This window comes from Streptomyces sp. NPDC093546 (assembly GCF_044765045.1).
Taxonomy (GTDB): Bacteria; Actinomycetota; Actinomycetes; order Streptomycetales; family Streptomycetaceae; genus Streptomyces.
On record NZ_JBIWJG010000008.1, the window covers coordinates 56,770 to 172,112 of the forward strand.

The 115,343-nt window shown below is 71.5% G+C and carries 83 protein-coding genes and 1 pseudogene (2 of these 84 only partly in view); 38 read left to right on the forward strand and 46 right to left on the reverse strand.

Going from position 1 to position 115,343, the window contains the following annotated elements; genetic code table 11:
- On the forward strand, positions 1–2,028 hold the 3' portion of the coding sequence (locus ACIRNI_RS19360) for a SpoIIE family protein phosphatase (RefSeq protein WP_403552601.1). The gene continues 720 nt to the left of window position 1, outside the view; the window shows 2,028 of its 2,748 coding nt (coding positions 721–2,748); its start codon lies off the left edge, out of view; the stop codon is at positions 2,026–2,028.
- On the opposite strand, the gene ACIRNI_RS19365 is transcribed toward ACIRNI_RS19360, so the two are convergent.
- From ACIRNI_RS19365 to ACIRNI_RS19460, 20 genes are all read right to left on the reverse strand, one after another.
- Entirely contained in the window at positions 2,029–2,244 is a 216-nt protein-coding gene (locus tag ACIRNI_RS19365; protein ID WP_403552602.1) for an acyl-CoA carboxylase epsilon subunit, read from the reverse strand.
- Positions 2,241–3,785, reverse strand: coding sequence for an acyl-CoA carboxylase subunit beta (locus ACIRNI_RS19370; protein ID WP_403552846.1), 1,545 nt, complete (start codon positions 3,783–3,785; stop codon positions 2,241–2,243). The genes ACIRNI_RS19365 and ACIRNI_RS19370 overlap by 4 nt, the downstream gene beginning before the upstream one ends.
- A 178-nt stretch (positions 3,786–3,963) precedes the next feature.
- Positions 3,964–4,431, reverse strand: coding sequence for a MarR family winged helix-turn-helix transcriptional regulator (locus ACIRNI_RS19375; RefSeq protein WP_356646747.1), 468 nt, complete (start codon positions 4,429–4,431; stop codon positions 3,964–3,966).
- Positions 4,432–4,522: 91 nt separating this feature from the next.
- A complete protein-coding gene (locus tag ACIRNI_RS19380; RefSeq protein ID WP_403552603.1) occupies positions 4,523–4,903 on the reverse strand; it encodes a YciI family protein in 381 nt (126 codons plus the stop codon).
- Positions 4,900–6,054: a Gfo/Idh/MocA family protein gene (locus tag ACIRNI_RS19385; protein ID WP_403552604.1), complete on the reverse strand. Its 1,155-nt coding sequence runs from the start codon at positions 6,052–6,054 to the stop codon at positions 4,900–4,902. Before ACIRNI_RS19385 ends, ACIRNI_RS19380 begins: the two co-directional genes overlap by 4 nt.
- The gene (locus ACIRNI_RS19390; protein ID WP_403552605.1) at positions 6,051–7,109 is read right to left on the reverse strand and encodes a methyltransferase; all 1,059 of its coding nucleotides are present in this window, start codon (positions 7,107–7,109) and stop codon (positions 6,051–6,053) included. The genes ACIRNI_RS19385 and ACIRNI_RS19390 overlap by 4 nt, the downstream gene beginning before the upstream one ends.
- 87 nt (positions 7,110–7,196) lie before the next feature.
- Positions 7,197–7,856 carry a hypothetical protein gene (locus tag ACIRNI_RS19395; RefSeq protein WP_403552606.1) on the reverse strand — a complete coding sequence of 220 codons (660 nt, stop codon included), beginning with the start codon at positions 7,854–7,856 and terminating at the stop codon, positions 7,197–7,199.
- 63 nt (positions 7,857–7,919) lie between these two features.
- Positions 7,920–8,972 (reverse strand): methyltransferase, encoded by a 1,053-nt coding sequence (locus ACIRNI_RS19400; protein WP_403552607.1) that lies wholly within the window; start codon positions 8,970–8,972, stop codon positions 7,920–7,922.
- A 93-nt stretch (positions 8,973–9,065) separates the two neighbouring features.
- Positions 9,066–9,593: a hypothetical protein gene (locus ACIRNI_RS19405; protein ID WP_403552608.1), complete on the reverse strand. Its 528-nt coding sequence runs from the start codon at positions 9,591–9,593 to the stop codon at positions 9,066–9,068.
- Positions 9,594–9,781: 188 nt separating this feature from the next.
- Complete coding sequence (locus ACIRNI_RS19410; protein ID WP_403552609.1) at positions 9,782–10,537, reverse strand: SDR family NAD(P)-dependent oxidoreductase; 756 nt, start codon at positions 10,535–10,537, stop codon at positions 9,782–9,784.
- A gap of 146 nt (positions 10,538–10,683) precedes the next feature.
- Positions 10,684–11,022, reverse strand: coding sequence for a TcmI family type II polyketide cyclase (locus ACIRNI_RS19415; protein WP_403552847.1), 339 nt, complete (start codon positions 11,020–11,022; stop codon positions 10,684–10,686).
- 17 nt (positions 11,023–11,039) lie between these two features.
- Positions 11,040–11,447, reverse strand: coding sequence for an SRPBCC family protein (locus ACIRNI_RS19420; RefSeq protein WP_403552849.1), 408 nt, complete (start codon positions 11,445–11,447; stop codon positions 11,040–11,042).
- Between the two features lie 433 nt (positions 11,448–11,880).
- Complete coding sequence (locus ACIRNI_RS19425; RefSeq protein ID WP_403552610.1) at positions 11,881–13,146, reverse strand: beta-ketoacyl synthase N-terminal-like domain-containing protein; 1,266 nt, start codon at positions 13,144–13,146, stop codon at positions 11,881–11,883.
- Positions 13,143–14,408 (reverse strand): beta-ketoacyl-[acyl-carrier-protein] synthase family protein, encoded by a 1,266-nt coding sequence (locus ACIRNI_RS19430; protein WP_403552611.1) that lies wholly within the window; start codon positions 14,406–14,408, stop codon positions 13,143–13,145. Before ACIRNI_RS19430 ends, ACIRNI_RS19425 begins: the two co-directional genes overlap by 4 nt.
- A complete protein-coding gene (locus ACIRNI_RS19435; protein WP_403552612.1) occupies positions 14,405–14,869 on the reverse strand; it encodes a cupin domain-containing protein in 465 nt (154 codons plus the stop codon). Before ACIRNI_RS19435 ends, ACIRNI_RS19430 begins: the two co-directional genes overlap by 4 nt.
- Positions 14,866–15,915, reverse strand: coding sequence for an amidohydrolase family protein (locus tag ACIRNI_RS19440; protein WP_403552613.1), 1,050 nt, complete (start codon positions 15,913–15,915; stop codon positions 14,866–14,868). Before ACIRNI_RS19440 ends, ACIRNI_RS19435 begins: the two co-directional genes overlap by 4 nt.
- Complete coding sequence (locus tag ACIRNI_RS19445) at positions 15,905–16,804, reverse strand: NAD(P)-dependent oxidoreductase (protein ID WP_403552614.1); 900 nt, start codon at positions 16,802–16,804, stop codon at positions 15,905–15,907. The genes ACIRNI_RS19440 and ACIRNI_RS19445 overlap by 11 nt, the downstream gene beginning before the upstream one ends.
- Positions 16,801–17,574, reverse strand: coding sequence for a SchA/CurD-like domain-containing protein (locus ACIRNI_RS19450; RefSeq protein ID WP_403552615.1), 774 nt, complete (start codon positions 17,572–17,574; stop codon positions 16,801–16,803). Before ACIRNI_RS19450 ends, ACIRNI_RS19445 begins: the two co-directional genes overlap by 4 nt.
- Before the next feature lie 99 nt (positions 17,575–17,673).
- Complete coding sequence (locus ACIRNI_RS19455; RefSeq protein WP_403552616.1) at positions 17,674–18,033, reverse strand: antibiotic biosynthesis monooxygenase family protein; 360 nt, start codon at positions 18,031–18,033, stop codon at positions 17,674–17,676.
- A gap of 253 nt (positions 18,034–18,286) precedes the next feature.
- On the reverse strand, positions 18,287–18,877 hold the full coding sequence (locus ACIRNI_RS19460; RefSeq protein ID WP_403552617.1) for a flavodoxin family protein: 591 nt from the start codon (positions 18,875–18,877) through the stop codon (positions 18,287–18,289).
- Positions 18,878–19,103: 226 nt separating this feature from the next.
- Here ACIRNI_RS19460 and ACIRNI_RS19465 point away from each other — a divergent pair, with 226 nt between their 5' ends.
- The 8 genes from ACIRNI_RS19465 to ACIRNI_RS19500 all read left to right on the forward strand — a co-directional run bounded on the left by ACIRNI_RS19465 (position 19,104) and on the right by ACIRNI_RS19500 (position 28,485).
- Positions 19,104–20,549, forward strand: coding sequence for a helix-turn-helix domain-containing protein (locus tag ACIRNI_RS19465; protein WP_403552618.1), 1,446 nt, complete (start codon positions 19,104–19,106; stop codon positions 20,547–20,549).
- Positions 20,550–20,711: 162 nt separating this feature from the next.
- Positions 20,712–21,956, forward strand: a complete 1,245-nt coding sequence (locus ACIRNI_RS19470) for an FAD-dependent oxidoreductase (RefSeq protein WP_403552619.1) — start codon at positions 20,712–20,714, stop codon at positions 21,954–21,956.
- Positions 21,957–22,012: 56 nt separating this feature from the next.
- Positions 22,013–22,789: a SchA/CurD-like domain-containing protein gene (locus ACIRNI_RS19475; RefSeq protein ID WP_403552620.1), complete on the forward strand. Its 777-nt coding sequence runs from the start codon at positions 22,013–22,015 to the stop codon at positions 22,787–22,789.
- Between the two features lie 63 nt (positions 22,790–22,852).
- The gene (locus ACIRNI_RS19480; RefSeq protein WP_403552621.1) at positions 22,853–24,013 is read left to right on the forward strand and encodes an acyl-CoA dehydrogenase family protein; all 1,161 of its coding nucleotides are present in this window, start codon (positions 22,853–22,855) and stop codon (positions 24,011–24,013) included.
- A gap of 58 nt (positions 24,014–24,071) precedes the next feature.
- Complete coding sequence (locus ACIRNI_RS19485) at positions 24,072–25,316, forward strand: acyl-CoA dehydrogenase family protein (protein ID WP_403552622.1); 1,245 nt, start codon at positions 24,072–24,074, stop codon at positions 25,314–25,316.
- A 298-nt stretch (positions 25,317–25,614) separates the two neighbouring features.
- Entirely contained in the window at positions 25,615–27,063 is a 1,449-nt protein-coding gene (locus tag ACIRNI_RS19490; RefSeq protein WP_403552623.1) for an MFS transporter, read from the forward strand.
- Between the two features lie 117 nt (positions 27,064–27,180).
- Positions 27,181–27,804 carry an NAD(P)H:quinone oxidoreductase gene (wrbA, locus tag ACIRNI_RS19495; RefSeq protein WP_355364723.1) on the forward strand — a complete coding sequence of 208 codons (624 nt, stop codon included), beginning with the start codon at positions 27,181–27,183 and terminating at the stop codon, positions 27,802–27,804.
- A 237-nt stretch (positions 27,805–28,041) separates the two neighbouring features.
- Positions 28,042–28,485 (forward strand): DUF6069 family protein, encoded by a 444-nt coding sequence (locus ACIRNI_RS19500; protein WP_403552624.1) that lies wholly within the window; start codon positions 28,042–28,044, stop codon positions 28,483–28,485.
- 87 nt (positions 28,486–28,572) lie between these two features.
- On the opposite strand, the gene ACIRNI_RS19505 is transcribed toward ACIRNI_RS19500, so the two are convergent.
- Positions 28,573–29,760, reverse strand: coding sequence for a glutamate--cysteine ligase (locus ACIRNI_RS19505; RefSeq protein WP_403552625.1), 1,188 nt, complete (start codon positions 29,758–29,760; stop codon positions 28,573–28,575).
- 254 nt (positions 29,761–30,014) lie between these two features.
- Between ACIRNI_RS19505 and ACIRNI_RS19510 the strand changes: the two genes are divergently transcribed.
- From ACIRNI_RS19510 to ACIRNI_RS19520, 3 genes are all read left to right on the forward strand, one after another.
- Entirely contained in the window at positions 30,015–30,980 is a 966-nt protein-coding gene (locus tag ACIRNI_RS19510) for a YihY/virulence factor BrkB family protein (RefSeq protein ID WP_403552626.1), read from the forward strand.
- A gap of 98 nt (positions 30,981–31,078) precedes the next feature.
- Positions 31,079–31,573: a hemerythrin domain-containing protein gene (locus ACIRNI_RS19515; RefSeq protein WP_403552627.1), complete on the forward strand. Its 495-nt coding sequence runs from the start codon at positions 31,079–31,081 to the stop codon at positions 31,571–31,573.
- A 51-nt stretch (positions 31,574–31,624) separates the two neighbouring features.
- Positions 31,625–31,867: a DUF6411 family protein gene (locus ACIRNI_RS19520; protein ID WP_355364762.1), complete on the forward strand. Its 243-nt coding sequence runs from the start codon at positions 31,625–31,627 to the stop codon at positions 31,865–31,867.
- A 17-nt stretch (positions 31,868–31,884) separates the two neighbouring features.
- Here the strand turns inward: ACIRNI_RS19520 and ACIRNI_RS19525 are convergent, their stop codons facing one another.
- A complete protein-coding gene (locus ACIRNI_RS19525) occupies positions 31,885–33,075 on the reverse strand; it encodes a phosphatidylserine/phosphatidylglycerophosphate/cardiolipin synthase family protein (protein WP_403552628.1) in 1,191 nt (396 codons plus the stop codon).
- Positions 33,076–33,157: 82 nt separating this feature from the next.
- Positions 33,158–34,012, reverse strand: coding sequence for an RNA polymerase sigma factor SigF (locus ACIRNI_RS19530; RefSeq protein WP_403552629.1), 855 nt, complete (start codon positions 34,010–34,012; stop codon positions 33,158–33,160).
- Between the two features lie 964 nt (positions 34,013–34,976).
- Here ACIRNI_RS19530 and ACIRNI_RS19535 point away from each other — a divergent pair.
- Positions 34,977–40,265, forward strand: coding sequence for a sacsin N-terminal ATP-binding-like domain-containing protein (locus ACIRNI_RS19535; RefSeq protein WP_403552630.1), 5,289 nt, complete (start codon positions 34,977–34,979; stop codon positions 40,263–40,265).
- Positions 40,266–40,435: 170 nt separating this feature from the next.
- On the opposite strand, the gene ACIRNI_RS19540 is transcribed toward ACIRNI_RS19535, so the two are convergent.
- From ACIRNI_RS19540 to ACIRNI_RS19575, 8 genes are all read right to left on the reverse strand, one after another.
- A complete protein-coding gene (locus ACIRNI_RS19540) occupies positions 40,436–42,598 on the reverse strand; it encodes a DEAD/DEAH box helicase (protein WP_403552631.1) in 2,163 nt (720 codons plus the stop codon).
- Positions 42,598–43,941 carry a BREX system ATP-binding protein BrxD gene (brxD, locus tag ACIRNI_RS19545; RefSeq protein WP_403552632.1) on the reverse strand — a complete coding sequence of 448 codons (1,344 nt, stop codon included), beginning with the start codon at positions 43,939–43,941 and terminating at the stop codon, positions 42,598–42,600. The genes ACIRNI_RS19540 and brxD overlap by 1 nt, the downstream gene beginning before the upstream one ends.
- 43 nt (positions 43,942–43,984) lie before the next feature.
- The gene (locus ACIRNI_RS19550) at positions 43,985–45,733 is read right to left on the reverse strand and encodes an AIPR family protein (RefSeq protein ID WP_403552633.1); all 1,749 of its coding nucleotides are present in this window, start codon (positions 45,731–45,733) and stop codon (positions 43,985–43,987) included.
- Positions 45,734–45,774: 41 nt separating this feature from the next.
- Positions 45,775–48,678, reverse strand: coding sequence for a BREX-2 system phosphatase PglZ (pglZ, locus tag ACIRNI_RS19555; RefSeq protein WP_403552634.1), 2,904 nt, complete (start codon positions 48,676–48,678; stop codon positions 45,775–45,777).
- On the reverse strand, positions 48,675–52,559 hold the full coding sequence (locus ACIRNI_RS19560; protein ID WP_403552635.1) for a phage resistance protein: 3,885 nt from the start codon (positions 52,557–52,559) through the stop codon (positions 48,675–48,677). The genes pglZ and ACIRNI_RS19560 overlap by 4 nt, the downstream gene beginning before the upstream one ends.
- 92 nt (positions 52,560–52,651) lie before the next feature.
- On the reverse strand, positions 52,652–54,592 hold the full coding sequence (locus ACIRNI_RS19565; RefSeq protein ID WP_403552636.1) for a DNA/RNA helicase domain-containing protein: 1,941 nt from the start codon (positions 54,590–54,592) through the stop codon (positions 52,652–52,654).
- Between the two features lie 162 nt (positions 54,593–54,754).
- Complete coding sequence (locus tag ACIRNI_RS19570) at positions 54,755–55,006, reverse strand: hypothetical protein (protein WP_403552637.1); 252 nt, start codon at positions 55,004–55,006, stop codon at positions 54,755–54,757.
- Complete coding sequence (locus ACIRNI_RS19575) at positions 55,003–55,293, reverse strand: hypothetical protein (RefSeq protein WP_403552638.1); 291 nt, start codon at positions 55,291–55,293, stop codon at positions 55,003–55,005. Before ACIRNI_RS19575 ends, ACIRNI_RS19570 begins: the two co-directional genes overlap by 4 nt.
- A gap of 201 nt (positions 55,294–55,494) precedes the next feature.
- Between ACIRNI_RS19575 and ACIRNI_RS19580 the strand changes: the two genes are divergently transcribed.
- On the forward strand, positions 55,495–56,337 hold the full coding sequence (locus ACIRNI_RS19580; protein WP_403552639.1) for a helix-turn-helix domain-containing protein: 843 nt from the start codon (positions 55,495–55,497) through the stop codon (positions 56,335–56,337).
- The gene (locus ACIRNI_RS19585) at positions 56,319–56,528 is read left to right on the forward strand and encodes a DUF397 domain-containing protein (RefSeq protein WP_403552640.1); all 210 of its coding nucleotides are present in this window, start codon (positions 56,319–56,321) and stop codon (positions 56,526–56,528) included. Before ACIRNI_RS19580 ends, ACIRNI_RS19585 begins: the two co-directional genes overlap by 19 nt.
- Before the next feature lie 64 nt (positions 56,529–56,592).
- On the opposite strand, the gene pglX is transcribed toward ACIRNI_RS19585, so the two are convergent.
- Together pglX and pglW are read right to left on the reverse strand one after the other, a co-directional pair.
- Positions 56,593–60,183 (reverse strand): BREX-2 system adenine-specific DNA-methyltransferase PglX, encoded by a 3,591-nt coding sequence (gene pglX / locus ACIRNI_RS19590; protein WP_403552641.1) that lies wholly within the window; start codon positions 60,181–60,183, stop codon positions 56,593–56,595.
- Positions 60,180–64,877, reverse strand: coding sequence for a BREX system serine/threonine kinase PglW (pglW, locus tag ACIRNI_RS19595; protein WP_403552642.1), 4,698 nt, complete (start codon positions 64,875–64,877; stop codon positions 60,180–60,182). Before pglW ends, pglX begins: the two co-directional genes overlap by 4 nt.
- Positions 64,878–65,311: 434 nt before the next feature.
- Between pglW and ACIRNI_RS19600 the strand changes: the two genes are divergently transcribed.
- The 7 genes from ACIRNI_RS19600 to ACIRNI_RS19630 all read left to right on the forward strand — a co-directional run bounded on the left by ACIRNI_RS19600 (position 65,312) and on the right by ACIRNI_RS19630 (position 77,857).
- The gene (locus tag ACIRNI_RS19600; RefSeq protein WP_403552643.1) at positions 65,312–66,184 is read left to right on the forward strand and encodes a vWA domain-containing protein; all 873 of its coding nucleotides are present in this window, start codon (positions 65,312–65,314) and stop codon (positions 66,182–66,184) included.
- Positions 66,181–67,029, forward strand: a complete 849-nt coding sequence (locus ACIRNI_RS19605; RefSeq protein ID WP_403552644.1) for a hypothetical protein — start codon at positions 66,181–66,183, stop codon at positions 67,027–67,029. Before ACIRNI_RS19600 ends, ACIRNI_RS19605 begins: the two co-directional genes overlap by 4 nt.
- A gap of 2 nt (positions 67,030–67,031) precedes the next feature.
- Positions 67,032–69,218, forward strand: a complete 2,187-nt coding sequence (locus tag ACIRNI_RS19610; RefSeq protein WP_403552645.1) for a hypothetical protein — start codon at positions 67,032–67,034, stop codon at positions 69,216–69,218.
- A 137-nt stretch (positions 69,219–69,355) separates the two neighbouring features.
- Positions 69,356–70,993, forward strand: a complete 1,638-nt coding sequence (locus tag ACIRNI_RS19615; protein ID WP_403552646.1) for a TIGR02677 family protein — start codon at positions 69,356–69,358, stop codon at positions 70,991–70,993.
- Complete coding sequence (locus ACIRNI_RS19620) at positions 70,990–72,261, forward strand: TIGR02678 family protein (protein WP_403552647.1); 1,272 nt, start codon at positions 70,990–70,992, stop codon at positions 72,259–72,261. Before ACIRNI_RS19615 ends, ACIRNI_RS19620 begins: the two co-directional genes overlap by 4 nt.
- 8 nt (positions 72,262–72,269) lie before the next feature.
- Entirely contained in the window at positions 72,270–76,508 is a 4,239-nt protein-coding gene (locus ACIRNI_RS19625) for a TIGR02680 family protein (RefSeq protein ID WP_403552648.1), read from the forward strand.
- Positions 76,499–77,857: a TIGR02679 family protein gene (locus tag ACIRNI_RS19630; RefSeq protein WP_403552649.1), complete on the forward strand. Its 1,359-nt coding sequence runs from the start codon at positions 76,499–76,501 to the stop codon at positions 77,855–77,857. Before ACIRNI_RS19625 ends, ACIRNI_RS19630 begins: the two co-directional genes overlap by 10 nt.
- Before the next feature lie 222 nt (positions 77,858–78,079).
- Here ACIRNI_RS19630 and ACIRNI_RS19635 read toward each other — a convergent pair whose 3' ends face one another.
- From ACIRNI_RS19635 to ACIRNI_RS19645, 3 genes are all read right to left on the reverse strand, one after another.
- Entirely contained in the window at positions 78,080–79,609 is a 1,530-nt protein-coding gene (locus ACIRNI_RS19635; protein WP_403552650.1) for a helix-turn-helix domain-containing protein, read from the reverse strand.
- A 50-nt stretch (positions 79,610–79,659) separates the two neighbouring features.
- Positions 79,660–80,016: a VOC family protein gene (locus tag ACIRNI_RS19640; RefSeq protein ID WP_403552651.1), complete on the reverse strand. Its 357-nt coding sequence runs from the start codon at positions 80,014–80,016 to the stop codon at positions 79,660–79,662.
- 106 nt (positions 80,017–80,122) lie between these two features.
- Positions 80,123–80,575 (reverse strand): MerR family transcriptional regulator, encoded by a 453-nt coding sequence (locus tag ACIRNI_RS19645; protein ID WP_403552652.1) that lies wholly within the window; start codon positions 80,573–80,575, stop codon positions 80,123–80,125.
- A gap of 66 nt (positions 80,576–80,641) precedes the next feature.
- Here ACIRNI_RS19645 and ACIRNI_RS19650 point away from each other — a divergent pair, with 66 nt between their 5' ends.
- Both ACIRNI_RS19650 and ACIRNI_RS19655 read left to right on the forward strand, forming a co-directional pair.
- Positions 80,642–81,742 (forward strand): alkene reductase, encoded by a 1,101-nt coding sequence (locus ACIRNI_RS19650; protein ID WP_403552653.1) that lies wholly within the window; start codon positions 80,642–80,644, stop codon positions 81,740–81,742.
- Between the two features lie 163 nt (positions 81,743–81,905).
- A complete protein-coding gene (locus ACIRNI_RS19655) occupies positions 81,906–82,781 on the forward strand; it encodes a GyrI-like domain-containing protein (RefSeq protein ID WP_403552654.1) in 876 nt (291 codons plus the stop codon).
- 73 nt (positions 82,782–82,854) lie between these two features.
- Here the strand turns inward: ACIRNI_RS19655 and ACIRNI_RS19660 are convergent, their stop codons facing one another.
- Positions 82,855–83,556 (reverse strand): 2-phosphosulfolactate phosphatase, encoded by a 702-nt coding sequence (locus ACIRNI_RS19660; protein WP_403552655.1) that lies wholly within the window; start codon positions 83,554–83,556, stop codon positions 82,855–82,857.
- A gap of 98 nt (positions 83,557–83,654) precedes the next feature.
- Here ACIRNI_RS19660 and ACIRNI_RS19665 point away from each other — a divergent pair, with 98 nt between their 5' ends.
- From ACIRNI_RS19665 to ACIRNI_RS19680, 4 genes and pseudogenes are all read left to right on the forward strand, one after another.
- The gene (locus ACIRNI_RS19665) at positions 83,655–84,239 is read left to right on the forward strand and encodes a hypothetical protein (RefSeq protein ID WP_403552656.1); all 585 of its coding nucleotides are present in this window, start codon (positions 83,655–83,657) and stop codon (positions 84,237–84,239) included.
- 54 nt (positions 84,240–84,293) lie between these two features.
- Positions 84,294–85,064, forward strand: a complete 771-nt coding sequence (locus ACIRNI_RS19670) for an SAM-dependent methyltransferase (protein ID WP_403552657.1) — start codon at positions 84,294–84,296, stop codon at positions 85,062–85,064.
- A gap of 29 nt (positions 85,065–85,093) precedes the next feature.
- Positions 85,094–85,195 (forward strand): annotated as a pseudogene (locus ACIRNI_RS19675) (GNAT family N-acetyltransferase); the annotation flags it as partial.
- 226 nt (positions 85,196–85,421) lie between these two features.
- Positions 85,422–88,214, forward strand: coding sequence for an aconitate hydratase (locus ACIRNI_RS19680; protein WP_403552658.1), 2,793 nt, complete (start codon positions 85,422–85,424; stop codon positions 88,212–88,214).
- Positions 88,215–88,313: 99 nt separating this feature from the next.
- Here the strand turns inward: ACIRNI_RS19680 and ACIRNI_RS19685 are convergent, their stop codons facing one another.
- Both ACIRNI_RS19685 and ACIRNI_RS19690 read right to left on the reverse strand, forming a co-directional pair.
- On the reverse strand, positions 88,314–89,240 hold the full coding sequence (locus tag ACIRNI_RS19685; RefSeq protein ID WP_403552659.1) for an FG-GAP repeat domain-containing protein: 927 nt from the start codon (positions 89,238–89,240) through the stop codon (positions 88,314–88,316).
- Between the two features lie 283 nt (positions 89,241–89,523).
- Positions 89,524–93,351: a GH92 family glycosyl hydrolase gene (locus ACIRNI_RS19690; RefSeq protein WP_403552660.1), complete on the reverse strand. Its 3,828-nt coding sequence runs from the start codon at positions 93,349–93,351 to the stop codon at positions 89,524–89,526.
- A gap of 385 nt (positions 93,352–93,736) precedes the next feature.
- Here ACIRNI_RS19690 and ngcE point away from each other — a divergent pair, with 385 nt between their 5' ends.
- The 9 genes from ngcE to ACIRNI_RS19735 all read left to right on the forward strand — a co-directional run bounded on the left by ngcE (position 93,737) and on the right by ACIRNI_RS19735 (position 105,871).
- Entirely contained in the window at positions 93,737–95,191 is a 1,455-nt protein-coding gene (gene ngcE, locus ACIRNI_RS19695) for an N-acetylglucosamine/diacetylchitobiose ABC transporter substrate-binding protein (protein ID WP_403552661.1), read from the forward strand.
- 60 nt (positions 95,192–95,251) lie between these two features.
- On the forward strand, positions 95,252–96,175 hold the full coding sequence (locus ACIRNI_RS19700; RefSeq protein WP_403552662.1) for a carbohydrate ABC transporter permease: 924 nt from the start codon (positions 95,252–95,254) through the stop codon (positions 96,173–96,175).
- 17 nt (positions 96,176–96,192) lie between these two features.
- Positions 96,193–97,155, forward strand: coding sequence for a carbohydrate ABC transporter permease (locus tag ACIRNI_RS19705; protein WP_403552663.1), 963 nt, complete (start codon positions 96,193–96,195; stop codon positions 97,153–97,155).
- Between the two features lie 229 nt (positions 97,156–97,384).
- A complete protein-coding gene (locus ACIRNI_RS19710) occupies positions 97,385–98,584 on the forward strand; it encodes an ROK family transcriptional regulator (protein ID WP_355364660.1) in 1,200 nt (399 codons plus the stop codon).
- 122 nt (positions 98,585–98,706) lie between these two features.
- Positions 98,707–99,807 (forward strand): substrate-binding domain-containing protein, encoded by a 1,101-nt coding sequence (locus ACIRNI_RS19715; RefSeq protein WP_403552664.1) that lies wholly within the window; start codon positions 98,707–98,709, stop codon positions 99,805–99,807.
- Positions 99,808–100,010: 203 nt separating this feature from the next.
- Positions 100,011–100,805, forward strand: coding sequence for an ATP-binding cassette domain-containing protein (locus ACIRNI_RS19720; protein ID WP_403552665.1), 795 nt, complete (start codon positions 100,011–100,013; stop codon positions 100,803–100,805).
- Entirely contained in the window at positions 100,802–102,085 is a 1,284-nt protein-coding gene (locus ACIRNI_RS19725; protein ID WP_403552666.1) for a sugar ABC transporter permease, read from the forward strand. The genes ACIRNI_RS19720 and ACIRNI_RS19725 overlap by 4 nt, the downstream gene beginning before the upstream one ends.
- Before the next feature lie 174 nt (positions 102,086–102,259).
- On the forward strand, positions 102,260–104,173 hold the full coding sequence (gene dxs / locus ACIRNI_RS19730) for a 1-deoxy-D-xylulose-5-phosphate synthase (protein WP_403552667.1): 1,914 nt from the start codon (positions 102,260–102,262) through the stop codon (positions 104,171–104,173).
- Between the two features lie 213 nt (positions 104,174–104,386).
- Positions 104,387–105,871: an amino acid permease gene (locus tag ACIRNI_RS19735; RefSeq protein WP_403552668.1), complete on the forward strand. Its 1,485-nt coding sequence runs from the start codon at positions 104,387–104,389 to the stop codon at positions 105,869–105,871.
- Positions 105,872–105,877: 6 nt separating this feature from the next.
- Here ACIRNI_RS19735 and ACIRNI_RS19740 read toward each other — a convergent pair whose 3' ends face one another.
- The 6 genes from ACIRNI_RS19740 to ACIRNI_RS19765 all read right to left on the reverse strand — a co-directional run bounded on the left by ACIRNI_RS19740 (position 105,878) and on the right by ACIRNI_RS19765 (position 112,927).
- Positions 105,878–106,264 carry an NTP pyrophosphohydrolase gene (locus ACIRNI_RS19740; RefSeq protein WP_403552669.1) on the reverse strand — a complete coding sequence of 129 codons (387 nt, stop codon included), beginning with the start codon at positions 106,262–106,264 and terminating at the stop codon, positions 105,878–105,880.
- An 87-nt stretch (positions 106,265–106,351) separates the two neighbouring features.
- Positions 106,352–108,481 carry a 3-hydroxyacyl-CoA dehydrogenase NAD-binding domain-containing protein gene (locus ACIRNI_RS19745; RefSeq protein ID WP_403552670.1) on the reverse strand — a complete coding sequence of 710 codons (2,130 nt, stop codon included), beginning with the start codon at positions 108,479–108,481 and terminating at the stop codon, positions 106,352–106,354.
- Positions 108,478–109,704, reverse strand: coding sequence for a thiolase family protein (locus ACIRNI_RS19750; RefSeq protein WP_403552671.1), 1,227 nt, complete (start codon positions 109,702–109,704; stop codon positions 108,478–108,480). The genes ACIRNI_RS19745 and ACIRNI_RS19750 overlap by 4 nt, the downstream gene beginning before the upstream one ends.
- Before the next feature lie 223 nt (positions 109,705–109,927).
- Positions 109,928–111,223, reverse strand: coding sequence for an HRDC domain-containing protein (locus ACIRNI_RS19755; RefSeq protein WP_403552672.1), 1,296 nt, complete (start codon positions 111,221–111,223; stop codon positions 109,928–109,930).
- A gap of 78 nt (positions 111,224–111,301) precedes the next feature.
- Positions 111,302–111,961 (reverse strand): response regulator transcription factor, encoded by a 660-nt coding sequence (locus ACIRNI_RS19760; RefSeq protein ID WP_355364634.1) that lies wholly within the window; start codon positions 111,959–111,961, stop codon positions 111,302–111,304.
- A 294-nt stretch (positions 111,962–112,255) separates the two neighbouring features.
- The gene (locus ACIRNI_RS19765) at positions 112,256–112,927 is read right to left on the reverse strand and encodes a DUF3000 domain-containing protein (protein WP_403552673.1); all 672 of its coding nucleotides are present in this window, start codon (positions 112,925–112,927) and stop codon (positions 112,256–112,258) included.
- A 91-nt stretch (positions 112,928–113,018) separates the two neighbouring features.
- Between ACIRNI_RS19765 and hemE the strand changes: the two genes are divergently transcribed.
- Positions 113,019–114,083: a uroporphyrinogen decarboxylase gene (gene hemE / locus ACIRNI_RS19770; RefSeq protein WP_355364628.1), complete on the forward strand. Its 1,065-nt coding sequence runs from the start codon at positions 113,019–113,021 to the stop codon at positions 114,081–114,083.
- Positions 114,084–114,090: 7 nt separating this feature from the next.
- On the opposite strand, the gene ACIRNI_RS19775 is transcribed toward hemE, so the two are convergent.
- A protein-coding gene (locus ACIRNI_RS19775) for an FAD-dependent oxidoreductase (protein WP_403552674.1) crosses the window boundary here: on the reverse strand, positions 114,091–115,343 show its 3' portion. The gene runs 136 nt beyond the window's last position; the window shows 1,253 of its 1,389 coding nt (coding positions 137–1,389); the start codon falls outside the window, past its right edge; it ends in the stop codon at positions 114,091–114,093.

The following is a 115,343-nucleotide window of genomic DNA, read 5'->3' on the forward strand; positions in this document are numbered from 1 at the left end:
GTGCGCGAGGGCGTGCTGATCGTCGACGCGGAGGGGCGCGTACTCCTGGCCAACGACGAGGCGCGCCGGCTCCTCGCCCTTCCGGCGGACACGGAGCGGCGGCGCGTGACGGACCTCGGACTGGACGGGGAGACCGCGCGGCTGCTGGCGTCGGGGGAGCCGGTCACGGACGCGGTGCGGCTGGTCGGGGATCGGCTGCTGGCGGTGAACAAGCGGCCCACCGCCCCCTACGGGGGCCAGGCGGGCAGCGTGGTGACGCTGCGGGACACCACGGAGCTGGCCACGGTCACCGGGCGGGCCCAGCTGGCGCGGGAGCGGCTGAAGCTGCTGTACGACGCGGGGGCGCGGATGGGCACCACGCTGGACGTGACGCGTACCGCCGAGGAGCTGGCGGAGGTGTCCGTGCCGCAGTTCGCCGACGTCGTCACCGTCGACCTGCTGGAGCCGGTCCTGCGGGGCCAGGAACCACCGGAGATGAGCCCGGAGGCGGGCATCGAGATGCGCCGCACCGCCTGCGCGGGACCGGACGGGGCCCCCTCCCTCCACCGGGTCGGCGAGCCGGTCCGGTTCGGTCCCCACAGCCCCGTCGCGGCCGCCGTGGCCGGCGGCCGGGCGGTCCTGGACACGGGTACGGGACCGGGCACCGCCGACGACCCGGACCGGGGATTCCACTCCCTCCTGGCGGTGCCGATCCGGGCGCGCGGGGCCCTGCTGGGAGTGGCCGCCTTCCGACGGGCGGGCGCCTCCTCACCGTTCGAGGAGCAGGACAAGGCGTTCGCCGAGGAGCTGGCCACCCGGGCCGCGGTCGCGATCGACAACGCCCGTCGCTACACCCGCGAACACGCCACGACCGTCACCCTCCAGCGCAGCCTCCTGCCCCGGGGCGTGCCCGAGCAGAGCGCGCTGGACGTGGCGTACCGCTACCTGCCGGCCCAGGCCGGAGTGGGGGGCGACTGGTTCGACGTCATCCCCCTGTCCGGCGCCCGCGTGGCGCTGGTGGTCGGCGACGTCGTCGGCCACGGCGTGCACGCCGCGGCCACCATGGGCCGGCTGCGTACCGCCGTGCACAACTTCTCCACCCTCGACCTGCCGCCGGACGAACTGCTCACCCACCTCGACGAACTCGTCGCCCACATCGACGCCAACGAGACCGCCGACGAGACCGCCGACGACGCGCGCGACGGGGACGGGATCACCGGGGCCACCTGTCTGTACGCCGTCTACGACCCCGTCTCCGGGCGGGTGGCCGCCGCCACCGCCGGCCACCTCGGCCCGGCGGTCGTCCACCCCGACGGAACCGTGCACTTCCCCGACCTGCCGGTCTCGCCTCCTCTCGGCCTGAGCGCGAGCCTGCCGTTCGAGAGCAGGGAGCTCGTCCTCCCCGAGGGCTCCCGCCTGGTGCTCTACACCGACGGGCTCGTCGAGGACCGCGGCAGGGACCTGGACACCGGCCTGGACATCCTGCGCGAGGCGCTGGCCGGGACCGGCCGCACACCCGAGGACACCTGCGCCGCGGTGATCGAGGCCCTCGTGCCCGCCAGGCCCAGGGACGACATCGCGCTCCTCGTGGCCCGTACGCGCCGGCTCGACCCCGCGAACGTCGCCCACTGGGACGTGCCCCGCGACCCCTCGGCGGTGGCCCCGGTCCGCGCCGCCTGCGCCCGCCGCCTCGCCGAGTGGGGCCTGGAGGAGATCGGCTTCGCCACCGAACTCGTCCTCAGCGAACTGATCACCAACGCCATCCGCTACGGCGCCGAGCCCATCACCGTCCGGCTGCTCCGCGACCGGACCCTGATCTGCGAGGTCTCCGACGCCAGCAGCACCTCCCCCCACCCCCGCCGCGCCAAGACCACCGACGAGGGCGGCCGCGGCCTGTTCCTCGTCGCCCGGTACACCGAACGCTGGGGCACCCGTTACACCCCCGCCGGCAAGGTCATCTGGGCCGAGCTGTCCCTCCAGGGTGCGCCGGAAGCCGCCGGGCTCGCCGACGACGTCCTCCTCGACCAGTGGAGCGACGACGCCTTCTGATCAGCGGCCCGGCAGGGGCTGCCAGTCCGGGTAGGGGTGCGTGGCCCAGGGAGCGGGGACCGAGGCGGGAGCGGACGCGGGTGCGTCCGCGCGGCCCGGGGCCGACGACCCCTCCCGGCGCCCTCGCAGGACGGTGAGGAGCACGGTCGTCACCACGGCCAGCTCGTCCGGGGTCGGCCGCCCGTGGAGCACGCGGATCTCGGGGCCGCCGCTCACTGCGGCTGGTTCCCGTGCTTGCGGGTGGGCAGCGGAGCGTGCTTGGCGCGCAGCATCGCCAGGGAGGCGATGAGCACGGACCGCGTCTCGGCAGGGTCGATGACGTCGTCCACCAGGCCGCGCTCGGCGGCGTGGTACGGGTGCATGAGCTCGCGCCGGTACTCCTCGATCCGGGCCCGGCGCGCCTTCTCCGGATCGTCGGCGGCGGCGATCTCCCGGCGGAAGACGACGTTGGCGGCGCCCTCGGCCCCCATGACGGCGATCTCGTTGGTGGGCCAGGCGTAGCAGAGGTCGGCGCCGATGGAGCGGGAGTCCATGACGATGTACGCGCCGCCGTACGCCTTGCGCAGCACGACGGAGACGCGCGGCACGGTGGCGTTGCAGTAGGCGTACAGCAGTTTGGCGCCGTGCCGGATGATGCCGCTGTGCTCCTGGTCCACGCCCGGCAGGAAGCCGGGCACGTCCACGAGCGTGACGAGCGGGATGTTGAAGGCGTCGCACAGCTGCACGAAGCGGGCGGCCTTCTCGGACGCCGTGATGTCGAGGACGCCGGCCAGGACCGCGGGCTGGTTGGCGACGACGCCCACGACATGGCCGTCCAGCCGGGCCAGGGCGCAGATCACGTTGCCCGCCCACAGCTCGTGCACCTCGAGGAACTCGCCGTCGTCGACGACCTCCTCGATCACCCGCCGCACGTCGTAGGAGCGGCCGGGGTCGGCGGGCACCAGCTCGGCCAGCGCCTCGGTGATCCGGTCGGCCGGGTCGTCCGGGGCGACGGCCGGGGGCAGTTCGCGGTTGTGGGAGGGCAGCAGCGACAGCAGGTAGCGGACCTCCTCCAGGCAGGTCTCCTCGTCGTCGTGGACGAAGTGCGCGACGCCGGACGCCGCCGCGTGCACATCGGCGCCGCCCAGCCCCTCGTGCGTGATCTCCTCACCGGTGACGGCCTTCACCACGTCCGGGCCGGTGATGCACATCTGCGCCGTGCCGCGGACCATGAAGACGAAGTCCGTGAGGGCGGGGGAGTACGCGGCCCCGCCCGCACAGGGGCCGAGGATGACGCTGATCTGCGGGATGACACCGGAGTTGCGGACGTTGCGGCGGAAGATGCCCCCGTAGCCGGCGAGCGCGCTCACCCCTTCCTGGATGCGGGCGCCGGCGCCGTCGCACAGGCCGACGAGCGGCGCGCGGGCGCTCTCGGCCAGGTCCATGATCTTGTGGATCTTCTCGGCGTGCGCCTCCCCGAGCGAGCCGCCGAACACCCGGAAGTCGTGGGCGTAGGCGAACACCGTCCGGCCGTGCACCAGGCCCCAGCCGGTGACGACGCCGTCGGTGCAGGGGCGGTTGGCCTCCAGGCCGAACCCGGTCGCCCGGTGCCTGCGCAACCCCTCCACCTCGGTGAAGGTGCCGGGGTCGAAGAGCAGGTCCAGGCGTTCCCGGACGGTCAGCTTGCCGCGGGCCTTCTGCGCCCGGGTGGCCTTGTCGCCGGGGCCGCGGCGCACCCGTTCCCGGATGCGGTGCAGGTCGGCCACGGCCTCGGACATGTCCGCAGTGGTGGCGGGGTGGTGCGCGGGCCCGTTCGCCGGAGCTTCCGCCGGAGTGGTCACGGCCCGTTCGTCGATCAAGGTCATGAGTGATCCTCGGTCTGTCGCGTGCAGGGTCGGGAACCCGGCTGCGGCGCGGTCGCGTGGGCGACGGGCACGTCGTTCGGTCAGCCGGGCGTCAGTGCTGCGGCCACCGCTCCTCGGACAGGTTGCGGTGCAGGACGTCGAGCGCCTCCCGCAGCGCCCGCACCTGCCGTTCCTCCAGCCCCCGCAGCATCAGGTCCTCGGTACGGGTCCACACGGTCTCGACGGCGAACCGCAGGCCGCCGCCCTGTTCGGTGAGGTGCACCCGGGTGACCCGCCGGTCGCGCGGGTCCTTGCGCCGCGTCACCAGCCCGCTGGCCTCCAGCCGTTGGACCGCCTTCACCACGGTCGGCAGCTCGACCCCGAGGCGTGCGGTCAGCTCGGTCTGGGTGACCCCGTCCTCCTTCCACAGCTCGGCGAGCAGCAGCTCCTGGCCGGGGTGCAGACCCAGTTCGGTCAGCCCCCGGGAGACGAGGACGCGATGCTCCCTGGCGGCGCGGACCAGCGCGGTCCCCAGCGAGTCTCTGATCGCGGAGGTTTCCGCAGGCTCCGTGGGCTGCATGCGTCCTGTCTCCCGGGTGCTGGGGGGCCGAAAGAACGAATCCTACGGCGGTCGGTGTACGGAACGGACGGTCAGGTCAGGGGGCACCGGATCATGCCCCCGCCTCCTCACCGCCCTCCGCGGGGCCGGCCGCTCCCCGCGGGAACGCCGCGAAGAAAGGGGCGACGTCGGCCAGGAACACGCCGTTCTTGACGGCCGGATCCTTCGCGACGATCTTCTCCGCCTCATCGGTGTCGGAGACGGCGAGCACGGACATCCCCCCGTTCCGGTCGAGGAACGGCCCGCTCAGGAACAGCAGCCCCTCGGCCTCCAGTTCGGCGTTGTGCTCGGCGTGCCCCTGGAGCGGCTGCTCGAAGAGCGGTTTGCCCTCGATCCAGCCCGGCCCCGGCCGGTAGGTGACCACGTGGTGGGTCGGCCGGATCTCGGGCGCTGCCGTCTCGGGCACTGCCCCTGCCTCGGCGGTCTCGCTCATACGTGCTCCTCGTGTCGCGATCGGTGACTGGCATGGACGGCCTCCACGATCCGCATGACCTGGAGTCCGTCGTCGAGCGTGGGCAGCGGGCCGGCGGCCGTGCCCTCGGGTTCCGGCCCGGACGCGGCCGGGTGCCCGCCCCGCGTCCGCACGGCCGTCACGAAGGAGTCGGCGAACCGGTGCCAGAGCATCAGTCCGTGCTCCCGGGCGGCCCCGGCACCGCTGGAGGACCCCCCGCCCGGTACGTCCACGGCCTCGGGGTCACGCCCCGGCCGCAGCAGGACCGGGCCGTCCGCCCCGGACCACTCCAGGCTTCCCTCGGTGCCGTGCACGGCGAAGGACTCCTCGACCCGGGAGGAGGCGTGCCACGCCTCGTAGACCGAGACGCGGACCCCGGAAGCGGTGGTGCCGGAGAGTTCGTACCCCGTGTCGGCGGTCACCGGCAGGCCCTTCGCGGAGCCCACCGGCGCGGGGTTGCGCCGGGCCCAGTCGAACACCTCCAGCACGTGGTGGAACCGCGGCCCGTCCTCGGCCTCGCGCAGGTCGTGGTGGAGCTCCCCCCGTACGAGGGTGAGTTCCTCACCGAGCAGCACGCGGATGCGGTCCAGCACGTGGGAGCCGTGCTGCATCAGGGCGCCGCCGCCGTCCTCTCGCCGGTACATCCAGTTGTACGGCAACGGCGGCAGGCCCATGACGCTGGCCACCCGGACGTGCAGCGGCCGGCCGATGGCACCCGCCGCGACCGCCCGGGCCATGGCGGCGAACGCCGGGTCGTACCGCCACACGAAGCCGGTGGCGTGCACCACGCCCGCCTTCTCCGCGGCTTCCAGCATCTCCCGCGCCTGGTCGGCGCGGACGGCGACCGGCTTGTCGCACAGCACGTGCCGCCCCGCGGCGGCGGCGCGCAGCACGGCGTCGTGGTGGGCGTCCGGCGGGGTGGCGACGGACACCACGTCGACCTTCTCGATCAACTCGTCGAGACTGTCCACCACCTCCTCCACGCCGAAGCGGGCGGCCAGTTGCCCGGCGCGCTCCTGGGTGCGGCTGGTCAGCACGGCGAGCCGCACCCGGCCCGTCCGCCGGAAGCCCTCCAGGTGCAGGCCCGCGCCCCAGCCGGCGCCGACCACCCCCACCCGCAGGGGCCCGCTCACGCCGGCACCGCCTCGACGGCGCTCTCGCCGCGCGGGCCGGGGCCCTCGGGCAGGTGCTCGGCCACCGTCCGGAAGCCGGCGCGCTCCAGCAGCTCCTTGCACTCGGCGAGGGTGCGCTCCTTGCCGCCGAGGATCACCAGCATCTGGAGGTCGGCGAGCTTGCCGGGGTGGAAGCCGGGGGTGGCCGGGATCATGTTGTCCACGACGACCAGGCGGCTGTCCGGCCGCATGGCCTCGCGGACCCGGGACAGGATGCGCAGCGCGTCCTCGTCGTTCCAGTCGTGCAGCACCCGGCACAGGATGTAGACGTCGGCGCCGGTGGCCACCTGGTCGAAGAAGCTGGCGCCGACCACCTCGCAGCGCTCCTCGACACCCTCCTTGCGCAGCACCGCGGGAGCGTCGGCCACCGCCTGCGGCAGGTCCTGGAGGATGCCGCGCGCCTCGGGCAGGCGGGCCAGGACGGAGGCGAGCACCACGCCGGTGGCACCGCCGATGTCCGCGACCACCGAGGCGTCCGCGACGTCGCAGCGCTCCAGCACGGCGGGGGCGGTACCCGAGCCCGCCATGGCGTTGAAGGACTCGGCGGCCTCCGGGTGCTCCGCCATGTAGGCGAAGTGGCCGGTGCCGTAGACCTTCTCGAAGGCCGGCCGGCCGGTGCGCAGCGAGTGCAGCACCTCGGCCCAGGCGCGGAAGCTCTCCTCGCCGTTGACGATCACGAAGTGCCGCAGCGCCCCGGGGGCGTCACTGCGCAGCAGGTGCCCGCCGGGCGCGAGCCCGATCTCCTTGCCGGCCGTGATCTCCAGCAGGCCCAGGGACTCCAGGGCCCGGCAGAACCGGAAGAGGGCGTCGGCGTCGGCGCCGACCCGGTCGGCCAGCTCGGCGACCGGCAGCGGCCCGCCGGCCAGCGCGTCCGGGACGCCGACCTTGGCGACCGCGTACACCGCCTGGCCGACCCAGGGCATGCCCATGAGCAGGGTGCGCATGACGCGCTGGGTCTCCTCCGGCGGGATGTCGGGGAGGACGGACGGTGGCTGCACTGCGGACGAAGCGGACATGGCAAGAGCTCCTTAGTGGTGAGGCGAGGCGTGAGGTACGCGTCGTGGTGCGGTGCCGTGCCGTGTCGGACGGCGGCGTACGCGCGGTCAGCCCGTCCCTTCCAGGCCGGCGACCGCGGGCAGATGGGGGACGTCGTCCTGGCAGAGGGCGAAGTGCAGGGCTTCGGCGTAGCGGTTGACGGGGATCAGGCACGAGGTGACGGCCTCCCCGGCATCGGTACAGGAGTCCGCCAACAGCCCGTGCAGTGTCGGGGCGTTGGCGTGACGAGCGGCCTCCAGCGCGGTCAGGACGCTCCCGCGCGCGACCTCGTAGGACTGCTGCAGGCAGCGGACGACCGGCCCGCGGCCGGTGTACGGGCCGGCGAACTCGGAGACGAGCTCCTCGGCGACGGGGATGCTGGCCCCTTCCTCCATCGCCCGCTGGACGAGGTCCGGCCTGATGGCCTTCCCGGTGCGCAGCGCGCACAGCAGCCGCCGGACGGCGATCCCGTACCCGAAGACGGTGTCGAGATAGATGACGGCGGTGTGTTCCCGGAAGCGCGCCGACTCCCTGATCCGGCGGTACCAGTAGTCCCACGTGCCGACCGAGTAGTGGTCGGTCAGCTGGAACCGCTGGCAGCTGAGCCGGGCTTCGCTGAACAGGGCGTCCGCCATGCGGAACGCCTGGGCGATGTCCGCCGTCAGGTATCCGGCGGTGGTGAGGTCCATGACGACGGTCCGCGGGACCGCGTCTCTGATGGAGCTCACATTGGGCACTTCAAACACTCGCTGATCCCCCCGTGTTCTGAAATGGCCGCTGACCCGAGGCGCCTAGGAACGAGCGGGCCCGCCGGGACGGGCGACCAGGGCGCTCTCGGCGCGTGGGTCGGCCCCCGGCGGCGGCGCCACCACCGACTCCAGCGCGAAGCCGGCCTCCGCCAGCAGGGCGGCGTACTCGGTGCGGGTTCTGTCGCGTCCGCCCAGCACGACGAGCATCACCAGGTCCGCCGTCTTGCCGGGGTGCGGACCGGCGACCTCCGGCACCAACCGGTCGAGGACGACGAGCCGGCCGTGGGGCGGGATCGCCTCGCGGACGCGCCGCAGGATGCGCAGGGCGTCCTCGTCGCCCCAGTTGTGGAGCACGCGGGCGAGCAGGTAGGTGTCGCCCTCGGGTACGGCGTCGAAGAAGCTTCCGGCCACGCAGCGCACCCGGTCGGCGAGGCCCGCGTCCGCCATCCGCCGCCTGCCCTCCTCCACCGCGTCGGCGAGGTCGAGCAGGACGCCGTGGGTGCCGGGGTGGCCGGTGAGCACCTCGGCGAGCAGGTCGCCGGAGCCGCCGCCGAGGTCGACGACGGTCTTGGCGCCGTCGAGGTCCAGGCTGCCGGCCACCGCCGGAGGCCTGCCGGAGACGCCCATGGCCCGGTGGAACAGCTGCTCCGCCTCGGGGGTGTCGCGCAGGTAGTCGTAGAAGGAGGTCCCGAAGACCCGCTCGAAGGCCGGGCGGCCGGTGCGCGCGGTGTGCAGGATGTCGGCGAAGGACCGGAAGGTCTCCTCGCCGTGCATGACCACGACGTCGCGCAGGCTGCCCGGGCGGCCCGAGACCAGCTGCTGTCCGGGCTCGTCCAGGCCGTACGTGCGCGGGCCGGCCTCGGTGAGCACTCCCGCCGAGGCGAGCGCCCGGCACAGGCGGTGCAGCGTGTCGGGGTCGGCGCCGACGAGCGGGGCGACCTCCTCGACGGGGCGTGGCCCGTCGGCGAGATGATCCGGCACGCCCAGCTTGGCTATGGCGTACATCGCCTGGGAAATCCACGGCGCTATCGACAGTTCACGGACACGCGCCTTCGCCGCGAGCGCGGCCGGGGGCGGGGTAGCGGGTGCGGACATGGATCTCCACCTCTGGTTCGGTCGTTCGATCGGTCGTTCGATCTGTCGTCGGACTCGGCGTCGGACTCGGGAAGGCGGTGCGGTGTGGTGCGGTCAGGTGGCCTGAGCGGCCATCGCGCGCGACGGCGCGAGGGCGGCGAGGCCGCCCATGCGGACCCCCAGGGCGCGCAGGGCGGCAGGGTCCGCGGCCCCGGGCCGGGGGCCGGGAAGCAGCACGCTGCCCCAGTGGCAGGCCGCCCTCAGCAGACCCGACAGGACCTCCTCGCCCGCGGGTCCCTCCGCCGTGGTGAAGCCGGTCACGACCCGGTCCTCCAGCTGCCGCGCGGCCCAGAGCCGGGCGGTGCCGGCCAGCATGGCCGCCGCGGAGGAGGCGAGGTGGGGGGTGGCCCCGGCGGTGGCGAAGACGACGCCGTCGGCGGCGGCGAGTTCGTCCGGGTCGAGAGCGGCGGGCACCTCCCGCGCCGGCGCGGGGGACCGCGGTGTTCCGGTGGGGCCGGCCCACGGCAGCGTCCGTACGACGGGGGACGCTCCCGCCTCGCCCAGGCCGGCCAGGAGCGGCCGGCAGGTGTGCAGCAGGGTGATCAGGGGTTCACAGCAGACGACAAGTACACGGGCAACCATGGATGACCTCGTCGGGGTCGGTTGTGCGGAGGGAGAGCCCCGGGAGGGGCTCCGGTCAGACGCTCCTGCACAGTCTCCGGCGGTGCCGGGGAGACCGAGGGGGGTGGCCGAGCGCGTACGGGCGACGTCGCGAAGGAGAGGAGACGAGTGGAGACGGGAGGAGAGGAGAGGCGGGGGTGCCGGCGCGCTCAGCGCCCGCCGGTCACCGGGACGACTTCCCCGGTGATCCCGCGATTGGCCTCCGAGCACAGATAGGTGACGGTGTCGGCGATGTCCTCGGGGACGATCAGGCGCCCGGCCGGTGTCTGCCGCGTCTCCTGGGTCCGCAGGGGCACGGGGAAGTTGGCCAGGTTCCGCTCGGTCATCGTCAGCCCCGGCATCACCACGTTCGCCAGCGTTCCGTCCCGGCCCAGGGACCAGGCCAGCGACCGGCACAGGCCGTGCAGGCCACCCTTGGCGGCGGCGTAGTACTCCGCGCCGGGGATGCCTTCCTGGACCAGGTTCGAGGAGACGAGGGCGATCCGCCCCCAGCCGCCTTCCCGCAGGGCGGGGGCGGCGGCCCGCACGAGGCGGATGGCGCCCAGCAGGTTGTCCGAGACGATCCGCTCGGCCTCCTCCTCCGGGAGGGTTTCGAAGCCCCCCGGACCGCGGCCCCACCAGCGGACCGCGTTGGCCACCACCACGTCCAGCCGTCCCCAGGTGTCCAGGGCCGTCTCCACGATCCGGTGGGCGGTGGCGGAGTCGTCGAGCGCGTAGAAGCAGCTCACCGCCTCGCCGCCGCTGTCCTGGATCCGGCGCACCACCTCGTCGGCCCGGGCGGGTGCCCGGTGGTACCCGACGACGACATGTGCCCCTTCGGCTCCCAGCGCCTGTGCGATGGCCGCACCGATGCCGTTCGAGCCGCCGGTGACGATGGCCGTACGGCCTTTCAGACCGAGGTCCATGGATGGTTCCCCCCGCGCTCCACGCTCGTAGTCCTGTTTACGGCTTGCCAGTCGCGCCCCCGGGTGTCCCGGATGGAGCACAGGCTAATCGAGCAGGGCCCGCCGACACGCTTCATGGGCAAAGAAATTCGATGGTGTTCGGTTCTCTAGGGTTTCCCTCCCGCCCCCCGCTCCCAGCGGTAGAACTCCTGTGCCATGGCATCGGCCGGTCCGCGCCAACTCCCGGGATCGTAGGGGGAGATCATCGGATCCAGCTCCCTGCTGATCGACCGGAACGCCGGATGGTCCCGGACCGCCGCCACCGCCGGGCCCAGCGGCCGGTCGGCCTCGATCAGGTGCAGGTAGACGTCACGGAACCGGAACAGGCTCCGCGAGGTGGCACCGACCAGATCCGGCAACTCCCCCCGGTCGGACGCCGCGAACACCGCGGCCACGTCGTCCTCCGCCCCGGGCATCATCCGCGCGACGATCAGCGCCCGGTGCACCGGGCGCTCCGCGGCGCTCACGGGCGGACGCTTCCGACGCGGGCGGCGGCTTCCACCGTGGACTTGATCAGGCCCATCTGGACGGGCGAGTTGCGGTTGATCCGCTCGGCCATCTGCGCCGTGCTCACCGGGGCGGTCGGCTTCATCGCGAAGTCCTGCACCCAGCGCATGACGACACCGCCCTCGGTGGGCCGGTAGGTCCACACGATGTTCATGTACGCGAAGGGGCCGGTCTCGACACGGCGGGCGCGCACGGTCAGCGCCTCCCGGTCCATGGTCCGCTCCGACACCCAGCTCCACACGGCGCCGTTCTCGTCCGGGTGCATGGTCAGGCGGAACCGCACCGTGTCGCCCTCGCGTTCCAGGACCTCCACCGACGCGTACTCGCTGAACAGCCGGGGCCAGGCCTCCAGGTCGTTGGTCATCCGCCAGACGTGCTCCAGCGGAGCCTCGATGACGATCTCGTTCTCGGTGTGGCCGGGTGCCTCGTCCTCGCTCGGGGTCCGCGGCGCGGCGGTGCCGGTCACGGCGGCGTTGTACACCGCCACCAGCTCGTAGGGCGACGCGCACTCCTCGGCTTCGCCGCCGAGCCGCACGCCCCCGCGGCGCTCGAGCTCCGCGACCAGCCCGAGCTTGCCCAGGGAGTCGACGTCCAGCTCCTCGAACGTGGTGTGCGGTGCGGCGACCAGCTCCTCGCCGGTCACGTCGACGCCGCAGCAGCCGGCCAGCAGCGGAGCCAGCTGATCCAGCGTCATGGTGGACGCGTGGGACGCGTGGGACGCGTGGGACGCGTCGGATGCGTGGGGTGCGTTCATGGTGTGGTCCTCCTCCGTTCGGTGGTGCATTCCTGTACGCGCGTCACGCCGCGGTGGGCAGCGGCGGCAGCGGGTGACCGGCGCGGGCGAGCACGGCCGCGCTGCACGCCCCGCCGAAGCCCCGCGACAGCACCAGGGCCGTGCGGGGGGCGGCGGCCTGCCCCGCCCCGCGGACCAGCCGGCCGGCCAGCTCCTCCAGTACCGGCTCGTCCGGGTCGGGCCAGGGCGTCGGCGGGACGAACCCCTGCTCCAGCGCCAGCACGGCGGCCGCCAGGTCCAGCGCCCCCGCCCCGGCGTAGGCCCGGCCGAACCCCGCCTTCGGGGCGGTGACCGGGACATCGGGCAGCAGCCGGGCCAGTACGGCGGCTTCCGCCGCGTCCGCCTCGGCCGTCCCGAGGGCGTCCGCGAAGACCAGGTCCACGTCCCCGGGCGCCAGCCCGGCACGGTCCAGGGCGGTCCGGGCCGCGTGTTCCAGCGCCTCACCGCCCGGGTCGAAGGCCGCCGTCCCGCCGAAGGCGGTGGCGTGCCCCAGCACCAGGGCGCGTACGCGCGCGCCGCGCGCCTCGGCCGCCCCCGCGGTCTCCACGGCCAGCACCGCGCCGCCCTCGCCGGGTACGTAACCGCTGGCCCGGGGGCTGAACGGACGGTAGGCGGTGGCCGGGTCGCGGTCCGGGCTGAGCAGCCCGGCACCGACCTGGCAGGCCAGCGAGAACGGCGAGCCGACCGGCGCCTCCGCACCGCCGACCAGCATGGCGCCCCCGCTGCGGCGCAGTTCGCGGGCGCTGTGGCCGAGCGCGTCCAGCGCCCCGGGCTCGTCCGTCACCAGGACCGCGCACGCCCCCTTCAGACCGCGGCGGATGGACACCTGCCCGGTGCTGGCGGCGTAGAACCAGGCGATGGACTGGTACGGGCCGACGTGGCGGGGGCCGCGCGCCCACAGCCGCTCGATCTCGACCTGCCCGAAGGTCACCCCGCCCGCGTACGAGCAGATGAGCACGCCCACGTCGTACGGGTCGTCCGGCTGCTCCAGGCCCGCGTCGGCCAGCGCCTCGTCGGCGGTGGCCATCGCGAACTGGCTGAACAGGTCCGTCTGGACCAGGTAGCGGCCCTCGATGAGGTCGGACGGGGTGAAGTCCCGGGCCTCGCCGGCGAGCGCCACGGGAAAGCCCTCGGGGTCGAAGCGGGTGATCGGGGCGAGGTACGAGATGCCCTCGCGGATCGCCTTGGCGAACGCCTCGGTGCCCACGCCGGCGGGACCGACCACTCCGAGTCCGGTGACGGCCAGGGGGCCCGTCCGGGCTCCGGTCATCGCAGCTTCCTTCCCTTGGTGAGGACGACGGCGCTCTGGAAGCCGCCGAAGCCGCTGCCCACGGAGAGGACGGCGTCCAGCCGCCGCTCCCGGGCGGTCCGCGGCACGTAGTCCAGGTCGCACTCCGGGTCGCGGTGCTCGAGGTTCGCGGTGGGCGGCACCACGGACCGGTCCATGGCGAGCACACAGCTCGCCAGCTCGATGGCGCCGATCGCGCCGAGCGAGTGACCCACCATCGACTTCAGCGAGGACATCGGGGTCACCCGCGCGTGGGCGCCGAGGGCCCGTTTGACCGCGTCGGTCTCGTGGCGGTCGTTCTGCCGCGTCCCCGAGCCGTGCGCGTTGACGTAGTCGACCTCGTCGGGGGCGACGCGCGCCTGGTCGAGCGCGGTGGTGATGGCGCGGGCCATCTCCACGCCCTCGCGGCGCAGCCCGGTCATGTGGTGGGCGTTGCCGTGCGTGGCGAATCCGGCCACCGCGCAGTGGACGACGGCACCGCGCCGCCGGGCGTGCTCCTCCGACTCCAGGACGAGGACCGCCGCGCCCTCGCCCATCACGAACCCGTCGCGGTCCCGGTCGAAGGGGCGGGAGGCGGTCTCCGGCTCGTCGTTCCGGGTGGACGTCGCCTTGATGGCGTCGAAGCACGCCATGGCGATCGGCGAGATCGGCGACTCCGACGCCCCGCTGATGACGACGTCGGCCTCGCCGTCCTCGATCAGGCGGGCGGCGTACCCCACCGCGTCCAGACCGGAGGTGCAGCCGCTGGAGACCGTCTGCACCGGGCCGCGTGCGCCGACGACGTCGGCGACCTCCCCGGCCAGCACGCTGGGCGTGAGCGCCAGGTGCAGGTAGGGGGAGACGGCCTCGGTGTCGACCTTCCAGTCGCGCCCGGCACGACTGGTGGTCACGTAGTCGAGCTCCAGCTGCGTGGTGCCGCCGACCGCGGTGCCCATCGAGACGCCGACCCGCCACGCGTCCTCGGCCGCCAGGTCCAGCCCCGCGTCGGCGACCGCCTCGCGGGCGGCCACGGCGGCGAACTGCACGTAGCGGTCCATGCGCGCGGTCTCCTCGGGGCCGAGCCCGGCCGCCGCCGGATCGAAGTCGACCTCCGCGGCGATCCTGGAGCGGAACTCCGAGGCGTCGAACAGGGTGATGCCACGGGTGGCGGTACGCCCCTGGGAGAGCAGCTCCCACGCGGCACCGGTGCCGACGCCGCCGGGGACCACCAGCCCGACGCCCGTCACCACGGCACGGCGGGTCATGACCGCCCCTTCTCCGCGGTGTCGGCCGTGCGGCGCGGCTGGGCCTCCTCGGTGTCCACATGGCCGAGCTCCGGCCGCGGGGCGAGCGGGCACAGGTGGAACACGATCCGGGCCTCGCCCGAGCCGGTGTTCCGCACGCGGTGGCGCATGTTCTTGGGGACCACGAGCCCCTGACCCTCCGTCAGCCGGTGCGGTACGTCGTCGAGGTCGAGCTCCAGCTCGCCGCGTACGGCGAACACGAACTCCTCGGAGTAGGGGTGGTAGTGCTCGGCGATGCTCTCGCCCTCCTGGAGGATCGCGACACCGAGGAACCCGGTGGTCGCGCCGACGGTGCCGGGGCTGAGCAGGGTGCGGATGTCCCCGCCGCGCCGCGTGTTCGCGGGAACCTCGTCGATCGAGACCACGCGGACCGCGCGCTCCGTGTCGGCCGACGGGGCTGCGGGGCTGACGGTGTCGGTCATGACGTCCTTCCGGTGAGGGTCGTGGTGCTGGGGCTGAGGCGCCGCGGGAAGAGGCGCAGGGCGTTGCGGGCCAGGACGCCGGCCCGTACGTCGGCGTCGGGAAGCTCGTCGGCGAGGAGGCGGAGCGGTCCGGAGACCGCGTCGGCACCCAGGGGCGGCGAGTCGGTGCCGTACAGCACGCGCTCGGGCCCGAAGAAGGAGAGGAGTGCGCGCAGGGACTCGGCTCCGGGGCTCGCGGTGTCGGCGTGGATGCGGCGCAGTGCGTCACCGGGCCGCAGGGCGGGCTGCCCGCCCTGCCGTCCGGTTGCTGCCGGCGGCCCGCCGGGACCGCCGGGTCGTCCGTTCGGCCCGCCGGGGCCGCCGTTCCGGCCGGCCGTCACGCCGGGGGGCGGGCCGCCGACCGCGTCGAGCCTCGCCGCGAGCATGGCCAGCGCACCGCCCGCGGCGGCGGCGATCAGCCGCAGCCCGGGGTGCCGGTCGAGTACGCCGGCCCGGGCGAGTACGGCCAGGCCCACGGCGACGTCGCAGTAGCGGCCGACGCGCTCGAGCAGCGCCAGGTCGTCCAGGCCCTGTCCGCAGGCCGGCAGCGCGGGGGCGTGCACCAGGACGGGGACGGCGGCCTCCTCCGCCATGGCGAAGAAGTCCTCGGCCTCCGGGGCGTCCAGGTAGCGGCCGCGGACGCTGCTGTTGACGATGAACCCCACGAACTCGGGCTCCCGCACCCGGGCCCCGGCGCGGGCCAGGTGGTCCGGGCCGCCGAGCGGGTTGACGTAGACGTACCCGCGCAGGTGCTCGGAGTGGGCGCGGACGGTGTCCGCGAGCCAGTCGTGGAGCCGCTCCAGATCGCTCTCCGGCTGGGCGTAGTTGTCGACCCCGGGGGCGGGCACCATCGCCCCGGCCCCCACCGGGCTCCCCACGACGGTCATCCGCACGCCGGCCGCCAGCTTGGCCTCGATCATGCCCTCCACGTCGCACAGCGCGGGCGGCATGGGGTGGCGCTCGGCCAGCCACGGCGGGCTGAGGTGCCCGTGCACGTCAATGGTCACGGCCGCTCCCCGGGGCAGCGGGCACGGCGGCCGGCGCGAGGACGCGTGCGATGGCGGCGCAGTCGGCGTCGCCCAGCCCCTCGGCGACCGCCTGGGCGTGGGTGTCGGCGGCGGCGGACGCCATCGGCAGGGAGATCCCCGCCGCCGCGGCCTCCTCGGTGACCAGGCGCAGGTCCTTGTGCATCAGGCGGAGCCGGAAGTCGGGGTCGTCCCACCGCTCCCCGGTCATGCGCTCGGTCTTGAAGCGCATCACGGGGGAGGCGAAGCCGCTGGCGGCGATGGCGCGCAGGACGGCGGTCCTGTCCAGGCCCTGCGCCGTGGCCAGCGCGGCCGCCTCGGCCATGGCCTGCATCTCGATCCCCATGAGGAGGTTCATCAGCAGTTTCAGCCGCATGCCGGACCCGAGCGGGCCGACCGGGACGATCTGCTTGGCGAGCCCGGCGACCAGTTCCGCGGCGCGCTCGACGTCCTCGGGAGCGCCGCCCAGGAAGATCCGCAGCTCTCCCGTGCGGGCGTGGTCGCCGTTGCCGAGCAGTCCGGCGTCCACCACGCCACCGCGGCCGGCGAGCGCCGCGACGTCCGCCGGGGAGACGGTGCTCGCGCAGACCAGCAGGGCGTCGGCGGGCAGCGCCGCGAGAACCCCCTGCTCACCCTGGAGGACGGCGCGGAGCGCCTCGGCGTCGGCCAGGCACAGCAGGACCGCCTCGGCGCCGCGGGCGGCCTCGGCCGGCGTGGCGCACACGGTGGCCCCGGCGTCGCCGAGGGCCGTGGCCCGCCGGGCGGTCCGGTTCCACACGCGGACCTCGGCGCCGGTTTCCAGCAGCCGGCGGGCGACACCCGAGCCCATCACGCCCAGGCCGCAGACCGCGACGCGCCGCCCGCCGCTCATGACGCCCGCCGGTCGGTGATGCGGCGCATGGCCCAGCGCTCGAGCAGCTCCGGTACGTCCAGCGCGGCCTGCCGGTCCAGGGCCGGTCGCAGCAGCTCCAGCAGCGGCTCCCAGCCCTGGCGTACGCCGGGTTCGGCGCAGGCCGCCCGGGGCAGGAGTTCGGGTGCTTCCTCGCCCTCCAGCAGCCAGACCACCACGTCCTCGCGGTGGACGACGGTCGCGGTGACGGCCTGCGGAGCCACGGCGCCGAGGAGCTCGGCGGCCTGCCGGCCCGCGCCCCGGGGCACCGGCAGCAGCGCGGCCCAGCGGTGCGGGGGGAGCGCCGCGCCGGCGCCGCCGGTGCGGGCGGGGCGCCGGGGGCCCGCGCAGTGCAGCATGGCGCGGGAGAAGAAGGCGCGGGCGCCCTCGGGGTTCGAGAGGTCACGGGGCTCGGTGAGCAGCGGATCGAGGGCCCGCTCGACGGCCCGGACGGTGGGCTGGGCGCTGAGGTGGCGCAGCGCCGCGCCGACGTCGCCGGTGAGGTCCGCGACCCGCAGGACCCGGTTTCCGCCGAGGAAGACCGTGGTCGCGAGCAGCCGGGTGCGCTCGTCCACCCGGGTCTCGGGCGCCCGGTAGCCGGCGAGGGCCTCGGCGGCCCGCTCGGTGGCGTCGGGCCGGACGGTGAAGCTGAGGGCGACGCGGTGCAGGAGACCGGGCTCGCCCGGGTCGCCGGTACGCGGCTGAGCCGGCTGAGCCGGACCGCGGGTGTCCGGGGTGGCTGGTCCTGGCATGGCGGTGGTTCCTTCCGGAGAGGCGGGCGCGGGTCGGCGGACCAGCGGGTCGGCGGGTCGGTGTGTCGACGGACCAGGGATCAGGGATCAGCGGGCGGATCAGCGGGTCTGCCGCCGCACCGCGAAGCGCAGCGACACCGGGTCGGTGAAGCACTCGCGCATCGGGGCCACGAGGGTGCGGTGCTCGGTGCTGCGCTCCCAGACCTCGAAGGCGGCAGCGGTCTCCCACAGGCTGGTGATGACCCAGCGCGTGGGGTCGGTGGTGCTCTGGGCGACCTGGTCCTCGACATGGCCGTCGACCTCGGCGACGCGGCGCGAGATGCCGTCGTAGGCGGCCAGGAACCGCTCGGTGCGGTCCTCGGGCACGGTGACCATGAAGATCACCCGGAGCGGGACGTCCGATGCGCTGCCCGGACCGGTGGTGTCCTGGGCGGGCGCGGAGGTGGGCGCTGAACTCATGTGGGCTCCCGATGGCTTGCGTACGGGCCGGCCGGGCGGCCGGCAGGACTGCTCACGGACGTCCGCGGGGCGCCGAGGGCGTGCGGAGTACGGCGGGCGGAGTACGGCGTATGGAGTGCGAGTGCGGAGTACGGGCAGGCGGCGCCCCCGAGGCGCGCGGAAACGGCGCCCTGGACGTGGGCGGGGGAGGCGGGGAGGTGCGGAGGAGGTGGTGGGTCGCGTAGCCGCGCCGCGCGGGCTCAGTGAAGCGGGCTCAGTGAGCGGTGGCGAGCGGGGCGACGTAGCGTTCCGCCAGGGCGACGGCCCGCCTGCCGAGGGCGCGTCCGGCCATCGCCGCCTCGCCCGGGTCGAGCGGTCCGGCCGGGCCGGTGGTCACGGAGAGCCCGTAGGGGTTGCCGCCGACGGTGCGGAAGGCACGGTCGGTGTAGCCGGTGGGCACGGTCAGCGCGCCCCATTCGGCGACGGTTCGGTGCAGGGCGAGCAGAACGGCCTCCTGGCCGCCGTTGGCCGACGAGGCCGCGGTGAACGCGGTGACCACCTTGTGGGCGAGGACGTCGCGCTCCGCGGCGGCGCCGCACTGCTCCAGGAACCACAGCACCTCGCTGGAGGCGTTCCCGAAGTACGTCGGGGTGCCCAGGGCGACGACCTGCGCCCACAGCACGTCCTCGACCCGTGCCGGCGGTACTGCCGGCACGCCGGGCGTTTCCTTCCCACCGGTGGGCGGGCCGAGCCGCCGGAGCCGGGTGACGGCGCCGGCTTCCCGGGCGCCGGTCTCGACCGAGGCCGCGAGTTCGGCGACGGTGCCGCTGCCGCTGTGAAAGGCCACGAGCACGCGAATTGACATGAGTGACACATCCCCCCGTACATCTGTGCCCCCCGACTGTCACAACCGGTCGGGCAGCGAGCAGAAGTCTAGGCGGCCACCGCCGACAGCTGTCAAGCTTTCACCGAAACTGTCTTTACAGCTTGTCATTGCATCGGACGTCGACTTTTCGGGGAGCTCCTGATCGATGGCCTACATTGACCCCAGATCCCTGCAGCGTGCGAGAAAGCGCGGAGTAACCCCCCTCATGACCAATGACGCAGACGGCGCCTCGCCCGCCGAGGCCCGCCCCGACACGGGTCCGCCGGACCACGACGTACAGCCCGCCCTCGGGCGGCGGCTGCGCGAACTGCGACTGCGCCGCGGACTGTCGCAGTCGGCCCTCGCCGGCGACGTGGTCTCGCCCAGCGCGATCTCCCTGCTGGAGTCGGGGCACCGCCAGCCCACCCAGCGCACCTTGCACTACCTCGCCCAACAGCTGGGCTGTACCGTCGAGTTCCTCCGCGACGGGGTCGAACCGGCCGGCGGCGCCACCCTGCGCCTGGCCCTGGCCCGCACGGAACTCGCCGTGCTCAGCGGCGACGCGGAGACGGCCCGGGTGGAGCTGAACGCCGTGACCGGCGACGGCATGGTGCACTACCCCGGGTACGGCGAGCAGGTCAGGCTCCTGCGCGCGCTGATCGCCGAGCTCACCGGGGAGCCGGAGGACGCGGTGCGGCTGCTGGAGGGTCTGGTCGACGCGATGCCCGCCTCCTGGCGCGGCACCGGCGAGGAGGACGGCCCCGACGCGGAGGCGGACGCCGACCGCCGGTCCTCCACCGACCCGGACAGCGCCTTCCCCTGCCCGCCGACCGCCGTCTTCGCCGCCCTGGCCCGCGGTTACCGGGCACTGGGCCGCCCGGAAGACGCCGCTCGCGCCGCCCGCCAGGGCCTCGCCCTGCTCGCCTCGCTCCGGCTGGACGAGGACTGCTACGCGGCCGAGTTGCGCGAGGTGCTCCTGCTGGCCATGGACGAGCTCGGGGCCCCGGCGGCGGAGGCGGTGGCCCGCCGGACGCTGGCGGCGGGCGGCCCGGCCGACTCGGAGGCCGGCCGGGTCCACGCCCGGCTGGCCGCCGCGAGCAGGGCCCGCGAACAGGGCCTGGTCACCGAGGCGCTGCGGATCGTCGAGAGCACCCGGGCGGTCGTGCTGTTCGGCCAGGAGCGCAGGCGCGCCGCCCGGTTCCGGGCGACGGCCGCGCTGCTGCTGTACGGGCGGGGCGACGGCGGGGACGACGTGGTCGACGCGCTGCACGCCTCCTGCCGGGAGCTCTCCGCGCTGGGCGACGCGGCGACGGCGGGCCGGTGCGCCGCCGCCCTGGCCGAAGTCGCCCTGCGCGAGGGCGACTTGGAGGCGGCCCGGCAGCTCGCCGAGAGGTCGCTCGACGCCCTGTCGGACGCGGACCCCGGCGCCCCTCTCGCCGAGGTGCGCATCCGGCTCATGCTGGGCCGCATCCGCGCCGAGGCGGGCGACCGGGAGGCCGCGGGGGAGCAGGCGACCGCCGCGGCCGAGGTGTTGCGGCGCGTGCCCGAGGGCCGGGAGGCCGCCGACGCCTGGCGCGAGACCGGTGAGCTGCTGGAGCGCGCGGGGGACGCGGAAGGCGCGCTGGCGGCCTTCCGGAAGGCGCTCGGGGCGGTCGGCATCGGCCGGAGTTGACCGGCGCCGACGCCCCCCGTGACGTACCGCCGCACGCGGAAAAGGAGACGTGTCACAAGCTGTCAATGGATGTTAATGCGCACCCTTACTTCATTGACTAACTGTCATAGACCTCCTTACGATCCCTCCTGACCCGGGGACCGTCCAGTGGAGGAGGCCGTCATGGCCGCGGTACGCGATCGTCTTCATGTCCTCGTCGTAGGGGCGGGGGTCGGTGGTCTCGCCGCCGCCCGGGGGCTGGCCGCCCGGGGACACCGGGTCACCGTCCTGGAGCGGGCACCCGCTCTCACCCGGGTGGGAGGCCACCTCGGCGTGCAGAGCAACGCCGTCCTGGCGCTGCGCGCCCTCGGCGCCTCCGCGGCCGTGGAGGAGGGCGGCGTCCCGGTGGAGCGCTTCGAGATCGCCTCCTGGCGGGGACGCCGCCTCGCGTGGTGGTCCCCGGGCGCCCTCGGCCGTGAGATGTCCGCCCCCAACGTCACCGTCCCCCGCCACCTGCTGCTCACCGCCCTCCGCGACGCCGCCCTGACGCACCGGGACGCCACCGAGCTGGTGTTCGGCGCCGAGGTGCGGGAGATCGCGACCGTGGACGACGGCACCGGCGTGACGGTCCGGACCGCGGACGGGCGGTCCTTCACGGGGGACCTGGTGGTCGGGGCCGACGGCGTACGGTCCGCGGTCCGCCGCCTCGCGGGCCTGCCCGGCACACCCCGTACCGCCGGATACCTCACCTGGCGCGGCGTGGCCGCCGCCCGGCCGCCGGCGACCGGGCCGCACACGGCCCGCCACTACCTCGGCCGCGGCCGCACCTTCGGCCACTGGCCCCTGCCGGACGGCCGCACCTACTGGGTGGCCACCCGCCTCCGCCCGGAACCGGCCCTGGGCGCCGCTCCGGCCGGGCCCCCGGACCCCGCCGACCTGCCGCCGCGGGTCAGGGACCTCGTGGCCGCCACCCCGGCCGACGACCTCCTGCACACCGCGGTCGACACGGTCGAGGGCTGCGACACCTGGCACACCGGGCGCGTCGTGCTGCTGGGCGACGCGGCGCACGCCATGGAGCCGGTCACCGGCCAGGGCGGTGCGCAGGCCCTCCTCGACGCCCTGGCGCTGGCCACCGCCCTGGCCGGCGTCGGCGCCGCGGACGGGCCGGCCCGGCTCGGGGCCGCTCTCGCCGACTACGCCGCCACCCGCCGCGGCCCCGCCCGGAAGGTCGCCGAAGAGGCCCGTGGCCTCGGCGGACTGCACCACCTCGACAACCCGGTCGCCGTCCGCGTACGCGACACCGTGCTGCGCTGCACCCCCCATTCCGTCTGGCAGCGGCGCGCGGCGCTGCGCCTGGACGAACGCGAACTCCTCGCCGCGGCCGCCCCGGCCGGCCGCGGCACCGCACCGGAGGCGGCCCGGCGATGACCACGAACGCAACCCCGACTCCGCCCACCGCTGCGACAGCCGCTTCGCAGCCGGCCATGAAGCCCCGCCTGGCACTGCTGTACGCCCTTCCGGCGGACCGCCTCGGCCCGGCCGTCGCCCACTGCGCCGCCCATCCCTGGCCGACGGGCTGGGACGACGGCACCTACCGACTCGCCGCCGAGCACGCCTTCCACGGCGACGGCCTGCTCATCCGCTTCCTGGACTTCGAACCGCTCGCGAACATGCCGACGGGCGCCCCCGATGCCGACGCTCTGTACGCCACGCTCGAACACGCCACCGGCGTCCCCGGGATCGCCGAGGCCGACCTGCCGCTCGCCCGGGCCGCGGGCGTGTGCCCGGATCCGGAATCGGTCCCGTCAGGGTCGGACCAACTGCGGGCCGCCCACCGGCAGATGGCGGTGGTGCCGTTCGCCGGCCGGATCACCGAGGACCGGCTGCTGCCGGGCCCGGACGTGCCGCGCCGCCTCGCCGCCCTGCGCTATCCGGCCCGGCCGGGCCGGGGCGAGGCCATCCAGGACGCCCTCACCGGCGGCCGCGACCTCCCGGTGAACGGCCGCCCCGCGTCGGCCGGCACCTCCATCGCCCTCGCCTCCACCTCGCTGTTCCGCCGGGACGACACCGTCGTCCGGCTGATCGAGGTGGCCGGGGACATCTCCGCCGGCATGGCCCACCTGCGGCGTACCGCCTCCAAGGGACCCGGCGCCCAGCGGCTCGCCGGGCTGCTGCTCCCCGGCTACGACCTGCGCACCGAGGACGGCTTCGACCGGTTCCTCGCCACCGGCACCCTCACGCCGGTCACCGGCCACGGCTGACCGGCACCGCCCCCCTTCCGCCGCCGAAGCGGCGCGCCGGGGCCCTGATCCAAGGAGAATCGGATGACCCACGCCACCGGCGGCCTCGCCACCGACTGCCTCACCGCCGCCCGTGACCTGGCCGGGAAGATCGGTACGCACTCCGCCGACATCGAGCGCGACCGTGCGCTGCCGGCCGCCGTCACGGACGCGCTGCGCGACGCCGGGCTGTTCCGCATCGGACTGCCCGCGCACCTCGGTGGCGTCCGGCTGCCCTTCCCCGACATCGCCGCCGTGGTGGAGGAGGTCGCCTACGCGGACACCGCCACCGGCTGGTGCCTGGCGATCGGCAACACCAACGCCTTCCTGGCCTGGCTCGAGCCCGACGCGGCCCGGGAGCTGACCCGCGGGGGAGCGGTCCTGGCCGGCTCCACCGCCCCCGTCGGCACGGCCGACCCGACCGCAACCGGCTCGGCGGTCCGCCTGACCGGCCGGTGGGGCTTCTGCTCCGGCGTCCCGCACGCCGACCTGGTGATGGCCGGGTACCGGGAGCGCGGCGCCGCCGGGCCCCCCGTCGACGCCCGGGTCGCCTTCGTACCGGCCCCGTCGGCCACCGTCCACGACACCTGGGACACCATGGGGCTGCGCGGCACCGCGAGCCACGACGTATCGCTGGCCGGGGTGGAGGTCCCGCTGTCCCACACCGTGTCCCTCCAGGGGCCCGCGCCGCACGGGGCGGAGCTCCACCGGCTGTCCGCCCTCAACATCCTCATGGTCCTGCTGGCGGGCGTCCCCCTGGGCGCCGCCCGGCGGGCGCTGGAGGAGACGGCGGCGCTGGCGGCCGCCAAGCGGCGGCCCGGGAGGCCGTCCCCGCTGCTGGACGAGGCGGAGACCCTCACCGCGCTGCTCCGCGCGGAGGCCGCCGTCGGCGCGGCGCGCGCCTTCACGCACGAGGTGCTGGGCCGGACGTGGGACGTCCTGGCGGCCGGGGACACCCCGTCCCCGGAGCTGCGGGCCCGCGTCGCGGCCGCCGTCGGACACGCCCTGGACACCTGCCGGGCGGCCGCGACCACCGCCCTCCGCCTCGCCGGTACGTCCGCGCTGCGCACGGACCACCCGCTGCAGCGCTGCGTGCGCGACCTGCACGCCGCCGGGCAGCACTTCGCCTTCTCGGACGACATGGCCCAGCGCCACGCGCGGACCCGTTTCGGGCTGCCGCAGCCGTTCTCGCTCTTCCAGGTGTGAACCGATTCCACCGCCCTTGGCCGTGTCCGCCACTCCCGCCCCGTATCAGAGGTGACCGATGAGCAGCCCTGCCACCCTCAGCACCGCCGATCCGCTCGCCGCCCCGGACGACCTGCTCGCCCGCTGCGCCCGCGTCGCCGACCTGGCCCGGCCGTACGCGGAACGGACCGACCGCGACGGCGTCCTGCCCGAGGAGGTGCTCACGGCCCTGGGCGAGGCGCGGTTGTTCTCCCTCGCCCTGCCGCGGGAGCTCGGCGGCCTCGGCAGCGCGCCCGGCGAGATCGTCCGCGCCGTGGAGGAGCTGACGTACGCCGACGCCTCGCTCGGCTGGACCGCGCTGATCGGCCAGTCGTCCGGTTTCCTCGCCTGGATGGACCCCGGCGCGGCCCGCGAGATCACCGGTACGACCCCGGACCCCCGGGTGGCGGGGTCGATGGCCCCAGCCGGGCGGGGTGTGCCCGCGGCGGGCCCGGACGGCGCCCCGGGGTTCCGGCTGTCGGGCCGCTGGCCGTACAACTCGGGCTGCCGGCACGCCCAGTGGCTGGTCGTCGCCTTCCTCCCCGGCGCGCCGGGCGGGGGCCCGGACGGCCCGCCCCCCGGCGTACCGGCGGGCGAACGGCCCCCGGGGCCGCCCCCCATCCGGTGGGCGGCCGTGCCCGCCGGGGCGGCACGGACCCTGCCCACCTGGGACGTGATGGGGCTGCGCGGTACCGCCAGCGACGACGTGGTGCTGGAGGACGTGTGGGTGCCCGCCGCGCGCACCTTCGATCCGCTGCGGGAGCCGGCCCGGTGCGGCGCGGCTCTGTACCGCCACTCGCTGTTCACCTTCCTCATGACGGTCATGGCGGGCTTCCCCCTCGGGCTCACCCGGCGCGTCATCGACGACTTCACCGAGGCCGCCGCCGCCAAGGGCCGGCTGGGCAACCGCCATGTGCTGCTCGACGACCCGCTGGTGCAGTCCCGGCTGCTGCGGGCGCGCAGTGAGGCGCGGGCGGCGCGGCTCCTGGTGGCGGAGGCCATCGCGACCCTCGGCGCGGAGGGGACGGCCGACCCGGTACGGGACCGGGCGGCCCTGGCGGCGGCGGTGCAGCACGCGGTGCGGGTGTGCGTGGAGACGGCGGAGTGGGCGTTCCACACGTCGGGGGGCGGCGCGATCCACCTGAGCGACCCCCTCCAGCGGGCCTGGCGGGACGCGCTGACCGCCGCCAGCCACATCGCCTTCTCGACCGCCGCGGTGGGCCGTACCGCCCGCGCCCTGCTGCGCCCGGAGGCGCTGTCCGGCATGGACTCCCTGCTCGTCTGACGCCGCGTCGGCCACCAGGGTCCGTACGGGTCTGCGCCGCGGCGCAGACCCGTACGGCCATGGGCAATTGACGGAGCGTCGGACGCGCATTCGGTGGGCGGGTCACCTGTTTCGGCGCCGTGTCAGGAACCCCCTTGCAAGATAGTTAGCCGACTAATAGATTTGCCGCATGCCTTCTGACACACCTGGGAATCCCGGGGGGCAGGCCACACCACCGCCTGCCGGCGGCCCTCCGGGCCCGCCGGGGCCCCCCGGTGGGAAAGACCCGCTGATCGCCGGCTCGGGATGGTTCGCCGTCGTGGCCACGGGCCTCGCCATCTTCATGACGACCTTCGACATGACGGCCGTGGCCATCGCCCTCCCGGACCTCAACCAGGAACTCTCCACCTCGCCGCACGAGGGCGAGTGGCTCATCCTCATCTACGCCGGCGCCATGGTCGCCCTCGGCCTCCCGGCCGGGCGGTACGTGGACTCCTCCGACGTCCGGGGCACGTTCGTGGTCGGGGCGCTCGGCTTCGCGCTGGCGAGCACCCTGGCCGGGTTCGCCGCGAACCTGCCGCTGCTTCTCGGCGCCCGTCTGCTGCAAGGCGTCTTCGGCGCCCTGCTGGCCGCCGTCGTCCCGGTCATCGCCACCCGCGCCGTACCGCCCTCCCAGCGCGGCCGGGCCCTGAGCATCATCGGCGTCCTGGGGCCTCTCGGCGCGGTCAGCGGACCGGCCCTCGGCGGCCCGCTGGTGGACCTCTGGGGCTGGGAGTCCGTGTTCTTCGTGGTGGTGCCGTTCAGCCTGGCCGCCGTCGTCGTCGGCATCCGCCACCTGGCGGCCCTGTCCCCGATGCGGCTGCCGTCGGCCGGACTCGCCCTGGAGAGCGTGATCGTGGCCGCGGGGACGCTGAGCGTCTTCGCCGCCCTCACCCTGCTCGCCGGCCCCGATCCGAACCTCCTGTTCGTCGGCGCCCTGCTGGTGGCCACGGTGGTCTGCTTCCTGCTCTGGCGGCGCACCACCGGCTACGGCGCGGCCCGCGGCTCACTCGGCGTGTCGGCCGTCGCCGCGTGCGTCCTGTCCCTGTCCCTCACCACCGTGGCCAGCGGCACCCTGTACTACCTGCCGCCGTTCGCCCTGGAGGCGTTCCGCGGCTGGTCGGCGTCGACCATCGGCCTGTTGCTGCTGTTCCAGCCGCTCGCCATGGGCGCGGTCGGGCCGTTCGCCGGCTACCTGGTCGACAAGGGGAAGCCCCGCGTCACCGCCGCCCTGGGCCTCACCTCCATGCTGGCGGGCTCGGTGCTGCTGATGCTCGGCATCAAGTCCTGGCCTCCCGCGCTGCTGGTCTGCGCCCTGCTGCTGTGCGGCCTGGGTCTCGGTCTGTTCGCCGGGCCCAACCAGACGATGCTGATGACGAGTGCGCCGCCGCAGCTGCGCGGTACGTCGGCGGCGCTCTCGGGCACCGGCCGCCAGATCGGCCTGGCACTCGGCCCGGCCCTGGCCACCATCATCTGGCTCATCGGAGACCGCAGCGGCGGATCGACCGGGGACGGCCTCGTGACGGCATTCGTCGTCGCACCGCTGGCCATCGCGGCCGCGCTCGGCGCGTTCCTCCTCCTCACCCGGGGCATGGAGCCCCTGCCGCAGGGCCCGCCAGGCCCGCCCGGGCCGCCGCGGCCCACCCAGCCTGCGGGCCAGGCCGGCGCCGGCCCGGACGCCGAGTCCGCCGGGGGGAACCGCGTACCCCCGGAGAGCCCGCGGGCCTGACCGGTCTCACGTTCCTCGGCGTTTCTCACGGGTTTCTCACCCGTCACGGCCGGCATCGGCCGGCACCACCTCGCACGATCGCGTTCGCTCATCACCGGAAGTGGAGCCTGTTTCGTCATGACCAAGATCGCAGTTATCGCCCACAGCCTCGCCGGCTCGGCCCTGTCCCTGGCGGACGCAGTCGCGGAAGGCGCCGCGAAGGCGGCGGACACCAACGAGGTCCGGCTGCTGAGGGTGCCCGACATCCGCAGTGACGAGGAGCTCGCCCAGGACCCGCGGATCGGGAGCCTGTTCACCGAGCGGGTGGCCTCCCACCCCGTCGCGACCAACGACGACCTGGCGTGGGCCGACGCCGTCATCCTGGGCAGCGGGACCCGGTTCGGCGGCATGTCGGCGTCGATGCGCAAGTTCCTGGAGGACGCGGCGGGCCTGTGGGTCACCGGCGCGCTCCAGGGCAAGGTGGGCGCCGCCTTCTCGGCCGCCTCCACGCCGCACGGCGGTATGGAGCGGACCGTTCACGACCTGCTGACCGCGATGATGCACTTCGGCATGCTGATCGTGTCTCCGGGCTACGCCGACCCCGTGCAGTACCGCGCCTCCAGCCCCTATGGCTCGGTCGCCCAGGCCGGCGGCCCCTCGGGCCTGATGCCGACCGAGGACGACCTGGAGGCCGCGCGCTTCCTCGGCGCGCTGGTGTCCCGGACCGCGGCGCGCCTGGCACCGGCGGACCCGGTCGTCTGACGACCCGTCCGGCCGTCCGGCCGTCCGGCCTGGACGCCCGGTCGGCGGCGGCCCCATCCCGGCCCCATCCCGGCCCGGTCAGTAGAACCGGCTGCCGGACGGCACGTACCGCCGCCCGGCAGCCGACAAGCCGTTCCGTCCCCACCGCCCCACCCGTCCCTTCCGTCCGCGCCTCGCGTGCCGGGGGCCTGAGCCGCTCCCGGCCCGCGCGCCACGTGCTCATCCGCAGGAGTCACCATGTCCAGTACCTCCGCTCAGCCGCGTATCTGGCAGTCCGGCATGCTCTTCGGCGTGATCGCCGTGGCGGCCAACCTCGTGGTCTTCGGCATCGCCCGCGTCTCCTCCGGAGGCGATCTCGTCGTCCCCGGCTGGAACGGCAACCCGCCGCAGACCGTCGGCCCGGTGCCCATCCTCTTCATGACGCTCGTCCCGGCGGTCCTGGCCGTCCTGTTCGGCCTTGCCCTCAAGCGCTTCCTGCGCGCCCCGCGCACGGCCTTCCTGGCCGTGGTCGGCGGCCTGACCCTGCTCTCCTGCGCCGGCCCGCTGACGTCCGGCGCCGGCGGCGGCACGGTCGCCGCGCTCACGGCGATGCACCTGCTGACCGGCGGCCTGATCGGCTACGGCGTCTCCCGCGCCCTGCCCACGGCGGACCGACGAGCCACCCAGACCACCCCCGCCTGACCCGCACGCGCCGACCTTTCACGCGACCGCGCCCCCTGCCCGGACCTCGGGCAGGGGGCGTCGGCGTTACTCCAGCGCGCGCATCCCTTACGCCGCCAAGGACGTGTCCGCGGGGGCCGGAGCCGGGGCGCCGACCGAACCCGCGGTGCGGGGGGTCACGTGGGCAGAGCGACGCCGACGGGCCGGGTGTTCGCCGCGCGTTTCGGCGATCATCATGTCGACGCACGCCCGTATGTCGTCGTCCTGGGCCGCTCGGCGGAGGCGGTGCGCGGCGCTGCCCTCGGCCAGGGCCGCCTCGGCCAGGCCGTTGACCGTCTCCCAGTCTCCGAGCTCCTCCAGCCAGGGGCGCAGCCGGCACAGCAGGGAGCGCACCACGTAAGACGCGGGCGCAGCGAGATGGGTGACCGGATCGATCAGGTCTCCTTCGAGGCCCGATCGCGCCGCGCGCCAGCCGGCCGCCCGCAGCCACTCCTGCCTGCCGCCGCACGCACACACCTCACGTGTCTCCGCAGGCCGAGCACAGGCGTCGAGGACGAGTGCGCGGAAGAGCCCTGCGATCAGCACCACCGTCTCGGCCCGCGGGCAGGCATCGCTGATGCGCAGTTCCAGGGTCTGCTGGTGGCTGGAGGGGCGTACGTCGTAATAGACCATGCCCGCGTCGCTGATCACCCCGGAGCGCACCAGCTCCTCGACCGTGGCGTCGTAGTCGGCGGCGTCGGCGAAGCAGCCCGCCGGACCGGCGGTGGGCCAGCGCTGCCACAGCATCGTCCGCCAGCTGGCGTATCCCGTATCGGCACCCAGCCAGAAGGGGGAGCTGGCCGACAGCGCCAGCAGTGTCGGCAGCCAGGGGGCGATGGCGCACATGGCCCGTACGGCCGTGTCGCGGTCGGGGACGTCGACATGCACCTGCGCACCGCAGATGAGCTGCTCGTCGGCGACCAGACGGTACGCGTCGACCATGCGCTCGTACCGCGCGTCCGCGGTGGTGTCCCCGCGGGTCACCCGGGCCAACGGCACCGTTCCCGCCGCCACGACGGCCAGGCCCTGGGAGGAGGCGGCCTCGTCCAGCGCACGGCGGGACCGGGTCAGATCCGCGTGCAGCGCCTCCAGCGACGCGTGCACGCCACTGTTGGACTCCACGACGGACTGCTTCAGCTCGGTCGTGAAACCCTCTCCCGGCACCTGGCCGAGCAGCGCGTTCGCCCGTGGGACCAACATCCGGCTCTCCACATCCACCACGTGGAACTCTTCCTCGACACCCACACGGACGGTCATGGCCACTCCTCACCGATTCTTCGCGCGCACGCGTCAGCGGACGCCGGGTTCGGTCGGCGGCGCGGCGGCGCGGGGCGTACTGGGAGGTCCGGTTTCCCCGTGACACCGTTGATACGCCCGGCACTTCCTGTACTTCTGGTGGCCCCGTGATGACATGCCCGGCGACCCGGAGGAGCGCGTATACGCTCTCCCGACCGGGCACACGGCAGACGTCGCGCGTCAGGCAGGACGCGCCGCGGGCCGGGAAGGACGTCATGGGCACGGTGGTGCACGTTCCGCAGACGCGGGACATGGTCGGCGAGGAACTCTCCGGTGACGAGGCGTTCACCGCGCTGCGGCGCTACGGCGGTCGCACGCTGCTCGTCGACTCCTTCGCCCGCTTCCGGTACGCGGACGGGTTCAGCTTCGCCCGGTCGCTCGGCTACCAAGTGGTGCTCGGCATCGTCCCCTTCACCATCGCCCTGGTCGGCGTGACGACGACCATGCACACCGAGGGTCTGGGACAGGCCATCGAGCTGTCCCTGGCGCGCATCGTGCCGGGCGCCAGCGCGGACCTGGTGCGGCAGGCGCTCGCCGACACCCGGCAGAGCGCGGGCGCGGACAGGGCCGGGGCCGTGGCCATGTGGCTGGGCCTCGCCTTCGCGGTCCTCAACCTCGCCTCCGCCATGGGTCAGATCGAGCGGGGCTGCAACCGCATCTACGGCATCGAGCGGGACAGGCCCTTCGCCGCCAAGTACGGCAGGGGCGTCCTGCTCGCCGTCGGTGCGGGACTTCCCCTGGGGATCGGCTTCCTCGTCATCGTCGCCGGTCCCGAGATCGGCGAGTCCGTGACGCGGGCCCTGCACTGGCCGCCGTACCTGCTCACCTGGTGGCGGCCGTTCCACCTGCCCCTCGGGGTGCTGCTCGCGGCGCTCGCCTCCGCCGTGATCTTCCGCTGGGCTCCCCGGCGGGACCAGCCGGGCTACACCTGGCTCGTGTTCGGGTCCGGCATCCATCTCCTGCTGTGGGTCGTCGCCACCTGGCTCCTCGGCCTCTACATCGGCGGCAGCGGATCCTTCGGAGCGGTGTACGGCCCCTTGACCGCGTTCGTCGCGCTGCTGCTGTGGGCGAATGTGACGGGCATCGCCCTCTTCCTCGGCGTGGCCTTCGCCGCCCAGCTCGAAGCGGCACGGGCGGGGATCACGGAACCGGTCCACCCGGACCCCGGCCCGGGCGCCTGACCGTGGCGCCTGACCGTGGTGTCTGACCGTGGTGTCTGACCTGTGGGAACCGGGGTATCCGCAGGACCTGACCATCGCCTCCGGATTGAGGAGAGAGTATGCAGACCGGTGACGTCGTCGAGCTCATCCTGCAGGACCACCGCCGCATGGAGGAGCTCTTCCGCACGCTGCGCAACGTCGAGGCCGACCGTGCCGCCGCCCTGGAGGAGTTCGCCCACCTCCTCATCGCCCATGCCTCCGCGGAGGAGGACAAGGTCTACCCCGCGCTGCGGCGGTACAAGAACGTGGACGACGACGACGTCGAGCACAGCGTGCACGAACACACGGAGGCCAACGAGGCCCTGCTCGCCCTGCTCGAAGTGGAAGACGTCACGTCCCAGGAGTGGGAGGACAAGCTCGAACAGCTCGTCACGGCGGTCAACCACCACGCGGACGAGGAGGAGCGGACGCTCCTCAACGACGCGCGCGAGAACGTCGGCGACGACCGCCGTGCGGAGCTCGGCACGGCCTTCCGTGAAGCGCGTGCGCAGTATCTGGAGGACGGCTGCGGCAACGTCGAGAACGTACGCAAACTGGTGGATTCCCGCAGTTGACCCTCTCTATCGACCGAGCGGCCGACCGACCGACCGAACGAAGGAAGAATCATGGTCATAGCGGTAGTTGTCGTGGTGTGTGCACTGCTTCTCGTCCTGGGGTTCCTGGTGCCCAAGCTGTCCCATGGCCCGCAGAAGGGGACGCAGAAGTCCCTCGGCCTGGGGGCGCGCGGCGCCAACAAGGCGCCCGGGTTTCTCGGCCGCTGGCTGAGCAAGCCCTTCCACAGCAGTAACCGCGCTGTCGGGCGCAGCGCTCGCGCCGGCCGCAAGGGACGTTCTCGCCTGCCGTTCTGACCCCTGGTGGACCCGAGCTACAGGAAGCGGCGCATCGGCAGTACGGCCGCTTCCCTGGCTCGCTGTACGAGGGAGCGCTTCTTCCAGCGGCCGCCGCTGATCTTTTCACTGACCTTGAGGTCCTGGTCGAAGTGCTCGTCCAGGGTGGCGGTGAAGGTCTCGTCCAGGACGGCGAGCATGACCTCTTCGTCGTGGTCGAGGGAGCGCCGGTTGAAGTTCGTCGAGCCGATCAGTGCGGCGGTCCGGTCCACAGTGATGATCTTGGCGTGCATCATCGTCGGCTGGTACTGGTAGATCCGCACGCCGCATGCGGTCAGGTCTTCGTAGTACCGCTGCCCGGCCAGCAGGCAGACCCGCTTGTCGGTGTGCGGACCCGGCAGCAGGATCTCCACCTCGACCCCGCGCCGGGCCGTCGCGCACAGCAACTCGACGAAGTGGGCGTCAGGGGCGAAATAGGCGGTCGCCAGGCGAACCCGCTCCTCGGCGGATTCGAGCACCACCCGGATCAGCGTCTGCATGTCCTGCCAGCCGATGCTGGCCGACCCGCGCACCACCTGCACCACCGCATCACCCTGCGGTTCGTGCTCGATGAAGCGGTCGCGCTCGTCGAAGAGTTCGTCGTGGCACTCGGCCCAGTTCTGCGCGAACGCCGCGGCGATGCCGTCCACAGCCGGACCGCGTACTTCGACGTGGGTGTCACGCCATTCGTTCTCGTTGCGGGCGTCGCCGCACCACTCCTGGGCGATCCCGACGCCGCCGGTGAAGGCCACGTGCTCGTCCACGACGAGGACCTTGCGGTGGCAGCGGTGGTTCTGCTTGAACGGCGAGAGGTAGAGCGGTTTGCGGAACCAGGACACCTGGACCCCGGCCTGCTCCATCGCCGCCAGCTGCTCCTTCTCGATCAGCCGGCTGCCGAACCCGTCCAGCAGCAGACGTACTCGTACGCCCTCACGGGCGCGGTCGGCCAGGGCCCGGGCGAACGCGCGGGCTATGTCGCCGCGCCAGTAGACGAAGGTCATCATGTCCACCGTGTGCTCGGCGGAGCGGATGGACGCCAGCATGGCCTCGAAGATCTCGTCCCCGTTGCGTAGGGCCACCAGAGCGTTGCCCTCCGTGGCGGCGATGCCGATGAGGCGCTCCAGGCGTCGCCGAAGGCGGTGCTTCCGTTCGCTGGAGAAAGGTTCCGGCATCGTCTGCGTGCTCGTCATCTGTTCGGCGTCTACGGCGTGGGCAAGACGCCCCCTAGGGCCTGCCTTCCGGAAAGACAGGCCCTAGTCGGCGCGGTCCTGCCTACTGGGTGGTGAGCATGCCTTCGCGCAGCCGCTTCAACGTACGGGTCAGCAGGCGGGAGACGTGCATCTGCGAGCAGCCGAGGCGTTCGCCGATCTGCGACTGGGTGAGCTCTTCGACGAAGCGCATGTGGAGGATCTGCCGGTCGCGGTCGTCGAGTTCGGCGATGAGGGGCGCGAGGGCGTTGAAGTCCTCGACGAGTTCCATGGCGGGGTCTTCGGCGCCGATGAAGTTGGCGAGGGCGGCTTCCCCTTCCTCGTTGTCGCCGGTGATCGCGGCGTCGAGGGAGCTGGAGTTGTATCCGTTGGAGGCCAGACGGGCTTCGATGACCTCTTCCTCCGTCAGGCTCATCAGCTCGGCCAGCTCCTTGACCGTCGGGGTGCGGCCCAGCCGGGTGCGCAGCTCCTCGGTGGCGCGGGCCAGCTCGACGCGGGCCTCCTGGAGGCGGCGCGGAACGTGGACGGCCCAGGAGGTGTCGCGGAAGAAGCGCTTGATCTCGCCGACGATGTAGGGGACGGCGAAGGTGGTGAACTCGACCTCACGGGACAGCTCGAAGCGGTCGATCGCCTTGATCAGGCCGATCATGCCGACCTGGACGATGTCCTCCATCTCGTCGGCGCCGCGGCTGCGGAAGCGGCCGGCCGCGTAGCGGACGAGGGACATGTTCATCTCGATGAGGGTGTTGCGCGCGTCCTGGTACTCGTGCGTGCCCTCCTCCAGTACCGCCAACCGCTCGAAGAACAGCTTCGACAGGGTCCGGGCGTCCTTCGGAGCCACGTTGAGCGGGTCGTCGACCGTCGGCAGGCCCGTCGCACCGTTCTCTACCAGCGTCTCCGTAGCCGTCGTCGTCAGCACTCTCGGGCCCTCCCTCATCTACCAGCACTCGTCTCGACCCCCGTCGGGGCGCGCCTACCCGAAGTGAAGCCGGGTATGCGCACCAAATCTCCCAGCGCCTTCACAGGCATGCCGCCGCACCCCTTCCGGCCCGCTGCACCGCAGGCGGGGGAGGGGCGCGACGGCACCCGCGTATCAAATGTCGCGGAAGAGACCAGCGGACGCCGTGACCTGCCGCGATGACGTTCGTGCATCGCTGACCTGCACGAATGGCCTTTCGGCTGTTTCACGCTCATACCTATTGATGCAGCCGGAAGTCCCAGAAAAGTCCCAGAGGGCTACCACTGCCCGTAGGAACTCTTCCGGCTAGCGCAGGGCGTACGAGCGCCGTGTGGGCTGATGTTCGCGTATCGGTGGTCCGCCCTGAGCGAACGGCAACGCGCGCTTCTCGAACCGGTTCACGGCCAGTGAGGATCACGCGGCCTGGGAGCCGGGTGACTGGCGGTCGGCCTATGTTCTACGCGGCCGTGGGCTTCCGGGGCGCCAGGCGCCGTGGCGGGGGCGTGCGGAGGCCACCTGGGCTGGCCGCTTGTGCTTTCGGCCGGCCGTCAATCCGACGACCTGACGTCTGCAGGCAGTGGCGACCAGGCGGTGTTCGCCGACACTGCGCCCGGCGGCAGGCATCGGGTGGCGCGGTTCCACAGACGGCGGAGGCACATTCCGATGCCTTACAGCGAACGGCCTGTGTCCGCTGCAGCCGGTCGCAGGAGTCGCACGCTGAGGGCATGGCGTTCGCTTGCGGTCGGTGACCTCGGCGAAGGCGATGAAGCAGCGTGCTTGAGTGCGAGTGGAGCAGCGAGAGCGGCCGGGTACCTATGTGTCACACGTGGTATTCACCAGAAATCATGCCCCTGATTCGGTTGGATGGCACTGCCAGGAAGCTTCTGGCATGCGCAGGGCTGTGCACGAACGAGGGGGGACAGCCATGACATCGATGTGGGATGCCGCGGAGTGCGACCGATTCCGGTCGGCCGTACTCGCCCTGACCCGGCGGCGAGTCGAGATCTACAGGGACGCGGGCGAGTCATGGCGGTTCGCCGAGAGCCTGAAGTCCGTGAGCGAGGACACCGCCCAGGAGTACGAGGGCCGCACGATCCTCGAACTCGTCCAGAACGGCCATGACGCACTCGGTCAAGCCGCCCCGGGAAGGATCGCCGTCCTGGCGGTCACCCGGAAGGACGGCGGCGTCCTCTACGTCGCCAACGAGGGAGCGGTGTTCGCTGAGAAGAACTTCCGCGCCATCACCGAGCTGGCCCTGTCGAGTAAGGCGGCCGGGGAGGGGATCGGCAACAAGGGCCTCGGTTTCCGCAGCGTGCTGCAACTGACGGACTGGCCGGAGATCTACTCGAAGTCCTCACCCGACTCCCAGGTATTCGACGGCTATTGCTTCCGCTTCGCCAGGCCCAAGGACGTGCGCACCCTGGTGGACGACCCGGCACTCGCGGCCCGGGTGATCGAGGACATCTCCCCGCTGGCACTACCGGTACCGGCCGACGTCACCGACCCCGTGCTCAAGGAACTCGCCGAGGACGGGTACGCCACGGTCGTACGGCTGCCGCTGCGCGACCGGCACGCCTGGGGACTCGCCGTGGCGCAGGCCGAGGACGTGGTGAACGGCGAGGCGCCGCTCCTGCTCTTCCTCGACCGGGTGGCCGAACTCCTCGTCGAGGTGCGTGACGGCTCCGACACCGCTTTCCGGCAGGCCCTCTCGCGTACGGAGCGCACATCGGACCTGGTCACCGCAAGCGACGATGATTGGGTGCGGGAGGTCGATCTCGCTGGGGCGGGCCGCTACCTGCTGGCGCGTCGCACTCTCGATCCCGGCGCCCTGAAGGGAGCGATCAGCCGCAGCGTCCAGGCGCGCGCGATCGACGCCGCCTGGGAGAACTGGGACGCCGAGGCATGGGTGGCGGTCGCGCTGCGCCTCGACGTACCGCTCCCCAACGGCCGCATGTACACCTTCCTGCCGATGGCTGAGGGCGTCCACGCCCCGTTCCCTGGCCACGCCCATGCCCCGTTCTTCACCAAACTGGCCCGCCTCGACATCAGCGAGACGGTAGCCCTGAACGCCTTCCTCCTCGACCAGCTCGCTGTACTGACGGTGGAACTGAGCAGGCGCATCCGCTCGGAGGCCCCGCACCTTCTCGCCGCGGACCTCGTGCTTGACCTCATGTGCTGGGACGTACCGGACCGGCTCGACGTGGCCTTGGACGGGAGGCTCGCCTCCGAACCGATCGTGCCCCTGCACGGCAAGGAGGCGTGGGGCTCGTTGCAGGACTCCTATGGATGGCCCGACGGCAAGCGCTCCTGGCGGGTAGTCACCACCGAGGCACTCACCAGGGCCGGAGCCGACCTGCTGACCCCGTTTGTCGGCCCTGTCCGCCACACGCGTCTGGACAAGCTGTGCAGAGCCGTCCTCTCCAGGCCCTTCCGTCCGTCGGCGCTGCTGGCCGCCGAGTGGGCCGAAATCGTCGCTCGGTCACTGCTCGGCGGTACGGAACCGGCAGGACAGGTATGGGCGGACTTCTACAGCGACCTGTCCCATGTGTTTGCCCGGGACCAAGGCGTGTTGCGGGGCCGACGCATCATCCTCGACCAGGACAGGCGACTGAGAAGCGCCCTCGGCGGCGGGACCGAAACCGGTAGGCAGGACGCGACCGTCTTCTTCCACCCCGAGCCCGACGACATCACGGACGGCGCCGCCACCACCCGGGTCCCGGGTGATCTCAAGGCACTCAGGCGCCGTATCTCATTCACTCACCCGGCGATCGCCTGGGACAGCGCCGGGCGCGGATTCCTCGAGCGCAACGAGCTGGTGCGTCCCTACCAACTGGACCGCGTCTTCGACGCACTGGACGACCTGCTCTCCGGCCACCCTTCTGAGGCGCTCGGCCGCGACGCCCTTACCTTCGCCTTCCGGCAGTACCCGCTGCTCACCCAGGCCCAGCGCCGGCGGCTGGCCCGCATTCCCTTCCGGCTGCCGCTGGCCGACAGCGGCCGGTGGGGCCGGGCCGCACGCTGCTCCTTCTCACCCGCCTGGGGCACCGAAGGAGCACGGCGGCTGGAGCGGTTCCTCACCGAGGGAGGATTCCGGATCCCCGCCCTGGCCGCGCAGCGGGACCAGTGGATCAGTGGCCCAGACGACTGGCCGGCGCCGGTCCGGGATAGGGCGGCCTACGCCGAGTTCTTGGAAGCTCTCGGAGTGTGTGACGGCCTGAGGCCGGGAGCCGTCGGGGAACGACTTGGGGCCTGCCAGGGATACGAACTGCGGCCCTCCGGCCTTGCCGTGCGCCTCGGACTGGAGGATGCTCTCGCCGAAGCCTGGCCGGCCGATGTCAGGAGTGGGTGGACCAAGTTCGCACACCCGTACACATCGTACGAGTTTACGAAGGCGCTGCCTCACCTGGCGGGAGCGACCGAGGTCGCCGGGCTCGGCTCCGCCGCCCGGCGCGAGTTCGCCGAACTGCTGATGCACGGGCTCCGCACCTGGGACGAGGAGGTGCTCACGGTCACGGTCCACAGGCCCACATACCCCTTCAAGGACGCGCACGTCTGGCCCACTCCTTTGGCCTCCTATCTTCGAAGCATGGCCTGGCTCCCCGTGGAGGACCCGGAGGGCCCGTCTTTCGTCGAGCCCCGCCGGGCCTGGTTCAGCGCCGACGGCGAACTGCCAGCCTTCGTGCCCGCGCTGCCCCTGTCGACGAGGCGCCTGCTCAGTGACAAGAGCGTCGTCGAGCGGATGGTCCGGCTAGGCCTCCGTAGATGGGACGATCCGCAGCACGCCGGGGCGGTGGTGAAACAGCTGGCGGACGTGCTCGACAAGGGTGACGTGCCCGAGTACCTCAGTGTCTCCTTCAAACGGCACTACGAGCGGGCGTGTTCGGACATCGCGCGGACGGGCCGGTGGCCCTGGGCACGGGGTGAGGAAGCCCGTCTCGTGGTCAGCCGCGCCCACGTGCTCGGCACCTTTACCCCGTCGTCCGACGAAGTACCGGTCATCGTCTGCGACGAGACGGACCCTCTGAAGGAAGCGCTTATCGAGCCGGCGGGGCATCCCGTCCTCGTCGTCCCGGCGGAGTCCGGTGACGCCGTCGTCCGCCTGGCCGAGGCGAATGGCTTGAGGGCACAACGTACGTCGGCCACCCACGTGCAGGTCCGTCATCGTGACGGCGCCCCCATCACGCCGTCGGGGCAGGCGGCGGTGTTCATCAGAGGGAGGGAGTGGCTGGTCACCGTGGTCGCACTCGCCCTGGAGCTCAAGTCCGGGGCGTTCGTGCGCCGCAGCGAGCGAGGCGTCCGTGCCGCGCTCGAACGACTCCGCGCCCTCCGTGTCGTGCACGCCGACGACGTGGAGATCACCGTTGCCGGGACGCCGGCCGAACCACCGTCGTCGACGCGCGCCCTGCCGCTGCCGGACGACGAGCACCCCACGGTCGTCGTCTGGAGGAGCGAGGAGGGCTGGGACGAACTGCAGGCGGCGACGCCCGCCATCGCACAACTGCTGGGCAGGCCGTGGCTGCAGGACGCGCTGGAACTGGTCCTCGTCAAACTCGAGCGGAGCTTCGGCGGCGTCAGCCCGACACTCGTCGACGACGGTGTCCTCGCCGCAGCGTTGGACACGACTGAGGCCAAGGTCGTCGAGATCCGGCGCAACCTCACCGGTGACGTGCAGGATACGGTGAGACTGCTCCGCCCGGTGCTGGCGTGTCTGGCCGCCGATGCCTGGAATGAGGAGGCCGCCCACCTCCTTGGCCGTGCGGCTGGCGAGCGTGAACTCGCCGGGATCATCGACCGGCTGGCGCCCGATCTTCCGCTGCCGTCGGCGGAGCTGGTCGCCCTGGCCCGCGCCTGCACGAAACCGGCCGAGGTCAGGGACGAACTGGGGATCGACTTCCAGCAGTTCAATGCCGCGCTGGCCGCCCTCGGTCCCGGATACTCCCCGGACTACTATCCCCACCGCCATGAACAGGTCTTCGGCGACTTCGTGAGTGCCCGCTTCAGAATCCTCCTCGACCGGCTCCGTGAGCGGTACGCCGCCGCCGCTCGGCAGGGCGAGGACATCTCCGGTTACGCCGCGGCCCGCGGTCTGCACGACCTCCAGCCGGACCCGGACTGGCTTCCCCGCTTCATCACCCCGCCCGAAGAGGCGATGCGCGCCAGAGTGAGGGAGTGGCTCCGGGCACACGGAGCCGACGACGACCTCGAGCGGCCCACAGAACTTGAGCCCGCCGATCGACTGCGTGCGCACAACACGGCCGCACTCGACGCGCTCGTTCCGACGCTGACCCCCCTGGTGACCGCCTGGTGCCGCCGTCACGGCGTTCGGGTGCCTGCGGGATGGCACGGAGCGGTGCTGATGGAATGTAGGAGTCACATCGACGGGACCGGGCTGGGCGACCTGTTGCTACTAAGCGAGAAGCACCTGCTCGACGCGGTGGAGCGTGCCGTGGGATGGCCCGACGGAATGCCGCACGCCACGGACCCCGCGGCACTGGGCCTCACCGACAAGGATTTCGCGCCGACGGTGGCACCGCCGCAGGGCTCCGGCGGCTCCACGAACGTGGCTCCGCGTACGATCACCATCGGAGACGCCGAGGTCAGGGTCGGAAGCGATCAGCTCTCCACCATCGCGGACATCGCATCGAGGTCCGTCGACGAGGCCTTCCTCGCCCAGTCGGGCAGGGTGCGCCTGGACACTGTGACCGGTGTGCCCCGGCCGCGAAGCGGAGGCGGCTCCTCTGCCAAGCCGCGCATCGTCGTGGCGAAGACTAAGCGGGCCAGTGAGGACCAGCGGTCCGCCATTGGCCTCGTCGGGGAGGTAGCCGCGCGCGCCTGGCTCCAGCGCCACTACCCCGATGTGCGGTGGGTCTCGGGCTACGCGGCCGTAGTCAACGGCGACGACGAGACTTCCGACTCCCTCGGCTACGACTTCGAGGTCGCCTGGCGTGACACCACTCGGCTGTACGAGGTGAAGGCCCTGAGTGACCCGGGCGCCGAGCGGGTGGAGTTCGAACTTGGACCGTCCGAGGTGGACACGGCCCGCCGTCACGCCCGGAGCAACCGCTACCGCATCCTGCTGATCACCTCCGCCCTCGTCCCGGAGGAACGCCGCGTCTTCGATCTGCCGAACCCGTTCTCGGCCCAGGGACGCGACCGCTTCAGGATGGTGAGCCGGGGGGTTCGCTACCAGTGCTCGCCGTTGGGGAGGGGGTAGCGCGTCCGATCCTCAGCGTGTGAGGCGACCTTGCTCCAACGTGCTCATGAGTCGTCATGAGCACGGTGCTTGGAATTTGTAGATGTCGTACGACAGGGGTGACTCGCGGCTGCCGAGCGACCACGGCGGGAGAAGTGGAAACCCGGAGGGCGGCGGTTGCAATGCCCGCGTCATTGGACGTTCGAGAAGCGTGTCGGCTCCGCCAGAACGGCGCCGGCACCGTCGAAGTCGGCGAGCCGGGCCGACAGGGTGGCCACGGCCAGCCGTTGGGGGAGCGCCGCCGAGAACTTCAGACCACGCACTGCCCGCTGGTCGACATCGGGCAGGACGAGTGTCGGCCCGGCTGGTACGGCGTCCAACGCGGCGCGCCACATGTCCGGGCTCAGGTCCTCCCGCAGCCGCAGGTAGCAGTCCGTGGGCCGTTGAACCGGGTCCGCGACCGACGACAGTGTCGCGCCCAGCGTCGCGTTGGCCCGGTACCCCGCCCACGTCCACCATCGGACCTCGTTCCCGCGTCGTGCGATCAGCGTCCCGCCGGGGTGGACGAGGTGGGGGGCGTCCTCGTCACGCAACTCCTGGAGGCAGACCTGGGCTCGTGGGGTGAGCGAGACGTCCGGGGCAGCGCCCAGGAGGACGTCGCGCATGGCCCGGGTCAGTGCGTACGACAGTCCGGCGATCGTGCCTCCGGACCATTTGGCGATCCCACCGCCTTCGACCGGCTCCACGAAGACCCGCTTGCGCCCCCAGTCGATGAACGTCACCTGCCAGCTGCGGCCTGCCAACAGCAGCCGACGCGGACCCTGGCGTTGCTCGGTGAGGACGGACGGATCCATCCGTCCGATCTCGGTGCGACCGGACAGGACGGTGAACTGAGGTGGAGCGGTGAAGGATGCGGTCAGCTCGATGAAGTGGCGCCGTCCGAAGCGGCGTTCCGCCTCGGGGCCGATGAACAGCATGCCCCCGTCGGTGTCGAGGAAGCCGTTGTCTGCCAGATGGCGGAGGACAGGAGTGGCTGAACGGTCGAAGGGCGCCAGGCCGTTCCACTGCTCGGGCCATGTCTGATCGCCCAGCTTGTGCTCCTGGAGCGCCGCGGCGAGCAGTTGCTGCGCGACGAGGTGACGTGGCTCGGGTGGTGCGACGACCGGTTCGACCCAGCCGCGGCGCCACAGGAGCAGCAGCGCGGCGGCCTGCAACAGGGTGTCCTTCTGAGTAGCCAGGAACAGGCAGTTCCGGGTGCTTCCGGCGCGGCGTCCCGTTCGGCCGATGCGCTGGAGGAACGAGGCGACGCTGCCGGGCGCGTCGATCTGGACTACCCGGTCGAGGTCACCGACGTCGATGCCCAGTTCCAGGGTGGACGTGGCCACGATGACGCAGTCTCGTGCCTCGGCGAACGCCTGCTCGGACCGGGCCCGTTCGTCGGCCGAGAGGGACGCGTGGGAGAGGAAGACGGTGATGTCGCGTGCCCGAAGTGCCGCGCCCAGTTCCTCGACCTGCCGCCGGGAGTCGCAGAACACCAGTCGCTTCTCGCCCTTGTGCAGGGCCGCGATGACCTTGGCGGCATTGGACAGGGAGCCGACGTAGTCGAGTTCGACCTCCCCCGGCGGGGGGCCGGCCGTGTCGCTAGCAGGCACTCCTGCTGATTCCGTCCGCGACAACACCGTCAGATCCGGGGCGACGACTCGGCCCGGACGCCGGCCGGCACCGGACCCCTGCAGCCAGGTGAGCAGATGCCGTGGATTGCCGACCGTCGCCGACAGCCCGATCCGCTGAATGGGACGCCCGGTGACCCGTTGGAGGCGTTCGAGGACCGCGAGGAGGTGCCAGCCCCGGTCGTCGCCCGCGAAGGCGTGCACCTCGTCGACGACGACGGCCCGGACACCGCCCAGCAGGTGCGCGTGATCCGTCTTCACGCCGATGAGCATGGCTTCCAGCGACTCGGGTGTCGTCAGCAAGATGTCCGGCCTGTCGGTACGGATGCGTTGACGCTGTGACTCTTTGGTGTCCCCGTGCCACAGGGCCGCACGCCGGCCCAGCCATTGCGCGTAACCGTCGACCCGGGGCACCAGGTTGTTGAGGAGCGCCTTGAGCGGGCAGAGGTAAAGGACCGATGTGCCGGTCCAGCTCTGCGCGGACATGGCCGACAGGATCGGCAGGCAGGCCGCCTCGGTCTTGCCGCCCGCGGTGGGAGCGAGCAGCACGACGTCCTCGCCGTCCATCACGGGGTCGATTGCGGCCCGCTGCAGCGGCCGCAGATCCGGCCAGCCGAGTGTGTTCACAACGTGGTGCAGGATGACGGGGTCGAGCCGCTCGACGGGGTCCACGGGTGGCGCCATCACAGCTCCAGACCGACGTCGCCGGCCGATGCCGATGCCGATGCGGATGCGTATGCGGTCAGGTTCCTTTCGACGTCGGTGAGTTCCGTGCTGTCCACGGTCAGGCGGTAGTGCTGCCGCGGGTCGAAGTCCGGGAACTGGTCGATGCGGTCGAGGACGTCTCCGATCAGCTTCTTGAGGAAGAGCCGGGGCGCCACGCCGACCTTTCCGCCGAGCGCTCCGCCCACTGCTCGGGCGAGGTCGGCGATGTACGTGTCGTCGGCCAGTGCTTCGATCCGGCCGGGTGCGTCGGCCCCGGAGGCATAGAGATCGCGGATGGTCACCCCGAGCCCGGTCAGCGACTGCAGGGTGAAGCCGGGCAGGCGCAGTTGGACCGCACGCGGGTTGTCGAAGCGCGGTTCGGTGGTGAAGTCGGTGGCGAGCCGCTGGGCGAGCGGTGGGAGCCGCTGCACGCCCTGCTGGCCGTCGTAGAAGGCCGGGGTTCCGGTGATGACCAGGTAGACGCCGGGGAACCGCCCGGAGTGAACTTCGTCGATCAGCTGCCGGAGCGCGTTGAGTGCCTTGTCGCGGGCGTCCGACCGCACTCTCTGCAGGGTTTCCACCTCGTCCAATACGACGAACAGTCCCCGGTGGCCGGAGTCCCGCAAGACGGTGAGCAGTCCCTGCAGGAAGCCCAGGGCGCCGAAGTGGTCGAGGTCGCCGCGCACTCCCGCCGCTCGACGGGCTGCTGCCGCCACGTGGGGCTGGCCGCCGAGCCAGGCAAGGACGGCCGCCGCCGTCGCCTCGTCGCCGTCGGCCAGTGCGGAACGGTATCCGCGCAGCGCCGCCGCGAAGGACGGGGCGTGCCGTGACACCTCGGTCAGGCGGGCGGCCAGCAACTGCTCCACCGCGCCGCTCAGGTCGTCCTCCTCGGCCCCCGCCGCGAGGGCGTCCTCTTCCAGGGCGTAGAACCAGGCGTCCACGACGGGTCGCAGCGCGCTCGGCGGGAAGCTCGTCGTGGACAGCCGTTCGGTGAGGCGACGGTAAACGGTCTCCAGCCTGTGCAGCGGGGTTTCCGTCTCCGAGACCTGGATCTCGGAGACGGCGAAGTTGCGCTGCTTGGCGCGTTCCGCAAGCCATCGGGTGAAGAACGTCTTGCCGGAGCCGTACTCGCCGCGCACGGCCTTGAAGACCGAGGCGCCGGAGGCGACCGCGTCGAGTTCCGCGTCGAGGGCGGACTCGAAACGGCCGAGCCCGGTGGCGAGGAGATCCAGGCCGCTCTCGGGCACGGCACCGCGGCGCAGCGCGTCGATGGCGGTGCGCCGCCGGGCGGCGGAGACGGGAGAGGGACGAGGGTCGATCACCTGCCCATTCTCCCACCCCCCGGCCGCGGGCCGTGTGTCAAAGTCACCTGCGGTGGAGGCTGCCGTATCCCAGCTCGGTCGTGAGGTAGGTGACGAAGTCGCTGCTCTTCGCGGTCTTGTCGGGCCCCGACCGGTGCTGCTGCTGGAAAATGTCGAAATGCTGCTGGAGCGACATCCAAAGCCACCGAAGACGAGGGATGCTCGGGAAGACCTCCTCACGAGCCACGTTGTTGAGGACTTCCGGCTTGTTGAACGTCCGCCCTGCCAGGTCGACGGCGCCGAGCATGGCCAGGTGGAAGCGAAGGTTGGTGTGCAGCGACCGGGAGGCCGGATCCGACGACGCCTGAAGGAACTCGTCCACTTGGCGCTGTGCCTTGGCCAACCACAGGTAGACGGCGAGTTCCGTCTTGTCCGAAAAGACGCGCCGGTAGTCCACGTCCGACTTCAGCAGGCTCGACGGACGGGCTCGGGCGTAGTCGGGCCGTCCCAGCGCCATCGCCATCACGGACTGGGCCAGCAGGGGGATGCTGACGATACGGTCGGTCGGCTTGCCTTGGTTGCGGTAGAAGTTCTTGCGCCGGTCGTAGAACCAGTCGTGTTCCAGGAAGTACGACTCGATCTGTCGCTGAATGTCGTCCGTGGCCCGCAGGGACGCGACGGGCACGCTCGTCTGCCGGTTGGTGGCGCGGATGACCGAGTCACGGGCGGCCTGGTCCACGGTGACGAGGATGCGCACTTGCACCAGTCTGTCGAAGACCGGGTCAGCGGGGTCGGTCAGGTAGCGGTCGCGCAGCGTCTCGTGCAGGGTGTACGAGGTCTGCAGGCCGTTGACGACCTGAACGTCGGAGAGGCTGAGTCGCTTGCCCACCGAGGTCGCCTGCGAGCACACGATGGTGATGCCGTTGTTGAGCCACCAGAACTCGGGCGCCTCCGGGTTCTGCAGGGAGGCTGTGATCTCCCGGTTGACCTCGACGTTGCCCTGGTAGTCGCGGACGTTCCAGTCGAAGATGTGGGACTTGATCGCCCCGGTCTCGTCGCTGAGGAAGTCGATGTACTCACCCAGGCCGACGAGCGCGATGTGGCTGGTGCCGTGGGTGATGCTCTCCCGGTAGGGCAGTTCCAGAGTGTACGAGGGGAGGGTGCTGGCACGCTTCCAGAGCTCCGCGGGGCCCAGGAACTCGACCTCGCCGGTGGAGATGGCGAAGGCGCTGGAGAACTGGCTCTCGAGGATCTTGGCCTTCGCCTGCACCTTGGGATGCACCTCGCTCGCTGAGCCCCGCGTCACGTACGAAAACTTGATCAATACGGTGGGATGGCGGGTGAGGAGCTTCTTCAGGGCCTCTCTGAAGAGGCGGAAGCGGGCGAGGAGGTCCTCGCTGTACAGCAGGTCGACGGCGGCCTCGTCGACCTCCATGTCCAGGAGGTTCTTACACGTGGACGCCACCTTGTCGATGGCGACCTCGGAGAAGCCGGGACTGGTCTTCGCCTGGACGAGCCAGAGCGTCAACTGGGTTCCCTGCTCAACGTTCGCGACGGCGGACTGCTGCTGGAAGATCTCACTGTCCTCGTGCAGAAGACGCCCGCCGAGGAAGACGTACGCCCCGTCGATGCCGCCGTCGTCCGCGCCGCCGATCACACCGGCTTCGATCTCCTCCTCGGAGAGGCCGAAGCCGTGCAGGGCGTGTTCACTGGCGAACCGCTCGAACTCCGCGTCGAACGAGAGAGGGACGGCACGGGCGTTGCGCCGTTCCTCGATCATCTGGTTGATCAGCACACGGTCGTTGGCGCTCATGGCTCCCGGCTCATCGGTGTTGGAGTACGGCTGACAAATCGTCAGCTCAAGTCGAACTGCATGCGGAGCAGGGAGAGATCGAGGCGGACGGTCCGGCCATCCGGCAGCGTCTCCAGGACCTGCACTCCGTCGTAGTTGAGCAACTGACGCAGGATCGCGGCGAACCCGTCGGCGCGGGTGGCCGGGTAGGACACCCGCTGGGCGAGTGCCGTCACGGGAAGCGTGCCCCCGGCCTCGATCAGGGCCCGGATCGCGCCCTCCACCTTCTCCGTCGGTGGCCTGCGGGCGAGCAGGCCGATCTGCCCCTGGAACGTCTCCGAGGCGAAGAGGGCTGTGACAAGGGCGTCGTCCGGGCTCACCGCGGCCGCGGACACCAGAGTCCCGTCGTCCTCGGGCGAGGGGACCACGGCGACGTCGAACAGCGCGTCGTGGGTGCGGGCGAGCCGGGCCTGGGCCTTCGTCGGCCTCTGCCGGGCGGCCCGTTCCTCGGGGGTGGTGTGTTCGGGCGGGGCGGGTGCGGCGTGCCGGGGCGACGGGGCGTCCAGGTGCCACCACGTTGGCCGCTGGTCGCCCAGCTCCCGCCAGGGCGCGGGAGGGGGCGCTCCGAAGGGCAGGAAGGCCAGGACCGGGATGGTGAACTCGGCCAGGGAGGCTCCGCCGTGGTAGCCGGCCTTGCGGGCGGTGTACCGGGAGTCGGCATCCCAGAGGGCGACGATCGAGCCACCCGTTTCCGGGGCTACCACTCGCGTGCCGTGCAGCTCCACCTCGGCAGGTCCCACCTCGTCGCCCGGCTCGCGGTGACGGGCGGACAGCGGTGAGCCGGTCTGCACCTTCGCACCGTGCCGGTCGACGACGTGTCCGTGGTCGCTGGTGATCACCACCGCCATGCCCTGCGAGGCGGCGATCCGCAGCAGGTCCGGCAGGCCCGGAATGTGCTCGGCCCGCCAGGCGCCGTCGCCCAGTTTCTGCTCCTTGGCCAGCCGGTCGTCGATCGCGTTGAGGACGACCGCCACATGCGTACGGCCGTCCATGAGCGCTTCGGTGAGCGCGGACCCGAAGGTGTCCCCGGCGCTGTCGGCCCGCAGGTCGTCCTTGTGGAACACGGCGGCGGGGGCCCCGCTCCACAGGGGCAGGGCGGGGAACAGTTGCGCCTCGTCCTTCTGCGAGCCCCGCATCAGCCTTCCCGCGAACAGCGAGGTGCGCGAGACGGAGGTGAGGGTGGGGAGCGCCGCGGCCATGGCGCGGCGCCGCGGCGTGCCCTCCGCGGCCACGGGGTCGAACTCGGCCCAGGAGTAGCGCAGTTCCTCGGCCAGCTCGGTGGCGATGGCCGCGCTCATCCCGTCCAGGACGATCAGGAGCACGCGCCGGCCGTCGGCGCCCCGCGCGAGCGGCTTCACCACCCGCTCAAGGAACGTCTCCACCGTCAGCATGCCGCCGGGATCGGTGCCGGCCGCGGTCCAGGTCGCCAGGGTGCGGGCGAAGTCGCGGTCGATCTCGTGCCGCTGTCGCCGCACACGCGCGGCCAGTGCATCGTAGGCGGTCCTCAGCCGGTCGTCGGGGTCGCCGCCCGCTTCGATGTGCTCCACAGCGCGGTCGACCCAGGCGGTCTCCTCCATGTGGCGCCCTATGGCCGCGCCGACGTGCGACGCCTCGATCGCCGGGTCGGTTGCCAGCCACTGAACGAGCCGCTGACCCATCCGGGCCCGTTCGATCCGGGCCCGCACCTCAGGCCCGTCGGCCCGCCGGTGCTCGCTCAGGGAACGGACGGCCGCGTCCAGGGCTTCCGGCTCGCCGGCCGCCAGGGCCTCTCCGACCGCGGTGAACCTGGCGTCCAGGCCGGCCGGCAGCAAGGGACTGGTCCGGGCGGCGGCCTCGGCCCCGAACTGCCGGACCAGCGCCGAAGCGCGCTCCAGCACCGTGTCGCTGGTCCGGCGGGCCTCGCGGGCCGCTTCCGACACCGGGCCGCCGTCCCGCTGCGCTTCGGCGAGGAGCGTGCCGACGTAGTCCTCCGTGGCCCGGCCGAAGGCGGCGACCATGGCGTCGAGCTGTTCGCCCCCAATGGGGGGGCGGTCTCCGAACCACCGCTCCGCGCGGCCGCGCGCCGTGTAGACGGCCGCGTCCGGCTCGGCGTGGCACCACAGGGCTGCGCACAGCAGTCCGAAGGCCACCGCGTCCGGCCCGTGCTCGGCCTCGACCAGGGCGAGCAGGGCGCGTCCGGCAAGCCCGGCCTGGTCCTCCTCCCCGAGGAACTCCGCCAGGCCCGCGCGTTCGGGGCCGCGCAGCGCCAGCAGCCGTTCCGGCCCTCCGGGAATCAAGGACCAGCCCAGCAGCGTGTGGGTGTCGAGTCGGTCGGCGGACGTGGCGTGGTCCTGGCGGGCCGTCTCGTCCTCGTACCGTCCCAGTCTCAGGCGGCGAAGGGTGAGCGCGGTCAGGGCGGTGCCCCGGGAGAGCATGCCGCCACCGAGCCGGGGCCAGCCGCCTCTCGGGGGAGCCGCGTCCAGGAGGGCCTCCGCGGCCCACTTGTCGCCCTTGAGCCTCGGGTCGACCTGGTGTGCGCCGAAGGCGTCCCGTACGACGTCCCAGCTGTCCACCGTGTCCACGCGCTGTTTATGGGCGCGGGCCAGGATGGCGGGGTCCAGCTCGTTCTGCTCGCGGTCGGTGAGGACGACGAGCACGGCGGGTCCGGTCGCCGGGTCCGACAGGTGATCGAGCACCAGCTCGTGTACGGCGAGCGGAGAGGGCGCCGCCGCGATGCGGGCGGACTGCCCGTCGCCCCAGGAGTGTTCGGCAGGGCCGTCCCAGTGGGGTGCGGAGCGCAACAGCACTGCCCGTCGCCGGTCCCGGCCGGCCAGGGCGTCGGCCAGGGAGGTCTGGGCGGACAGGTACTGGGTGAGGGTGGCGAGGTTCAGCCGCACCGCCACCGCGCCGGTCGTCGCCGTGCTCATCCTTCGACGACCTGCCAGGTGATCTCGACCGTGGCACCGGGCTCCCGGGCGGCCAGCTCCGCGATCTCCGCCTGGAGTTCGGCCACGGCCCTGGCCGCAGTCGTCCGCCCGCCGCCGGAGCGCTTGACCCGGCCCGGCGTGGACGGGCCCGTGCCAGGCGAGTGCTCGGGCACGGGCGGGTGGCTGGACGGTGTGTCGAGGGGGACGTCACTCGGACGCGGGGCCGGGGGCGCGGGCGGCGCGGGCGGTGTCGCGCGGTTCCGCTTGACCAGGGCCAGCACCTCGCGCTGAGTCCGGGCCAGCGCCTCCTTGAGATCGTTGGTCCGTTGGTCGCTCTGTGCGGCGTTGCGCAGGGAATCCAGCAGGGCCTCGCCCTCGGGTCCCTCCGAGGAGGCCAGGTCGAGCGTGGTCCACGACGTCGAGTCAAGTGCCTGCGCCACGGCTCGGGCCTGCTTGACCGAGGTACCGAACCGGTCCGCGCCGACCTCGCCGAAGTCGAAGGCGGCCAGCGCCTCGACGGTCTTCCTGGCACCGGCGGCACCCTGACCGGCGGACCGCGTCAGCTCCCGCAGCAGGTCGACGGAGCGGCGCGCGACGGCGAGGCGGCCGCTCTCGGCGGTCTCGTCGAGACGGAGGAACCCGGCGTGCCGCTCCAACTGCGTCACCAGCTCCCGGGCGGCCTCCTGGTGGGCGCCCGCCTGCTGGACGATCTGCCGGGCTAGCTGGTTCACCATGCGGCCGCGCCGCAGGGTGGGGGCCGTTTCGCCGAACAGCGCCGTGAACCGCTGCCGGGCGGCCGACCAATCCTCCTCCGAGGGCAGCGGCTGGCTGCGCAGCGCGTCGTGGTCCTTGATCTCGTTCAGCGCGGGCGCGGGGTCGAGCGGGGTGCCCGCGCGCACCCACACACGGTCGTCCATCTCGGCGAACGAGGCCACCACCAGCCGGGCGAGGAAGCCCGGCAGGCCGCGCGGCGCGGGCCGGTCGGTCCAGTCGGTCAGAGTGATCAGACTGAGGTCGCCGGTGACGCCCTGCTCGCGGGCCAGCTGCCGGAAGTGGTCCGCCCAGTAGTGCGACAGCTCGAAGTACGCCTCCTTCTGCTGCCCGAGCCGCAGCGGGGTCGCGATCCGCCGCATCAGGTTCCGGTCGGCGGCGGGGACCTCGGCCCGCCCGTCGCGGGCCTCGGCGGCGGCCTGGACGTGCGTGAACACCTTCTTCGCGTCGGCGGGCCTGACCACCGTGCCGTTCCCGTCGGGGTCCAGGTCCGGGTGGTCGGGGTACTGGCTCACGAGCAGCCGGCTCGCGATGTGCCGGACGCCGTCACGCAGCGACTGGCCGAACGACAGGGTCAGCCCGTCGACCTCGCGCAGCGACTCCAGGTGGTCGGAGAAGCCGAGTTCCACGTCGGTGGCCTTCTTGTCGGCCAGGCCGTACGCCTGCTTGAAGGCGGCCTTGACGTTCTTGAGCAGCGACTCGCGCTGGGTCTCCAGAAGGCCCTTGGCCCGGGCCCGGTTGTCGGGGCTCAGGTGGCCGGCGTACTGGCCGTCGAACCGCCGGCTGTCGGAGAGGGCCTTGTCGATGACGACGAGACGGCGGAAGTCGGCGTAGCGCTGGCCGGACAGGTGGGTGGGCAGCCAGGCGACCGTACGGGACGGCTCGCCCTGCCGCTCCCGCAGGCGCCGCATCCGGTTGGCGTCCTCGACGGCTCCGTACTCGCTGTCGTCGAAGGGCAGGTCGATCACGAGCCGCCAGAGCCCGTCCTGCTGGGGCATGAGGTCGTGGTCGGGCAGCTCGTCCTCGTCCGCGACGTTGCCGAAGACGACCTCGACGCTGCGCTCCGTGCCTCGCCACACGAACTGCAACTGGTCGACCAACTGGCCCTGGCTGATGCCGAGTTCCTCGACGAGGATGCGCCGGGCGAGGGCCTGGCGGTTGCCGGGGTTGTCGTTGACGTTGGCGTTGGCGATCACCGAGTCGACGTCGACGCCGGACAGTTCGAGCCGGACGCCCGGGTTGGCCTCGGTACCGGTCTCCTTGATCTCGGGGAACCGGCCCGCCCACTCGGCGATCTTGTTCTTGAGGATCCCGTACTCGCGCCCCGGGATCGGGGCGACGACCGAGCCGTAGTTCAGCGCGGACAGGCGGCGGACCGTCAGGTCGGACAGGGCGGGGACGCTGGGGGCGAGCGCCGACAGCAGCAGCGTGCCGATGATCCGGTTGTCCCCGGTGAACTGCTTGATCCGGGTGCGCAGCGCGGGGTCGGTGATGCTGTCGGGCCGGTTCGCGTACTGCTCTATGTCCTCCTCCGACACGTTGTGCGTGAGAAGGAGATAGGGCCGCAGCTTGGTCCGGTACAGCTTGTCCGCCGCCTCGAAGACCACCTTCAGGCTGTCGGTGAACGGCTTGTCGCCGCCCGCCGTGATCAGCGGGTACAGGTCGCCGACCGGGATCAGGTCGCCCAGCCGCAGCTCGGCGCGGTGGTCGGCGAGCAGCTGGCCCATCAGCTTCATGCCGGTCCGGTTGCGCTGCAGCGCGGAGGACACGTGCACGAGGGTGTCCATGAACGCCGGCGAGAACGGGTACGTCAGCCGGAAGCTCTCCTCGTCCGCGCCGACCCCGTCCGCCCCGCGGTCGGACCCCAGGAGCGTGTCCCACACCTCCTGGCGGATCTTGCGGGTCTTGTCGAACTCCGCCTCGATGAGGGCGGCGGCCTGCGCGTCCTTGGGCCTGAGCAGCCTGGCGTGGGCGACCTGGGGGAGGTTGCGGTCCTCCAGAGTGATCTTGTCGAAGCGTCCGGAGGCCAGGTTGAGCGTGTCCTGGATGGACGCCTCGGCGGCCCCGGACACCTCCTCGCCGACCAGCTCGCGCAGGTCGCGCTGGCGGGCGATGAAGGAGATGACCGGGATGGCGCGGCGGGCGTCGCCGCCCTCCACGAAGTTGGTGATCTTGCCGGCTTCCCGGGCCACGAACTTCTGGTCGTGGATGAGGGTGGCCAGCCACAGGATCAGCTCGTCCATGAACAGGATCAGCCCGTCGTAGCCGAGCGACTTGGCGTGCTCGGCGATCACGGACAGGCCGGCGTCGAGCGAGACGAACCCGTGCTCGTCCTCGGCGGCGTTCTTCGCGAAGCCGGGCAGCAGGTGGGTGCTCGCGTCCTGGACGAGACGCGCTCGCAGCTCGGCTGGCGTCGACGGGCTGACCAGGTTGAGCGCCTGCCCGCCCTCGTGGACCTCCTCGGCGGCCAGCGCGGTGTCGAGCAGCGCGGGCGCCCAGCCGAACGCCTCGCCCCACTCGTCCTCCTCGTCCGTCCCGGCGCCGTCCGGCGAGGTCAGCCCGGCGATGACGGCGGCGTCGCCCATCCGGGACCGCATCGCCCGGATGTCCTCGAACAGCGCGTCCGTCCGGTACACCTGCGGCGTCGGCGCCTCGGGGTGCAGCTTCTTGACGTGGCTGACGTATCCGCCGAGGACCCGCTGCTCCAGCGCCTTCGCCCCGAGCATGTGGTACGGCACGAGCAGGAACCGCTTGCCCTCCGTGCCGAGCCACTCGTGCTTGGTGAGCACCGGGTCGAGGTCCGTCCGGGAACGGGCGGCCGGGCTGCCGCTGAGCAGCGCGTGCAGCACGGCCATGAAGTGCGACTTACCGGAACCGAACGAGCCGTGCAGGTAGGCCGCCTTCGAGGTGTGCCCGTCGAGCGCGGCCTTGATCAGTCCCAGCGCCTCGTCGAAGTTCTCCAGCAGCCGCTCCGTGACCACGTAGTCCCGCAGGGCGCGCTCGGCGCCCTCCGGGGTCGTCGCCTCCGAGAGCTGGAGGACGAAGTCCGACGTGGAGATGGACTCCTTGATGTCGATGACATCGCGGAGCAGGGGCGGCTGCTGGACCATGAACGATCACTCTCCGACGGGCGGCTGCGCGGGCTCATCCGATCGTATGGCGTACCACTGACATCGGATGACCACTTTTCGCACATGCCTGGCTACACGAGTGCGGGCGCCTTCACCTCGGACGCGGGATGGACCAGCGACCGCAGTTTCTCCCGCGTCTCCTGGTCGGTCGAGTAGATGATCGTGCCGACCATGCCCCGCGTCAGCAGCACCTTGTACGTGTTGCGGATCAGCCGCTTGATCTCGCTGTCCGACGTCGCCTTGGTGAAGATCGGGTCCTTCGACGCCGACCGGTCCACGACCCACCGGTCCGTTCGCCACACCAGGTCGGGACCGATGATGACGCCCGACCAGTCGTACTCGAAGCCCTGCGCGGTGTAGACGCAGCCAACCTGGCCGAAACCTTCCGGTTCGGTGGCCCACAGGGGTGCGGGCGGGGCTCCGAGCACGGACCTGTCGCCGTACACGTTCCAGGGCCGTGCCCAGTCGCCGATGACGACGTCGGTGGGGAGCGCTGTCATCTCGGGCGTGACCTTGGTCGTCCACTTCCAGCAGTAACCGGCCGACATCCGCGCGCCGTAGCCCTCCGCGCGCTTCGCGACGAGGAAGTCCTCCAGCTCCTGCGGGCTCTCGGCGGTCCGCAGCTCCAGTTTGCCGTCGGGCTCCCATGGGCGGGGCGTGCCGCCCTCCAGACCGAGCAGGTCGACCACCCACTTCTCGTACGCGTCGCTGCCGCCGCACCGGAACTGGCCATCCAGCTCGATCACCGTGCAGTCGAGCCCTTCCGCGGCGGCGGCCCGCCGGATCTCCTCCTTCGTCCCCATCTCGCCGGGCCGCACCACCTGGTGCTGGTCGAGCAGGAACACCGGCACCCTGGCCGCGTCGATGAGTTCTGAGACCTGCGGCCTGCCGGTGCGCAGCTCGGCCTTGGTGTAGCGGTTGGCGGAGGTCTTGCGCAGCCGGTGAGCCTCGTCGCAGATCAGTACGTCGAGGTCGTTCGGCTCGGCGTCCATGAAGCTGTTGAAGTACATGAAGAGCTTCTGCACTTCGCGCTTCTTGTGCCCGGCGACCTTGCGCATCGTCTTGGTGAACGACGCCGACCCGGTGGCGTGCAGAGCGGTCTCCCCGCGCCGGTACAGCTCACCCAGCAGCGACATCGCGATGACGCTCTTGCCGGAGCCGGGACCGCCGGTCACCACGATGACCTTCTTGTGGTTGCCGCGCTTGGCCTTGCGCACGGCGGACATCACCATCTCGTAGGCGACCCGCTGCTCGGCGAGGAGCACGAACTGCTCGCGATCGCGGATCTCGGCCGCGGCGACCGCCATCAGCTGCTTCGACGGCCGGATCCTGGCGTCCCGCAGCAGGTCGGCGGCCTCCGCGCCGGACTTGGCGGCCAGCCGGGATCGCAGGAAGTCCAGGAAGGCCCCGCGTTGGTCGGCCGTGTACATCCGGCCGTACTGGTCCTCCTCGACGCTCCGCAGCCCCGCGATCCGGGACTCGGTAGCGTTGTGCAGGAACGCCACCCCGGCCAGCGACCCAGGCATCCGCTCCAGGGCCGCGTTGAACGACAGCAGATACTCGCAGTAGCCCCGCACCTGTTCGATCGGGTTGAGGACGGGCTGCGGATAGGCGTCGAGCCGGCACAGGAGAGGGTCGTCCTCGTCCGGATGGGCCTCGCTCCACTGCTTCAGCTCGACGACGACGTACGACGGCTGCCCCGTCGTCGGGTGCACGCCGGCCAGGACGGCGTCGGCGCGCTTGCTGGTGAGGGGCAGGCTGTACTCGATGATCACCTCGACCTCGCCGAGCCCGGCATCCATGAGGGCGTTGACGAGGGCGGGGAGGCTGCGTTCCCAGGACCGTATCTCCGCCTGTGCGGCGTTCCGGCCGTGCAGGTGACGGAAGTTCTCGGTCAGATGCAGCGCCAGCGACCCTTCGAGGATGCGGGTGGCCACGGACGCCGCGGACTCACGGAACAGCAAGGAAATGCCCCCAGGCAGCACGAAGAAGACTCGTGCGGGTGGGGGCATGTCCTGAGGTGTCCGCCGCCCAACGCCGTGGAGCGGGTGCGATGGCGGATCAGGAAGCCCGTCGGGCCGCTGAGATATTGTGTCGACATCCTAGGTGAGTGCGGCGATCAAAAGGAGGGGCTTCCGTACGGGTTCGGCCACGTCCGGTGACGGACGGCACTGTCACTTGGTGCTCTGACGGGAGCGGGCGTTGACCTCGGCGAGAAGGGCGCTCAGCAGCTCGTCCTGGCTCAGTGTCCGGACGTGACGCGGATCGGCGTCCCACTCGCGGCCGCCGCCGAGCGGCCGGACCTGGAGGTACGGGCCTTCGTGGCCAATGACCCGGCCGACGCGGTCGTGGGCGGTGTCGCGTACGGCCTCTCCGACTGCCGGCGGTTCGCTCGGGTTTCCGTCCCTGGCGTCGTCCTCCGTCATGCGCCGGTCCCTTTGAGGATCACGTCCGCGAGCATGAGGGCCACGGGCGCCGAGCACACCCCGAGGTGGACGAGCGCGTACCGGGCATCGTCCTCGCGGTCGTCCACCCACGGGGTGCGGATGTCCATCGCCGGAAGCTGGATACCGGCCCGGCTGAGCGCGGAGGCGAGGGCGTCACGGGCGTCGAGGGCCTCCTGGACCTTCGGAGCGGTGGGTCGCGGGCTGTCCGCGACGGCTGGGTGGTCGATCGCCGTCGCGTGGTCCGGGTGTCGCGGTGTGGGGGTCATTGTCGTCCTCGTCGGTCCAGTCCTACGGATCCCAGGACTCGGCTGCGCTGGGTGAATTACGCTGCGTAGTCCGGTCGTTACGAGGATGCGCCGGAATCTGAGCGGCCAGGCCGTGGACGGGGTCGTGCTTCCCCGTGTCTCGGAGGTCGTTCCACACCGTCCACACCATCCAGGCGAGCTTTTCGGAGGGGAGCCAGCCGTATGCCGCAACGACGCGTCATCACCGGCCGCAGCCAGGAACCACGTCAGCGCTTCGCCGAGGAACTGCGCACCCTGCGGGCGAGCAGCGGGACGAGCCTGCGGCAGCTCGGCGAACGGCTGGGCTGGGACTGGTCCCTGTTCGGCAAGATGGAGAAGGGTGAGACGCTCGGCAGCCCGGAGGTCGTCCAGGCCCTCGACACGCACTACGGCACGCCGGGACTACTGCTCGCGCTCTGGGAGTTGGCGGCCGGGGACCATACGCAGTTCCGGGAGCGGTACCGGCGGTACATGGCGCTGGAGGCGGAGGCGGTGAGTCTCTGGCATTTCGCGGTGGGCGTGCCTCCAGGGCTCCTTCAAACGCGCGGATACGCGAGGGAGGTCCTTGCGGCGGGACGGCTCAAGGACAAGGAGCTGGAGCAGCAGGTCAAAGCTCGGCTGACTCGACGTGACCTGCTGGAAGGCGAGGACGCCCCACACTTCCGTACGATCCTGTCCGAGACAGTGCTGCGCACTCCGTTGAGGGACACCGCTGCTTGGCGTGAGCAACTAGAACACCTGGTCAAGATGTCCGAGCGGCCCATGGTCGCGATTCAGGTGCTTCCTCACAGCGCGGGACCTCACAGCCTCTCCCACACCGACGTGATGTTTCTACGAGTGCCGGGCGGCCGCACCGTGGCCTACGTTGAGAGCGCGAGTCGGGGCGACCTTGTCGAGACCGCTAGTCAAGTCGAAGATCTCCAGCAAATGTACGATGCGGTGCGCGACTTGGCCTTGTCCCCGGACGAGTCGCGGAAGTACATCCGGCGCGTGTTGGAGGAAGTGCCATGCGAACCATCGACCTGAGCGCCGTCGCCTGGCGCAGGAGTAGCTACAGCAACTCGGACGGCGGTCAGTGTGTCGAGGTCTCCGACGACTTCACTGCCGTCGTCCCGGTACGGGACAGCAAGGTTCCAAACGGTCCAGCGCTCGTGTTCCCGGCTGGAGGCTGGTCCTCCTTCGTGGCGGCCGTCAAGAGCGGTCGCCTGAGCGACTGACACGGAACGTCGACGGCCCTCGCGGTGATCGTTACCGTGAGGGCCGTTGCCGTACCTGCCTCGGCTACTTCTTGGCCGGACGCCAGGCGCGCAGGTCGTCGTCGGTGAGACCGTGCTTGCCCTGTTCCATCTGCCGGTCACCCTCGAAGAACTTGGCGGGGGTGGGGGCGAAGAGGGGGTCGGGCTCGTTGTGCCACTGGTCCAGCCACGGCTGGAGTTCCAGCAGTCCGGCCAGGAGCGGGGTGACCTCTTCGGTGGTCAGTCCCTCGTGGGTGGCGATGTAGGTGTCGAGTGCGATGGCCTGCTCACGGTGGTCCCAGCCGGCCCAGCCGTACAGGGTGGGCGTGGCCGCGTTGGTACGCCCATACGAGATGAACCGTTCCTTGGGCACGTCCAGCTTGCCGCGCGCCCGCCAGTAGGAGGGACGCAGGAAGTCAGCCGAGGTGTACTTCGGCGGCACGGGGATGGTGTCCCGGATCTTCCGCTTGGCCGGCTCGTCCGGCGCGGCGTCCTCCTGCCGCTGGAGATCCCAGACGTGCTCCCAGTCCGCACGCTTCTTCAGTCCGGAGGGCTTGTAGCGCAGAGCGGCCAGGAACGGCACGTGCTCCGTCGTCATCAGCTCGGCGACGACGGCGGGCAGTTCCTTGTGAGGGGCGTAGATCTTGGCGACGGAGACGAAGTCCTCGTCGCGGGACAGGTTATCGGTGAGGCGGGAGAGGGTGACGAGGGCGGGCATGCCGTTCTCGTCGAACCAGTGGGAACGGTTCTCGATCCGATCGAGCAGCCACCCCTTGAGCGCCTTCTCCTGAAGCGCGTCCCACCCCTCGGTGGCCCAACGCCGCTTGTATTCCGGCCGCTCGATCATGCCGATAGCTCGGGACGACTCGATGGCATCGATCCGCTTCTGGACGACCTCGCGGTAGGCGGCGGGCCAGTGAGCGGGAATTTCGGTGATGGGCGTGGACCCATGCCGCTTGAACCACTCGTCACTGGCTTCCCCTGCAGCAATCCGCCGCGCCAGCACGATTTCGAAGGCCCGCTCACCGAGAGCGAGTTCGGGGATATCCGGGGAGTCGGGGTCCTCGGAAACACGCAGGTCTTCGGCGTGCAGACCATAGAGCGAGTAGACCTGCCAGTCCAACTCCTCTTGAAGGGCAATCATGCGTGCGCGTGCAGAGCGCCAAGCTGCTTGTGTTTCGCGAAGGGAGGTAGAGGTAGGAATTCCTCTAGTGCTTATACTGGAAGGGGTGCTGGCGGCGACTTGCTGAGCAAAAGAATCCAAGGTGGCTGGGAATGAGGTTGGATCCTTTTTGGGCAGGGGAAATCGTTCGACATTCGCACCGTTGAATTGGTAGCGATTTTCCCATTCTTGATCCTGAAATCCGCGCCCTAGCCCACTGCCCCCCTTGTTGTGGCAAGCCATTTTTAGCCATAGCGCCGCAGTTGAGCTATTTAGGACACCCAGTAGTCGAAGGTAGTCGCCCTCGGTGCACTTCTCGTCTAGCTTGATTACAGGTGCAGTCTGCTTGAATGCTTTTCCTCCTCGATCTAGTACGAAATGATTGTGTGTCGCCACCTCGGCGAAGGTGATCGAGAGTGGATTTCGGTGGCGATCTGCAAAAAGCATGCCGAGATCGAACCAGCGAAGTCCACGCTGCTCCGGGAACTTACCAAAGTAGAGGCGTCTTCTTAGGTTAGTGCGATATGGCCACAAGTGTGCCATTGCTCTTGGGCTTAGTTCGCGCTCGCTGCCATCCCAATGCCTAGGCATTACTGCGTGCTGGGGAGATTCGATGACGTAATCGCGGACTTCGTCGCCATTTACCAGTGGGATGCAGTCCTCAGTAAATTCCAGCCTTGAAGCCAGTTCTTCGGATTTTATGAAAGCATCGTCCTCCAGTGTGAGTGCTGTCATGCCGATAGCTTCAGATTCGTGTGAGAGAAGTCCTCTGGACTCATTGGTCAGCGCTTCGACCATCTCTAGGCCGCCGTCTGTCAAGATCCACGGCTGCCTGCTAAAGTAGCGTTCCCGTGCAAGGTCATCAACTGAAACCCACTGGCTCGTTGAACCTGGTTCGTCAATTTGGGCAAGGATGGCCTGCCAAACTTTCCCTTCTTCGGCCCTGTCCGGAGCGCTCGGCTCGCCCTGCACGCTTCGTACCGTGCGAATCGTTTCCGAACGGTTAATTCCTTCACGGCGCTTACCAATTAGGATCGTCGTCGGCGTCCCGTGTCCGGGAATGTAGGCTCCGGAAGTGTCGATAACCTCCGTCAGTTCCACTGCATGCCCGAAGAACGTCTCAATCAGCTGCTTCCCAAACTCTCGCTTCATGAAGGAGTTGGCCGTGATTTGCCCAACCCCGCCGTACCCCAGTCCGGTCTCTCGATCGCCGATTCGCGCCAATTCGAAGAACCGCTGAGCGAATGGGACCGACAGGGCGTACTTCCCCGAACAGGCGTCGTATAGGTCCCGGTAAAGCTCGTTAAGTTTTTTGTCTTTCACGGTGACATACGGCGGATTCCCCACCACCACGTGATACCGCCCCGGCTCAAGAATCCCCGGGTGCTCGTGCACATCCTCCGTCTCGTACTTGAAGTCGGCCAGCTCATCAGCCCCCTCCTCCTCCAAGTCGTCGAACAGATTCCCCTGCTTGTGCCGGTGCTTGATGAGGGAGTCGCCCACCGCCAGATGAATCGGCCACTCGTACTTCGCGGCCTCCGACAGTGTTCGCACGCCACTCGCGGCCATGGCCGCAACCAGCAACCGGAACCGCGCGATGGCCACCGCGAACGGGTTCAGGTCCACCCCGTGAACGGAGTCCAGCGCCTCCCGCACCCGCTCGTGCACGTCCTTGCCCGGCCGACCATCCGCCCACAGCCGCACCAACCGCCGGAACGCCCCCAGCACAAAGTGCCCCGACCCGCACGTCGGGTCGATCATCTTCAGGCCCTCGTACCCGAACTCCCGGACCGCCGGGTCCATCGTCCGGTCGAGGATGAACTCCTCCACGAACTCCGGCGTCTGGAGCAGCGCGTACGTCTTGCGGGCCGCCTCGCTCAGGTCCTGGTACAGGTCGCCCAGGAAGCGCGTGTCCCAACCCCGCGTCCCGTCGCCGTCCTCCTCCAGTGGGTCCCGGAAGTCGTGGACGAGCACTCCTTCCTCGTCCCGCGCTCGCCAGAAGTCCACCAGGTCCCGCGCCCCGTCGTGCGACAGCGGGATCTGGTACAGCGGGTTGTGACGGCGGTCGAACAACAGCCGCCCCGCCTGTCCCGCGCCCAGTTCCTCGAACGCCTGCTCAAGCCAGCCCCGGTACGTCGGGTCGTCGGACCGCGCGACGTACTCCTCGAAGCGGGCCAGCGCCAGGTCGCGCCGGTCGTCCTCGGGGGCCGTCAGGTACGGCTCCGGGATCAGCCGGTTGTCCTCGCAGAAGCGGACGAAGACCGTGCCCAGCACCCATGCCACCGCGACCTGCGTGATCCGCTCGTCCAGCCAGGAGTTCCACGTTGCCGCCGTACGGCCCAGCTTCCGCGCACGGTCGTACTCCGCGCGCAGCTTCTCGCCCTCCGGCACCACCTTCACCTGGCGCCCCAGGTCGGCCTCGACCGCCTTGACCTGCCCCTTCAGGTCGTCCAACAGGGCCTTGCGGTCGATCACTTGGCGTCTCCCTCGGTACCGTTCATCATCTTCATTCCCGCCCGCACCGCGCCGGCCCGGTGGGCGTTGCGCACCCACGAGTCCGGCAGCTCTATCCACTCGCCCAGGCCCGCCTGGTACGCCACCGCCACGTTCCCCAGCCTCGGCTCGCGTGCCGGGTCCGGCTGCGGCACGAGAAGCCACAGGCCGCGCCCGCCCTGCCGGGCCGCCTCCGCCAGCCGGTCCAGGACGCCCATCGCGTCGTACCGGGCGAAGACCGCCACCTCCGTCAAGAGCACCGGACCGGAGCCTGCCCCCGGCGCGAGCAGGTCACGCACCCGCGGTTCGACCGTCCCCCACGCCGTCCGTGCGTACTCCGCGAACTTCATGGCCCCCCGCGATCCCGGCTCGGCCACGTCCGCCTTCAGCAGGGTCTCCCACGTCGGCTTCGTGCCCGGCGGGACCAGTGCGTGCAGGGCCTGAAGGAACAGCTCCGTCACCGACACCGGCTGCGCGCCGATGCGGGCCGCCGTCAGCTCCCGTACCGCCTCGACCGTACGGCCGTGGTGCACGGTCAGCACCCGGTAGCCGTCGCGCCGGGCGGACGCGAGGAGCCGTTCGTCCGCGCGGACCGCTCCCGCGAGCAGAGGGTCGTCCGAGTACCGGGTCGCCGTCCCGACGAAGGTGGACTGCCGGGCCGCCACGCCCGTCAGGTAGCTGGACGCGTCGTCCATGCGGGTGGGCAGGTAGCGCGGCTTTCCGGTGTCCTCGTGCGTCGACAGGGCGAGGTCGAAGCCGGCCTCGCGCAGCGCCTTGGTCAGCGGCCCGCCGGTCGGCAGCTCGTGCGTGCTCCTGCCCCGGGCGTCCTTAACGACCAGCTCGGGGAAGCGGGCCCGTACCCGCTCGTGGATGTCCTCCGGACGCAGGCCCGGCTGCCACGCCTCGGGAACCCCCGGGTTCAGCCGGACCAGTCCCGCCTGCGTGAGGCGCAGCGCCCGGACCAGCGGCAGGTCGCGCGGGTAGATCTCCAGACGGGGCGTGGCCGCGGCGTTGACGGACGCGGCGGCGGCCAGCTCGACCAGGCGGCGCTCGTCCCAGTCGACCACGCCCGGCGGCGGAGTCAGCGCGCCCAGCTCGCTCAGTACGGTCGTTGCTGTGGGCAGGGTCTCCAGGCGGGCCAGCCGGTCGGCGGTCCTGCCCAGGCGGGTGGCGTAGTCGAGGAGACCGGGAGCCGTCGGGGTGTCGGGGGCGTCGACCTCGCGGACGTCCAGCGCGAGGAGCCCGGCCGCCAGCGACTCCTCCGTCGCCCTGCGGTTCGGCTGGTGCTGGAACTCGGCTTCCTCGGGCTGGAGCTGCTCCACCTCCACTACGGCGCGGACGGCCGCCAAGGCGAGTGCGCGTCGCTGCTCGCGCTCCGGCAGCTGCGTACCGCGCCGTACTGCGAGCGCGTCCGCGATCTCCACGGCGGAGGCGACCCGGCCGAGGTCCACCAGCAGTCCGACGATCTCGTCCCGCAGGGCCTGGACCGCGGGCAGCTTCTTCCAGCGCTTGCGCTCCTCCTTCAGCATCTGCGGGATGCGGCCGGCGGAGAGCCCAAGCGCCTCGGCCACGTCCTTCTGCTTGGGCCACACGCCGATGCCGGGCAGCTCCCCGTGCTCGTCCGGCAGCCGCAGCAGCAACCGGACCATCTCGACCTTGTTGGCGTTGGAGCGGTTGTTGTTCAGCTCCGGGACGAAGAGCGTGGCGAGGGTGTCCAGGCTGACCGAGCGCAGGGCGGACTCCGTCAGCCCGGCCGCTCCCTCGCCGACCGCGAGGGCCCCGGCGACCGCCGACTCGGCGGCGGTGAGCTGGGCCAGTTCCTCCTTGGCCTCCGCCCGGCCCTTCGGCGTGAGCGGGGAGAGCGGCGTCTCACGCAGCAGCCTGCCCCACTGGCGCTGGCGGCGCTGCACCTCGGTGCGGGTCTTGGTGCCGAGGCCCGGCGCGTTGAGGAGCTTGCTGCGGCTGTAGTCGAGGAGTCCGCCGACGGTGGTGATCCCGAGGCCGTAGAGGAAGGACTCGGCGGCCGGGGTGAGACCGGCGGCGGACAGGTGGGTGTCCCGGGTGACCGCCGCCGCGAGGCGCTCGCGCTGCTCGTCGGCGCTGAGGGGTTCGGCGTCGGCGATCGACGCGGGGCGTTCACCGGCCGGGGCCGGCTGCGGGGCGGGCTCGGGGTGGCGGGAACGATGGCTGGACGGCACCGCCTGCGAGGCGTCCAGGAAGATCCGCTTCCAGGCGTCCCGCATCGGCTTCAGGTCGGGGAAGCGCTGGGCCACGTCCCGGTGCAGGGCCTTGCGGAAGAAGGCGACCAGCCCGTCCCGCACGGCGGGCTCGAAGGCGTCGGCCTGGACGGTCGGGTAGGGGAACTCCTTCTCGTCCGTCATCCGGGGCGGGACCGAGCCGTCGCCCCACTTCGGCAGCTCACCCGAGGCCATCTGGTGCAGGGTGACGGCGACCGCGTACCGCTCGGCGTGCGAGTCGTACGCGGTACGGGTCAGGGTCCCGATGAACGGGTCGAGGTAGCCCTCCGTACCGGCCTCGTGGTCCTTCGCCGGGTAGCCCGCCAATGAGAAGTCGATGAGGACCAGCTCGCGGGTGCGGTTGGGGCGGATGCGGATGGCGATGTTGTCGGGCTTGATGTCGCGGTGCCAGACCCCCTCGCCCTCCAGGAAGTCGACGGCGCCGAACAGGTAGTCGCCGTACGCCTCCAACTGGTCCATCTGCAGGCGGCCGTGCTCGCGCAGCTGGCGCGCGACCGTCTCCTCGCGGCGGCGGGTGCGGGTACGGGTGCCCGTCTCGGGGGCCTCGGGGGCGTGGTCGAGGCTCTCCCGCTCGTCGCCCACGTACTCCAGGGCGAGGACGGTGCGGTTCCCGATGCGCAGGGGTTCCGGCTCGACCAGCCGGATCACCCGGGAGTCGGGACGCAGCCGGTTCATCACCTCGGCTTCCTGGACCAGGACCTGACCCCGGCTGTCCGAGAGAGCGACCTTCAGCACCACCAGCGGCCGGCTCCTGCGCGCCTCGGCCTCGAGGTCGCGGACGAGGAACGCCCGACTGGTGGAGCCGGTGCCCAGGCGGCGGCGCACCTCCCAGCGCCCGCCGAGCACGTCACCGGCCACCGCCTCCAGCGGGTCTTTCTCCGCCTCCTCGGGGGAGTCGGCGGGCTCGGGTCCGGCGGCCGAGGAGGGCGCGGTAAGACCGTCCTCGACGATCTCCAGCATCTCCAGGAACTCGTCCACCGAGGACAGTCGCTGTCCGGGGCGGTAGGCGGTCGCTGCCTGGACCAGGAAGTCGATGTCCTCGGACAGGCCGTCGACCAGGGAACTGGGGCGCAGGCCCTCGCCGGCCTCCAGACGGGCCAGCAACTCGGCCTGGCTCGCGGCCGGAGCCTTCCCGGTAACCAGCAGGTAAGTGAGGACGCCGAGGCCGTATACGTCCAGGTACACCGGGTCGGCCTTCAGCGCGGTCAGCTCCGGGGCGAAGTACGGGTCGGAGCCCTCCGACAGGTGCATCGCCGACAATGCCGTCGGGGCGAAGCGGGTCACGCCCTGGCCGCTCCCGCCCTCCGAACCGGACGCACGCTGAGTGGCGATCTGCCAGTCCGAGATCTCCAGGCGGGGCGTGAGCCAGGCGGCGTCCTCACCAACGGCCTGTCCTCGGCGGCCCCGGTCGCGGGGGATGACGTGGACGGCGCGGGCGGCCAGCGCCCGGTGGTGGATGCGGGCGGAGTGGGCGGAGCGCATCGTCTCGGCGAGCTGGCGGACCAGCGCCATCCGGCCGAGGATGTCCAGGCTCTTGCCGTGCTGGAGCAGGTACTCGTCCAGGCGCAGGGTGCGCGGGTCGTAGTCGAAGATCAGCGCGGGGCCCGCCGCGTGTCCCGACGGGTAGTACTGCTTGAGCTGGACGACACCGGGGTGCTTGAACCGCTGCAGCACCGCCGCCTCGCGGCGGGCCGCGTTCTCCACCGACCGCCGGATCGACGCGTCCGACCCGCGCTCGCTCAGGTAGACGCGGACCCGGGCCACCTCGGGCAGCTCGCTGTGGTGCGCCTTGTAGTCGGCCCAGGTCGGCCCCGAGTCGAACGACTTCCGGTCCAGCTGGTACGGGCCGACCTTGTACTCTGCCTCGCTCCTGCGGATGCCGATCCGGTCCAGCGCGGTCTTGATCTCGCGGGATTCGACGGCCGTGATCCGGCGCCGCTCGTCGCGCGGCGGCCGCTTCAGCATCGCGACCAGTTCGTCGACGGTGTGCACACCGTTCTGGTCATGGGCGGACAGGCGCACGCGCAGGCCGCCGTCGGTGAAGCAGACGGCCTCGCCGACCCACACCCGCCTGCCATGCTGGCCGAGCAGGGAGGCCAGCTCCTTCGCCTTCTTGTTGACGAGGTGGAGGGGGTTGCCGTGCGGGCGGCGGTGCCCGCCGGGGGTGGTCTGGACCCAGGTGCCGTTCTCGCTGGTGACGGAGCCGTGCCAGTCCTTCAGTTCGATCATGTAGACGCCGCCGGGGGCGACGACGAGAAGGTCGACCTCGCGGACGTGACCGGTGTGGGCGGTGAAGGTGAAGTTCGACCAGGCCCGCCACGGATCGGCGTCCGGCAGCTTCTCCCGGATGGCTTCCAGGCCACGGTGCTCATGGTCGAACTCGGACTCGGTGACCGTGGTCCACCGGCCTTCCCGCATGTGCCGTCCCCGCCTCTTGCACTCCGACTCCAGTGGGCGTCCGCTCCTGGTCTCCCGGCCTTTCGCACCGTTTCCACCATGTCGCGGACCCGGTGAATCCTAGTCGTGGCTGCCGACAGCGGGTACGTCCCGGACGGCGGACCAGGAGACGAGGGGGAGGACGCTTCGCCGCGAGCAGCCGAGCATCGGACGCCCGAACCGTGGGCTCCTCGTCCACGAGGCGCAGCCGACGGTGAGGTCGCGGCCGGTGGACGCTCGTGCCCGGCCGGCACGACAAGGAAGCACTCCGAGGACACGTGATCCCGTCGAGGCGCAGTTTGACCACTTCCACACCGGCGCCGAGTCGCTCGACCTACGATGTGACCGGGGGGATCTCGGCGTCCCGGCGCGCGCGCCGACAGCCGGAACTCGGCGTGCCGTGTGAGCTCCTCCGCATGACCGAGACCTCAGCAGCCAGCCAGGAGCGCCACGTGCCGTACACGGCCGAGATCAGCCGCAGCAATCCGACCAGCATCATCTTCCTCGTCGATCAGTCGACCTCCATGAGCGACCCCATCGGCGGGGAGGTCCCCCAGCAGAAGGCGGACGTCGTCGCCGACGCCATCAACCGCCTCCTGACGGAACTCTCGGTCAAGTGCGCCAAGGAAGAAGGCGTACGAGACTACTTCCACGTCGCCGTCATCGGATACGGCGCCACGGTGGGCTCGGCGTTCGCGGGCTCGCTCGCCGGCCGTGACATCGTCCCGCTCAGCGAGGTGGCGGACAACCCGGCCCGCGTCGACGAGCGGAGCAAGAAGGTGCCCGACGGCGCCGGCGGCCTGGTGGAGACCGTGGTCAACTTCCCGCTGTGGATGGACCCCGTCGCCCATGGCGGGACCCCTATGAACCGGGCCCTCCAGTACGCCGAGAACCTCGTCGCCGGCTGGACGGAGCGCTACCCGGCCGGCTTCCCGCCCATCGTCATCAACCTGACGGACGGCGAGTCGACCGACGGCGACCCCACCGCCGCCGCCGAGGCCATCACCTCGCACGCCACCGCCGACGGCGCGGCGCTCTTGTTCAACCTGCACGTCTCCGCAGCGGGGGGAACCCCCACCGCCTTCCCCGACACCGCCGACGGACTTCCCGACGCCTACGCCCGCACCCTCTTCACCATGTCGAGCCCCCTGCCCAGCCACATGCGCTCGTACGCCGCCTCCCAGGGCCAGCGGGTCAGCGAGACGACCCGAGGCTTCGTCTACAACGCGGACATCACCACGGTCGTGCAGTTCCTCGACATTGGCACCCGAGCCACCGAACTGCGGTGACGACTCCGCTCTCCTGCGTGTACGTCACGCACCTCGTGGCCCCGAAGCACGGGAGCACCGAGGACGAATGCGAGGACGCGGTCGCCGTGCTCCCCAGCCGCTCACACGACGACATGCTGCTCGAACCCGTCACTGCGGGCGTCTGTGACGGTGCGACGGAAAGCGCCCTGGCCAAGGACTGGGCCCGGCTGCTGTCCCGCGCGGCGGCCGAAAGCGCCTTGCAGCGACCGGACCTCCTGGCCGGCGGAACCGCCTATGAGGAGTTCGCTTCGTCGGCGGTGGCCCAGTGGGATCCCTGGCTGGCGCAGTACACACAGGCGCGCACCGCGGAAGGGCGGCCGCTGAAGTGGTACGAACACACCAAGCTGACCGAAGGCGCCTACGCGACGCTGCTCACGGTGCGCGTCGATCCGGACTCCGGTGTCGAGCACGAAGCAGCTGAACCGGCATGGCGGTGGCGGGCGGCCGCCCTGGGGGACAGCTGCCTCTTCCACCTGCGGGACGACCGGCTGGTGCAGGCCTTCCCGGTGCAGGCCGTCGAGGAGTTCGGCACCACTCCTGACCTCTTCGGCAGCCGCAACCACGACGCGGCGCTGCTGGCCTGCCGTACGCGCTTCACCGAAGGACGGTGCGCGCCCGGCGACCGGCTGCTCCTCATGACCGACGCCCTGGCCGCGTGGTTCATGTCGGCCCCGGACCAGCAGGGCGCGCTGCGCCAACTGCTGGAGTTCGCCGGGCCCGACGACCTGGACGGGTTCAAGGAGTGGCTGAACGGTCTGCGGGGCGGCGGACAACTGCGCAACGACGACGTGGCGGTCGTACGGATCGACTTCGAAGGACGGTGAACATGGGCTCGGCCACCGGTCCGCAGAGGCAGTTCCCCAGCGGCGGCGACTACGCGGAGGCACTGCAGCACACGCACCTGTGCTTCCAGCACCCCGAACTCAAAGGCGCCCGGCCGGAACTGACCAAGCTCGGTCTGCCCCGCGCCATCTCCGGCGCCTTCGCCAGCGTGTTCTCGCTGACCTCCGCCACGTCGGGCCAGCGATACGCGGTCAAATGTTTCACCCGCCACGTTCCCGACCAGGAACGCCGTTACCAGGCCATCAGCTCCCGACTTGCCCAGCTGGACCCGGCCGGGCTCTCCCAACCGTGGGCTCTCGGCTTCGAATACCTTCCCGATGCGATCAGCGTCGGCCAGGAGCGCTATCCGGTTCTGAAGATGGAGTGGTGCGAGGCCGTCACCCTGTCCTCCTGGCTCGATGACAACCACGCCGACCGGTTCGCTGTCGGCCGGCTGGCCGACCGGTTCGAGGCACTCACCCGAGACCTGGCCGAAAACCAGATAGCACACGGTGACCTCCAGCACGGCAACCTGCTCGTCGCGAGTGACGACACCCTGCGTCTGGTCGACTACGACGGCATGTACGTGCCCGCACTGGCCGGTCTGGACGGTACCGAGCGGGGACACCGCAACTACCAGTCGCCCCTGCGGGGGAACGACGACTTCGGGGACAACCTGGACCGCTTCTCCGCGTGGGTCATCTTCCTGTCGCTCAAGGCGATCGCCGCCGACCCCGCCCTCTGGAACCGGCTGCACGAGCCGAAAGGCGAGTTCTTGCTGCTCACCGAGGAGGACTTCAAGAGTCCGAGCGGTTCCACCGGTCTGCAGACGCTACTGTCCCACCCCGACCGGATGGTGAGCGGCCTCGCCGACCAGGTTCGGTCGCTGGCCTTTCAGCCGCTGGACGTGCTCCCTCCGCTGGCCGGGACGGTCCCTGGGCAGCGCACCGCCGCGACGGGGGCCACACGAACGGCCGTTTCCGGCGCGGGCACTGCCCCCGCCCCCGCTGCGGGCGGACTGCCCGGCTGGATGGCAGGACACGTCGCTCAGCCGGCCGCGCCGCCATCGACCGGACCCATGGTCACCTCACCGGACGGCTTCCGCGTCCGGACGCCGCTGGACGTCGTCACGGCCGTGCTCTGGCCCCTCGTGTTGGCCGCGATGGCCTTGATCGTCGTCGCGGGACTCTCGGCGCCGTTGATCGGGCCGGGTGTGCCCGTTGCTGCTGCCGTCGTGTTCACCGCGTTCGCCCGGAGCCGCCGCGTGGAGCGGGCACAGTCGCGGGCCGCTCTGGCCCAGCTGACGAACGAACTCGCCCGGCTCGGAGACCCGGTCAAGGCAGCCGAGAAGTTGCGCGAGGACCGGGCGAAGTTCGACGCGGCCGAGACGAAGCGGATCGCCGCCCACCCGCAAGCCCAGGACAAGCTCACAGCCCGGTACCACGCCGAGTTGAAGGAGGCCGAGAAGCGCAAGGTCCGCAAACAGCGGGACCTCGACAAGAAGATCGACGGCCTCGCGGAGGAACTGCGCAGGGCCTTGGGCAAGGCACTCGCCGACAAGCAGTCCGCATACGTGCGGGACCAGCTCAGCCGTCGGCTGATCGCCCAGTCGCCGCCGCACGGCATCGGGCCGACGCTTGCCGCTCGTCTCGCGGCAGCGGGCATCCGGACGGCAGCCGACTTCAAGGGCTACCGATCCGTGCAGAACACCAACTTCAACAGCACCGGCGCCGTACTCGTGCTCAACAACGGCCGAGTGGTCGATGTCCACGGCATTGGCGAAGCCAAAGCCATCGCTCTCGATGTCTGGCGTAAGAGTCTGGTCGCTTCTGCCGAAGCTCGGCAGCCGACTACGCTCAGCGCGACGGAGCGGCAGTCGATTGAGCAGGGCATCGACCGCTGTCGGTCCCAGCTCACCACCCAGCGCAAGGCTGTGGAGTCCGAGACCGATGCCTTGCGCGCCAAGGCGCGAAAGGAACTGGAGGACGGTCAGGAACGGCTCAGCCAGGAGAACAGGCGCGCGGGTGACCGGGGCCGGCAGCAGCGGCAGGAATTCAGCCGGCGCGCGGTCGAACTCCAGCAGAACAGCGCGCTCCATGGAACGCTGCGTGTCTCGCTCGAGGCCGCCAAGCTCAGGCAGCGCGGGCTCTCGTACGCGAGTTACCTACGGTTCCTCTACCTCGGTCACTGAGGCCTCGCCCTACCAGCGGAGAACTGGGCATTGCCGAACCGGGCGGCGCCCCGTTGAGCGCGCGCACAGGCCGGTCATCAGCAAAAATCAGACATCCCGCACAATCGCCGGCACCGGTCCGGAACAATGGGCCGACGATGAGCTCCGAGATCTCCCCGACTGCCGAATCCGTCGACTACACCCCCTTCGCCCACCTCACCACCCCCAACGCCCCCCTCTACCGCCAGGTGATGCGGGCCTTCCTCGCCGCCAAGGAGCGGTTCGCCGTGCATCTGCGGCCGGAGGACGTGTACGCCGCCCTGGACGCGGGCAGCCGGCCCGCCGAGCCCGAGGCGGTGACGCAGGCGCTGGACAAGCTCGTGGAGTGGGGCAACCTGCGGGCCGATCCGGACCATGCGCGGGTGACCGCGGTTGAGGACTTCTACCGACGTCGGTTCATCTACCAGCTCACCCGGGCCGGCGAGGCCGCCGAGGCGGCGCTGGGGACGTACGACGAGGTGCTGGGGCGGCGCGGCGAACTCCAGGCAGTCGCACTGCACGACATCGTCACGCAGCTGCGGGCGCTTCTGGTGATCGCCGCGGAGGACGAGCCCGACCCGGCCAAGACGTACGTCGCCCTGTCCGTGCTGACGGCGCGGTTCACCGACCTCGCCGACAACGCCCGTGCCTTCATGGGCTCGCTCCAGCGCACCATCGACCTGCACGACATCGAGGTCGAGGCGTTCCTCGCCTACAAGGACAGGCTGATCCAGTACCTGGAGCGGTTCATCCAGGACCTCATCACTCTTGGTGGGCGCATCGCTCTGCTGATCGGGGAGCTGGAGCTGCAGGAGCGGGTCGGGCCGCTGCTGCGGCTGGCCGCCGTCCGTGAGGCGGCCGACGCCGCTCCCGAGGACGCCGAGCGGGCGGAGGCGGTGGCGTACGAGCGGTGGGCCGCGCGGTGGTCCGGGCTCGCCGAGTGGTTCGTGTCGGGAGAGGGGCGGGAGTCGCAGGCCCGACTGCTGCGGGGGCGGGCCCTCGGCTCGATCCCGCAGCTCCTGGCCGTCGTACGGCAGCTCAATGAGCGGCGGGCCGGACGCTCGGACCGCTCGGCCGACTTCAGAACCCTCGCGCGCTGGTTCGCCCAGGCGCCGGACGACGAGGCGCGGCACCGGCTGTGGCGGGTGGCGTTCGGGCTGTACTCCTCCCGGCATCTCACCGTCGACGCCGACACCCTCGCCGAACGGGCGGCCGCCCCGGAGCCGGCTTCCACCCCGTGGAGCGAGGCGCGACCGCTGAAGATCAGCCCCCAGTTGCGCCGCACCGGCAGCTACGAAAGGCGCGGCAGGCCGCGCCGGGTGGCCGACCGGGGCGAGGCGAAGCGCCGGCTCGCCGAGATCGCCGCCCGGCAGACGGAGGAGACCAGGCGGGCCCGGGACCGCCTCGTGACGGACGGACCGGTGCGGCTGTCCCGGCTCGGCGGACTCGACCCGCATGCCTTCCAGTTGTTCCTGCGGCTGCTCGGCGACGCGCTCGCCACCTGGCGGCCCGGCACCATCACCACAGTCGCCACCAGCGGGGACGGTGCGATGGAGATCCGGCTGACCGCCCTCGACGACGGATCGACAGCTGAAGTGCACACTCCCGACGGTGTGTTCAGCGGCCCCGATCATCTGATCGACATCGTCGACCTCACGGTGGGGCAGGGCGACCGCGCCGCCGCACCGCCACCGGCACCCGTTCCCCTCCCCGCCCCGCGACGGGACACCGCTCCCCAGCTCACGGAGGACCGGTGAGCGGCCCCCTCGCCGAGGTCCTCGACGGCCAGCGGCAGGCCGACCTCCAGAAGGCCGCACGCGCCCTGCTGAAGGAGCCGCTGCTCACCGCCTACGGGCCGTACGCCGACGAGTTCAAGCTGGTACGCCGGCACACCGCCGAGCTACGGGAGTGGTTCGAACGCAACGTCGGCTGGACGTTGCGCACGGACGCCGACGCCGCCCGGCTACGCAAGACACCCGGCATCCTCACCGACGCCACGCACCCGGCACGCGAGGCCGCCCGCAGCGCCCTGCCCTTCACCCGCCGCCGCTACGTCCTGCTCTGCCTGGCCCTGGCCGCGCTGGAACGGGGCGAGTCGCAGGTGGCGCTCGGACGCCTCGCCGAACAGGTCGTCCTGGCCGCCGCCGATCCCGAACTCGGCGCCGCCGGGATCACTTTCACTTTGGAGCGGCGTGACGAGCGACTCGACCTCGCGTCCGTCGTCCGTCTGCTGCTGCGACTCGGGGTGCTGCGGCGGGTCGCCGGCGACGAGGACGCCTACGTCAGCGGATCGGGCGACGTGCTGTACGACGTACGGCGGCGCGTGCTGGCCGGGATGCCCGCGTCCCTGCGGGGTCCCTCCATGGTCGAGGCCGAGGGCTTCGAGGAGCGCCTGGTGGAGATGACCGCCTGGACCGTGCTCGACAGCGACGAGCTCAGGTTCCGGGCGATCCGCTGGAAACTGACCCGCATCCTCCTGGACGACCCGGTGCTGTACTACGACGACCTGACCGACGACGAACTGGCCTACCTCACCCGGCAGCGAGGCTTCATCACCGCCCGCATCAACGAACTGACGGGACTCGTCCCGGAGATCCGGGCCGAGGGCATCGCCATGGTCGACCCGATGGACGACCTCACGGACGCGCGCATGCCGGAACAGGGCACCCACGGTCACATCACCCTGCTGCTGGCGGGGCACCTGGCCCGGACAGCCGGGCCCGTCGAACCGGTGGAGTTGGCGGACTGCGTACGGGAACTGGCCGTGGAGCACGGCGGGTTCTGGTCCAAGTCGGCGAGGGAACCGGGAGCGGAGCCCGAACTCGTCGAGCAGGCGCTGACCAAGCTGGTGGCGCTGGGACTCGCCGAGCGCACCGAACGGGGCGTCGTACCGCGGCCGGCCCTCGCGCGATACGCGGTCGGCGAGCCCGTGGTCAGGGAACCCGGACGGGCCCGCCGGCCCGCCACGACCGAGCAATCCGGGCAACGTGTGCAACCCGCGCCGCCCGTGCAGGACGAAAGGTGAACCGCCCCGTGACCGCGCTCCCCGGCCCCGAGTCGCCCGGCCCCGCGCTCCCCGCTCCCGCGCCCGGCCGGTGGCGACCCCTGCGCATCGGACTCGTCGATCTCTTCCACTACGACGTCGAGGAGTTCTGGTTCCGCGACGGCCGCTTGCTGCTGCGCGGCAACAACGGCACCGGCAAGTCGAAGGTGCTCGCCCTCACCCTGCCGTTCCTCCTGGACGGCGACCTCTCCGCCCGCCGCGTCGAACCCGACGGCGACCCGGGTAAGCGCATGGAGTGGAATCTCCTCCTGGGCGGCGCGCACCCCCATCCCGAACGGCTCGGCTACACCTGGATCGAGTTCGGACGACTCGACGGCAGCACAGGTGAGGCGCACTTCCGCACGCTGCTGTGCGGACTCAAGGCGGTCGCCGGACGTGGCATCGCCCGCCACTGGTTCGCGGTCACCGGCCAGCGGGTTGGCGCCGGCCTCGACCTGCTGGACGCGACCGGGACGGCACTGTCCCGGGACCGGCTCGCCGAGGCCGTCGGCGGCCACGGCATGGTGTACGACACGGCGAAGACCTACCGCAGGGCGGTCGACGAAGCCCTGTTCGGGCTGGGGGAGCGGCGCTACGGCGCCCTCGTGGACCTCCTGATCCAGCTGCGCCAGCCCCAGCTGTCCAAGCGCCCCAGCGAGGCCGCCCTGTCCCGGGCACTGACCGAGGCGCTGCCGCCGATGGACCAGGCGGTCATCGCCGACGCGGCGGAGGCGTTCCGGTCGCTGGACGAGGAGAAGGAGGAACTGCGGGCGGCCCGCGAGGCCGAACAGGCGGCCTCGGCGTTCCTCGACCACTACCGCCGCTACGCCCGCCTCGCCTCCCGGCGCCGCGCCCGCCTGCCCCGCCGCGAACACGCCCGCTACGAGAACCTGCAACGGGAACTCGCCAGGGCACAGGCGGACCGGGAGCGGGCCGTGGCGGACCGCGAGGAGGCCAGAGAGAGGGGCGCCGCACTCGACGAGCGGGCCGCGCGGCTCGCCGCCCAGGACGCCACGCTGCGGTCCCGGCCCGAGATGCGTGACGCCCGTGCGCTCGACCGGGCGGCGGAGGACGCCTCCCGCACGGCCGGAGAGCTGAAGCGGGCCGAGGCGGACCGGCGTACGGCGGCTGAGGCGCACACCCGGGTCCTGGGCCGGCTCGCCACCGCGGACAACCGGCTCACGGCAGCCCGCGAGGCGTTGGACGGGATCCGGGACCGCGTGGCCGAGAGCGCGGCGGCCGCCCGGCTCGACCTCCCCAGGACGGAGGGAGCCCCCGACGCGGTCCTGCGCCGGGATGCGGAGGAGGCGACCGCGAGCAGGCGGCGCGCCGTCGAGCACGTGACGGAGCTCGTCACGCGGGCCGAGCAGGCCGGGGAGCGGCACCGCGCCGCTCGGCTGCGCGTCGACGAGGCCGACGAGGAGGTCGTGCACGGGGAGGAGCGGCTGGCCGAGGCGGAGGAGGACGTCACCCTGGCGGGGCGGGCCTTGGTCACAGCCGTGCGGGAGCGTCTTTCCGGGTGTGTCGAGTTGCGGGTGCCCGGGCTGCCTGCCGTCCTGGACGCCGTACAGGTCTGGGCGAGCTCTCTGGACGGCCCGCTGCCGGCCCGTACGGCGGCGGGCGAGGCGCATCGCGCCGCCGCCTCCCGCCTGGCCGACCGGGCGGCCGGACTGACCCACCGCGAGGCGGCGACGGCGGAGCGGCTGCGGCAGGCGATGGAGGAAACGACCGCCCTCGAAACGGACGGGGAGCGCGGGCCCGCGGCCCCCTCGACGCGCACACTCGGCGTGCGGGACCGGGGCCCCGGCGCTCCGCTGTGGCGGCTCGTCGACTTCCGACCGCACGTCACCGAGACCGACCGCGCGGGGCTGGAAGCCGCGCTGGAGGCGTCGGGGCTCCTCGACGCCTGGGTGCGGCCGGACGGCTCCGCGGTCGCGGCGGACGGCCATGACGTCACGCTGGACCCGGTCGGGCTGCTCGGCGGGGCCGGCCTCGACCGCGCGCTGTGCCCGGCGGTCGACCCCGTGGACGCGGGGGCCGCCGCCGTGGGGGAGGAGACGGTCGCGCGCCTGCTCGCCTCGATCGGGCTGGCCGCGGGCGACGACGACGGGTCCGGCGAGGCCTCCTGGGAGGCCGGCGGCCACGACACCTGGGTCTGCGCGGACGGGCACTTCCGCGTCGGGGCGCTCACCGGAAGCTGGGCCAAGGACAGCGCCCAGTACGTGGGGGAAGGGGCACGGGAGCAGGCACGCCGCGTCCGCCTCGGGGGACTGCGCACCGAGATCGACGACCTGACGGCGGAGCGGGAGCGACTGGCCGAGGAATCACGCGCCGTGGCCGGGCGCCGTGCCGTGCTGGACGCCGAACTCGCCGCACTGCCCGGCGACGACGACCTGCGGCACGCCCACGCACGCGTCACCGCCGCGGCCGAAGCGGTCCGGCGCGCCAGCGCCCGGCGGGACGAACGGGCCGCGGAGCTGGCTTCGGCGGCGGAGCGGGCCGACCGTGCGGCGGCGGAACTCGCCGACACCGCGGCGGCCCTGAACCTCCCCGCCGACCACACGGCACTGGGCGCCGTGCGCCAGGCGCTCGCCGACCACACCGCCCTCCTGGCGGCCCTGTGGCCCGCACTGCGCGAACGCGCGGAGGCCGAGCGCGCGGTGACCGGCGAGCGGGAGGAGACCCACCGGGCCGAACTCCTGGTGTCGGAGCTCGCGGAGCGCGCCACGGAGGCGGCTCGGGTGGCCGCGGCGGCGGACGAACACCTCACGACGCTTCGCTCCACCGTCGGAGCGGCCGTCGCCGAGCTGCAGAGGCAACTGGAGGAGACGGCCGAGGCGGCCCGGGCATGCGAGCACGAGCAGCGGCAGGCCCGGGCGGAGCACGGTGACGCCGACCGGCGGGCCAGCCGCGCCGAGGGACGCATCGAGCGGCTCGCCGAGGACGTCACCGAGGCGACCGCCGCGCGTGAGGAAGCCGTTGCGGCGCTCCAGCGGTTCGCCGCGACGGGGCTCCTCGCCGTCGCGCTGCCCGACATCGACGTACCGGACGACGGCGCAGCGACGTGGGCGGCAACCCCCGCCGTCGCCCTCGCGCGGGCCGTGGAGTCCCGTCTCTCCTCGATCGATGACACCGATGCGGCCTGGGAGCGCGTGCAGAAGCGGCTGAGCGAGGAGTTCGGCCGGCTCCAGGACGCGCTGTCGCGGCACGGCCACACCGCCACCGCCCGCCCGAGCGAGGACGGTATGCGGGTCGACATCGTCTACCAGGGCCGGGAACGGGCCGTGCCCGAACTCGCCGAGGCACTGGCCGTGGAGGTCGCGGAACTGACCCGCATCCTGTCCGCACGCGAGCGCGAGATCCTCCAGACCCATCTGATCACCGAGGTCGCCGGCACGCTCCAGGAACTGATCGGGGCAGCCGAACGGCAGGTGGCCGCCATGAACAGGGAACTGGAGGAGCGCCCGACCTCCACGGGCATGAAGCTGCGGCTGGTGTGGAGAGCGTCCCGCCGTGCCCCGCAGGGACTGGCCCAGGCCCGCGAACGGCTGCGTCAGTCCGCTGACGCATGGTCGCCCGAGGACCGGGCCGCGGTCGGCGCGTTCCTCCAGGAGCAGATCGCCCAACGGCAGGCCGACGACAGCGCCGGCAGTTGGCTGGAGGACCTTACCGCCGCCCTCGACTACCGGTCCTGGCACGAGTTCGGCGTCGAACGCCACCAGCACGGCAAGTGGGTGCCGGCCACGGGACCTGCCTCGGGCGGGGAGCGGGTACTGGCCGCCTCTGTGCCCTTGTTCGCCGCCGCATCCTCGCACTACGCGAGTGCGGGCGGCGCGCACGCCCCGCGCCTGGTCACCCTGGACGAGGCGTTCGCCGGCGTCGACGACGACTCGCGCGCCAAGTGCCTCGGTCTGCTCCGCGCCTTCGACCTCGACGTCGTCATGACCAGCGAACGCGAATGGGCCTGCTACCCCCAGGTGCCGGGTGTCGCCATCGCTCAGCTCTCCCGCGTCGACGACATCGACGCCGTACTGGTGACGCGATGGGAATGGGACGGCAGCGAACGGCGGCGCGGCCCGGAGCCCGGCGCCAGGCCGGACGCGCTCGAAGCGGCTGCCCGTGCCGGCGACTCCGGCGAGGGGCCCGACGGGCCGGTGAGGCCTTTCGGTAAGCCAGGGCGGACCGCCGTCGTCGACAGCGCCGGCGGACAGGGGGCCCTGTGGACGTGAACCACGCGGCGACCCCGCCTGACCGCGACGGAGGTCGGGCCGCGCCCGGACGCACGACACCGCCGGACGCGACCGCGGACGCGGTGCCGATGGGGCCTGCGCCGGCAGAAGCCCGGACCGACGTCGACACCGAGCGTCTCGGACGCCTGCTCGGCGATCCCGGTCTCACCTGGTTCGTGGACCGCGTGCGGCAACGGATGGCACGAGGCCGGCCGCTCACCGGCTCCGTCACCTTGTCCGACCCCGAGGAATCCCAACGACGCGCCGCCGAACGCCTCCTGGGACGGGCACCACGAGCCCGCGGCTCCCTCGGCATTCCCCTCGACACTGTGGATCAGATCCTGCGTCGCTCCGGTGTCAGCCCCGGCGGACTGGCGGCGGCCGTCGTCGCCCTCACCGGCCCGGTCGTACTCCACGCCGAGACACGGAACAGAGAGGAACAGGCCTGGGAGGAGGCGTACGCCCCGCTCGGCACTCTCGACGCGGAGCTGGCCCACTGGGCCGAACGGATCCGCGGTGACGGTCTCGTACGACGCCTCGCCCGCACACCGGAGGCGGCGGTCCCCTTGGTAAAGGCCACCGTGCGCGCGTTGCGTGCACTGCCCGCATCACCCCCGACGTCGCGGGCGACGTTCGCGGCACGGAACCTCTCGGGCGCCCATGCCCTGGACGAGGGGACGCCGCTTGCTACTCTCGTCCTGTCCGGCATCCGTTGCCTCACCGGCTTCCCCGATGGCTCCGGGGCGCAGTGGCGGCGGGAGGCATGGGCCTCGGCAGGCCTGCTCAAGGACGACCTGTCATCGACCGTCCTCACCCTCAACCTGCGCGGTACTCCAGTACTCGACTGGATGGCTGACGCTGGGGAGCCGGCGGTGCTGACGCTCCGCTCCCTCACCGGCCGCGCACCGGTTGCTTCCGTTCCCCTGACGGAAACCGTTCACATCTGCGAGAACCCCGCCGTACTGTCCGCTGCGGCCGACACCCTCGGCCGGGCGTGCCCGCCCATGGTGTGCCTGCAGGGGCAACCGTCGGCTGCCGCGCTCACGTTGCTGCGCGACCAGTCTTCCCGGGGAGCCCGCCTCCTCTATCACGGCGATTTCGACTGGGGCGGGGTGCGCATCGCCACAGCACTGGCGCGAAGCGTCCCTTGGCGGCCGTGGCGCTACACGGCGGCCGATTACCGAGCAGCAGTGAACGCAGTGGCCGAAGCCCCGGATTTGACGGGCCAGCCCGCTGCAACCCCCTGGGACCCGGCCCTGGCCGTCGCTCTCGCCGAGTGCGGTGTCCGGGTCGAGGAGGAAACGGTGCTGAACGACTTGCTCACGGACCTCGGCACGGGGTCCCGCTGAGGCGTACCTCGGGGCCGTGGCGGGCGCTAAGGCCTACGAGTACCGACTCACTCCCTCGTCATGCGCATCTTTCCAACGACGCGTCGTGTGGAGCGTGTGTGGCTCGAAAGCCGTCACGCCCGGCCAAAAGTCCCAGAGAAGTCCCAGAGGCGCCTGCACACCCCTCCCGTCTCACATTCGTGCAGCTCAGGAGGGGCGCGGTGGTGGCTTCTCTGAGAACCTTCAGATGTCCCGGAAGATCTCGATCTGCGCGCCCACCGAGTTCAGCCGCTCCGCAAGGTCCTCGTACCCCCGGTTGATGACGTAGACGTTGCGCAGCACGGACGTCCCCTCCGCCGCCATCATCGCCAGCAGCACCACCACCGCGGGGCGCAGGGCGGGCGGGCACATCATCTCGGCCGCGCGCCAGCGGGTGGGGCCCTCGACGAGGACGCGGTGCGGGTCCAGGAGCTGGAGGCGGCCGCCGAGGCGGTTCAGGTCCGTGAGGTAGATGGCGCGGTTGTCGTAGACCCAGTCGTGGATGAGGGTTTGACCCTGGGCCGTCGCCGCGATGGCCGCGAAGAACGGCACGTTGTCGATGTTCAGACCCGGGAACGGCATCGGGTGGATCTTGTCGATCGGCGCCTCCAGCTTGGAGGGCCGCACGGTCAGGTCCACCAGCCGCGTGCGGCCGTTGTCCGCGGTGTACTCCGCCGAGCGGTCGTGGTCGAGGCCCATCTCCTCCAGCACCGCGAGCTCGATCTCCAGGAACTCGATCGGTACGCGACGGATCGTCAGCTCCGACTCGGTGACGACCGCGGCGGCCAGCAGGCTCATCGCCTCGACCGGGTCCTCGGAGGGGGAGTAGTCGACGTCCACGTCGATGGCCGGCACGCCGTGCACGGTCAGGGTGGTCGTGCCGATGCCGTCGACCCGTACGCCCAGGGCCTCCAGGAAGAAGCACAGGTCCTGGACCATGTAGTTGGAGGAGGCGTTGCGGATGACGGTCACGCCGTCGTGGCGGGCGGCGGCCAGCAGCGCGTTCTCGGTCACCGTGTCGCCGCGCTCGGTCAGCACGATCGGACGGTCCGGCGCGATGGTGCGGTCCACCTGCGCGTGGTAGAGGCCCTCGGTGGCGGTGATGTCCAGGCCGAAGCGGCGCAGCGCGATCATGTGCGGCTCGATGGTGCGCGTACCGAGGTCGCAGCCGCCGGCGTACGGGAGCTTGAACTGACGCAGCCGGTGCAGCAGCGGGCCCAGGAACATGATGATGGAGCGGGTGCGGCGCGCGGCGTCCGCGTCGATGGCCTCCATGTCGAGGTGCGCGGGCGGGGCGATCTCCAGGTCCATCCCGTTGTTGATCCACCGGGTGCGTACGCCGATGGAGTTCAGCACCTCCAGGAGGCGGTACACCTCCTCGATGCGGGCGACGCGCCGCAGCACCGTGCGGCCCTTGTTGAGGAGGGAGGCGCACAGCAGCGCCACGCAGGCGTTCTTGGAGGTCTTGACGTCGATGGAACCGGACAGCCGGCGCCCGCCGACCACCCTCAGGTGCATGGGTCCGGAGTAACCGAGCGACACGATCTCGCTGTCGAGCGCCTCGCCGATGCGGGCAATCATCTCAAGGCTGATGTTCTGGTTTCCGCGCTCGATCCGATTGACCGCGCTCTGGCTGGTGGCCAGGGCCTCGGCGAGCTGTGTCTGCGTCCAGCCACGGTGCTGACGGGCGTCACGGATGAGCTTGCCGATGCGTACGAGGTAGTCGTCTGCCATGACCGCAGGCTATCTCAGATATGAGATGGTGCTCGCGGTGGGGTGCGCCATTAGAGTGACGCGCTGTGAGCTGTGGGGTGGCGCGGCTCGTACAGCGGCAGTTCGGCCCCGCTCGGCAGTCGCACCGCCGCGAGCAGCCCCCATCCCTGGTCGCTGACCGGCCGTGCGAGCTCCGCCCCACGTTCCGTCAGCTTGCGCAGCAGGCTCTCGATGTCGTCGCACATCAAGTAGAACTCCTGCCGGGGCTCGCCCGACGACGGGTGTACGGCGACCTCGGCGGGCGGCAGCTTGAAGATGAGCCACCCGCGCCCCGCGTCGACATGCGGAAACCCCAGCACGTCGCGGACGAAGGCCCGGTCCGCGTCGGCGTCGTGGGTGTACATGATGACGTGCGCGCCGCTGAACATGCTTCGATGGTCGATACGGTATGAAACCGCCGCAAGCGGGGCGCGGCCGTGCGGGCGCATGGCCGGATAAGCCGGGCATGTCGGACAGGCGTGTGGTGGAGCGCCGTTACGCCGACCGAACCGCCTCCGCGCGTCTACCGCCCGCCGCGTGTGTGCCGCCCTCCGCGCGTCGGCCACCGCCCTCGGCCGGACGGCCGGCTCCCGCTGCCGACGCCGCGTCGATCACCTCGTCCAGCACCTCCCGCGAGCGCAGCAGATCGCCGATCATCCGGTCGATGCGCTCCCGCTCCTCCGTGAGCTCGGCGACCAGCCGCGCGGTGGCGACCTCGGACGGGCCGCCGTCCGCGTCCCGCATGCACGGCAGCAGGCGTGCGATCTTCGTGCTGTGCAGGCCGGCGGCGTAGAGCGCCTGGATGCGGATGACCCGGTCGACCGCCCAGTCGCCGTACTCGCGGTGGCCGCCGGGCGTGCGCGCGGAGGTCAGGAGGCCCTGCTTCTCGTAGTAGCGCAGCGACCGCTCGCTCACTCCCGTGCGCCGGGCCAGTTCACCGATCCGCATGCCTCACCCCGTCCGCGTACCAAGCGACTTGAAACTGACACCGGTGTCAACTTCTACCGTACCGGCATGACGCAGACACCCGCGGCCTCGCCGCTCCTCGAACCCGCCCGCCTCGGCCCCCTCCACCTGCCGAACCGGCTGGTCATGGCCCCGCTGACGCGCAACCGCGCGGGCGCCGACGGCGTCCCCGGGCCGATGATGGCCAGGTACTACGCACAGCGCGCCTCCGCCGGGCTGATCATCGCCGAGGCGACCACACCCAATGCCGTCGGGCAGACCTACCCCCACATCCCCGCGATCCACAACGCGGCCCAGGTGGCCGGATGGCGGCGCGTCACCGACGCGGTCGGTGCCGCGGGCGGCCGGATGTTCCTCCAGCTCCAGCACGGCGGCCGGGTCGGCCACCCCGACACCAGCGGACTGGTGCCGGTCGCCCCCTCGCCGATCCCGCTCCCGGAGACCATCCACACCCCCGGCGGGCGGAAGGACGCCGTCGTGCCGCGCGAGATGACCCACGACGACATCCGCTCCACCGTGGCCGACTTCGCCACCGCCGCCCGCAACGCCGTCGACGCCGGCTTCGCCGGGGTCGAGGTGCACGCCGCCAACGGCCACCTCCTGCACCAGTTCATGGCGCGGAACACCAACCACCGCACCGACGCCTACGGAGGGCCGGCCGCCGCCCGGGTCCGGTTCGCCGCCGAGGTGGTCCGGGCCGTCGCCGACGCCATCGGCCCGGAGCGCGTGGGGGTCCGCATCTCCCCGGGTGTCACGGTCAACGGCATCGACGAAGGCGACACCGAGGCGATCTACCCCGCGCTCATCGACGCCCTGGCCCCGATGGACCTGGCCTATCTGCACATGGTCTTCGCCGACCCCGACCAGCCCCTCTTCCGCACCCTCCGCGGCGCGTGGCCGGGCACGCTGATCGCCAACCCGGCCCTGCCGTACCCCGGCCCCCTCCCCGCCGACGGCGGCCGCCGCGAGGGCGAGCGCCTGCTCGCCGCCGGAGCGGACCTGGTCTCCCTCGGCCGGGCCTTCCTCGCCAACCCCGACCTCGTCGCACGCCTGCGCCTCGGCGCCCCGCTCAACCCGGTCCGCGACGAGGGCCTGATGTACGTGGGTGGGGAGGCGGGCTACACCGACTACCCGGTGCTGGCCGCGTGAGGACCGGCGTCACGCCGCAGGCCCGGGCGGCCCCGGCCGCCGCTCGGCGTTCCGGGCCGCCCGTCCCGCGACGCGCGCACCCGACTCGATCGGGCACAGGATGTCGGGTCCGGCAGGGGCGGCGCTGCCTAGCGTGGTGATCGTCAAGAGGAAGGAACCGGGCATGCTGGAGCGGCTGAACCAGGCCATGGAGCACATCGAGCGACGTCTCGACCAGGACATCGAGGTGGAGGAGCTGGCGCGCGTCGCGGCCACCTCGGAGTACCACCTGCGCCGGATGTTCTCCGCGCTCGCCGGCATACCGCTGTCGGAGTACATCCGGCGCAGGCGGCTCACGCTCGCGGGCGCCGAGGTGCTCGCGGGGCGGGAGACGCTGCTGGAGATCGCGGTGCGCTACGGCTACGGCTCCGGCGAGGCGTTCGCGCGGGCGTTCCGTGCCATGCACGGCGTCGGACCGGGCGAGGCCCGGCGTACCGGCGCCGCGCTCAGCTCCCAGCCCCGGATGTCCTTCCGCCTCACCATCGAAGGGAGAAGCAGCATGCGATACCGCGTTGTGGACAAGGCGGACTTCACCGTCGTCGGGCTCAAGACCCGGGTACCGCTGGTGCACGCGGGGCCGAACCAGGCGATCGTGGACTTCGTCCGCGGGATCGACCCGCGGATGACGGAGCGCCTGGAGAAGCTGTCGGACCAGGAGCCGCACGGCATCGTCTCGGTCTGCGACGACCTGGACCCCAGCCGCGCCGAGGGCACCGAACTGGACTACTACCACGGCGTGATCACCTCCGCGGCCGCACCCGAGGGCACGGCCACGTTGGCCGTCCCGGCCGGAACCTGGGCGGTCTTCACCACCTCCGGGCCGGCGCCGCAGGCCATCCAGGAGCTGTGGCGGGACGTCTTCACCGAGTGGTTCCCGTCGAACCCGTACCGCAGCCGCACCGGCCCCGAGATCCTGCGCACCCGGCTGTCGCCGGGCACGGCGGAGGCCGACGCCGAGCTGTGGCTCCCCGTGGAGCCCGAGCGCGACCAGCGCGGCTGACAGGGCGGCGAGCCGCCGCGTACCCGCCCGGATGCCGGCTCCCGCAGGGCGAGGGTCGGCATCCGGCGGCGTGTCAGACCGAAGCCGCGCCGGGCGGTGACGGCACGGCGTGCGGACGGAGGACCATGAGCGAGTCCTCCGCGGTCGCCACCATGGCGAAGGGGAACCGGTCGAGCTCCAGACAGAGCGCGACGTCATCGGGGTGGACTCCTTGGCGCACGCCCTGCGCCAGCTCGGCGGCGGCACGCGACGCGGCGGCGCGGCGGAGGAACGCGGCCGCGTCCGTGCCGGCCCCGGTGGCCCTGCGGGCGATGTACTGCGCGCACGCCAGGTCTTCGTCGGCCCGCCCGTCCTCGCCCGTGACCACGAACGTGACCTCGTCGCACCCGCGGGTCCGCAGGAGCCGAGCCGTCGCCTCCGCCACCACGAAGCTCGCGCACAGCACGAGCGACGCCTCCTTGACCGCGAGGGCGCCGACCGTCCCCGCCGTGGTCTTCTGCACCACGGTCCGCCCGCCGAGGTCGAGGGAGCGCAGCAGGCCCGGCGAGTTGACGGTGTCGAATCCCGGCGCGGCCGGACCGTCCTTGAGCGCCACCCACTCCGGGTGACGCGCCTTGAGCGCCAGGGCCTCGTCCAGCGAACCGGCGAGGACGATCTTCTCCGCTCCCCGGGCGAAGGCCCAGGCGGCCACCGTGAAAGCACGCATGACGTCGACGACGACCGCCACGGGCGGGGCTTCGGCCAGCTCGGCGATGCCGAGGAAACGAGCGTCCATCCGGTCATGATCGTGCAGGCCCGCCCCGAAGCCCCGGGGCCGTGACGCGTATCACCTCGCTGTGCCGGGAGCCGTGGGGCGGCGGATAACGTGCGGGCATGACGACGACGAGCAAGCGGCGGATCCTTTACCGGCAGGGCACCGGGTTCTGGCGGATGACGGCGAAGTGGGTCCTGGTCTTCGGGGCCCTGTACCTGCTGGACGGCGGGCTGCTCCGATCGTGGGGCGACGCCGTGTCCTGGCCGTTCATCGGGCTCGTGCTGTACGTGCCGTTCGGGATCGGCATCGTCTGGTACGAGAAGAGGAACCACAAGGTCACGCTGACGACCCATGAACTGCGGATACGGCGCAGGCGGCTGCCGATGGAGCAGGTGAACCTGCTGCACGTGGCGCGGCTGTGGCTGGAGGGGCGGTCGACCGCGGACGACCAGCCCGTGCTGGAGTGGCCACGGCGGAACCGGACGGTGTGGGTGCCGCTGCTGGACGGCCGGGCGTACGGCGTGGAGTTCCGCGACCCGGCCGCGTTCGCCAAGGTGTTCGGCGCCTTCGCGGTCGCGGCGTGCGGCGGGCCGGACGTCGTCCGCGCGAGGGCCGCAACGGCGACCTACCCGGAGCCGCGCCCGATGGTGGCCCGCCCCGCCCGCGGCACCTCCGGGGCGGACGTCCTGGACATCTTCGGCTGAGAGCCGGACTGAATCGCTCAGCATACCCCTCGGGACGATCTAGCGTCTGGCCCCATGACACCTTCCGACCTTCCCCCGCGCCTCGGCAGCCTGACCTTCCACGGCCCGCTGTCCGAAGACCGCGCCGGGCGCATCGTCGCGCGGCTCGCCGCCGTCTCGCCCGCCACCGTCCTCGACATCGGGTGCGGCTGGGGCGAACTGCTGCTGCGGGTGGTGGAGTCCGTCCCGGGCTCGACGGGCGTGGGCCTCGACATCAACGCCGAGGACCTCGCCAGGGGCAGGGACCTCGCGAAGGAGCGCGGACTTGCCGAGCGGGTCGAGTTCGCGGAGGAGTCGGCCCTCGGCACGTCGCGTGGCCCCGTGGACGCGGTGCTCTGCCTGGGCTCCGGCCAGGCGCTGTGCGACCCCGGGCAGCCGTACGATCCCGCTGTCGTTCTGCGCGAGCTGCGCCGCCTGGTCCGCCCGGGCGGGTGTGTCGTTCTCGGCGAGGGGTTCTGGGAGCGTTCCCCGACGGACGCGGAGCTCGCGGGGATGTGGCCCGGGGCGCACGCGGGTGACCACCTGAGGCTCGGACCGCTGGTCGACCTCGCCGTCGAGGCGGGCTTCCGGCCGGCCTGGATCGAATCGGCGAGCCGTGAGGAGTGGGAGGAGTTCGAGTCCGGCTACCGCCATGACACGGAGCTCTGGCTCGCGAGTCACCCGGACCACCCCCTCGCCGCCGAAACCCGCGAACGAGTCGACCGCCAGCGGTCCTCCTGGGTCAACGGCTACCGCGACGTCCTCGGCATCGCGTATCTGACTCTCGTGCCGGTCGCCGGAGTCTGAACGCTGCGCGAGACGAAGCGTGATCCGTCCGCCTCCGACGACCACCGTCCGAGGCCCGGGACCGGGCGGCGTTCATCGAGCTGTTCGCGTCGCTCGAGGCAGGCGCCTACGTCGGTGGCTCTCGGCGTCGAACGCCTCGGTCGGATGACGGCGGACGACAGGTCACCGTGGTGCGCGCATGACCCGGCAGCCCTCATGTACTAGAGTTATCTCGACATCGAGATATCTGCCGAAAAGACGCACCGCAGCCGCGCCAGCCGGTAAGGGTTACCTAACTAAGTCTTACCTTAGCGGATCGGCGAGGAGCCATCACGGCAGGATGCGGTAAGAACGCGCACATTGATGAAGGAGACTGTCGTGTCGGCGAACAGCTTCGACGCCCGCAGCACGCTGCGCGTGGGCGACGAGTCGTACGAGATCTTCAGGCTGGACAAGGTCGAGGGCTCCGCGCGCCTCCCCTACAGCCTCAAGGTGCTCCTGGAGAACCTTCTCCGCACCGAGGACGGCGCGAACATCACCGCCGACCACATCCGAGCCCTCGGCGGCTGGGACTCCCAGGCGCAGCCCAGCCAGGAGATCCAGTTCACGCCGGCCCGCGTGATCATGCAGGACTTCACCGGTGTGCCGTGCGTCGTCGACCTCGCCACCATGCGCGAGGCCGTCAAGGAGCTCGGCGGCGACCCGGCGAAGATCAACCCGCTCGCGCCGGCCGAGCTGGTCATCGACCACTCCGTCATCGCCGACAAGTTCGGCACCAACGACGCCTTCAAGCAGAACGTCGAGCTGGAGTACGGCCGCAACAAGGAGCGCTACCAGTTCCTGCGCTGGGGCCAGACCGCCTTCGACGAGTTCAAGGTCGTCCCGCCCGGCACCGGCATCGTCCACCAGGTCAACATCGAGCACCTGGCCCGCACCGTCATGGTCCGCGACGGCCAGGCGTACCCCGACACCCTTGTCGGCACCGACTCGCACACCACCATGGTCAACGGCCTCGGCGTGCTCGGCTGGGGCGTGGGCGGCATCGAGGCCGAGGCCGCGATGCTCGGCCAGCCGGTCTCCATGCTGATCCCGCGCGTCGTCGGCTTCAAGCTCACCGGCGAGCTGCCCACCGGCACCACCGCCACCGACCTGGTGCTCACCATCACCGAGATGCTGCGCAAGCACGGCGTCGTCGGCAAGTTCGTCGAGTTCTACGGCGAGGGCGTCGCGGCGACGAGCCTCGCGAACCGCGCCACCATCGGCAACATGTCGCCGGAGTTCGGTTCCACCGCCGCGATCTTCCCGATCGACGACGAGACCATCAAGTACCTGAAGCTCACCGGCCGCTCCGAGCAGCAGCTCGCGCTCGTCGAGGCGTACGCCAAGGAGCAGGGCCTCTGGCTGGACCCGGCCGCCGAGCCGGACTTCTCGGAGAAGCTGGAGCTCGACCTCTCGACGGTCGTCCCCTCCATCGCCGGCCCGAAGCGCCCGCAGGACCGCATCGTCCTCGCCCAGGCCGCCGAGCAGTTCAACAGCGACGTCCTCGCCTACGTCCCGGCCGGCCAGGGCGGGCAGGACCTGTCCTCCCCGGTCGACGAGGCGAGCGACGAGTCCTTCCCGGCCTCCGACGCCCCGGCCTACGGCCACGAGGACAACGGCGCCGGCGCCCCGCAGCACTCCGCCGTCGTGCCCGGCCCCGGCCCGTCCAACCCGGTCACCGTCACCGGCGCCGACGGCGTCTCGTACGAGCTGGACCACGGCGCCGTCACCGTCGCCGCCATCACCTCCTGCACCAACACCTCGAACCCGTACGTCATGGTCGCCGCCGCGCTGGTGGCCAAGAAGGCGGTCGAGAAGGGCCTCACCCGCAAGCCGTGGGTGAAGACCACCCTCGCCCCGGGCTCCAAGGTCGTCACCGACTACTTCGACAAGGCGGGCCTGACCCCGTACCTCGACAAGGTCGGCTTCAACCTCGTCGGCTACGGCTGCACCACCTGCATCGGCAACTCCGGCCCGCTGCCGGAGGAGGTCTCCAAGGCCGTCAACGACAACGACCTCGCCGTCGTCTCGGTGCTCTCCGGCAACCGCAACTTCGAGGGCCGGATCAACCCCGACGTCAAGATGAACTACCTGGCGTCCCCGCCGCTGGTCGTCGCGTACGCCCTGGCCGGCTCCATGAAGGTGGACATCACCAAGGACGCCCTGGGCACCGACCAGGACGGCAACCCGGTCTTCCTCAAGGACATCTGGCCCTCGGAGGCCGAGGTCAACGACGTCGTCGCCAACGCCATCGGCGAGGACATGTTCTCCAAGTCCTACAGCGACGTCTTCGCGGGCGACGCCCAGTGGCAGGCGCTGCCGATCCCGACCGGCAACACCTTCGAGTGGGACCCGCAGTCCACCTACGTCCGCAAGCCCCCGTACTTCGAGGGCATGACGATGGAGACGACGCCGGTCACCGACATCACCGGTGCCCGCGTCCTCGCCAAGCTGGGCGACTCGGTCACCACCGACCACATCTCCCCGGCCGGCGCCATCAAGGCCGACACCCCGGCCGGCAAGTACCTCACGGAGCACGGCGTCGACCGCCGCGACTTCAACAGCTACGGCTCGCGCCGCGGCAACCACGAGGTCATGATCCGCGGCACGTTCGCCAACATCCGCCTGCGCAACCAGATCGCGCCGGGCACCGAGGGCGGCTACACCCGCGACTTCACCCAGCCCGAGGCGCCCGTGTCGTTCATCTACGACGCCTCCCGCAACTACATCGAGCAGGGCATCCCGCTGGTCGTCCTGGCCGGCAAGGAGTACGGCTCCGGCTCGTCCCGCGACTGGGCCGCCAAGGGCACCGCGCTGCTCGGCGTCCAGGCCGTCATCGCCGAGTCGTACGAGCGCATCCACCGCTCGAACCTCATCGGCATGGGCGTCCTGCCGCTGCAGTTCCCGGAGGGCCAGTCGGCCGAGTCCCTCGGCCTGACCGGTGAGGAGACCTTCTCCATCGCCGGCGTGACCGAGCTCAACGAGGGCCGTACGCCGCGCACGGTCAAGGTCACCACCGAGACGGGCGTCGAGTTCGACGCGGTCGTCCGCATCGACACCCCGGGTGAGGCCGACTACTACCGCAACGGCGGCATCATGCAGTACGTGCTGCGCTCGCTGATCCGCAAGTAAGCGGATCCCGGCCCGCGCGGCCGGTACGCGAACGCACGCGAAAGGGCCGCACCCCTCGGGGTGCGGCCCTCTTCGTGCACCGGTCGGAGCGGACACCGGTCAGAACATCAGCGTGTAGCCGTTCCAGCCGGAAGTCCCGATCTTGGTCGGCTTCGCGAACGGGGCGGCGGCGTTGCCCGTCCCGTTGTAGCGCCACAGCGCGCCCGCGGAGTCGCGTGCGATCAGGTCGGTACGGCCGTCCATGGTGAGGTCGCCCGTCGACACCAGGTAGTTGAAGGCGCCCCAGCCTCCGCCAACCTTGGTGCCCTTCGCGAACGGGGCGGCGGCGTTGCCGGTGCCCTTGTAGAGCCACAGGACACCGGACTTGTCGCGGGTCACGACGTCGGCCCGGCCGTCGCCGGACAGGTCGCCCTGGCCCAGGATCTGGTTGAAGGCCTGCCAGCCCGAGCCGACCTTCGTCCGCGCGGACAGGGTGCCGTCGGCCTTGCCCTTGTAGAACCAGAGCACGCCGGCCTTGTCGCGGGCCAGCACGTCGGCCGGGGTGGTCCCGCCCAGGTTGCCCGCGACGACGATCTTGTCGTAGGCGTCCCAGCCGCGGCCCAGGGTGAGGGGTTCGGCTTCGCTGCTGTAGTACAGGTAGCCCTGCTTGTCCCAGCTGTACACGCCGTCGGCGCTGCCGTCACCGTCGTGGTCGGCCTGGGCGGAGCCCCGGAAGACGTCCCAGCCGCTCGTGACGTACTCGCGGGCGGTGAGCCCGCCCCGGCCGTTGGGCCCGTACGCGTAGAGGTCGCCGTACTTGTCCATCGCGAACAGCGCGTGGACCGGGGCCGCGGCGCCGGCCGCGAGCGTGCCGTTCTGCGGAACCGCCTGGGAGAAGCCGTCCTGGTCGACGCTCTTGAGCGGTGCGGGGGCCGGGGTGTCCGCCACCGCGGAGCCGGCGGTGGCGCCGACCAGGGCGGCGGCTATGGCCGCTACGGCGAGACGCGACAGCGCGCGTCCGCGCTTGGGGCCGGAGGATTTGGCCACGTATGTTCTCCATGAGGATGGGAATGCGACGGCCACGGACGGTCGTCGCGGGATCATGGAGATCCTTGCACAACACCTTTACGAGGCAACTGGTTTAAGCCGGGGAAGCGGTCCTGTGAATCAGCCCCTTTCGGGGCGAAACGAACGGCGCGTCAGGCCGTGTACGCCGGCGCGCCGGTCATCTGTGACAAACCGGTGACGATTCCGCGCCCGTCGGCGGCGCGATGGCGCTGACCGGTCCGGAGCGCGGACCGGCCCTTCGTGCGCCGCTCGTTCCTCCTGCTCAGCCCAGCAGTTCCACCTCCGCCAGCACGCCACCGGAACCGGCCGACGGGACCAGCCGGTAGTGCCGGTACGAGCCCGGCCGGGCCACCGTGAACACCCGCGTCTGCCGGTCCCAGGCGAAGCTCTCGCCCGTACGCCGGTCCAGCTCCGTCCACGTCGCCCCGTCCGCCGACCCCTGGAGCACCCAGCCCGCCGGGGCCGAGGCCCGGTCCGACGACGTCAGCGTGTACTGCACCGCCCGCGCCGGGCCGGGGACGCGCAGCTCCAGCGGTGCCGTGAGCTCCGCCACCGTGGCCGACGTGTCGTCGAGGAGCGCGCCCTCGCCGCTCGCCAGGTCGCGGCGCGGCGTCGGCACCTTGTCGTCCCGGGTGATCGAGACCGGCGCCGCGCCCGGCCCGGTGCCCCACGCCGACGGCTTCGGCCCCATGGCGAACTCCAGCGTGCCGCCCCGCGCGAGCAGGTCGTGCGGCAGCGCCGTCGACGTCCAGGACCGGCCGTTGACCCGTACCCCCTGCACATAGACGTTCCGGGCGCTGTTCTCCGGGGCCTTGACCACCAGCGTGCGCCCGTTGTCCATCCGTACCGTCGCCTTCTCGAACAGCGGCGAGCCGATCGCGTACTCCCCGCTGCCCATCACCAGCGGATAGAAGCCGAGCGCCGAGAACAGCCACCAGGCGGACTGCTCGCCGTTGTCCTCGTCACCGTGGTAGCCCTGGCCGATCTCGCTGCCCGTGTAGAGCCGCGACAGCACCTCGCGCACCTTCTCCTGCGCCTTCCAGGGCTGCCCGGCCGCGTTGTACATGTACGTGACGTGGTGCGCGACCTGGTTGGAGTGCCCGTACATGCCCATCCGCACATCGCGCGCCTCCGTCATCTCGTGGATGACGGAGCCGTACGAGCCGGTGAACTCAGGCGACGCCGTCTCGGGCGTCGAGAAGTAGGTGTCGAGCTTCTTCGCCAGGCCCGCCCGCCCGCCGTACAGGTTCGCCAGGCCCCGGCTGTCCTGGGGCGCGGTGAAGGCGTAACCCCAGCCGTTCGTCTCGGTGTAGTCGTAGCCCCAGACCCTCGGGTCGTACGCCTCCGACGGCACGCGCCACTCGCCCTTGAGGTTGCGGCCCTGGAAGAAACCGGCCCGGGAGTCGAAGAGCGTGACGTAATTGCGGGCCCGGCCCAGGAAGTACGCCGACTCCTCCTTGTACCGCGCCTTGCCGGTCTTCTCGAAGAGGGCCTCCGCCATCCTCGCCAGGCCGTAGTCGTTGAGGTAACCCTCCAAGGACCAGGACAGGCCCTCGTGGGTCTCGGTCGAGGCGTAGCCGAGGAAGGGCGACGTCTCCATGCCCTTGCGGCCCACGCCCTTGCCGGGCGGCACGACGGTCGCGTTCTTCAGCGCCGCCTCGTACGCCGCCTCCGCGTCGAAGTCCACGCCCTTGACGTACGCGTCGGCGAAGGCGACGTCCGACGACGTGCCGGTCATCAGGTCGGCGTAGCCGGGGGACGACCAGCGGGAGATCCAGCCGCCGTCCTTGTACTGCTGGACGAAGCCGTCCACCAGCTCGCCCGCCTTGCGCGGGGTGAGGAAGGAGTACGCGGGCCAGGTGGTGCGGTAGGTGTCCCAGAAGCCGTTGTTGACGTAGACCTTGCCGTCGACGATCTTGGCGCCGGTGTGGGTCGGGGTGTCGGGGCCGGTCTGCGGGGAGAAGGGGCTGGCGTAGCGGTCCTTGCCGTCGACGCGCTCGAAGCCCGAGTTGGGGTAGAGGTACAGCCGGTAGAGGTTGGAGTAGAGCGTGACCAGCTGGTCGTGGGTCGCGCCCTCCACGCGGACGCGCCCGAGGATCCGGTCCCAGGCGGCCTGCGCCCGCTCCCGGACCCGCTCGAAGCCCGTGCCCGCCGGGATCTCGGCGGCGAGGTTCCGCTTCGCCTGCTCCACGCTGATGAGGGAGGTCGCCATGCGCAGCGTCACCGTGCGGTCCGCGCCCGCGTCGAAGCGCAGATGGCCCGTGACCCCCGACGCGGAGTCCGTGACCGGCGCGTCGAAGACGCCGTACACGAACATGCGCGTGGCGCCGGTCGACAGGCCGCTCTTGACGTCGGAGAAACCGGTGAAGGAGCCGCTCGCCGGGTCCAGCGTCAGCCCGCCCTCGTCCGTCACGTTGTCGAAGACGACGGACGCGTCCGCACCCGGATAGGTGAACCGCATCATCGCGGCGTGGTCGGCCGGGGCGATCTCGGCCCTCAGACCGTTCTCGAACGTCACGGCGTAGTGGTGCGGCCTGGCCGTCTCCCGCTCGTGGCGGAAGGGGAGGGCCCGCGCGGTACGGGCGGTGGGCGGCGCGCCGGGCGCGGCCGACGGCATCAGCTGGAAGGTCTGCCGGTCGCCCATCCAGGGGCTCGGCTCATGGCTGGCGCTGAACGCCTGCACGGTGGGCAGGTTGTCGGCGTTGTTGCCGCGCGCGTACTCGTACAGCCAGCTCTTGGAGGCGGCGTTGGTCACCGGCGTCCAGAAGTTGAAGCCGTGGGGGACGGCCGTCGCGGGGAACGTGTTGCCGCGCGAGAAGGAGGAGCTGGAGTTGGTGCCGCGTACGGTCGAGGCGTAGTCGGACACGCGGGGGAGCGGCTTCACGGGCGCCGCGCGCCCGAGGGTGATGTCGTCGATCCACCCCTGGAACGTCGCCGGGCCCTTCGGCGCGTCGTACGCCACCAGGATCCGGTCCACCGTCTTGCCCGCGGCCACGGTGCCGACGGACGCCCGCACCTGGTTCCACTGGTTGACGTAGAGCCGCTTGGCCGCGCCCTGGCCCTGCGGGCTGAGGCGCCCGCCGTGGCCGTCGACCGCGCCGAGCTCGCTCAGGTGGGTGCCGTCGGTGAAGGCGAGGTCGACGGAGACGTTCGTCGCCGGGTAGTTCAGGTCCGTCTCCGGCATGGAGGGGAAGATCCGGTACGACAGCTCGGTGTCGCGGGCCACGCGCGTGTCGACGTCGAAGACCTTGTTGTACGCGTACGCCCGCCCGGCCGGATGGTGCGTACCGGCGTAGCGCAGCGCCCGCTTGCCGGTGAACCCGGCGTTCGCCTTGGCGGTGGGGGAGCCGCCCGGGCCCCGGTCGACATGGCTGCGCATGTCGGGGGGGACGGGCGCGGAGGTGTCGCCGTTCGAGAACTGGACGTCGGCGAGCTGGGTGATGCCGGTGGCGCCGTTGTTCCGGCCGATCTCCAGCCGGTAGTGCGCGTACGGCGCCGCGCGGCTCGCGTCGACGTCGTACGTCCGCGTCTCGAAGCGCTTGGCGAACGTCTCGCCCTCGCGGGTGTCGAGGACCGTCCACTCCTTGCCGTCCGCCGAGCCCTTGAGCGTCCAGTCCCGGGGGTCGCGGGGGGCCGCGTCGTTGGCGGAGGTCAGGGCGTACGTCACCACCTTGACCGGTTCGTCGAGGTCGAACTCGACCCAAGCGGTGGGGGCGAAGGTGAGCCACTTGGTGCCGGGCTGGAGGTCGACCAGGTTCTCCTTGGTCTCCCCGGCTCCGGTGTTCTCGCCGCTGGCGCGCAGCTCGGTCACCTTCTCGGTGACGTTGCCCGGTATCCCGGCGGAGAAGCCGCCGTCGACGCCGGCCGACCGCTTGCGGCCCTCGGCATCCAGGTCGACGGTGTCGCGCCAGGTGGGCGGCGGTTCATCGGCCTCGAAGGAGGTGGTGAACTCCGTGGTGGCGGCCGGTGCTTGGCGCGGTAGCGCCGAGGCGGCCGACGGACCGGCCGTCACGGCCAGGGAAGCGGTCACGAGGGCGGCCGCCACGAGGGCGGCCGTACGTCGCTTGAGAGATCCTGGTCTGGGCTGCATCCCGCGTCGTGCCTCCTGCTCTCGCCGAAGCGCGTCGAACGTCGGACAGTAGAACGTCAGACAACGTTGTCAGATGAGCTGCGCAGCAACCAGTAGGAAGTAAGTGGCGTGTGGTGTCAAGGCTGTTGACGCGGCCGGAAGGCTGAAATCCCGCCGCGGGCGGCCCTCTTCACACCAGGTCTCAACTCGGGAAAGACTGCGACCCAAAGTGCGCTTCGATCTTGCTCAGTCGACGAGAAGTGGACTATACCTGTCGGCAACCCAGCACTGTAACACCGACCCACCTGCACAAGACCGCGCGGTGGCGGGGCCCTTCGCCTGAGGCGAGAGCGGTTCGGGGCGACCGGTACACCGCCTGAGTCCTGGAGAAGGCGAGGACTTGAGCATGGGATCCACCTCCGCCCGCTACGACCACGAGGGCCCCGGCCGCCGCGAGCTGATCAAGCGGTCCGCCGCACTCGGGCTGATCAGCGTGCCGACGATGAGCTTCCTGTCCGCCTGCGCCACCGGTGGCGGCGGGGGCGGCAGCGAGAAGGAGACGAAGGCGCCCGCCGGCGAGAAGTCCGCCAAGAACCCGCTCGGCGTCGCCCAGGGCGCCCCGCTGGAGGCGTTCATCTTCAAGGGCGGCCTGGGCGACCAGTACGCCAAGGACGCGGAGGCCGACTACAAGGCGGCCTACGGCGCCGAGGTCAAGCACACCGGCACCCAGCAGGTCGGGCCCAAGCTCACCCCGCGCTTCGCGGGCGGCAACCCGCCGGACGTCATCGACAACTCCGGCGCCGACCACCTCGACATGAACAAGCTGTCCACCCAGGGCCAGCTCCAGGACCTGGCCCCGCTGCTGGACGCGCCCTCGCTGGACGACCCGGCCAAGAAGGTCCGCGACACCCTCCACCCCAGCACCCTGGAGAAGGGCAAGCACGGCGACAAGGTCGACGTGCTGTACTACGCCTTCACCATCTACGGCACCTGGTACTCCGAGAAGCTCCTGGCCGACCGCGGCTGGACGTACCCGAAGACCCTCTCCGAGATGGTCGGCCTCTGCGGAGAGATCAAGAAGGCGGGCATCGCCCCCTGGACGTACGCCGGGAAGTATCCGTACTACGTCCACTTCAACCTCTTCGCCCAGATCGCCAAGATCGGCGGCATGGAGAAGTGGATCGCGATCGACAACCTGGAGCCCAACGCCTGGACCTCGAACGACGCGGTCAAGGAGGTCGTCGAGCACTACGAGGAGCTCGCCGCCAAGAAGTACTTCCTCGAAGGCAGCCAGGGCCTCACCCACATCCAGTCCCAGACCGCCTGGAACCGGGGCAAGGCCGTCTTCATCCCCAACGGCTCCTGGGTCGAGAATGAAGCCGCTCCCACCACGCCGAAGGACTTCGGCATGGCGGTCGGCGCCCTCTTCGACGGCACCGGCGACAAGATGCCGCACGGCACCCTGCGCGGCGAGCCCAGCGAGCCGTACATCGTCGCGAGCAAGGGCAAGAACCCGGCGGGCGGCATGGAGCTGCTGCGCATCATGCTGTCCAAGAAGCACGCCCAGAACTTCGCCACGAAGGTGAAGTCGCTGACCTGCGTCATGGACGCCACCGAGGGCATGACCCTCTCGCCCGGTCTCGCCTCCGCCAGCAAGGTCTTCAAGGAGGCGGGCGAGAACCTGATCAGCCTTCAGCTCCAGGAATGGTACCCCGCGCTCACCGACGAGAAGATCGGCGGCCTGACCGGTCAGCTGCTCACGGGCGAGCTGAAAGCAGCCGAATGGATCAAGAAGACCCAGCAGGAGTGCGACCGGGTCGCGAAGGACGACTCCGTGACCAAGTTCAAGCGCACCACCTGACGCTTCGGCAGCCGATTCGACCGCAAGAGGACCGCAAGAGGGGAAGGGCCGGGGAGCACCATGCAACACGGCAAATACCGATTCATCGTGGGCTTCCTGGCCCTGCCTCTGCTCATTTACGGCGTCTTCGTGATCTCGCCCTTCGTCCAGGCCTTCCAGATCTCGATGACGGACTGGTCCGGACTCGTCGGCTCCGCGAAGTTCGTCGGACTCGGCAATTTCCAGAAGCTCTGGGCAAACGACGACTTCTGGAACGCCCTGCGCCACAACGTCTACATGCTGGCCCTGGTCCCGGTCGTCACGCTCGCTCTCGGGCTGTTCTTCGCCTTCATGCTCAACGTGGGCGGCCGCCGCCGGAAGAACGAGGTCGTCGCCGGGGTCGCCGGGTCCCGCTTCTACAAGTTCGTCTTCTTCTTCCCGCAGGTCATCTCGGTCACCATCGTCGCGGTCATCTGGTTCAACATCTACAACCCCGACCCGGACGACGGCATGCTCAACTCCCTCCTCGGCGCCGTCGGCCTGGACGCGCTGCAGAACTCCTGGCTGGGGGAGAAGAGCCTCGCCCTGTGGTGCATCAGCGCGGTCATGGTGTGGAGCCACGTCGGTTTCTACGTGGTGCTGTTCTCCGCCGCCATGGCCTCCATTCCCCGTGACATCTACGAGGCGGCGCTGCTCGACGGGGCCGGCCGTTTCCACACCTTCTTCAGGATCACCCTCCCGCTGCTGTGGGACACCGTCCAGACGGGCTGGGTGTACATGGGCATCATCGCCCTGGACGCCTTCGCGCTCGTCCAGATCATGTCGGTGAACATGGGGGGCCCGGACGGTGCCACGGACGTCATGCCGCTGAGGCTGTACCTGACGGCCTTCCGCGACAGCCAGTTCGGCTACGCCTCCGCCATGGGCGTCGCCATGCTCATCGTCACCATGACGTTCGCCGTGCTCACGATGCGCTTCGCGCGCCGTGAGCGGATCGAGTACTAGGGGGAGGGGTACGCCGGATGACGACCGACGAGATCCAGGACGAGCCGGCAGCGGTGACCAAGCAGGGGTCGCCGACGCCCGCCGAAACCACCCGGCGGCCCGGCCCGGCGTCCGGCCGCACCGGCGGCCGGTCCGGCCGCGCTGCCGAGGGCGGCGTACTGAACGTCTTCTCGCACGGCATCCTCGTCGTGTGGGCCCTGATGGTCGGCGTGCCGCTGCTGTGGGTGCTGTGGAGCGCCTTCAAGGACAGCAACGGCATCCTCACCGACCCGTGGGGCCTGCCGACCGTGCTGCACTGGGAGAACTGGTCCAACGCGTGGGACGACGCGAACATGGGCCAGTACTTCGTCAACACCGCGATCGTGGTGGGCGGCTCGGTCGTCGGCACGATGGTGCTCGGCTCGATGGCGGCGTACGTCCTGGCCCGCTTCACCTTCCCCGGCAACCGGTTCCTCTACTACCTCTTCGTGGCCGGCATGTCCTTCCCGGTCTTCATGCTGGTCATCCCGCTCTTCTTCGTCCTGCGGGACTTCCCGGGCAGCTCGCTGCTGGCCACGTACCACGGGCTGATCCTGGTCTACATCGCCTATTCGCTGCCCTTCACCGTCTTCTTCATGACGGCGTTCTTCCGTACGCTGCCGGCCTCGGTGGCGGAGGCGGCGATGATCGACGGGGCCTCGCACACCCGGACCTTCTTCCAGGTCATGCTGCCGATGGCGAAGCCGGGCCTGATCAGCATCGGGATCTTCAACTTCCTGGGGCAGTGGAACCAGTACCTGCTGCCGATGGTGCTCAACCAGCAGGAGGACAAGTACGTCCTCACTCAGGGCCTGGCGATGATCGCGCTCCAGCAGGGGTACGAGAACGACTGGGGCGCCCTGATGGCCGGCATGATGATCGCGATGCTGCCCGTGCTCGCCGTCTACTCGATCTTCCAGAGGCAGGTCCAGTCCGGCCTCACGGCGGGTGCGCTGAAGTAGCGGCCCGAAGGAGCGGCCTGAAGCAGTGGCCTGAACACCCAACCGCCCGTCCGCAGCGCACCCGCTGCCGACGGGCGGTTTTCGCGTCGCGTGAGGCTTTCCGCCCGCTTTCTCCGTATCTCATTCGCTCATCCGAGGCCCTGAACGCTCAAGGTCTTGACGGGGAGCAACCCAAAAGGCTCAGCTTAGAGTTCACATGTTGGAGAAAACGGCAGGAGTGAGAGAGTCGATGGAGACTCCGGGGTCGCAGACATCTCTGCATCGGGCCAATCTCGAGCGCGTGGTACGCGCCGTCCGCATGGCCGGGTCGCTGACCCAGGCGGAGATCGCCAGGACCACCGGCCTCTCCGCCGCCACGGTCTCCAACATCGTCCGGGAGCTCAAGGAAGGCGGCACCGTCGAGGTCACCCCCACCTCGGCGGGCGGCCGCCGGGCCCGCAGCGTCTCGCTCAGCGGGGACGCCGGCATTGTCATCGGCGTCGACTTCGGCCACACCCACCTGCGGGTCGCCGTCGGCAACCTCGCCCACCAGGTGCTCGCCGAGGAGTCCGAGCCGCTGGACGTCGACGCCTCCTCGGCCGAGGGCTTCGACCGGGCGGAACGGCTGGTCAAGCGGCTGATCGCGGCGACCGGCATCGGCCAGGACAAGGTGATCGGCGTCGGCCTCGGCGTCCCGGGCCCCATCGACGTCTCCTCCGGAACCCTCGGCTCCACGTCGATCCTGCCGGGCTGGACCGGCATCAACCCCAGCCAGGAGCTCTCCGGCCGCCTCGGCGTCCCGGTGTACGTCGACAACGACGCCAACCTCGGCGCCCTCGGCGAGCTCGTCTGGGGCGGCGGCCGCGGGGTCAAGGACCTCGCGTACATCAAGGTCGCGAGCGGTGTGGGCGCGGGACTGGTGATCGACGGTCAGATCTACCGGGGCCCCGGCGGCACCGCCGGCGAGATCGGCCACATCACGCTCGACGAGTCGGGCCCGGTCTGCCGCTGCGGCAACCGCGGCTGCCTGGAGACCTTCACCGCCGCGCGCTACGTCCTGCCGCTGCTCCAGCCCAGCCACGGCGCCGACCTCACCATGGAGCGGGTCGTGCAGCTGGCGCGCGAGGGCGACCCCGGCTGCCGCCGGGTCATCGGGGACGTCGGGCGCCACATCGGCAGCGGTGTCGCCAACCTCTGCAACCTGCTCAACCCCAGCCGTGTGGTGCTGGGCGGCGACCTCGCGGAGGCCGGCGAGCTGGTCCTCGGACCCATCCGGGAGTCGGTCTCGCGGTACGCGATCCCCAGCGCCGCGCGGCACTTGTCGGTCGCGCCGGGAGCCCTGGGGGGCCGTGCGGAGGTGCTCGGCGCCCTCGCCCTCGTACTGAGTGAGATGGGTGATTCGACCCTTCTGCAGAGCGCGTTGCCCGGGTCCGCGCCTGCGTTCACTTAGATAACGAATGGCACCGTTGTCATCTCGTTGTCAATTTACTCCTTGACGACGGCGTGTCGGCCGAGTTGACTTCCAGCCACCTCGGCCGCAACGTCGCGGCCTCGTCAGGGAGGCAACCCCACATGAACGCAATGACGCGACGCCTTGTCATAGGCACCGCCGCGGTGTCCATGGCCGCGACCCTCGCCGCCTGTGGCAAGGCCGGCGACGGTGACGCCGCGGGTGGAAGCGGCGGCGACGGCAAGACCATCGGTCTGCTGCTGCCGGAGAACAAGACGACCCGTTACGAGACGTTCGACCGCCCGATCATCGAGGCGAAGATCAAGCAGCTGTGCGGCGACTGCACGGTCAAGTACAACAACGCCGCGCAGGACACCGAGACGCAGAAGAAGCAGTTCGACGCGCTCGTCACGCAGGGCGTCAAGGTGATCATCCTGGACGCGGTCGACTACAAGGCCACCAAGTCCTGGGTGACGGGCGCGGAGAAGCAGGGCGTCAAGGTCGTCGCGTACGACCGCCTCGCCGAGGGCCCGATCTCCGCCTACGTCAGCTACGACAACGAGAAGATCGGCCGCCTCCAGGGCGAGGCCCTGGTCAAGGCGCTCGGCGCCCAGGCCAAGGACGCCAACGTCGTCATGATCAACGGCTCGCCGACCGACCCGAACGCCCCGCTCTTCAAGAAGGGCGCCCACAGCGTCCTCGACAAGCAGGTCAAGAAGGTCGTCTACGAGCAGGACATCCCGGACTGGTCGCCGGACGAGGCCAACAAGAAGATGGGCGCCGCCATCGACTCCCTGGGCGAGAAGGGCTTCCAGGGCGTCTACTCCGCCAACGACGGCATGGCCGGCGGCATCATCACCGCGCTCGGCAAGCAGGGCATCAAGGTCCCGGTCGGCGGCCAGGACGCCGAGCTCGCCGGTCTGCAGCGCATCCTGAAGGGCGACCAGGCCTTCACGATCTACAAGCAGATCAAGCCGGAGGCCGAGACCACCGCCGCGATCGCGGTCCGCCTGCTCAAGGGCGACAAGATCGACGACCTGGTGAGCGCCAAGGTCACCAGCCTGACCGGCGAGTTCAAGGACATCCCGGCCAAGCTGTACGACGCCGAGATCGTCACCAAGGAGAACATCGCCTCCACGATCCTCGCCGACAAGGTCTACACCGCCGCGGACATCTGCACCGCCGAGTACAAGGCGGCCTGCGAGGCGGCCGGCATCAAGTAGCCGCCGGCACCCCCCACACGCGAAGCACCTCACCCCCCACGCGCGAAGGCCGCGCACGACACGCGGCCTCCCCACGCCGGTCCGGCGCCCCGCCCCGTCCATGCCCCGCAAGCACCACGGGCGGGCGCCGGACCCGCTCTCGCACCCCTCGCAACCTCCTTGCTCCAAGCACCACCATCCCCGCCGGACAGGCGGCGAAGGAGATGATTCACGTGTTCGCTACGCCAGTGCTGGCGTTGCGCGGAGTCTCCAAGCGGTTCGGCGCCGTCCAGGCGCTCACCGACGTAGACCTGGAGATCCACGCCGGTGAAGTGGTCGCCCTGGTGGGCGACAACGGCGCCGGAAAGTCGACGCTCGTCAAGACGATCTCGGGCGTCCACCCCATCGATGAAGGCGCCATCGAGTGGGAGGGCCGGCCGGTCCGCATCACCAAGCCGAACGAGGCCTCCGACCTCGGAGTCGCCACCGTCTACCAGGACCTGGCGCTCTGCGACAACCTCGACGTCGTCGCCAACCTCTTCCTCGGCAACGAGCTGCGCCGCGGCTCCGTCCTCGACGAGATCGCGATGGAGAAGCGCGCCAAGGAACTGCTGGACACCCTGTCCATCCGCATCCCCAGCGTCCGCATCCCCGTCGCCGCCCTCTCCGGCGGCCAGCGCCAGGTCGTGGCCATCGCCCGCGCCCTGATCGGCGACCCCAAGATCGTCATCCTGGACGAGCCGACCGCCGCTCTCGGTGTCGAGCAGACCGCCCAGGTCCTCGACCTCGTCGAGCGGCTGCGCGAGCGCGGCCACGGCGTCATCCTCATCAGCCACAACATGGCCGACGTCCGCGCCGTCGCCGACAAGGTCGCCGTCCTGCGCCTGGGCCGCAACAACGGTGTCTTCAACGTCAAGGACACCACGCACGAAGAGATCATCGCCGCCATCACCGGCGCCACGGACAACGCCGTGACCCGCCGCCAGGCGCGTACGGCCACGAAGGGGGACGCGAAGTGAGCGACCTCACCAAGACCCCCGCAAGCGAGAACGCGGAGTCCGCCGCCCCCGTCCCCGCCGTCGACCCGCGGCTGCTCGTCCGCGAAGAGGGCCTCAAGGGCTACTGGACCGAGTTCACCCGCAAGGTGCGCGGCGGTGAGCTGGGCTCCCTCCCGGTCTTCATCGGCCTGATCGTCATCGCGATCGTCTTCCAGTCGCAGAACGCCAACTTCCTCTCCGCGAGCTCCGTCGCCAACATCGCGGTCTACACCTCCGGCCTCGGCATCATGGCCGTCGGCATCGTCTTCGTCCTGATCCTGGGCGAGATCGACCTGTCGGTCGGCTCGGTCGCGGGCGTCGGCGCCGCCGTGTGGGCCGTGCTCAACGTGAGCAACGGCATGAACGACTGGCTCTCCGTCGGCATCGCCGTCCTGTGCGGCCTCGCGCTCGGCCTGCTGCACGGCTTCTTCTTCGCCAAAATCGGCGTCCCGGCCTTCGTCGTCACCCTCGCCGGCTTCCTCGGCTGGAGCGGCCTGCAGATCTGGCTGATGGGCAAGGAAGGCTCCATCAACGCGCCGAGCGGCTCCGTCGTCGAGCACCTGACCGGCTACTACTTCGAGGACAAGGCCGCCGCGTACGGCCTCGCCCTGGTCGCCGTCCTCGCCTACGCCGCCTCGCTCCTCCTGGACCGGCAGCGCCGCAGGGCCGCCGGCCTGCTCGCCCGCCCCACCAGCGAGGTCGTCCTGCGCACGGCCGTCGTCGCGGTCCTGTGCTTCGTCGTCGCGTACGTGCTCAACGAGCCCGCCGGCGCCCGCGGCCTGCCGCTCGCCCTGGTGCTGTTCCTGGTCGTCCTGGTCGTCGCCGACTTCGTCGCCCGCCGCACCACCTTCGGCCGTCAGGTCTTCGCGGTCGGCGGCAACGCCGAGGCCGCGCGCCGCGCCGGCATCAACGTCGACCGGGTCCGGATCACCGTCTTCGGCCTCTCCGGCCTGCTCGCCGCCTTCGGCGGCCTCTTCGTGGCGAGCCTCTCCGGCGGCGCCACCAAGAGCCTCGGCGGCGGCAACACGCTGATGCTCGTCATCGCGGCGGCCGTCATCGGCGGCACCAGCCTCTTCGGCGGCCGCGGCAAGGTCTGGTCCGCGCTCCTCGGCATGATCGTCATCCAGGCGATCCAGCAGGGCCTGAACATGCTCGGCATGGCCTCCGAGATCCAGTACATGATCACCGGCGCGGTGCTCCTCGCCGCCGTCGTGATCGACTCGGTCTCCCGCCGCACGCAGAAGACCGCGGGCCGCGCGTAGCCTGCGGGTGAGATACACCGCAGTGCCCGGCACCGCTGAACCGGTGCCGGGCACCGCTGCGTCTGCGCCAATGTGATGACCTAGGGGGGCCCGCCCGATGATGATGATCCGGAGCGGAACATTAGACTCGACAAAATCGTCAGCTCGACCAGCTCAACACGCAAGGAGGCACGGGTGGCTCTGCTGACCCGTATCACGGGCCCGCGCGATCTCGACCGGCTCTCCCCGGAGCAGCTGGAGCAGCTGGCCGCGGAGATCCGGTCCTTCCTCGTGGACGCCGTGTCCAAGACAGGCGGTCACCTCGGTCCCAACCTCGGTGTGGTCGAGCTGACCATCGCCCTGCACCGGGTCTTCGAGTCCCCCAAGGACAAGATCCTGTGGGACACCGGCCACCAGTCCTACGTCCACAAGCTGCTCACCGGGCGGCAGGACTTCTCGCGGCTGAAGATGAAGGGCGGCCTGTCCGGCTACCCGGCCCGGGCCGAGTCCGAGCACGACGTCATCGAGAACAGCCACGCCTCCACGGTCCTCGGCTGGGCCGACGGCCTCGCCAAGGCGAACGAGGTGCTGAAGAAGGACGACCACGTCGTCGCCGTCATCGGCGACGGCGCGCTCACCGGCGGCATGGCCTGGGAGGCCCTGAACAACATCGCCGAGGCCAAGGACCGCCCGCTCGTCATCGTCGTCAACGACAACGAGCGCTCCTACGCACCGACCATCGGCGGCCTCGCCAACCACCTCGCCACGCTGCGCACCACGGACGGCTACGAGCGCTTCCTCGCCCGCACGAAGGAGATCCTCGACCGCACGCCGGTCGTGGGCAAGCCGCTGTACGAGACGCTGCACGGCGCCAAGAAGGGCCTGAAGGACTTCATCGCCCCGCAGGGCATGTTCGAGGACCTCGGCCTGAAGTACGTCGGCCCCATCGACGGCCACGACATCGAGGCGCTGGAGTCCGCCCTCTCCCGCGCCAAGCGGTTCGGCGGCCCGGTCATCGTGCACTGCCTCACCGAGAAGGGCCGCGGCTACCAGCCCGCCCTGGCGGACGAGGCCGACCGCTTCCACGCCGTCGGCAAGATCCACCCGGACACCGGCCTGCCGATCTCCTCCTCCGGAGCCGACTGGACCGGCGTCTTCGCCGACGAGATGGTCAAGCTCGGCCACGAGCGCGAGGACATCGTCGCCATCACCGCCGCCATGCTCCAGCCGGTCGGCCTCGACAAGTTCGCCAAGGCCTTCCCGGACCGGGTGTACGACGTCGGCATCGCCGAGCAGCACGCCGCCGTCTCCGCGGCCGGCCTCGCCACCGGCGGCCTCCACCCGGTCGTCGCCGTGTACGCGACCTTCCTCAACCGCGCCTTCGACCAGGTCCTGATGGACGTCGCCCTGCACAACTGCGGCGTGACCTTCGTCCTCGACCGGGCCGGCGTCACCGGCACCGACGGCGCCTCCCACAACGGCATGTGGGACATGTCGATCCTCCAGGTCGTCCCGGGCCTGAGGATCGCCGCCCCGCGCGACGCCGACCAGGTCCGCGCCCAGCTGCGCGAGGCCGTCGAGGTCAAGGACGCGGCGACCGTCGTGCGCTACTCCAAGGGCGCGGTCGGCCCGGCCGTGCAGGCCGTGGGCCGCGTCGGCGGCATGGACGTGCTGCGCGAGGCCGGCACCGACACCCCGGACGTGCTGCTGGTGTCGGTCGGCGCGCTGGCGCCGATGTGCCTGGAGATCGCGGGTCTGCTCGACCGGCAGGGCATCTCCACGACCGTGGTCGACCCCCGCTGGGTCAAGCCGGTCGACGAGGCCATGGCGCCGCTCGCAGCCCGGCACCGCGTCGTCGTCACCGTCGAGGACAACGGTCGGGTCGGCGGCGTCGGCTGCGCGGTCGCCCAGGCGCTGCGCGACGCGGGCGTCGACGTACCGCTGCGCGACTTCGGCATCCCGCCGCGCTTCCTGGACCACGCCTCGCGCGCGGAGATCCTGGCCGAGATCGGCCTGACGGCGCCGGACATCGCCCGCCAGGTCACCGGCCTGGTCTCCACGCTGGACGGCCGTTACGACGAGGCCGAGATCCAGGCCGCGCGCGACTGACACCGCCGCTGCCGCGCGGTCTGGGCGGCCGCACGGCCACCGCGTCCCGCGTTGGACCGGTCGGAGTACCCGAGGGGTCTCCGGCCGGTCCATTGGTGTGAAACGGCCCCTCACGGCGGGCGCCGCCCCGTACCCCTCCCGATCATGGCCTTAGGGGCCGATGGGTACGGAGGTACGCCGGTGAGCACAGGCCAGCAGTCACGCGATACCGGGATGTTCCGGACGAAAAGCGTCGAGCAGTCGATCCGGGACACCGAGGAGCCGGAGCACGCGCTCAAGAAGTCCCTCTCCGCCTGGGACCTGACCGTCTTCGGCGTGGGTGTCATCATCGGCACCGGCATCTTCGTCCTCACCGGCAAGGTGGCCAAGGAGACCGCCGGACCCGCCACCGCGCTGGCGTTCGTCACGGCGGGCATCGTCTGCGCCCTCGCCGCCCTCTGCTACGCCGAGTTCGCCTCCACGGTCCCCGTGGCCGGATCGGCGTACACCTTCGCGTACGCCTCCCTCGGCGAACTGCCCGCGTGGATCATCGGCTGGGACCTGGTCCTCGAGTTCGCCCTCGGCACGGCCGTGGTCGCCGTCGGCTGGTCCGGCTACGTCCGCTCGCTGATGGACAACGTGGACTGGCACCTGCCCGCCGCGCTGCAAGGGCCCGATGTGGCGGGCGGCACCTTCGACCTCCTCGCCTTCCTGCTGGTCCTGGTCCTGACCGTGATCCTCGTCCTCGGCATGAAGCTGTCCGCCAACATCACGGCCCTCGTCGTGGCCATCAAGGTGACCGTGGTCATGATCGTGATCATCGCGGGCCTGTTCTTCATCGTCGGCGACAACTACTCGCCGTTCATCCCCGACGCGGTGACCCCGCCCGCCTCCTCCGGCTGGGACGCGCCGCTCGTCCAGACGATCTTCGGCTACGAACCGACGAACTTCGGCGTCATGGGCATCTTCACCGCCGCGTCCGTCGTCTTCTTCGCCTTCATCGGCTTCGACGTGGTGGCCACCGCCGCCGAGGAGACCAAGCTCCCGCAGCGCGACATGCCGCGCGGCATCCTCGGCTCGCTGCTCATCTGCACCGTGCTGTACGTCGCCGTCTCGCTCGTCGTGACCGGCATGCAGCACTACAGCCAGCTGTCCGTGAGCGCCCCGCTGGCCGACGCCTTCAAGGCGACCGGCCACCCCTTCTACGCCGGTGTGATCAGCTTCGGCGCCGCCGTCGGCCTCACCACCGTGTGCCTGATCCTGCTCCTCGGCCAGACCCGGGTGTTCTTCGCGATGAGCCGCGACGGACTGCTGCCGCGCTTCTTCTCCGTCACGCACCCCAAGTTCCGCACCCCGTACCGCCCGACCATCCTCCTCGGCGTCCTCATCGCGATCATCGCCGGTTTCACCAGCATCAACGAGCTGGCGACCCTGGTGAACATCGGCACGCTCTTCGCCTTCGTCATCGTCGCGCTCGGCGTGATCATCCTGCGCCGCACCCGCCCCGACCTGCACCGCGCGTTCCGCACGCCGCTGGTCCCCCTCGTCCCGATCCTGTCGGTGGCCGCGTCGGTGTGGCTGATGCTCAACCTGCCGGGCGAGACGTGGTTCCGGTTCGCGGTCTGGATGGCGGTCGGCATCGTCGTGTACTTCCTCTACGGTCGCTCCCACAGCCGGCTCGGCGGCCGCCGGGTCCCGCTGGGCACCCGCGACACGTAAGCCCCCTCAGGAGGGCGGGCCGTGCACCGTCCGCGGCCCCACGCATTCTGCGCCGTACTCCTCCACCCGCCGCCGCAGCTCCCGGTCGGCCGTGACCACCAGGCACGGCCGGCCGGCCGCGTCCCGGGCCTCGCGCGCCAGCTCGGCGATCAGGTCGTCCCCGCTGCCGGGCGCCGACTCCACCCGCACCCCCGGTACGGACTCCACGCCGCGGGCCCGGCCCTCCACGACCAGCACGACCTCGACCGGCCCCGGGCGCCCGGCCATTCCCTCCGCCGCGTACGCCACGAGCCGGTCCCGCAGCCGCTCGGCGGCGCCGCGCCGGTCGCGCCACCAGCCGTCCGGGACGGACCCGACCACATTGGCCGCGTCGACCACCACCAAGACGCTCATGGCTTCAGCCTCCCACCCGCCGCCGACAACACACTGCCCCGGTACCGCTTCCGCGGTACCGGGGCAGGTCATGTGCGTACGCCGGGGTTACGCCGGGACGCTCGCCACGCCCTGCGGCAGGAACCGCTTGCCGTTGACGCGCTCCGAGACGCCCTCACGGTCCAGGTACGGCGTGATGCCGCCCAGGTGGAAGGGCCAGCCGGCGCCGGTGATCAGGCACAGGTCGATGTCCTGCGCCTCGGCGACGACACCCTCCTCCAGCATCAGGCCGATCTCCTGCGCCACCGCGTCCAGGACGCGGGCGCGGACCTGCTCCTCGGTCAGGACGACATCGCCCTGCTTGAGGAGCGCGGCGACCTCGGGGTCCAGCTCCGGCTTGCCGGAGTCGTAGACGTAGAAGCCGCGCTTGCCGGCCTCGACGACCGCCTTGAGGTTCGGGGAGACCTTGAAGCGGTCCGGGAAGGCGCCGTTGAGCGTCTCCGAGACGTGCAGACCGATCGCCGGGCCGACCAGCTCCAGCAGCACCAGCGGGGACATCGGCAGACCGAGCGGCTCGATCGCCTTCTCGGCGGTGGCGACCGGGGTGCCCTCGTCGATGACGTTCTGGATCTCGCCCATGAAGCGGGTCAGGATGCGGTTGACGACGAACGCCGGGGCGTCCTTCGTCAGCACGGCCGTCTTCTTCAGCTTCTTCGCGACGCCGAAGGCGGTGGCCAGCGACGCGTCGTCCGTCTGCTCGCCGCGCACGATCTCCAGCAGCGGGAGGATCGCGACCGGGTTGAAGAAGTGGAAGCCGACGACGCGCTCCGGGTGCTGGAGCTTCGACGCCATCTCCGAGACGGAGAGCGAGGAGGTGTTGGTGGCGAGGATCGCGTGCGCCGGGGCGACCGCCTCGACCTCCGCGAACACCTTCTGCTTGACGGACATCTCCTCGAACACGGCCTCGATGATGAAGTCCGCGTCCGCGAAGCCCTCGGCCTTGTCCAGGACGCCCGAGACCAGGCCCTTGAGGCGGTTGGCCTTGTCCTGGTTGATGCGGCCCTTGCCGAGCAGCTTGTCGATCTCGCCGTGGACGTAGCCCACACCCTTGTCGACGCGCTCCTGGTCGATGTCGGTCAGCACGACCGGCACCTCCAGGCGGCGCAGGAAGAGCAGGGCCAGCTGCGAGGCCATCAGACCGGCGCCGACGACGCCGACCTTGGTGACCGGGCGGGCCAGGCTCTTGTCCGGCGCGCCGGCCGGGCGCTTGGCGCGCTTCTGCACCAGGTTGAAGGCGTAGATGCCGGAGCGCAGCTCGCCGCCCATGATGAGGTCGGCCAGCGCCGTGTCCTCGGCGTCGAAGCCCTTCTGGAGGTCGCCGTCCTTGGCCGCCTCGATGATGTCCAGGGCGCGGTACGCGGCCGGGGCCGCGCCGTGCACCTTGGAGTCGGCGATGAACCGGCCGCGGGCGACGGCCTGGTCCCAGCCCTCGCCGCGGTCGACGTCCGCGCGCTCGACGACGATCTCGCCCTTGAGGACGGAGGCCGTCCACAGCAGGGACTGCTCCAGGAAGTCGGCGCCCTCGAAGATCGCGTCGGCGATGCCGAGCTCGTAGACCTGCGCGCCCTTGAGCTGCTTGTTCTGGTTGAGCGAGTTCTCGATGATGACCGAGACCGCGCGGTCCGCGCCGATCAGGTTCGGCAGGATGGTGCAGCCGCCCCAGCCCGGGACCAGGCCCAGGAAGACCTCGGGCAGCGAGAAGGCCGGGACGGCCTTCGACACGGTCCGGTAGGTGCAGTGCAGACCGACCTCGACACCGCCGCCCATCGCCGCGCCGTTGTAGTACGCGAACGTCGGCACGGCCAGGCCGGACAGCCGCTTGAAGACGTCGTGGCCGCCCTTGCCGATGGCGAGCGCGTCCTCGTGGCGCTTCAGCAGCTCGACGCCCTTGAGGTCGGCGCCGACGGCGAAGATGAAGGGCTTGCCGGTGATGCCGACACCGACGATGGCGCCCTCGGACGCCTCCTTCTCGACCTGGTCGATCGCCGTGTTCAGGTTGGCGAGCGACTGCGGGCCGAAGGTGGTCGGCTTGGTGTGGTCGAAGCCGTTGTCCAGCGTGATCAGGGCGAACTTGCCCGCGCCGAACGGCAGGTCGAAGTGGCGTACGTGCGCCTGCGTGACGACCTCGTCCGGGAACAGCTCGGCCGCACCCTTCAGGAGCTCAGCGGTGGTGCTCACTTGTCGCCTCCGGCGTCCTTGTGGTTCGGGTTCTCCCAGATGACCGTGGCGCCCATGCCGAAGCCGACGCACATGGTGGTGAGGCCGTAACGGACCTCCGGCTGCTCCTCGAACTGCCGCGCCAGCTGCGTCATCAGGCGTACGCCGGAGGAGGCGAGCGGGTGGCCGAACGCGATGGCGCCGCCGTACTGGTTGACGCGGGCGTCGTCGTCGGCGATGCCGTAGTGGTCGAGGAAGGCCAGGACCTGGACGGCGAAGGCCTCGTTGATCTCGAACAGGCCGATGTCACCGATGGTCAGACCGGCCTTGGCCAGCGCCTTCTCGGTGGCCGGGATCGGGCCGTAGCCCATGACCTCGGGCTCGACGCCGGCGAAGGCGTACGAGACGAGGCGCATCTTGACCGGCAGGCCGTTCTCGCGGGCGAAGTCCTCGGACGCGATGATCGACGCGGTGGCGCCGTCGTTGAGCCCCGCGGCGTTACCGGCGGTGACGCGGCCGTGCGTACGGAACGGCGTCTTCAGGCCGGCCAGGTTCTCCAGCGTGGTGCCCGGGCGCATCGGCTCGTCGGCGGTGACCAGGCCCCAGCCGGTCTCGCCGGCCTCGGCGTTGGTGCGGCGCACGGAGATCGGCACCAGGTCGGCCTGGATCTTGCCGTTGGCGTACGCCTTGGCGGCCTTCTCCTGCGAGCGCACGGCGTACTCGTCGGCGCGCAGCTTGGTGATGTGCGGGTACCGGTCGTGCAGGTTCTCCGCGGTCATGCCCATGAAGAGGGCCGACTCGTCGACCAGCTTCTCGCTGACGAACCGCGGGTTCGGGTCGACGCCCTCGCCCATCGGGTGGCGGCCCATGTGCTCGACGCCGCCGGCGATGGCGACGTCGTACGCGCCGAAGGCCACGCTGCCCGCGACCGCGGTCACGGCGGTCAGGGCGCCCGCGCACATGCGGTCGATGGAGTAGCCGGGCACCGACTGCGGCAGACCCGCCAGGATGCCGGCCGTGCGGCCGATGGTCAGGCCCTGGTCACCGATCTGGGTGGTCGCGGCGATGGCGACCTCGTCGATCTTCGCGGGGTCGAGGTCCGGGTTGCGGCGCAGCAGCTCCCGGATCGCCTTCACGACGAGATCGTCGGCACGGGTCTCGTGGTAGATGCCCTTCGGGCCCGCCTTGCCGAACGGGGTGCGGACGCCGTCGACGAAGACGACGTCCCTGACGGTACGAGGCACGATGGCTCTCCTCCAGGGTGCGGGGTGGCACTGCACTGCTGCGGGCACGCGGCTAAGCGTGCGCTTGCAGGCCCCATGCTACTTACGAGTAACCAGGCTGCACAGTCCCCCCGCCCGGAGCGGTGAACGTCACACTGCGTGGTCACAACGAAAGGGTGCCCCCTCCGCCGGAGGGGGCACCCTTTTCCGCTGTTTTCCGCTGTTCTCGCTGTTCTCGCTGTTCCTACGCCTTGGCGCCCGACAGCGCCGCGACCAGGACCGGCGTCACCTGTTCGATCTGCCAGGCCCGCGCGCCGTACGCGGCGAGCGCGTCCGCGACCGCCTCCGGGGTGGGCTCCTGCGGCGGCTCCCAGCAGACGCGGCGGACCGTGTCCGGGGTGATCAGGTTCTCCGGGGGCAGGTTCAGCTCCTCCGCGAGCGCCGAGACCGCCGCGCGGGCGGCCGAGAGGCGGGCCGCGGCCGCGGGGTCCTTCTCCGCCCAGGCGCGCGGGGGAGGCGGACCCGTCACCGGCTGGCCGGGCTGCGGGAGCTCGGCGTCCGGCAGGGCCTTGGCCCGGTCGACGGCCGCCTGCCACTGCTCCAGCTGGCGGCGGCCCATGCGGTGGCCGAAGCCGCTCAGCGCCGTGAGCGCCTGCACGTTCGGCGGCAGGGCGAGGGCGGCCTCCACGATCGCGGCGTCGCTGAGCACCTTGCCCGGCGACACGTCACGCCGCTGGGCGATCCGGTCGCGGGCCGTCCACAGCTCCCGTACGACCGCCATCTGGCGGCGCCGGCGCACCTTGTGCATCCCGGACGTACGCCGCCAGGGGTCCTTGCGCGGCGGGGGCGGCGGGGCCGAGGCGATCGCGTGGAACTCCTGGTGCGCCCAGTCCAGCTTGCCCTGCCGGTCCAGCTCCTTCTCCAGTGCGTCACGCAGGTCGACGAGGAGCTCGACGTCCAGCGCGGCGTACCGGAGCCAGGGGTCGGGCAGCGGGCGGGTGGACCAGTCCACCGCCGAGTGCCCCTTCTCCAGGGCGTAGCCCAGCACCGACTCGACCATCGCGCCGAGGCCGACGCGCGGGAAGCCCGCGAGCCGCCCGGCCAGCTCCGTGTCGAAGAGCCGGGTCGGGACCATGCCTATTTCGCGCAGGCACGGCAGGTCCTGCGTGGCGGCGTGCAGGATCCACTCGGCGTCGGCGAGCGTCTCGCCCAGCGCGGACAGGTCCGGGCAGCCGACCGGGTCGATCAGCGCGGTGCCCGCGCCCTCGCGGCGCAGCTGCACCAGATAGGCGCGCTGCCCGTAGCGGTAGCCGGAGGCGCGCTCCGCGTCCACGGCCACGGGCCCGGTGCCCTCGGCGAAGGCGGCGATCACCTGCGCGAGGGCATGCTCGTCGGCCACCACGGGCGGCACCCCTTCACGGGGCACCAGCAAGGGGATCGGCGTCCCGTCGACTGCGCCGTCCGCGACGCCGTCGACCGGAGGGCCGCCCCCGGTGGTGCGCAGTACGGTCTCGGCTGCGGTCTCTTGGGCGTCGGTCACCTGTCAAGGGTATCTGTGAACGGCAAGCGCCCGCCGACGGAACGTTCCGTCGACGGGCGTGGATGTGGTGCGAACCGGTCAGTGGATGATTCCCGTACGAAGTGCCACGGCGACCATCCCGGCCCGGTCGCCGGTGCCGAGCTTGCGGGCGATGCGGGCGAGGTGACTCTTGACGGTCAGTGCGGACAGGCCCATCGAGACGCCGATGGCCTTGTTGGACTGCCCCTCCGCCACGAGGCGGAGCACCTCGACCTCACGGCCGGAGAGCTCGCGGTAGCCGCCCGGATGGCTCGGGGCGCCGGGGGGACGGCGGTGCATCCGGGCGGCGGCGCCGATGGGGGCGGCGCCGGGTCGGGTGGGGTGGCCGATGTTGGTGCGCGTACCGGTGACGACATAGCCCTTGACGCCGCCTGCGAGGGCGTTGCGCACGGCGCCGATGTCGTCCGCCGCCGAGAGGGCCAGGCCGTTGGGCCAGCCGGCGGCGCGGGTCTCGGACAGCAGGGTCAGCCCGGAACCGTCGGGCAGGTGGACGTCGGCAACGCAGATGTCACGCGGGTTGCCGATACGGGGGCGGGCCTCCGCGATGGACGACGCCTCGATGACGTCTCGCACGCCGAGTGCCCACAAATGACGGGTCACGGTGGAGCGGACGCGCGGGTCGGCCACGACGACCATGGCCGTCGGCTTGTTCGGGCGGTAGGCGACCAGGCTTGCGGGCTGCTCGAGGAGAACGGACACCAGGCCTCCTGGGAAGGTGCGGGACACAGCCGGCTCGGGGAAAAGCCGGGGCGAACCGTGTTTGAAGGGTCACAGACCTCTTCGGCAGCCCACCCGTCCGCCTTTAGGGGAAGATCACGATTTGGTGAGTAACAATTGGGGCAATTCGGACGGGCGATCGATCATCCTACGAGCGCCCCCCTGCGATCGGGCACACGCGCCCCCGCACTCCGGCGCCGCCGGACCGGCACGCGGCCGTCGGATCGTACGGCGCCCACGAGGGCCCTCAGGTACGGCTGCGGACGCCCCGGACGGCTACGGGTGCTGCGGACCACGCCGCTGCGGCAGCGACACCACACCCGCCGACTGCGAGCCCGCGCCGCCGTCCAGCGGTCCCGGAACCGACGGCGGCAGCCCCGCGATCTGGCACAGCAGGTCGCACCAGGCCGCCAGGTGCCCCGCCGCGTCCGGCGCGCCGCCCCGCCCCTCGCGCGGCGTCCAGGACGCGCGGATCTCGATCTGCGTCGCCGGGCGGCGCTCCGCGAGTCCACCGAAGTAGTGAGACCCCGCACGGGTGACGGTGCCGCTCGGCTCCCCGTACGCCAGCCCCCGCGCCTCCAGCGCACCCGTCAGCCACGACCAGCACACCTCCGGCAGCAGCGGATCGGCGGCCATCTCCGGCTCCAGCTCGGCGCGCACCAGCGTCACCAGCCGGAAGGTGCCCTGCCAGGCGTCGTGCCCCGCAGGGTCGTGCAGCAGCACCAGCCGCCCGTCCGCCAGGTCCTCCTCGCCCTCGACGACCGCCGCCTCCAGGGCGTACGCGTACGGGGCCAGCCGCTGCGGCGGGCGCGTCGGCTCGGCCTCGACCTCCGGCCGGACGCGCGCCGTGCGCAGGGCGTCGACCGCCAGCGCGAAGGCGGGCGGCACGCCCTCGGGGCCCTCGGAGTGAGCGGGGTGATCGGAGAACTGTCCCTGAGCCGCAGCCATGCGGGGAAGAGTAGGCGGAAGGAGCCCTTCGCGCAGGGAGGGACACCCTCACCGGCGAAGCGGCTTGCGCGCGCGTGCGAAGATTCTGGGCGTGAGTGCCATCGACAGCCCCTCGGGCCAGCAGCCGCAGACCTACGATTCCGCCTTCCTCAAGGCGTGCAGGCGCGAACCCGTGCCGCACACGCCGGTGTGGTTCATGCGCCAGGCGGGTCGCTCGCTGCCCGAGTACCTGAAGGTGCGCGAGGGCATCCCGATGCTCGAGTCCTGCATGCGGCCCGAGCTCGTCACCGAGATCACCCTCCAGCCGGTCCGCCGCCACAAGGTCGACGCCGCGATCTACTTCAGCGACATCGTCGTCCCCCTCAAGGCCATCGGCATCGACCTCGACATCAAGCCCGGCGTCGGCCCGGTCGTCGCAGAACCGATCCGCCGCCGCGAGGACCTCGCCCGGCTGCGCGACCTCACCCCGGACGACGTCGCGTACGTCACCGAGGCCATCTCGATGCTCACCGGCGAGCTCGGCGCCACCCCGCTGATCGGCTTCGCGGGCGCGCCCTTCACCCTCGCGAGCTACCTCGTCGAGGGCGGCCCGTCGCGCAACCACGAGCACACCAAGGCGCTCATGTACGGCGACCCCGAGCTGTGGGCCGACCTGCTGGACCGGCTCGCCGACATCACCGCCGCCTTCCTCAAGGTCCAGATCGAGGCCGGCGCCTCCGCCGTCCAGCTCTTCGACTCCTGGGTCGGCGCCCTCGCCCCCGCCGACTACCGCCGCTCGGTCATGCCCGCCTCCACCAAGGTCTTCGACGCCGTCGCGTCGTACGGCGTGCCGCGCATCCACTTCGGCGTCGGCACCGGCGAGCTCCTCGGCCTCATGGGCGAGGCGGGCGCCGACGTCGTCGGCGTCGACTGGCGCGTCCCGCTGGACGAGGCGGCCCGCCGCGTCGGCCCCGGCAAGGCGCTCCAGGGCAACCTCGACCCGGCGGTCCTCTTCTCCACCCCCGAGGCGGTCGAGGCGAAGACCCGCGAGGTGCTGGACGCCGCCGCCGGCCTGGAGGGACACGTCTTCAACCTCGGCCACGGCGTCCTGCCCACCACCGACCCGGACGCCCTGACGCGCCTGGTCGACTACGTCCACACGCAGACCGCGCGCTGAGTAACGGCTAACCCGCCGCCCGCACTGCCGCCACGGCCTTGCGGGCGGCGACCTGGACCGGGTCCCACACCGGCGAGAACGGCGGGGCGTACCCCAGGTCCAGGGCGGCGACCTGCTCCACCGTCATGCGGGCGGTCAGCGCCACCGCCGCGATGTCCACGCGCTTCGCGGCGCCCTCGCGGCCGACGATCTGGACGCCCAGGAGCCGGCCCGTGCGGCGCTCGGCGAGCATCTTCACCGTCATCGGGGCCGCGCCGGGGTAGTACCCGGCGCGGCTCGTCGACTCGACCGTCACCGTGACGAACCGCAGCCCCACCGCCTCCGCGTCCCGCTCGCGCAGGCCCGTGCGGGCGATCTCCAGCGAGCACACCTTGCTCACCGCCGTACCGACGACACCCGGGAACGTGCCGTAGCCGCCCGCCACGTTCGCCCCGATGACCTGGCCGTGCTTGTTGGCGTGGGTGCCGAGCGCGATGTGCCGCTCGCGGCCGGAGACCAGGTCCAGCACCTCCACGCAGTCGCCGCCCGCCCAGATGTTCCCCCGGCCGCGCACCCGCATCGACAGGTCGGTCAGCAGCCCGCCGTACGCGCCGAGCGGCAGCCCCGCCGCCCGCGCGAGGGCGGTCTCCGGCTCCACGCCCATGCCGAGCACGACGACGTCCGCCGGGTACTCGGCGTCCTCGGTCGCCACCGCCCGGACCCTCCCGTCGTCGCCGGTGAGGATCTTCGTGACCTCCGCGCCGCCGACCGTGGTGATGCCGAGGCCGTCCATCGCCTCGTGCACCAGCCGCCCCATGTCGGGGTCGAGCGTCGACATCGGCTGCTCGCCCCGGTTGAGCACCGTCACCTCGTAGCCCCGGTTGAGGAGCGCCTCCGCCATCTCCACGCCGATGTACCCGGCGCCGACCACGACGGCCCGCCGACCCGGCGTGCCGTTCAGCGCCGTCAGCGTGTCCAGCAGCGCCTGCCCGTCGTCGAGGGTCTGCACGCCGTGCACGCCCGGAGCGTCGACACCCGGCAGCGGGGGCCGCACCGGGCGGGCGCCGGTCGCGATCACCAGCTTGTCGTACGCCTCCCACGCCTCGGTGCCCGACTCCAGGTCCCGCACCCGTACGCGCCCGCCGTCGGCGTCCAGCTCGGTCACCTCGCGGCGCAGCCGCACGTCGATGCCGCGCGCCCGGTGCTCCTCGGGACCGCGCGCGATGAGCCGGTCGCGGTCGTCGACGTCGCCGCCGACCCAGTACGGAATGCCGCACGCCG

Excerpts from the sequence above, each read along its gene's own strand:
- ACIRNI_RS19400 (WP_403552607.1), bottom strand. The coding sequence starts at position 8,972 with ATGTCCGCACCCGCTACCCCGCCCCCGGCCGCGCTCGCGGCGAAGGCG.
- ACIRNI_RS19405 (WP_403552608.1), bottom strand. The coding sequence starts at position 9,593 with ATGGTTGCCCGTGTACTTGTCGTCTGCTGTGAACCCCTGATCACCCTG.
- ACIRNI_RS19410 (WP_403552609.1), bottom strand. The coding sequence starts at position 10,537 with ATGGACCTCGGTCTGAAAGGCCGTACGGCCATCGTCACCGGCGGCTCG.
- ACIRNI_RS19430 (WP_403552611.1), bottom strand. The coding sequence starts at position 14,408 with ATGACCCGCCGTGCCGTGGTGACGGGCGTCGGGCTGGTGGTCCCCGGC.
- ACIRNI_RS19370 (WP_403552846.1), bottom strand. The coding sequence starts at position 3,785 with ATGTCCGAGGCCGTGGCCGACCTGCACCGCATCCGGGAACGGGTGCGC.
- ACIRNI_RS19575 (WP_403552638.1), bottom strand. The coding sequence starts at position 55,293 with ATGACCCCCACACCGCGACACCCGGACCACGCGACGGCGATCGACCAC.
- ACIRNI_RS19635 (WP_403552650.1), bottom strand. The coding sequence starts at position 79,609 with ATGGCAGACGACTACCTCGTACGCATCGGCAAGCTCATCCGTGACGCC.
- ACIRNI_RS19445 (WP_403552614.1), bottom strand. The coding sequence starts at position 16,804 with ATGAGCGGCGGGCGGCGCGTCGCGGTCTGCGGCCTGGGCGTGATGGGC.
- ACIRNI_RS19660 (WP_403552655.1), bottom strand. The coding sequence starts at position 83,556 with ATGGACGCTCGTTTCCTCGGCATCGCCGAGCTGGCCGAAGCCCCGCCC.
- ACIRNI_RS19375 (WP_356646747.1), bottom strand. The coding sequence starts at position 4,431 with ATGCAGCCCACGGAGCCTGCGGAAACCTCCGCGATCAGAGACTCGCTG.
- ACIRNI_RS19520 (WP_355364762.1), top strand. The coding sequence starts at position 31,625 with ATGGTCATAGCGGTAGTTGTCGTGGTGTGTGCACTGCTTCTCGTCCTG.
- wrbA (WP_355364723.1), top strand. The coding sequence starts at position 27,181 with ATGACCAAGATCGCAGTTATCGCCCACAGCCTCGCCGGCTCGGCCCTG.
- ACIRNI_RS19550 (WP_403552633.1), bottom strand. The coding sequence starts at position 45,733 with ATGAGCGCCAACGACCGTGTGCTGATCAACCAGATGATCGAGGAACGG.
- ACIRNI_RS19565 (WP_403552636.1), bottom strand. The coding sequence starts at position 54,592 with ATGCCCCCACCCGCACGAGTCTTCTTCGTGCTGCCTGGGGGCATTTCC.
- ACIRNI_RS19510 (WP_403552626.1), top strand. The coding sequence starts at position 30,015 with ATGGGCACGGTGGTGCACGTTCCGCAGACGCGGGACATGGTCGGCGAG.
- ACIRNI_RS19420 (WP_403552849.1), bottom strand. The coding sequence starts at position 11,447 with ATGACCAACGACCTGGAGGCCTGGCCCCGGCTGTTCAGCGAGTACGCG.
- ACIRNI_RS19505 (WP_403552625.1), bottom strand. The coding sequence starts at position 29,760 with ATGACCGTCCGTGTGGGTGTCGAGGAAGAGTTCCACGTGGTGGATGTG.
- ACIRNI_RS19720 (WP_403552665.1), top strand. The coding sequence starts at position 100,011 with ATGATTCACGTGTTCGCTACGCCAGTGCTGGCGTTGCGCGGAGTCTCC.
- ACIRNI_RS19705 (WP_403552663.1), top strand. The coding sequence starts at position 96,193 with ATGACGACCGACGAGATCCAGGACGAGCCGGCAGCGGTGACCAAGCAG.
- ACIRNI_RS19455 (WP_403552616.1), bottom strand. The coding sequence starts at position 18,033 with ATGAGTTCAGCGCCCACCTCCGCGCCCGCCCAGGACACCACCGGTCCG.
- ACIRNI_RS19665 (WP_403552656.1), top strand. The coding sequence starts at position 83,655 with ATGACGACGACGAGCAAGCGGCGGATCCTTTACCGGCAGGGCACCGGG.
- ACIRNI_RS19650 (WP_403552653.1), top strand. The coding sequence starts at position 80,642 with ATGACGCAGACACCCGCGGCCTCGCCGCTCCTCGAACCCGCCCGCCTC.
- ACIRNI_RS19700 (WP_403552662.1), top strand. The coding sequence starts at position 95,252 with ATGCAACACGGCAAATACCGATTCATCGTGGGCTTCCTGGCCCTGCCT.
- ACIRNI_RS19425 (WP_403552610.1), bottom strand. The coding sequence starts at position 13,146 with ATGACCGGAGCCCGGACGGGCCCCCTGGCCGTCACCGGACTCGGAGTG.
- ACIRNI_RS19435 (WP_403552612.1), bottom strand. The coding sequence starts at position 14,869 with ATGACCGACACCGTCAGCCCCGCAGCCCCGTCGGCCGACACGGAGCGC.
- ACIRNI_RS19500 (WP_403552624.1), top strand. The coding sequence starts at position 28,042 with ATGTCCAGTACCTCCGCTCAGCCGCGTATCTGGCAGTCCGGCATGCTC.
- ACIRNI_RS19485 (WP_403552622.1), top strand. The coding sequence starts at position 24,072 with ATGAGCAGCCCTGCCACCCTCAGCACCGCCGATCCGCTCGCCGCCCCG.
- ACIRNI_RS19525 (WP_403552628.1), bottom strand. The coding sequence starts at position 33,075 with ATGACGAGCACGCAGACGATGCCGGAACCTTTCTCCAGCGAACGGAAG.
- pglZ (WP_403552634.1), bottom strand. The coding sequence starts at position 48,678 with ATGAGCACGGCGACGACCGGCGCGGTGGCGGTGCGGCTGAACCTCGCC.
- ACIRNI_RS19570 (WP_403552637.1), bottom strand. The coding sequence starts at position 55,006 with ATGACGGAGGACGACGCCAGGGACGGAAACCCGAGCGAACCGCCGGCA.
- ACIRNI_RS19610 (WP_403552645.1), top strand. The coding sequence starts at position 67,032 with ATGGGCTCGGCCACCGGTCCGCAGAGGCAGTTCCCCAGCGGCGGCGAC.
- ACIRNI_RS19585 (WP_403552640.1), top strand. The coding sequence starts at position 56,319 with ATGCGAACCATCGACCTGAGCGCCGTCGCCTGGCGCAGGAGTAGCTAC.
- ACIRNI_RS19560 (WP_403552635.1), bottom strand. The coding sequence starts at position 52,559 with ATGGTCCAGCAGCCGCCCCTGCTCCGCGATGTCATCGACATCAAGGAG.
- ACIRNI_RS19735 (WP_403552668.1), top strand. The coding sequence starts at position 104,387 with ATGTTCCGGACGAAAAGCGTCGAGCAGTCGATCCGGGACACCGAGGAG.
- ACIRNI_RS19390 (WP_403552605.1), bottom strand. The coding sequence starts at position 7,109 with ATGTCCGCTTCGTCCGCAGTGCAGCCACCGTCCGTCCTCCCCGACATC.
- ACIRNI_RS19715 (WP_403552664.1), top strand. The coding sequence starts at position 98,707 with ATGAACGCAATGACGCGACGCCTTGTCATAGGCACCGCCGCGGTGTCC.
- ACIRNI_RS19645 (WP_403552652.1), bottom strand. The coding sequence starts at position 80,575 with ATGCGGATCGGTGAACTGGCCCGGCGCACGGGAGTGAGCGAGCGGTCG.
- ACIRNI_RS19670 (WP_403552657.1), top strand. The coding sequence starts at position 84,294 with ATGACACCTTCCGACCTTCCCCCGCGCCTCGGCAGCCTGACCTTCCAC.
- ACIRNI_RS19475 (WP_403552620.1), top strand. The coding sequence starts at position 22,013 with ATGAAGCCCCGCCTGGCACTGCTGTACGCCCTTCCGGCGGACCGCCTC.
- ACIRNI_RS19710 (WP_355364660.1), top strand. The coding sequence starts at position 97,385 with ATGGAGACTCCGGGGTCGCAGACATCTCTGCATCGGGCCAATCTCGAG.
- ACIRNI_RS19615 (WP_403552646.1), top strand. The coding sequence starts at position 69,356 with ATGAGCTCCGAGATCTCCCCGACTGCCGAATCCGTCGACTACACCCCC.
- ACIRNI_RS19380 (WP_403552603.1), bottom strand. The coding sequence starts at position 4,903 with ATGAGCGAGACCGCCGAGGCAGGGGCAGTGCCCGAGACGGCAGCGCCC.
- ACIRNI_RS19540 (WP_403552631.1), bottom strand. The coding sequence starts at position 42,598 with ATGGCGCCACCCGTGGACCCCGTCGAGCGGCTCGACCCCGTCATCCTG.
- ACIRNI_RS19690 (WP_403552660.1), bottom strand. The coding sequence starts at position 93,351 with ATGCAGCCCAGACCAGGATCTCTCAAGCGACGTACGGCCGCCCTCGTG.
- ACIRNI_RS19515 (WP_403552627.1), top strand. The coding sequence starts at position 31,079 with ATGCAGACCGGTGACGTCGTCGAGCTCATCCTGCAGGACCACCGCCGC.
- pglW (WP_403552642.1), bottom strand. The coding sequence starts at position 64,877 with ATGCGGGAAGGCCGGTGGACCACGGTCACCGAGTCCGAGTTCGACCAT.
- ACIRNI_RS19740 (WP_403552669.1), bottom strand. The coding sequence starts at position 106,264 with ATGAGCGTCTTGGTGGTGGTCGACGCGGCCAATGTGGTCGGGTCCGTC.
- ACIRNI_RS19600 (WP_403552643.1), top strand. The coding sequence starts at position 65,312 with ATGACCGAGACCTCAGCAGCCAGCCAGGAGCGCCACGTGCCGTACACG.
- ngcE (WP_403552661.1), top strand. The coding sequence starts at position 93,737 with ATGGGATCCACCTCCGCCCGCTACGACCACGAGGGCCCCGGCCGCCGC.
- ACIRNI_RS19655 (WP_403552654.1), top strand. The coding sequence starts at position 81,906 with ATGCTGGAGCGGCTGAACCAGGCCATGGAGCACATCGAGCGACGTCTC.
- ACIRNI_RS19765 (WP_403552673.1), bottom strand. The coding sequence starts at position 112,927 with ATGGCTGCGGCTCAGGGACAGTTCTCCGATCACCCCGCTCACTCCGAG.
- ACIRNI_RS19640 (WP_403552651.1), bottom strand. The coding sequence starts at position 80,016 with ATGTTCAGCGGCGCGCACGTCATCATGTACACCCACGACGCCGACGCG.
- ACIRNI_RS19470 (WP_403552619.1), top strand. The coding sequence starts at position 20,712 with ATGGCCGCGGTACGCGATCGTCTTCATGTCCTCGTCGTAGGGGCGGGG.
- ACIRNI_RS19535 (WP_403552630.1), top strand. The coding sequence starts at position 34,977 with ATGACATCGATGTGGGATGCCGCGGAGTGCGACCGATTCCGGTCGGCC.
- ACIRNI_RS19450 (WP_403552615.1), bottom strand. The coding sequence starts at position 17,574 with ATGCCAGGACCAGCCACCCCGGACACCCGCGGTCCGGCTCAGCCGGCT.
- ACIRNI_RS19580 (WP_403552639.1), top strand. The coding sequence starts at position 55,495 with ATGCCGCAACGACGCGTCATCACCGGCCGCAGCCAGGAACCACGTCAG.
- ACIRNI_RS19465 (WP_403552618.1), top strand. The coding sequence starts at position 19,104 with ATGACCAATGACGCAGACGGCGCCTCGCCCGCCGAGGCCCGCCCCGAC.
- ACIRNI_RS19460 (WP_403552617.1), bottom strand. The coding sequence starts at position 18,877 with ATGTCAATTCGCGTGCTCGTGGCCTTTCACAGCGGCAGCGGCACCGTC.
- ACIRNI_RS19480 (WP_403552621.1), top strand. The coding sequence starts at position 22,853 with ATGACCCACGCCACCGGCGGCCTCGCCACCGACTGCCTCACCGCCGCC.